This window comes from Prevotella sp. P5-64 (assembly GCF_002251285.1).
GTDB lineage: Bacteria > Bacteroidota > Bacteroidia > Bacteroidales > Bacteroidaceae > Prevotella.
In genome coordinates this window covers 57672-154364 of the sequence record NZ_NPJK01000063.1, presented here as the reverse complement: position 1 = coordinate 154364, position 96693 = coordinate 57672, and the positions used below count along the sequence as shown (strand labels likewise).

Genomic DNA, 96693 nt, shown 5'->3' with positions numbered 1-96693 from the left:
AGAGGCGCTTCGCACCTCAACCCTGGGCTGTGAAATCGCAACTCCTACAGAGTTGCCGGGGGTGCGTACCGTCTGCACCGTACTGCCTATATCATCGACCAAGGTAAAACAACTCCGCACCTCAACCCTGGGCTATGAAATCGCAACTTCATTACCTTTCCGCATCGCATTGCGCCGCGCCGGTGACCTTCGGTTTAGAGTTGCCGGTGATGTGTACCGTCTGCGCCGTACTGCCTATATCATTGACCAAGGTAAAACAACTCCGCACCTCAACCTTGGGCTATGTAATCGCAACTCCTACAGAGTTGCCGGGGGTGCGTACCGTCTGCGCCGTATTGCCTATATCATTGACCAAGGTAAAACAACTCCGCGCCTCAACCTTGGGCTATGTAATCGCAACTCCTACAGAGTTTCCGGGGGTGCGTACCGTCTGCGCCGTTCTGCCTATATCATTGACCAAGGTAAAACAACTCCGCACCTCAACCTTGGGCTATGTAATCGCAACTCCATTACCTTTCCGCGTCGCATTGCGCCGCGCCGGTGACCTTCGGTTTAGAGTTGCCGGTGATGTTTACCGTCTGCGGCGTATTATCTATGCCGTTGTCAGGTGTCAAATCGCTATTTACCCTCATGGGAAGACTGGGGTGGGGTACGCTGCTGGTCCCTTTTGTTGTGGGGCTTGTCAGCAGCAGCAACTCTGTAGGAGTTGCGCTTTCCCAGCCCAGGGTTGCGGGCGTAGTCCGCTACCCTGGGTAGCTGCACAACTATTATAGCTACTCTGTAGGAGTTGCGATTAGCCGAAGGCGTTATGCTCAGTTAATAATAATCGTCTACACATTTTTTTCCATTATCCTGCTGGAGGTAACGCCTACGGCTAAACGCAACACTTACAGCGTTGCTACCTTTTTTGCACCAATACCCAGGGTAGAGGCGCTTCGCACCTCAACCCTGGGCTATGTAATCGCAACTCCTACAGAGTTGCCGGGGATGCGTACCGTCTGCGGCGTACTGCCTATGCCGTTGTCGGGTGTCAAATCGCTATTTACCCTCTTGGGAAGACTGGGGTGGGGTACGCTGCTGGTCTCTTTTGTTGTGGAGCTTGTCAGCAGCAGCAACTCTGTAGGAGTTGCGCTTTCCCAGCCCAGGGTTGCGGGCGTAGTCCGCTACCCTGGGTAGCTGCACAACTATTATAGCTACTCTGAAGGAGTTGCGATTAGCCGAAGGCGTTATGCTCGGTTAATAATAATTGTCTAAACCTTTTTTTCCATTATCCTGCTGGAGGTAACGCCTACGGCTAAACGCAACACTTACAGCGTTGCTACCTTTTTTGCACCAATACCCAGGGTAGAGGCGCTTCGCACCTCAACCCTGGGCTATGTAATCGCAACTCCTACAGAGTTGCCGGGGGTGCGTACCGTCTGCGCCGTACTGCCTATATCATTGACCAAGGTAAAACAACTCCGCACCTCTACCTTGAGCTATGTAATCGCAACTCCATTACCTTTCCGCGTCGCATTGCGCCGTGCCGATGACCTTCGGTTCACAGTTGCCGGTGATGCGTACCGTCTGCGCCGTACTGCCTATATCATTGACCAAGGTAAAACAACTCCGCGCCTCAACCTTGGGCTATGTAATCGCAACTCCTACAGAGTTTCCGGGGGTGCGTACCGTCTGCGCCGTTCTGCCTATATCATTGACCAAGGTAAAACAACTCCGCGCCTCAACCTTGGGCTATGTAATCGCAACTCCTACAGAGTTTCCGGGGGTGCGTACCGTCTGCGCCGTTCTGCCTATATCATTGACCAAGGTAAAACAACTCCGCACCTCAACCTTGGGCTATGTAATCACAACTCCATTACCTTTCCGCGTCGCATTGCGCCGCGCCGGTGACCTTCGGTTTAGAGTTGCCGGTGATGTGTACCGTCTGCGCCGTATTATCTATGCCGTTGTCAGGTGTCAAATCGCTATTTACCCTCATGGGAAGACTGGGGTGGGGTACGCTGCTGGTCCCTTTTGTTGCGGGGCTTGTCAGCAGCAGCAACTCTGTAGGAGTTGCGCTTCCCCAGCTTAGGGTAGCGGGCGTAGTCCGCTACCCTGGGTAGCTGCACAACTATTATAGCTACTCTGAAGGAGTTGCGATTAGCCGAAGGCGTTATGCTCGGTTAATAATAATCGTCTACACCTTTTTTTTCCATTATCCTGCTGGAGGTAACGCCTACGGCTAAGCGCAACACTTACAGCGTTGCTACCTTTTTTGTACCAATACCCAGGGTAGAGGCGCTTCGCACCTCAACCCTGGGCTGTGAAATCGCAACTCCTACAGAGTTGCCGGGGGTGCGTACCGTCTGCGCCGTACTGCCTATATCATCGACCAAGGTAAAACAACTCCGCACCTCAACCTTGGGCTATGAAATCGCAACTCCTACAGAGTTGCCGGGGGTGCGTACCGTCTGCGCCGTACTGCCTATATCATTGACCAAGGTAAAACAACTCCGCACCTCAACCTTGGGCTATGTAATCGCAACTCCTACAGACTTGCCGGGGGTGCGTACCGTCTGCACCGTACTGCCTGTGCCGTTGTCGGGTGTCAAATCGCTATTTACCCTCTTGGGTAGGTTGGGGGTAAATTCATGCATTGGCCTCTGCTACTTCCATGGCTTGTCCTCGGTCTATGGCGGGGTTCTCAAAATCTTGGGGGATAGTCTGCTAAAAAGCGGACATTCGTTTGGCTCTTTCAGCCAAAATCCTTAACTTTGTGTGCGTTATAACAATCATCAATGTCATGAAGAAAATTTCAACACTACTCCTGCTGATGGTGGCATGCCTTACCGCCTCGGCTCAGTATCAGGCTTCGCCCGAAATCCTCAAGGCCCGTACCGAATTCCAGGACAACAAGTTTGGCATCTACATCCACTGGGGACTCTACTCCATGCTCGGCAACGGCGAGTGGGTGATGAGTAACCGCAACATTAATTATAAGGAATATACCCACCTGGCCGACGGCTTCTATCCCTCCAAGTTCGACGCCGAGGAATGGGTCAAGGCGTTCAAGGCCGCCGGTGCCCGCTACGTCACCTTTACCACCCGTCATCACGATGGCTTCTCGATGTTCAAGACATCGGCCAATAACTATAACATCGTCGATGGTACTCCCTTCCACCGCGATGTGCTCAAAGAGCTCGCTGATGCCTGTCAGAAGTATGGCATCAAGCTCCACCTCTACTATTCACACGTAGACTGGTCGCGCCCCGACTATCCTCAGGGATGGAGCGGTATGGGTATCGGCAAGCCCAAGGACCAGTACAACTATGACTCCTACCTCGCTTTCATGAAGCACCAGCTCACCGAGCTGCTCACCAACTATGGCCCCATCGGTGCCATCTGGTTTGACGGCTACTGGGACCAGAAGAACAACCCCAAGTTTGACTGGCGTCTCGACGAGCAGTACAGCCTTATCCACCGCCTGCAGCCCGGCTGTCTCGTGGCCAACAACCACCACAAGGCCCCCAAGCCCGGCGAAGACCTGCAAACCTTTGAGCAGGACCTGCCCGGTCAGAACACAGCCGGTTATTCCAAGGGAACGGTGATAGGACAGTTGCCTCTGGAGACTGTGATGACCATGAACAAGGTCTGGGGCTACGACATCACCGACAAGAAGTACAAGAGCTCTGAATATATCATCCAGCACATCATCAAGGCTGCCGGCAACAATGCCAACTATGTCATCAACATCGGTCCCCGCCCCGACGGCAAGCTGCCCGTAGAGGCTGTCGAGCGCCTCAAGGCTATTGGTGACTGGATGGGCCGCTATGGCGAGACCATCTATGGTACCCGCGGTGGCATCGTGCGTCCCCATGACTGGGGCGTTACCACCCAGAAGGGCAACACCCTCTATGTGCATATCATGAACTGCCAGGACCGTGCCCTCTTCCTCCCCCTCACCGAACGCCGTGTGGCCAGTGCGCGTATGTATGACGGTCACCAGAAGGTGCGTGTCAGCAAGAACGCTGAGGGCGTGACCCTCGAACTCCCCGCTGTGCCCAAGGGTGTGGACACCATCGTTGAGCTGACTCTCAAATAGTCTGCCGTCTCTCCCCACGAGAACCAACAAAGCCCGAAACCATCTGCAGGTTTCGGGCTTTGTCATATCTTTGAGCTTGGGGGTGGGGGAAGGGGCTGTAGGTGGTATCAGATTTGCCTCACATTACCCCTTCAGATGCTCAAAATCAGGCAGTCCGTAGTCAGTCCTTCCCTCGCCCTGCCCAGTAATTACTTGAATGATTGAAAAAATAACACGAATTAATGCTAAACTTTTTGTGTGTCACTCTGTTTTTTGCTATCTTTGCCTTATCATGAAGAAGACCGTATCATTCATCCTCATGGCGATGCTGTCGCTCAGCCTCAGCGCCGCCAAAGTGGTTACCTCGGCGTCGCTCAAGCTCGTTGCCGATGGCAAGACCCTTAACACCGAAGCTATCCAGAACGCCATCGACCGTCTGTCTAAGAAGGGCGGCGGCAAGTTGACAATCAGCAAGGGCCTTTACCTCACCGGGGCCATTCAGCTGAAGAGTGGGGTAGAGCTCCACCTCGAGCGCGGTGCCGTGCTCTTGGGCAGCACCAATCCCGATGACTATTACCAGCTGCAGGTGATGGGCGACGGCGACGTGGTGCGCAAGGACAACTCCAAGTATGCCCTCGTGCTCGCCCAGGGTGCCCGCAACATAGCCCTCACCGGCGAGGGAGTCATCGACGGACAGGGTCAGGAGCTGGCGCTCACTATCGACTCGCTCGTGAAATGTGGCGTGAAGAGTGACCCCAACTACAGCAAGCGTCTGCGTCGTCCCAGTGAGATCATGCGTCCCAAGCTCTTCTTCTTCTCCGAGTGTGACGGAGTCGAAATCGCCGGCCTCCATCTGCGCAACAGCGCCTGCTGGGGTCTCTCCTTCGACCTCTGCTCCAATATGAATCTCCATCACCTCGATGTCTACAACCGTGCCTACTGGAACAACGACGGTATCGACATGACCGACTGCCGCGACTCGCGTATCACCAACTGCCGCATCAATGCCGCCGACGACGGCATCTGCCTGAAGAGCTACCACAAGCGCGGCGTAAGCCAGAACCTCGTCATCGACAGCTGCGAGATACGCAGCTCTGCCTCGGCTGTCAAGTTCGGCACTGCCACTTGGGGTAATTTCCGCGACATCACCATTACCAACATCCGCGTAATCGACACCTTCCGCTCGTGCATCGCCATCGAGAGCGTCGACGGTTCGCAGATCGAGAACATCGTAGTCGACGGTCTCAAGGCAACCAATACCGGCAACGCCATCTTCGTCAAGTTGGGCAACCGTGCCAAGAACGACCAGGGCTATATCCGCAACATCACCCTGCGCAATATGGATGTTGAGCTCGCCTTCGGCCGTCCCGACACCGACTATGATATCCGCGGCCCCGAGGTGAGCTACTTCCACAACCCCTTCCCCTCAAGTATCACCGGTTGGCCCGGTCATCCTGTAGAGAACGTGGTGCTCGAGAACATCAATATCAGCGCTCCCGGTCGTGCCGACAAGGGTATGGCCTATGTCAAGGCGCCCGAGGTTCCCGAAAACTACGACCGCTACCCTGAGTTCACCATGTTTGGCGAGCTCCCCGCCTGGGCTTTCTTCCTGCGCCACGTCGAGGGCATCACCCTGCGCAATGTCAACCTCACCCTGCGCGACCGCGACTTCCGTCCCGCCATCTGCCAGGTCAATGTCAACGGCTACAAGGACGAGGGAGTCAACATCACTCTGCCCGAGCCCAAGCACTGTGGCAAGTGCCATCGTCACGATTAATCTACATATACTTATATAGACATTAATAACAACCACAACTATCATCGGGCAGACGCTGCCCATAGCGAACATTATGAAATACCGTAACTATATCCTCGTGGCAGCCATGATGCTCGTTGCCACTGTGGCCGAAGCTGCCAAGACCGTGAGCTCTACGGGTCTCAAACTCGTAGCCGACGGTCAGACCGTCAACACTCCCGCCATCCAGCGCGCCATCGACGACCTGAGTCGTAAGGGCGGCGGCACCATCGTCTTCGAGCCCGGCAACTATGTCATCGGTACCCTCGAGCTGCGTTCCAATATCGAGCTCCACCTCAAGAGCGGCGCCACCCTCTTGGGCAGTACCAATCCCTATGACTACATCGACATCACCAAGGAGGGCGCCGACCGCAGCGACCCTAAGAAGTGGAACTATCTGAGCCTCGCGCTCATCGAGGCATACCAAGCCAAGAACATCAAGCTCACCGGCGAGGGCACCATCGACGCCCGCGGCTGCGAGCTGGCTCTCGCTATCGACAGCCTGCACAAGGCTGGCGTGCGCCCCGACCCCAACTACTTTGACCGACTCAACCGCCCACGTGAGGCCATGCGCCCCAACCTCTTCACCATCAATGCCTGCGACGGTATCGAGGTGAGCGGACTCCATCTGCGCAACGGCGCCTGCTGGGGACTCGTCTTCTTCCAGTGCAAAAACCTGCTTATCGAGCGCGTGGATGTGCTCAACCGCGCCTACTGGAACAACGACGGCATCGACATCGTGGACTGCCAGCACGTCATCATCCGCGACAGCCACGTCAATGCTGCCGACGACGGTATCTGCCTCAAGTCAGACAAGCTCGAGCTCGCCTGCGACGACATCCAGGTCTACAACTGCGCTGTGGAGAGTTCGGCGTCGGCCATCAAGTTCGGTACCAACTCTGCCGGTGGTTTCAAGAACATTACCATCCGTGACATCAAGGTCAGCAACACCTTCCGCTCTGCCATAGCCATCGAGGCTGTCGACGGCGGCGAAGTGCGCAACGTGCTCGTTGAGAATATCCACGCCCTCAATACCGGCAACCCCATCTTCATCCGCTTAGGCAAGCGCCAGGCCGACCGCCGCGACGGCATCGTCGACGGTGTGACCATCCGCAACATGGTGTGCGAAGTTCCCTTCGAGCGCCCCGATGTAGGCTATAAGTTGCGCGGCCCCATCACCAACACCATGCGCAACCCTATGCCTTCGAGCATCGTGGGCATCCCCGGCGTCAAGGTGCGCAATGTGCTCATCGACAATGTCACCATCATCTACCCCGGTGGAGCCGACAAGGGTCTGCGCTACCTCACCATGGGCGAGCTCAACAAGATACCCGAGCAGATTAACCGTTATCCTGAGTTTGATATGTTTGGCGAGCTGCCCTGCTACGGTTTCTACGTGCGCCATGCCGATGGCGTCACCTTCCGCAATGTCAACCTCCTGCTCCGCAACGACGACTTCCGTCCTGCCTTCGTTCTCGACGACGCTTCGAATGTCAAGTTTGAGAACATCTCTTACCCCTTCGGCAAGAAGAACGGACAAATCTACGATAACTCCAAGCAATGAAACGTAAGCTCTTCACCCCTCTGAGCATGGGCGCCATGGCGCTCGCTCTCGTCATGGTGGCCTGCGGCAAGGCGCCGCAGCTCACCCGCGACAATGTCGATGACGTGCTCGCCCACATGACCCTCGACGAGAAGATCAACATCGTCGTGGGCGCCGGCAATGAGACCTTCACCGGCTATGGCAACACCAAGAAGCTCGTGCCCGGTGCTGCCGGAACCACCTCGCCCATCCCCCGCCTCGGCATCCCGCCCACCGCGCTCACCGACGGTCCTGCCGGACTCCGCATCGATACCATGCGCGAGGGCCAGAGCCGCCGCTACTACCACACCGGCTTCCCCATCGGCACCGCCCTTGCCTCGTCGTGGAACCAGCCCCTCATCTATGAGGTGGGAGAGGCCATCGGCAACGAGGCCCATGAATACGGGCTCGACCTCATCTTCGGCCCGGGCATGAACCTGCACCGCGACCCGCTCGGAGGCCGCAACTTCGAGTACTACTCCGAAGACCCGCTCCTCACCGGTAAGATGGCGGCAGCCTTTGTGCGCGGCATCCAGAGCCAGCATGTCGGCGCCACCCTCAAGCATTTTGCCGTGAACAACCAGGAGACCAACCGCAAGGATGTCGATGTGCGCATCGCCCAGCGACCCCTGCGCGAGCTCTACCTGAAGCCCTTCGAGATAGCCGTGCGTGAGAGCGATCCCTGGTCGGTGATGAGTGCGTACAATATGATCAACGGCCAGCAGTGTATGGAGAGTCGCGACCTGCTCACCACCATCCTCCGCGGCGACTTCGGCTTCCGCGGCTTCGTGGTGAGCGACTGGGCAGCCCCCGGATGGCGCGACTCCGGCCGCGAGATCTGGGCTGGCAACGACCTGCTTGCCCCCGGCACCGCCCAGCAGCGTCAGGAGATCAAGGCCGCCGTCAAGGCCGGTACCCTCTCTGTGGCCGCCCTCGACAGCTGTGCCCGCCGCATGCTCCAGTTTGTAGCCCGCACCGAGCGCATCACCCCCCGCACCTATAGCGAGAACCCCGACCTCAAAGCCCACGCTATCAAGTCGCGCGAGGCTGCCGAGGAAGGCATCGTGCTGCTCGAGAACCATAACCAGACCCTGCCTCTCGCCAAGGAGACCCGGCGCGTGGGCATGTTTGGCGTCTCCTCTTACAACTTCATCTCCGTCGGCACCGGCTCGGGCAATGTCAAGACCCCCCACACCGTCAATCTCCTTGAGGGATTTGCCAATGTGGGCGTCGAGACCAATGCCGACGTGGCACAGACCTATCAGCGCATCATCCGCGATACCATCGCAGCCCGCGCCTACGACCCGCTGGGCTACGCCGCCATCCCCGAGCTCACCATTGACTCGGCTGTCATAGCCCGCAGCGCCCAGACCGACGATGTCGCCATCATCACCATCGGCCGCAGCTGTGGTGAGGGAGCCGACCGCCTGCATGCGACAGAGTATCTGCTCTCCGACGTCGAACACAGGCTCATCGCCCAGGTGAGCCGAGCCTTCCACGCCGCCCAGAAGCGCGTGGTAGTGGTGCTCAATGTGTCGGGCGTGGTCGAGGTGGCATCCTGGCGCTCGCTCGCCGACGCCGTGGTGCTCTCGTGGTTGCCCGGACAGGAAGCCGGCGACGCCGTATGCCGCGTCCTCACCGGCAAGGTGTGTCCCTCGGGCCGCCTGACCATGACTTTCCCTCTGCGCTACGAAGACTGCAGCACCTACGACAACTTCCCCTACGACTACCACGGCCCCAAAGCTATCGGTAACTACCCCAAGATACCGCGTACACCGGCCATTAAGAACGTACACTACGTCGACTATGTCGAGGGCATGTACGTGGGATACCGCTACTTCGACACCTTCAACCGCCCTGTGGCCTATCCCTTTGGCTTCGGACTCAGCTACACCACCTTCGCCTACAGCGACGCCGTCTGCCGCGCCCAGGCCGACGGCAACTTCGCCCTCAGCGTCAAGGTCACCAACACCGGAACCTGCGCCGGCAAGGAGGTGGTACAGGTTTATGCCCCCGTGCGCTCGCTGCGCCATCAGCTCGTCGCCTTTGGCAAGACCCGCACGCTCCAGCCCGGCGAGAGCGAGACCCTCAGTCTCACCATCACCCAGCGCGACCTCGCCTGCTTCGACGAGGCGCAGAACGCATGGGTACTCGATGCCGGCGACTATACCCTCGAGATTGGCGCCAATGCCCGCGATGCCCGGCTGAAAGCCCACATCCAGGTGTCGGCACCCCTCGTCGTCGAGCGGGTCAACGGCGTGCTCCGCTAAGCGGTCTGCCCCATACAAAGAGAGCGGGGAGACGTGCCTGTCTATGGCATGCCTCCCCGCTCTTGTCGTATGGGGCTGCGTTATGGCTTCACATATTCGCCGTTGACCTTGACCGGCTCCACGTGCAGATTGATATACGTTTCCTCGCCAAACCGCTCCCTCAGCCGCTGCTCTATGTTGGTGGCGTGCTGATGGGCTTCGTAGAGCGAGAGCGCTCCCGGCATGCGCACGTGCATATCGATGGCGATGTGGCTGCCTATGCGGCGCGTGCGCAGATGGTGGATGGCGCTCACCGTGGGCTCTTCGCTGGCGATGTCGGCTATCTGCCGCTCCATGTCTTCGGGCAGACTCTTCTCGAGCAGCTCGCCCATCGACTGGCCCACCAGTGTATAGGCGGTGCGCATGATGAAGACGCTCACCACCACGGCGGCGATGGGGTCGAGCACAGCCCAGCGGCTGCCCAGGATGATGGCGCCGCCGATGCCTATGGCTGTGCCGATGCTCGAGAGCGCGTCAGAGCGGTGATGCCATGCGTTGGCGACCACGGCGGGCGAGTCCAACCGTCGGCCTACGCTCACCGTGAAGCGGTAAGCCCACTCCTTGAGCGCTATGCTCATCAGCGCTGCCGCCAGAGCTATCCACCCCGGCTGCTCGAGCGCCTCGCCCCTCATGGCGTCCACTATCTTGTCTGCGCCACCATAGCAGAGCATTGCGCCCACCACGCCCAGCGCCATGCCGATGGCTGCCGTCGCCAGCGTCTCATACTTGCCGTGACCGTAGTCATGGTCTCCGTCTTCGGGCTTGCTGCCCAGCCTTACGAAGACCACCACCACCACGTCGGTCAGAAAGTCCGACAGCGAGTGCACCGCATCGGCTATCATCGCAGCCGAACCGCCCACGATGCCGGCGACAAACTTGAATATCAGCAGCACCACATTGATGATGCTGCCCTTGATGGTCACCCTGTTGATGGCGCGCACCCGCTCGTCGGCGACCATCTGTTCCTCCTTCTTCGTTATTGTCATGATATTTTGCATTTACGTTGGCCCCGAAGATAGGGTCAACGGTGCAAAAGTACACATTATTTATATATATAGTATCATTTCCCCCATTTTTTTCATCCCCATTTTTGCAGGAATAAGGCACTCCGATTCCCCCATGCGGTGTAGGTGTAGGCGTGGGGATGATGGTGTGGGTGGAGTTGCGTGTAGGTGTAGGCGTGGGGATGATGATGTGGGTGGAGTTGTGGGTTGGAGTAGGTGAGGGGATGATGGTGCGGGTGGAGGTGTGGGTAGATGTAGGCGTGGGGATGATGGCGTGGGTGGAGTTGTGGGTAGGTGTAGGCGTGGGGATGATAGTGCGGGTGGAGTTGTGGGTAGGAGTAGGTGAGGGGATGATGGTGTGGGTGGAGTTGTGGGTAGGTGTAGGCGTGGGGATGATGGTGTGGGTGGAAGCGAAGGTTGGAGTAGTTTAAGAGGACACAAGTGGCCAAGTGGGGGTATAGTACGCACCCAGCGGCAACTCCTTCAGAGTTGCCGCTGCTGGAGAAGGGGCTCATTATGTTTGAAATTAAACAAATTTTAGGGAATGAAACGACTATTTCGCATCCTGCAACGCATAAATCCAAGTCCGAAATAGTGAAATCGTACCTTGAAATGATGATTAATGCCATCTCGGGCTACATCTCTGTGATGCCCCTGCCATTCCCCGTGGCCATATATATAATAATGTGCATCCCCACCGCATCCACACTACATTCGTCGGTCGGCGCCCTGTCTGCGCTGCTTGTCCCAATTATTCCCCTTCTTCCACCAATTATCGTCTTTTTTCCGCCGATTACCACCCCGATTTTAACGATTATTCCCCATTTCCTGTTACAATTCAAAAAAATATTAAATATTAATAGAAGAAATGACATATTTATAAGTTGTTATCAAATTTTAATGCTTACATTTGCGAGTGAAATGGTGTTGACGGCCCCGAACAGCCCCCGAGACACGCCAAAACACAGAAAAAAGTGAGTGAAAGCCAGTGGCCAAATACATCTGGTGCTTGCATAGCGTCAACCGTATCTTGTAAAACTTGGTTAGTTACGAAACTTATATTATTTATTACCTTTTAAATCATAGTTTATGGATGAGAAACTGAAAAAGACTTCATTCAGTGCTTTGAACATTTCGAAGCAGTGGGCATATTTGTTCGCTGCCTCTATGTTGACCCTTGCTCCGCTGTCAGCGTCAGCAAGCGAAAGCAACAACCTGAATGCAAGCAAGTCTCTTGCCGTACAGCAAGACAAGAAAACAGTCAGTGGTACCGTGGTTGATGCCAACGGTGAACCCATCATCGGTGCTACCGTTAAGGAGGTAGGTACGCAGAACGCTACCATTACCGACGTCAACGGTACCTTCAAGCTCAACGTGAAGCCGGGCGCAATGCTCACGGTGTCAAGCGTAGGTTTCAAGGAGCAGACCGTAAAGGCCAGTGACAAAGTGGATGTAACCCTGAAAGAGGACGCAGAAGTGCTCGAGCAGGTAGTAGTCGTAGGTTACGGTACAGCCAAGCGTAAGGACGTGTCTGGCGCCATCACCAGTGTGAAGTTTGATGACGGCAAGCTGACCAACCTGCCTAACCCTAACGCCCTGTCTGCCCTGTCAAGCCAGGTAGCTGGTCTGCACTACTCTCCTACGAGCAGTGCTGCTGGTGACAACTCTTCTACCATGACTCTGCGTGGTAAGAACGTTATCCCAGAGAGTCCTGCTGCTGCTAAGCAGGCTAACAATGCTCCTCTGCTCATCGTCGATGGCGTTATCTCTTATGGCGGTATCAGCGAAATCAATACCAATGACATCGCTACCATCGACGTGTTGAAGGACGCTTCTGCAGCCGCTATCTACGGTTCGCGTGCTGCCAACGGTGTGATCATCATCACCACCAAGCGTGGCGAGAGCGCCAAGCCTACAGTACGTTTCAACTCTTCTTGGAGCTTCTCTGACTGGAGCCGTAAGCCAGAGTTTGTTAACAACACAGAGCGTTTCTTGATGAACCGTTTCTATGCCAAGCAGGCTGCTGGTGACACGCGTTTCCCCGCAGATGCTACATGGTCTATGGATTTCTTCAAGCAAAACAAGGAAGCCTTCTTCGTTACCACAACTGAAGAGCAGGCTTACGATGCCGGCATGTGGACCAACTGGCTCGACGAAGTAACCCGCACTGGTGTAGGCCAGCAGTACGACCTGAGTGTTGCCGGTGGCAGCAAGGGCGTCAAGTACTACCTCTCTGGCGACTACACTCGCCGTCAGGGTGTACAGCGTGGTGATGACTACGAGAAGTACAACGTAATGTCTAAGATTGACATCGACGTTACCGACTGGTTGAAGGTTGGTTTGAAGGCCAACTACCTCGGCTGGCGTCAGTGGGGTGTAACCGCTACTCTCGGTAACGCCGAGTGGTATTCTCCTTTCTCATTCAAGACTGTTCAGCCTGTTAGAGATGCTGATGGCAATATCGTTGAGAGCTCACTCAAGTATACCTCTTGGTACAACTCTCACCCCGATGGCAATACCCTCAGCCCTCTGTGGGGTTCAGGCGTTAGCGGTGGTGTAGCCGACTCTTATCTCTATGGTGTCAACGACAGAAACGGTAACAACGTCAATGGCGTGTTGACCGCACAGGTTGACTTCCCATTCCTTAAGGGTCTGTCTTATCGCTTCACCTTGAACGCACAGCGCAACTCAAGCTACCAGGATACATTCAACCGTCCCGAGATGTGGGTAGACACCCGCAATACCGGTCAGATGGACGACCCAACTAAGTTCAACAACAAGGTTGAGGGTATCTCTACAGCTTCTGTTTCTTCATACTGGAATACCGACAATATCTTGACCTATGGTACGGATATCGACAAGCACCACGTTGACGCAATGGTAGGTTACACTCGTGAGTCTTACGACAACAACTACCGTTACCTCAGCTTCAAGGACTTCACCGGTTCTACCTCTCTGGGTTACTACGGTGCTTCTGCTGCCAACACTCAGAATGTAAGACGCGAGCGCACTCGTACCCAGTCAGCTGCTTACCTGGCTCGTTTCAACTACAACTTCGACAGCAAGTACTATGTAACCTTCAACTACCGTCGTGACGGTTTCTCTGCTTTCGCCGAAGGCAAGAAGTGGGGTAACTTCTACGGTGTGTCTGGTGCATGGGTATTCAGCAAGGAAAACTTCATCAAGGACAACCTCACTTGGCTCGACTATGCCAAGCTGCGTCTCTCTTGGGGTCAGAACGGTAGCCGTTCGGTTAGCGCTTACGCCACCAACTCTACTATCTCTACCACCAAGACATGGCTTGACAACCAGTCTACTCTCGGTTACCTTGCCAGCACTCTGGGTAACAAGGATCTGACATGGGCTACCATTACCAAGTACAACCTCGGTTTGGACTTCAGCGTGCTCAACAGCCGACTCGATGGTACTATCGATATCTATAGCGGCCGCACCACCAACATGCTGATGCAGCGCTCTGTACCTTATCCTTCTGGTTTCAACACTGCTTACGCTAACGTAGGTAAGGTGAGCAACAAGGGTATTGAGGTAACTCTGCACTCTGTCAACATCAATGGCGACGGTAAGGACAATGTACGTTGGGAGTCTAACCTCGTATTCGACCTGAACCGCAACAAGGTTATGGAGCTCTACGGCAAGAACTATAAGGGTGTAGAGGCCGACGATGTGGCCAACTTCCACACCTATGGTCCTCAGTCTTACTATGCTCTGATGGTAGGTAGCTCTATCACCGCTGCTTACGACCTGAAGAAGCTCGGTATCTTCCAGAGCCAGGAAGAGATTGACAACTATACATGGAAGAACCCCGAGACTGGCGCCGTTAGCAAGATTCAGCCCGATGCCAAGCCCGGTGACGTGAAGTTCATGGACTGGAACAACGATGGTAAGATTTCTGCTGAAGACCGCCACTGCATTGGTGACCAGGATCCTCTGTTCACTCTGAACTTTGGCAACACCATCAGCTATAAGAACTTCTCTCTGTACTTCAACTTCCGTTGGATGCCAGGTAGCGACAGCCACTTCCTCGGTTACGACCCATTCGCTTGGGGGCCCAATGGTGGCAGCGGCAACCAGCTTGACCGCGTAAACCCATGGCGTGCCGACAACAAGAACAACGACTATCCTCGCTATGGATGGAGCAACCAGTTTGACTACCTCTGGTGGAACAGCCGCGGCTTCCTCAAGCTCAAGGACCTCGTGTTCTCTTACAACTTCGACCGCAACCTCATTGCACCTCTCGGCCTCACCGGTCTCCGTGCATACGTATCAGGTACCGACCTCTTCACCATCACCAACTGGTCTGGTCTCGATCCTGAAACTGGTGGTACTATCGCTGCCGGCGCTGCTTCTACCAAGTATGCAAGCAATGGCGCTTACCGCACCATCACCTTCGGTCTTAACGTGACATTCTAACACATCTAAAAGACAACAGCTATGAAATTAACAAAACAGATATTGGGCATCGTCGCACTTGGTGCGATGGCCCTTACCCAGACAGCCTGCCAGAGCGACTCTGACTTCTTGAAGGAGCACTCTTACAAGCAAGACGACTCGGGTATGTTCAATACAGAAAACGAGGTGGCTATGGCTATCAACTCCTGCTATAAGGAGGTCAACTACCTGGTTCTCGGTCAGACCCACGGTTATCACTCTTATATGCTTACGGGTGTAGGTCTGGATACATACACAGAGAACAACAACAACGACTGCTTCTCTAACTGGACTAAGCTTAACTCTGCCAACGGTTACAGCCGTCACTGGTACAATGAGTTGTACTACCTCGTAAACTACGCCAACACAGCCATCTACGCCATCGAGACCAAGGATATCAAGTATACTACTGCAGAGAAGAAGAACGAGCTCCTGGGCGAGGCACGCTTCATGCGTGGTTGGGCATTCCGCATGCTCGCCGGTATGTTTGGTAATGTGCCTTACCTCGACAAGCCTACCAAGAAGATTGAGATGGGTTACCAGCCCAACACCCGTCAGGAAGTATGGGAGAAGTGCTACGATGACTTCAAGTTTGCTGCTGAGAATATGTCTAAGACAGAGCGCAAGCAGGGATGTGTAACCCGTGCTGCTGCCGACCACATGCTCGCAGAAATCTGCTTGGCTCTCGGTAAGTTTGACGAGGCTATCCAGGCTACCAGCCGCGTAATCGGCGGTCAGGACGGTGACTATCACCTGATGACTACCCGTTTCGGTACTGAGGCCAGCCGTGCTACCGACCGCTACGGTCACTCTCTCGCTGCCGACAAGGGTGGTGCTTATTGGGACCTCTTCGCTACACCCGGCAACGGTTCAGGCAATACCAACCAGGACTATGGTGTAACCGGTAACAAGGAGGCTCTCTGGACCAGCCAGTTCTCTGTAGGTAACTACTCTAATGGTGGTAGCGGTGACGCTTGGTGGCGTATGCGCAACAACACCATGGAAGGCGACTTCATGAGCAACAAGGTTCGTAACTGCGGTACCAACCGTACCGATAATGGTGTGAAGTTCTACCTCTTCGGTGACGACGCTATGTGCTATCCCGCAGGTGTTCAGGGCGGTTCAAGCAGCCTCGGTGTTTCTACCTCTGCTATTGCTGCCGGCCGTTATCAGGCTAACAACACTCGCGACTCTATCGGTGGTGGTTATGCTTACGGTAGCAACCGTAACTGGCCTTGCCGTTACGTCTTCGATCCCCAGGAGCCTGGTTACATCTGGGCTAAGGCTACCGACCCTGCACAGCCAGGTAAGGCAGACTTCCGTTGCTCTGAGACTATGATGCAGCGCGACTGGTACACTCCCGGTGGTACCAAGTGGAGCGTGCAGTACAAGTATGCTAAGGATCGCGAGAAGGCTCATGCCGGTAACTCAGCTTATGTTTTGAACGCCAGCGATACCCTCGATATCTTCCCACGTTTCTGGAAGTTCTCTCAGGAAAAGCATCCTAACGGTGACGTTAAGGAGTGTGAGTACGAGCCTTACATGATCCGTATCGCTGAGACCTATCTGCTCCGTGCCGAGGCTTACCTCGCCAAGGGCGACAAGCAGAAGGCTGCCGACGATATCAACGTAATCCGCGACCGTGCCAACGCTCCCCGTTGCTCTGCCGCTGAGGTAGACATCGACTACATCCTCGACGAGCGCACCCGTGAACTCTTCGGTGAGGAGCATCGTTGCATCACTCTGAACCGTCTGTCTGTTAACCCCAACTGCGGTAGCTACGTTACTTCTAAGTATCCTACACAGGACGAGAAGACCAGCAATACTCTGTATGAGCGTGTACGCAAGTATGGTATGAGCTGGAACAACGCTACTGACCAGGTTAATGCTGACTTCGGCCGTGAGAAGATTACCTACACCAAGAACGATGGTTCTAAGGGTATCCGCTTCATCCCCAACATCAAGCCTTACAACTACCAGCAGCCTATCCCAGACGATGTGATCAAGTCTAACTCAGGTGCTGAGTATCCTCAGAACTACGGTTATTAATCCTTCGTGATTAATCTCAACTCTTAATAGTGGAGTGGCGGCCCGAGGGTCGCCACTCTTTTTTGTGGCTACATTTCTCAGTGCTCCTTCGTCGCTGCTCTCTCTCTTGGTGATATCCCTTAGTGCTCCTTCGCCGCCCCTGCGCCATCTCCCAACGGTCGTCACCGTTTCGGCGAGCCTTCCTTTGCTCCTTTCGTCTCTATCCTATATTGCCCTCACCATCCCCTATAGTTATAATAAGGTGTAGTGGATGGTTGCGCATAGTGCAATTGTCATTCGCGCTATCCCCTATAGTTATAATAAGGTGTAAAGGGCAACTCCACATGTCGCTTTGGTTATCCCTGTCGTTGTTTCGGTGGTTTTGCTGACCATCGGTGTTGTTCTGGCTCTTTTCTCTGTCATTCTATCGCTAAGCGACATGGTTTTCTTGCAAATTGTCGGTAATGAATAAACTTGCGCAATTTTTGCGCAAATTATTAATGATTGTCAATACGGTCATCTCCTTGCCTGCTTCTGTGATAACGACCTGTGAACCAGTGGTTTCTACCACTTTTGTTCTCGTTTTGACCATCGCGGTTGTCATCCTGACATGGTAAAGACGCGTAATTATCATAAAAAAAAATAAAAAAACGCTTGCGTTGTTAAATATTATTGTTAATTTTGGTGCCGATATGAGTGCGATGCTTAACCTCATCGTGCTAACTGACCACCTAATGAAAGTGCCCATGAACTGAACTAAGACAACGATGCCCCCCAATCTTTCGGCTGTTACAGCAACAGTCGGCATAACCCAAATCGAAAACATAAAAAACAATTCTAATCACCTAATTTAATTCCTTATGGATGAGAAACAGAAAAAGAGCGTGTTCGCTGCTTTGAAGACCTCAAAGCAATGGACCTACCTGCTCGCTGCTTCCATGCTTACGCTTGTGCCCATCTCGGCATCGGCTACAGCTTCCGGCAGTGAGAACGAAAACACAGTGCAGGCCGTACAACAGGCCAAGAAAACCGTTACCGGTCTGGTGAAGGATGCCCACGGCGAGCCCGTCATCGGCGCCACTGTGGCTGAGGTTGGCAATGCCACCAATGCCACCATCACCGACGCCAACGGTAACTACCGCCTCCAGATCAAGCCTGGCTCGCGCATCAGCGTGAGCTCCATCGGCTATCAGCAGCAGACTCTCGCTGCCAAGGGCAATGTAGTCAATGTCACTCTGGAAGAAGACCAGGCCATCCTCGACGAAGTTGTCGTTGTGGCATACGGTACCCAGAAGAAGAAAGACCTTACCGGTTCGATGACCGCCGTCAAGGCCGAGAACATCGCCGTGCAGAACACCACCACCGTGAGCCGTGCGCTCGAGGGTGCCGCCCCTGGTATCCGCGTGTCTTCGGTCGACGGACAGCCAGGTTATGATATGGCTGTGCGCATCCGTGGTGTAAGCTCCACCAACGGCGCCTCTGCCGCCGCCCTTATCGTCATCGACGGTGTGGCCCAGCAGACCAACTCTACCTATGAGAACCCCCTCTCTCAGCTTGACCCCAACGATATCGCCTCTGTCTCCATCCTCAAGGACGCCGCCTCTACCGCCCTCTACGGTTCGCGTGGTGCCAACGGCGTGGTGCTCATCACCACCAAGAAGGGTCAGAGCGGCAAGGCCAAAATCTCCTTTGAGAGCCGTTGGGGCTGGAACTCTATCGGAGACTACAATGTCAACTCTATAGACAACGCCGCCCAGTACTATGAGTACGTATGGAAGAGTATCTACAACTCCTACCGCTACGGAGTCAATGGCACCGGTCTTCCCGGCGTAGATGCCAGCGGCCGATACTACACCAACGTGGGCAACCCCAACCACTCTGACGCCGAGGCCCGCCTCTTCGCCAGCCAGCACCTCTTCGACTACAACAACAGCGAGACCGCTTTCCAGAAGAACCTGCTCAAGAACAACATGGCTTACAACGTGCCCGGTGCCATCTATACCAACACCGGCTCAGGCAGCAACTCCAGCTCTACCATGACCGGAGCCTACCTTATCGACCCCGAGACCGGCCGTCTGAACCCCCTGGCCCGCCAGCTCTACAGCGGCGACGCCTCTGACCTGCTCTTCAGCAACGCTTTCCGCCAGGAGTACAACCTCTCTGCCAGCGGTGGTAGCGACAAGGCCCACTACTACTTCTCTCTCGGCTATCAGGACGACCCCTCATTCCTGCTCAGCAGTGAGTTCCGTCGTTACAGCGGCCGTGCCAATATGGATGCCCAGGTGCTGAAGTGGTTGAAAGTAGGCGCCAACATCGGTTACTCCAACACCAAGACCCGCGCACAGGCAGGTAAGTGGGGCTCTCGCCAGATTGGTGGTGCCTCCGGTAACGCCATGCTCCATGTCAAGGGTTGGGCGCCCATCTACCCCGTCTATCAGATGAACGAAGACGGCACCGTGGCTACCGACGACAAGGGCAACATCCTCAATGTCTACAACAAGTCTTGGTCGCCTCTCGGCGAGAACCATGTAGCCGACCGCAACTTCGGCAGCGACTATATGTATATCACCCGCACCAACATGGAGCGTCAGGATATCATCAACTGGACCAGCCGCTTCTTTGCCCAGATTGACTTCCTCGACCACTTCAACTTCACAATCAACTTCAACATGGACGAGCAGCACTGGCGTCGTACTTCCTATATGAACAGTATCGCCGGACGTGCCAGCGGTCAGGGCAGCTTCGGTCTCAAGACCTATACCCGCCGCATCATCAACACCCAGCAGCTGCTCTCTTACGACCAGGACTTCGGCAAGCACCACGTTGACGCTTTGGTAGGTCACGAGTATGAAGACCTCGACCGCAAGGATGTCAACTTCGGTACTTCCTACGAGCTTCTGCCCGGTTATATCATCCCTGGCAACTTCGTAGGCCACTACACCAACTACGGTGGTGAGAACACCGCTACTCCGAGCTGGGGTCTCAATACCTACCGCACCGAGTCTTACCTGGGTCGCGCCAACTACAACTACGCCGAGCGCTACTATGCATCAGCCTCTCTGCGTCGCGATGCCTCTTCCAAGTTTACCAAGGACAACCGCTGGGGTACCTTCTGGTCTCTGGGCGCCGGCTGGCGCTTCTCAGAGGAGCCCTTCTTGAAGAGCGCCAAGTCCTGGCTCGACAATGCCAAGCTGCGTCTGAGCTATGGTGTCACCGGTAACTCCAACGGACTCACCAGCTACTACCTCAACCAGACCTACGGCTACGGCGTATCGGCCTGGCAGGAGGGTGCCACAGGTACCGGCGTGCCCAAGGTGACCACCATCACCGGCGGTAACCTCGTACGTACCGACCTCACCTGGGAGGTTATCCACCAGTTCGACCTCGGTCTCGACTTCTCTGTACTGGGAAGCCGCCTCACCGGTGCCATCGACTACTACAACAACCTCACCTCCAATGCGCTCTACAACCAGATGGTTTCGCCGCTCGCCAATATGGGCTCGACCACGCTGCAGAAGAATGCCGCCAAGATACGCAACACCGGTATTGAAATCGAGCTCGACGCCGACATCATCCGTACCAAGGACTGGACCTGGAGCGTAGGCGTCAACGCCACCCACTATACCACCAAGCTCGTCAAGGTGCCTGCCGACCAGATACCCAACTGGGACAACACCATGGACGTGCCCAAGGGCACATGGGTCGTACAGACCGAGGATATGGCTCAGGCCGGAACAGCCAGCCATGCCGGACGTGGCGACTTCTACCTCCGTGGCGAGGGCAAGGACCTCTTCAATCTCTATATGTACAAGTATGCCGGCGTAGACCAGGCTTCGGGTCTGCCTATGTACTGGCACCGCGTGACCTATGCTGACACCCATCCCGATGCCAACGGCGCTTATGCCAACGGTGGCCGCTATGCCGAGTACAAGCAGGGCGATAACGTGAAGACTACCGTGGCAGCCGACGCTTCAGAGTACGAGTGCGGCAGCGCCATCCCCGATGTCATGGGCGGTATCACCACTAATCTGCGCTGGAAAGACTTCGACCTCGGTATCGTAGCTGCTTACCAGCTCGGTGGCAAGTTCTTCTCTATGGAGTATGCCCAGCACCTCTTCCGCGGTTCTACCCTCGGTGGCTCCAATATCCCTGTTTCCAAGGATGTCGTAGGCGCTACCTGGACTCCCGACAACACCGGTGCCAAGTATCCTATGCAGTGGTTCAACAGCTCTGGCGGCGACTACTATCTCGATGGTGTCCTCCTCCCCGGCAGCCACAAGTACACCGACATGGCACTCTTCAGCGCCTCTTACTTCCGTCTGAAGAACATCACTCTGGGCTACACCGTACCCAAGAATCTGCTTCGCAAGATAGGTATCAGCAAGCTGCGCGCCTTTGTATCTGCCGACAACCTGCTCATCTTCTCTGCCCAGAAGGGTGTAGACCCCTCTATGTCGGCTATCGGTGGCAAGGAGGTCGATACATACATCTATCCTCAGATGCAGACCATAACTCTGGGTCTTAACCTCGAATTCTAAATCACTGACCATTATATATACAGAAGATATGAAACGAATATATAAGAATATAGTTGCCGCAGCCCTGCTCGTAGCGGGAGTCTCGGCATGTAGCAGCCGCCTGGATGTCAATAACCCCAACTACTTCACCAAGGACGACATCGACAACATCCTCCAGGGTGATGACGAAGAGAAGAAGGACAAGGTGGTGGCAGGACTCGTATCGGTTCTTCCCGGCTACATCAATATCTACAATGCCGCGCTCAACGGCGGCTACTCCAACGGCTATGCCTACGAGTCCAACTTCGAGTTGCGCCGATTCATGCAGTCGGGCGATGTGGTCGAAGGCTCATCTGCCAACAAGGGTACCTACAACCAGTGGTACCAGAACAGCCCCAGCGTGACCTACTGGCAGACTAACGATGATATACAGAACTATGGCTACTACCTCGGCCCCGTCTACAAGATTACCAATGCCATCAAGGCCATGCAGTATCTCAGCGACGACAACGTCAAGGAAGACAAGAAGATGAAGGGCTATCAGGCCCAGGCCCTCACCATGAAGGCCATCGGCTACACCATGCTCATGGAGCGCTACACCGACCTCCAGGATGTTACCTCCGAGACCAAGCAGGGTTGGCCCATCTACAACGACTACGCCTACAACCCCGCCACCGAGCCCAAGTCGGTGGCTGAGACCTGGGCTACTATTAAGGAGTATTTCGACAAGGCTGTCAAGTCTTTCCATGAGTCCTCCATCGGTACCAAGGGCTATCTGAGCGGTCACACTTCCGATGTGGTCTACAGCATCAACTGCGCTGTGGCTCAGTACTACCGTTGCCGCGCCGCCATGGACCGCAAGGACTGGGCTACCGTCATCGATGGCGCCACAGAGCTGCTCTCTTACTATCCCAACTTCATCAAGGCCAGTGACTATGGTATGGACCAGTCTAAGCTCGCCTCTGTAGCTGCCCGCAACGACAACGGATGGTGTGGCAAGGAGTATAACGCCGAGGAAAACGCCTTCTACAACTGGGAGAAGAACCCCGAGGGTATCTTTGGTAGTGCCCGCGGTTCGAGCAACATGTTCTGGACCAACGGCGGCTTCAACGCCCTCAAGCGCGGTCCTTCGGGCTACTATCAGGTCGACGCCAATATCTACAATGCCCTGTCAGACAATGACTGCCGCAAGGCTTGTATCCTCGCCGATGACTTTGAGAACTATCCCATCTACTCTTTTGAGAACAACGACTCTACCTGGTACAGCTATACCATGCCCAAGTACACCAGTCTGAAGTGGGCGGCATCGTCGTCTATCGGTCACAACGGTGAGATGCATGACAACAAGTACACCGTGTCAGACAATATCTATCTGCGCACCTCTGCCGTATGGCTCATGCTCGCCGAGGCTTATGCCCAGAGCGGCCAGGACGCCATGGCCAAGCAGACCCTCAACAAGCTGCTTGAGGCTCGCACCATCGAGGGCCGTCCCACGATGACCTGCGACAACACTATGGCTGGCATGAGTACCATGGATATGGTCAAGTTGCAGTGGCGCATCGAGATGTGGGGCGAGGGCGACTGGGCCTTCTACAACCAGAAGCGTTGGGGCACCCAGCACAAGCGTGGAGCTAACCACTGGAGCAACACTCAGATCAGTCACTTCACATGGGAGATTCCTCAGAAGGAGCGCATCGGCAATCCTTACTGGAAGTCACTCGACTAATCATCCCTTACGTAATCGCCGCAGAGGAGCGCAGGGCTCCGGTCCCCGTCTCCTCTGCGGATGATAAACCTAATGATAACTCAAAACAACGAACAAATCATGAAAAAAAGAATATTGACATACGCCTCCATGCTGGTAGCGCTGCTGGGTCTCGTGGCCTGTAGCGACAATGCCGAGGACGTAAGCGAATCTTCAGAGGCCAACGTGTCGATGAAGAACATCAGTGTCACTGCCCAAGTGCCTGGCGCCAATACCTACGGCGCACTCAAGGCGTTCAGCCTGAGCGACGTGCTCCACGTCACCTTCCAGAAGTCTGACGGCACCCAGACCGGCCGCACGCAGACCCTGCGCTGCGCCGAGTCGACCGGCTCTACCGCCACCTTCAGCGCCCAGCGCGTGGCTGTGCCCAACGACGCCGCCAACATGCTGCTCACCTGGGACAACCCCGCCTGCAAAATCAATTGGGACGGCAAGCCCGTAGTGGTCGAGGAGTTTGGTACCCAGGCAGGTACCGAGGAGTGGGTGCGCCAGCACTCGGTCATCAGCGCCACCACCGCCGTGGGCGAGAGCGCCAATGTGACCTTGGCTTACCAGACCGCAGTGGTCAAGATTGATGTGCAGTTCCCTACCGACGCCGATGAGCCTACTGTTGCCAACACCCGCCTTACCCTCTCAGGTCTCATCAACAAGCTCGTCATGGACAATGGCAAGGCCCTCACTGCCGGTGAAGGCGTGACAAGCACCACTGGCGATGTGGTAGTGGCTCCCGCCGTGATTGACGCCGCCGCCCGCAAGGTGACCGCCTACGCAGTGGTTTGGCCCCAGGCCAGCTACGACGGTGTGACTCTCGCTGCTACCATCGACAATGCCAACTTCTCTGGTGTCTTCCGTCTCGGTGTGGTGAAGCCCGGCGAGGACAACACTGTGGTCTCTAAGGTAGACTTCAACTCACGCGAGTACGACCTCTGGTACGACGATGCCGCCGCCACCATCGAGGATGTTACCGGCAACGTGGTAACGGCTCCCAAGTGGATGACCCTCAGCGGTGGTGTCATCACCATCGAGGCCAATACTACCGGCTCTATCCGTAAGGGTACCATGGTGCTCGACAACGGTCGCAAGTATATCGTCACCCAGATTGGCGTCAACGACTTCAGCGGTCAGTGGACGCTCTACTCCAAGCAGTTCAACGCCTCCAAGTCATGGGGTGGCTCCACCAGTACCAGCAAGATGCCCTGTACCTTCGGCAAGCCTCGCAAGGGCGAGACCCTCACTGGTCCCGACGGCAATACCTATACCAACAACTTCGGTATCAAGGGCCTCTACTTCGACTCAGTGCTCGACGGCACCATCGCCATCGACTACGAGAAGAAGACCGTGAAGGTAGGTATCATGTTTGACTGCCGCGAGGGTCAGCCCACCGGCAACGACAAGTACAAGTACTGCATGTATCTGCCCGAAGGTTCGGCAAACAACGGATGGGGTAACTACAACTTCCAGCCCAAGGACTTCTCGACCACCAAGTACGACTGGCTGTGGCTCACTCTCGGCTCTGACAACAAGTCGCTCAAGTACAAGTACTTCAAGGCTGGCCAGAAGATGGGTAACTATTATGTTTGCGGTATCTCTATCGTGGCCAGCTCTCAGGCTGCTGCCAGCTCGTTTACCGCCTCTTACGACAACATCTACCAGGCCAACTACAACACCAGCAACGACGAGGGTATGTACTTCCTCAAGAACTAAGGCTCTGCCGACAACCCTATAGCAATACACCGCTTCGTCCCGAGGGATGGAGCGGTGTATTTGTGTTATGGGGGTATGGGCAGCCGGCGCAGTAGAGGTGTGGTCGGTGGGTTGCTCGGTCATTCTCGGCAGCATAGAGGCTGCTCCGACCGTCGCAGAGGCTGTTTGGGCTGCCGCTGTGGGGCTCTTGGCTGGCTCGTGACTTATGATACGTGAGCTCGTATCGTAAGGCACGAGCTTACGTATCTTATGTTACGTGGGCTCGTGCCTTACGTTACGAGCCGGCGATGGTGGTCGGCACGGTGGCTGCAGCCCGCTCTGCGCCGGGGCTGATGGCCTTGCCGTCGGTGGGTTGGTGCTGCGCGTCGGTGGCAAGCCCCGCTGCGGGCAGTACAACAAGAGAGCCGCGGCTGTTGTCAGTCGCGGCTCTCAGGGTTATTGTAGCTTTCGCTGTATGTGATTACTTGTTGTCTTCTATCAGGTTCTCACCGGTCATGTCGGCAGGCTGCTCCAGTCCCATGATGTGGAGGATAGAGGGAGCCACGTCTGCCAGGCGTCCGTTCTTGACGGTGGCGCTGTTGTTGTCGGTGACGTAGATGAAGGGCACGTGGTTGAGCGAGTGTGCGGTGTTGGGCGTACCATCAGGGTTGATGGCGTTGTCGGCGTTGCCGTGGTCGGCTATGATGATGGCCTCGTAGTCGTTGGCCTTGGCAGCCTCGATGACGTCGCGCACGCAGCAGTCTACGGCATGCACAGCCTTGGCTATGGCATTGTAGACACCGGTGTGGCCCACCATGTCGCCGTTGGCGAAGTTGACCACGATGAAGTCATACTCCTGGGTGTTGATGGCACCCACCAGCTTGTCCTTCACCTCGTAGGCGCTCATCTCGGGCTTGAGGTCATAGGTAGCCACCTTGGGAGAGGGAACCAGTATGCGGTCTTCGCCCTCGTATGGAGCCTCGCGACCGCCGTTGAAGAAGAATGTCACGTGGGCATACTTCTCTGTCTCTGCGGTGTGCAGCTGGCGCTTGCTGTGCTTGCTGAGATACTCGCCGAGAGTGTCTTCCACGTTCTCCTTGGGGAAGAGTATGTTCACGCCCTTGAATTTGGCATCATAGGGAGTCATGCAGTAATACTGTAGACCCTTGATGGTGTGCATACCCTCTTCGGGCATATCCTGCTGGGTGAGCACCTGGGTGAGCTCCTTGGCGCGGTCGTTGCGGAAGTTGATGAAGATTACCACATCGCCCTCCTCGATGGTACCGTTTACGGTCGAGTTGACGATAGGCTTTACAAACTCGTCGGTCACGCCGTCGGCGTAGCTCTCCTCCATGGCCTTAACCATGTCGGTGGCTTCCTTGCCCTTGCCCTCGACGAGCAGGTCGTAAGCCTCTTTCACGCGGTTCCATCGCTTGTCGCGGTCCATGGCGTAGAAGCGGCCGATGATGCTGGCGATGTGAGCGCCGTTGGCTGCGCAGGTGTCAGCAATCTGCTGGATAAATCCGGCTCCGCTCTTGGGGTCGGTGTCGCGACCGTCCATGAAGCAGTGTACGAAGGTCTTGTCCAGGCCATACTCCTTGGAGATTTCAATCAGCTTGAAGAGGTGGTCGAGTGAAGAGTGTACGCCGCCAGTTGAGGTCAGGCCCATCAGGTGGAGCTTCTTGCCGTTCTCCTTGGCATAGCTGTAGGCAGCCACGATGCCGGGGTTCTTCAGGATAGAGCCGTCCTTGCAGGCGCGGTTAATCTTGACCAGGTCCTGATAGACCACGCGGCCGGCGCCGATATTGAGGTGACCCACCTCTGAGTTGCCCATCTGTCCGTCGGGCAGACCCACATCCTCGCCCGAAGCAGCGAGCTCTGAGTGGGCGGAAATAGCGGTGAGATAATCCAAATAAGGTGTCGGGGTGTTGAAGATAACGTCTCCCTTACCATGCTGTCCGATTCCCCATCCATCGAGAATCATCAATAAAGCTTTCTTTGCCATAATTGTCTTAATATTTTGATATTCTTAACTTTCTGAGTGCAAAGTTACTGCAAACCGCAGACAACGCAAAGAAAATCTCTCAGTTTTTTATCTTTGCCCCGTAGCGCGGTGGAGGATGGGGCGGAAACCACCTCGCTGGCTGCGGCACCACCATGTGGTATTGCGGGAGTGGGGTAGGTGGCGTCCAGACCCGAGGCGGGTAACGCCTACGGCTAATCGCAACTCTTACAGAGTAGCAATATTAGTTGTACAGCTACCCAGGGTAGCGTGCTTCGCCCGCAACCCTGGGCTGTGTAATCGCAACTCCATTACCTTTCCGCGCCGCACTGCGCCGCGCCGGTGACCTTCGGTTCAGAGTTGCCGCTGCTGATACGAGTGTACCTCCCACGTACTCATACCATGCTCAGGGGTGTACGTTCCGCCATTAGGAGGATGCAGTAAAACAACCTTGTCGGGTGCGCCACTACCATGCGTAATTGCGGGAGTGGGGTAGGTGGCGTCCAGACTCGCGGCGGGTAACGCCTACGGCTAATCGCAACTCTTACAGAGTAGCAATATTAGTAGTACATTTACCCAGGGTAGCGTGCTTCGCCCGCAACCCTGGGCTGTGTAATCGCAACTCCATTACCTTTCCGCGCCGCACTGCGCCGCGCCGGTGACCTTCGGTTCAGAGTTGCCGCTGCTGATACGAGTGTACCTCCCACGTACTCATACCATGCTCAGGGGTGTACGTTCCGCCATTAGGAGGATGCAGTAAAACAACCTTGTCGGGTGCGCCACTACCATGCGTAATTGCGGGAGTGGGGTAGGTGGCGTCCAGACTCGCGGCGGGTAACGCCTACGGCTAATCGCAACTCTTACAGAGTAGCAATATTAGTAGTACATTTACCCAGGGTAGCGTGCTTCGCCCGCAACCCTGGGCTGTGTAATCGCAACTCCATTACCTTTCCGCGCCGCACTGCGCCGCGCCGGTGACCTTCGGTTCAGAGTTGCCGCTGCTGATACGAGTGTACCTCCCACGTACTCATACCATGCTCAGGGGTGTATGTTCCGCCATTATATATATAATAAGGTGTGACGAACATGGTTGTCCAGACGATGGGATGCTCGTTGTTGGCGGCTCGTGTCTTCTCTCGATTGGCGCCATGGTAGTAGTTGGTATCCCGATGCGCAAATCAGATAATCGAAAGGTGGATGATAGCGCCCTATGGCGAACTCTCAACCCTGGGGGAACGGGCATAGAAAGAAGCAACGCTGTAAGTCTTGCGTTTAGCCAAGCGTTACTCGCAGATGCAGGTCACAACAGACCAACTATCTTTGACGCTAAAGCTAATCACAACACCTACAGCGTTGCTAATATAGGTCGGAAAAACCCCAAAGCCCAATCGCGGCCACCATTCTAACTATCTAAGAAACAGCAAGAATGAGCTCCCGCCCCCTGGGGAGGGTTGGGGAGGGGCTTTTGGAGGGCCGGGGAGGGGCTCGGTTTTATCCCTATCCCCTTATCACTTCACTCCCATCTCCTTGAGCAGGCGGTCGGCATGGCCCCAACGATCCATCATGTAGAGGACGAAGCGGATGTCGACGCCGATGCAACGGGCAAGGCGCTTGTCGAACCAGATGTCGCTGGAGAGCGAGTCCCAGTTGCCGTCGAAGGCAAGACCGATGAGGCGGCCCTTACCATCAAACATCGGAGAGCCCGAGTTGCCGCCGGTAATGTCGTTGTTGGTGAGGAAGCAGAGCTGCATCTTGCCCGTGGTCTTGTCGGTATAGTTGCCAAAGTCCTTGGCGCCGAGCAGTTGCTTCATCACAGGCTCTACCTGGTAGTCGATGGTGCCGCGGTCGCCAGCCTCCATCTTCTTGACGATGCTCTCTGCCTCGGTGTAGTAGCCCGAGGGCTTGCCGCCGAGCATGTAACCACCCACCTGGCCATAGCTGAGACGCATGGTGAAGTTGGCGTCGGAGTAGTGGGGCAGTTCCTGCTCCATGCGCACCTTGGCGTCGCAGAGATACTGCTCCTGCAGGTCGATGGAGTCGGCATTTTGGAGGTACGACTTCAATATCTCGGTGCGGATGTCCATGAGCTGCTTGCCATACTGGTATCCGGGGTCTTTGAGGAGCTGCTTGCTGTTGAGCATAATCTTCTTGCCGCTCTTCATGAGGATGGTATTGTCCCACAGCCAGTCTACATACTTGCGTGTGTCGCCTCCGAAGCGGTCGGCGATAGTCTGGTAGAAGGCGGGCAGCTTGTCGGCAGCCACATACTTGCGGTAGTTGTCTATCAGCGTAGCCATCACGTCGCGGTCGAGCGCTTCATCCCACTCGGCGCTGTTGTCCTTGAATACATAGTACTGCTTCTTCTTGGCAGCGGTGGGGTTGACGGCGGTGGGGTTGCTGGCTATGCGCATGGCGCGGCTGTTGAGCTCGGTGGTGCGGCGGAAGGTCTCGCCCCAGACGGTGAGCATGCGTGCAGCGTCGAAACGCTGGGCGTAGAACTTGGCGAGCTTGTCCATGTCGAGCTTGCCTTTGAGGTATCCCGTCCACTTCTGGTAGTCGACAATGCGGTCTTCAAAGTCGGCTTTCTGGCGGATAATGCCCACAGAGTCGATGCACTTGTTCATGCCGAGAGAGTTCTTCCAGTAGTTGGAGCTCTGCGCGTACTTGGAGTCATACTTGATGCGCACGGCTTCGTCGGCGCGCATGTGGCGAATCATCACCTCCTGCTTCACACCACGTATCTGTGCGCGGGGAGCATTGTCGGCGTCGCGCATCTCACGTATACCGTATGAGGAGAGGTAGCGCTCGGTAGAGCCGGGGTATCCCACGGTCATGGCGAAGTCTCCCTCCTTGTAGCCGTCGAGCGAGACGGGTGCCCAGTGCTTGGGACGGTATGGCACGTTGTCCTTGGAGTAGTCAGCAGGGCCGTTGGTCTTCGGGTCGGCATAGATTCGGAACACTGAAAAGTCGCACGTCTGTCGTGGCCACATCCAGTTGTCGGTCTCACCGCCAAATTTACCCATCGATTTGGGGATAGTAAAGACGAGACGCAGGTCTCTGAACTCCTGGTAGGTAGTGGCATAATACTTGTTGCCCTCATAGAAAGGCTTGATCTCAAGCTCCAGGTTGGCATCCTTGGCGTGTACCTCCTTGAGCATCTCGTTCTCGACCTCGTCGAGCAACTTGGCCTGCTCCTTGGCGGTCATGGTGCGTATGCCCCGCTTCTCGAGCAGCGGGGTGATGTCGCGCTGGTCGACCATGAAGCGCACAAACATGCCCTTGTTGGGCAGCTCGTCGGCATAGGTCTTGGCGAAAAATCCGTTGAGCATGTAGTCGTGCTCCACGGTAGAGTGGCTGCGTATGGCCTCAAATCCACAGTGGTGGTTGGTGAACACCAGTCCGTCGGGCGAAACCACTACTCCCGAGCAGTAGCCCGAGAAGTTTACCACTGAGTTCTTGATGGCGTCGTCGCTCTGATACAGGCTGCTGTAGGGCAGAGCAAATCCGTAGCCCTTCATCTGCTCGTACACCGCGTTGGGCAGGTTGTAGAGCGTCCACATTCCCTCGTCGGCCTTGGCCGCGATGGTAGCCGCAAAGGCGGCTAAGATGACAAATAACTTTCTCATATTATCGTTTGTTAAAGTATTTACCGATTACGGGGAGCCCGCTGAGCGGGAAGTCTCTCTTCACGAGATAGGCCACAAAGACCAGGATGAGCAGGGTGTTGACAGCCAGCGACGCACCCATAGGCAGCAGCCTGTTGGCAGCAGTCATTCCGGCGGTGAGCACGGCGGTAAGAGCCACATAGACCATCATCTCCTTGACGGGATAGTCGATGGGATATTTCTTCTGACCCACAAAGTAGGACAGGAGCATCGCCGTGCCGTAGCCTGCCACTCCACCCCACGCACACGCCATGTAGCTGTAGCGCGGCACGAAGACCACGTTTACCACGACCAGCACCAGACAGCCCGCGCCCGAGAACCAGGCGCCATAGATGGTCTTGTCGATGAGCTTGTACCAGAAAGAGAGGTTGAAGTAGATGCCCATCATTATCTCGGCAGCCATCACGATAGGTACAACGCGCAGCCCCGGCCAGTAACTGCGGTCGCGGATGACGTAACGCAGAATGTCCATATATCCAATCACAGCCAAAAACGCCAACAGGGTGAAGATGACGAAGTACTTCATGGCTTTGGCGTAGGTGTCGCGGCTGTCGCGATCTTTGGCTTTGCCGAAAACAAACGGCTCGTAGGCATAGCGGAACGCCTGGGTAATCATGGCCATAATCATGGCTATCTTGGTGGCTGCACCATAGATGCCCAGCTGCGCCTTCTCGTCGGCGCCGGTATAGAGGTAGGGGAAAATAATCTTGTCGAGCGTCTGGTTGAGTATGCCGGCTATGCCCAGGATGAGCAGCGGCCATGCGTAGCGCATCATCTTGCCCCAAAGTGCGCGGTCAAAGCGGTAGCGGAAGCCCGTAAGCTCATGCCAGAAGCACACCACTACCACGGCGGTGCACACCAGGTTGATGTAGAAGACCATGCCCACATTGAGCGTGAACTTGTCGTCGTACAGCCCGAAGGGGTTGAGCCTCAGAGCTGGCAGCACGATGAGGTAGGTGAGGTTGAGGATAATGTTGAGGATGATGTTGACCAGCTGCAGGCTGGCAAACTTGATGGCGCGCTTCTGGTAGCGCAGGTAGGCGAATGGGATGCACTTGAAGGCGTCGATGGCGACACACACAAACATCACCGCCACCCAGTCGGGGTGGTCTGGGTATTTCATGAATCCCGCTATCTGGGGCAGCAGCGCAAAGACAGCGATGACAAACAGCAGCGACGATACTCCCACCGATACCAGCACGGTGGAATAGACCCGCATGGGGTCGTCCTCGGTCTTGTTGATAAACCGGAAGAAGGTGGTCTCCATGCCGTAGGTGAGTATCACCATCAGCAGCGCCGTGTAGGCATAGATGTTGGTTACCACGCCATACTCGCCACCGCCCGCGACAAAGGCTGCCGTCTGGATGGGTACCAGGAGATAATTGATGAAACGTCCGGCGATGCTGCTGATGCCATAGATGGCAGTATCTTTGACCAGACTCTTTAAATTAGCCATTTCTGTAGAGTTTTAGAAGAATAAATAAGCGATGCCGATGGCGGCGATGACTCCGGCGAAGTCGGCCAGCAGTCCGCATGGCACGGCATGACGCATATTGCGGATGCCCACGCTGCCGAAGTAGACGGCGAGGATGTAGAAGGTGGTGTCGGTCGAGCCCTGGAAGATGCAGCTCAGTCTGCCCACAAACGAGTCGGCGCCGTAGGTGGTCATGGCGTCGACCATCATACCTCGGGCTCCCGAGCCGGAAAGCGGCTTCATCAGCGCCGTAGGCAGCGCGCCCACAAAGTCGCTGTTGCCGCCCAGGGCCTTGACCAGAGTTGCCACGCCGTTGATGAGCATGTCCATGGCGCCCGACGCGCGAAACAGGCCGATGGCCACGAGTATCGCCACGAGATAGGGTATGATGCGCACGGCGGTGGTAAAACCTTCCTTGGCACCCTCGACAAACGCATCATAGACATTGATGTGGTGCTTCATGCCTGCCAGCACAAATGCCACAATGATAGTCATCAGCAGGATATTGGCCACCGATGTGCTCACAATGTTCATCTGGTCCTTGTCCAGCTGGCCGAAGCCCCAGATGATGGCACCCACCACCAGAGCCATGCCGCCCAGGGTGAGGAGCATGGTGCGGTTGAGCAGGTTGATGCGCTGGTATATCGAGGTAATGATGATGCCCGCCACAGTCGAGAAGAAGGTGGCAAGCAGTATGGGGATAAACACATCTGTGGGCTGGGCGGCGCCCAACTGCGCCCTATACACCATGATGGATATGGGGATGAGCGTGAGGCCCGACGTGTTGAGCACCAGGAACATAATCATGGGGTTGGTGGCAGTCTCCTTGTTGGGGTTGAGCGTCTGCAGCTGTTCCATCGCCTTCAGCCCGAGCGGCGTGGCGGCATTGTCGAGTCCCAACATATTGGCGGCGATGTTCATGAATATCGCGCCGGTCACAGGGTGACCCTTGGGGATGTCGGGGAAAAGCCGGGTGAACACCGGGGACAATGCCCTGGCTAGCACGTTGACCACCCCGCCGCGCTCGCCTATCTTCATGATGCCCAACCAGAGCGAGAGCACGCCCGTGAGGCCCAGTGAGATTTCAAAGGCGGTCTTGGACGAGGCGAAGGTCGAGTCTATGAGCGCCGGAAATACCGTGACATCGCCCAGGAAGATGAGCTTGGCCAGGGCGATGACAAAGGCGATGATGATGAAGCCTATCCAGATATAGTTGAGTACCATTGCGCTTGCGTTATTTGACAGTGGTGCGGCGCTCACGGATGAGCTTGATCTGGCGTTGCAGGTCCTGATAGTGGAGCTTGTCGATGCCCTTGGCGCCAGCCTCCTGGCTGTCTACAAACTGGGCTATGTCGTCGAGGTGCTGGACGAGGTAGAGCACCGCATCAGAGTCCTTGTTGCTGGCGCCACTGCGCGAGGCAAAGAGCAGCTGCATCAGCGACGACTGTGCAGGCTTGTCGTCCTTGGGGTTGAGCAGCGAGTTGACGCGGTTCAGGTAGCTGCGCTCCAGACTGCGTCTGATTTTGTCGCTCATGCCGTTGTCGCCAGCCAGAGGCTTCCACACCGCGCCCTTCAGCGCCGAGAGGTAGGCGTCGAGCTTCAGTGCCGATGGCGAGAGGTAAGAGTCGTTGTATATCTTGACGATGATGTCGGCAGAGAGGGCGCGCGAGAGCACGATGTTCTGCTGGTTGGCGATGTCGGCCGACGGGTCGATGCCAGTCTTTTCGGTGAGGGTGGCGGGGTACAGCCACAGCGGAGCCTCGAAGATGTTGCGGCCCACCCAGTCTATCGCCTCGAGCGGCATGGCTGCCGGAGCTATCTCTACGGGCTTGGTGCCGGGCATATTGTTGAGGTATCGGCCGCCCAGGTGCTTGATGACGTGGCCTGTGTATCGGCGCAGCTGGTCGCGCACGCTCTTGTAGACCTCTGTCAGGTCACTATACTGGTCGTTGTCCTGATGAGTCCACTGGGGCAGACCCGCGATGACGCGCTTCAGGTTCTTCACGCCATACTCGTTGGCCTTCATGTTGTCGTCGCCCAAGTCTTCGGTCTGCGAGCGGGGGTCTTCGTCGCGGCCCTCACCCGAGAACCAGCAGCGGGGATGACCAGCCAGGAAGCGCGAGGTCTCGGTCATCATCGCCTCTTTCTCTTCATATTCGTCCTTGAACTCAGGGCGGTAGGAGTAGCCCCACTTGATGGCCCACTTGTCATAGTCGTTGATGCGAGGGAAGAGTCCCTTGGGTCCAATCTTGTCTTCGGGCTGAGCCACGTAGTTGAAGCGGGCATAGTCCATGATGGATGCGGTGTGGCCGTGGGCCTCTACCCACGCCTTGTCGCGCAGTTTCTCTACGGGAGTGGCGTGGCTGGCGCCCATGTTGTGGCGCAGACCCAGGGTGTGGCCCACCTCGTGGGAGGAGACGAAGCGTATGAGCTCGCCCATGAGCTTGTCGTCGAAGGTCATGGTCTGTGCGCGCTTGTCGAGCGGTCCGCACTGCACCATATACCACTTGGTGAGCAGGCTCATCACGTTGTGATACCAGCAGATGTGGCTCTCGATGATTTCTCCGCTGCGCGGGTCGCTCACGTGGGGGCCGTAGGCATTTTCTATCTCAGCCGGGAGATAGCGTATCACGCAGTAGCGGGCGTCGTCGACGCTCATGTTGGAGTCGTTGGGCCACGGCTTGGCCTGGATGGCGTTCTTGAAACCGGCGGCTTCGAACGCCACGTTCCAGTCTTCAACTCCCTTGATGAGATAGGGCACCCACTTCTTGGGCGTAGCCGGGTCTATGTAGTATATGATGGGCTTCACGGGTTCTACCAGCCGTCCCTGACGATAGGCTTTCACATCGCGCGGCACCAGACGGTAACGGGCGATGAACGACTCACGCTGGGTCTTGTGCTGGGTGTCAGAGAAACGGGTGAAATTGTTGACAAAGTAACCCACGCGCTTGTCCCAGAGACGCTTGCGCATAGGCTGGCTGGGCAGTAGTACCATCGACGTGTTCATGCCCAGAGTCACCGAGCCCGTCAGACTGGCTGGCGCATTGCGGTTGGCTGTGGCGCCATAGGTGCGCACGGTGGCCACCTCGATGTTGATGGGAAACACCTTCATGGTGTCGATATACGAGCGGCTGCTTATCATTCCGCCGAGCTTGACCATGCCCAGCGATGATCTTACGCTGGTGGTGAGCTTGTTGTCGTTCTTGAAGAAATTGGTAATCTCTATCATGCTTCGGCCCTTGGGGCTCTTGCCGATTATCTTGAACGACGCCACGATGGGGTCGATGGTCGATGCCTGGAGAGTCTTGGATATACGGTCGGTCGAGTCGGCCAGCTGGGTGAGCACGTAGGCACGCATGTACATCGTCTTGTAGTCGTGCTTCTCAAAATAGACGGTGGCCTCGTTGACCTCTTCGCCGGCATACTTGCCGAAGTTCTGGGGCACAGCCGTATAGCGCGTCACGCACATGAAGTAGCGGCCCAGGAGCGTGTCGGGTATCTCGAAGTACCACTTGTCCTGGATATGGCGCACGGTGAATAGACCTTCCTTCACGGTGCCACCCTTCTTGATGATGTCGGCATACTCGTCCTTCTTCTTTTTGGCTACGGTGTCGTTGTCATGCTTGGTGGTGTCGGCCTTGATTACGGGTTTGCCCTTGAGGGTGTCGTCGTCCACGGCAGATACTTGTTGATACTTCGCAGCGTTGAGCCCCGTGATGCGCGAGGCATAGATGCCGCCGGCTATCATCATCACGATAGCGCAGATAAACAGCTTGTTACCCATATAGATACTTATTTATTGGTTCGTTGTCACTGCAAATTTAGTAATAATAATCCATACCCGGCTTGGGCAGACCGAAAAAAGCATGACAATCATGAAGAAAAAAGTCAAAATCGCTGTTTCCGCCCGTAGTTCTGCCGTCATTGGAGCGGCGATGCGGCCCTCGGGGCGACTGCGCAGACACGCAGAAGCCCCGAAGAGGGCTTCAGGTATAGCAGCGGGCATGGCCGTGGGGCTATATCCTGATGCCACCTTCGGGGCTATGGTTGCTCCCGTGGTGGGGATGATGAGTTGGCGGGTGTTAGAACTCGTCGTTGGCGTAGAGGAAGGGGTGGTAGCACTGCTCCCACTCTATGATTTCCTCGTCGCGGAAGAAACGCTTGAGCTCGATGGCTGCGGTCTCGGCAGAGTCGGATGCGTGGACGATATTCTCCTGGAAACTCATGCAGTAGGAACCGCGGATGGTGCCGGGGGCGGCGTTGCGGCCGTTGGTGGGGCCTGCCAGTGCGCGCACGGCGGCGATGGCGTCGACACCCTTGAGGCACATGGCCACCACGGGGGCTGTCATCATGGCGTCCTTGACGCGCTGGAAGAAGGGCTTCTCGCTGAGATGGCTGTAGTGCTCGGAGAGCAGCTCGTCGGTGAGCATCATCATCTTCATGCCGCATATCTGCAAGCCTTTCTTCTCAAAAATACTGATAATCTCGCCTGCCAGACCGCGCTGCATGGTGCAGGGCTTGAGCAGGACCAATGTCTTTTCTATTGCCATAATCGTTAATGGTTGTAGGGTTAGTAATATATGTTTTGTTCTGATTGTCTGCAAATGTAGGAATAATTTCTGAGATAGCCCAAGGATGTGGCTACAAATTGGATGCCCACGTATACAAATCCTTGATGACCATCTTGCGGAAGAGCCAATGGCTCATGCCGCCGGGGATGCGCATGATGGTGTTGTCGGCCAGGTCGAGCACATAGAGAGGGCGTATGCGCCAGCTCTCGTTGTAGCGGTTCTGCCAGTCGTACATGCAGTATTCCCACCATTCGCGGTCGCCGCGCCACCATTCGCCCGTGGTGTAGTCGTTCTTCAGTCCGTAGCGGGTCACGTCGAAAGCATTGGCATAGCCACACTGGCGGTATATGCGATAGGGGGCGAGGCCCAGGTCGAGCACGCTGCCCAGGCTCACGCGGCACATGATGATGCAGCCGCCCGAATAGTGGGTGGCGGTGCTGCGCACGGGGGCGAAGTAGATGCCGTTGCCGGCAAAGTTGCCGGCGCCCACGTTCCAGATGCCCGACATGCGGTTGCCGTGCCAGCAGCGGCCGGGCGCCATCACAATGTTGAGCGCGGCGGTCTCGTCGGTGCCGTGGTAGAGGGTAAGCGCGGGGACGAAGGTATCGAAGACGGTCCAGAACAGACTCTCGATGACGGTGAGCGACATGTGCCATATCGGGTACTTGATGATGCGCCACGGCAGCCACAGCGCCCAGTCTATAGCATCGTCGGTGCCCTCCTTGTCGCTGCTCGGCACAAAGACCTCGAGCACATAGTTGAACATCTCGAAGGTGCAGTGGGCGAAGAGGTTGAAGTAGATGGCGTTGACCAGTCTTATCGGCGTGAGCAGTATGTACAGCGGTATCTTGGCCAGCAACAGATAGCCTTCCAACTCATCGTTGCGACGGTCGTTGCCCGAGTTCTCCTTATAGAGCGCGCGCCAGGGCTTGGAGAGCCAGCGCTGGAGCCAGTTGGTGATGAGGAAGGGGATGCTCGTAATGCGGTATATCCACTGCATGATGAAGTAGTAGAAGGCAAACCCGTAGAAGAGGACCTTGGATATGATGTAGAGGACGATGAGGATGAGCGCCAACTTGAAGGCCCATCCTATCAGGGTGAACAGCGAGAACGAGCTGCGCCGCTTCTTGGGCTTGGAGGTAGCCACGGGCTCGTCTTTGACATACGACAGATAGCGGCTGGCGGCATAGGCGGTGTCGCCCTCGAAGATGACCTTGGACCAGTCGTCTCCCCATTCGACCACGAGCAGCTCGGTGCCACGCGGAGCCACCCCGCGCTTGTAGGCGTTGGGCGATGGCTGCATACGCATGTTAAGGTCGCTGGTGGTGACATAGATTGCGCGCGGAGAGCCCATCGCCGCCAGGGCGGAGAGCCATAGCAGGCAGAGGGTGAGCCATAACGTCTTCTTGTGCATCATAAACGATGTAGCTATTAGGTGATTATCTCTTGTCAAGTAAGTATAGACATGCAAAAATACGATTATTTTGCCAAACGCCTTGTGCATAACCGCGTTTTTTTGCATCGCGCTGCGGCTTTTTCTGACTTTTGGGATAACAAAGACGATAGAAAGCGCCATCCCCGTCATTGCCGCCATCGGAGAGATGGTGGCGGGGTGGGTGGAAAATAGTGAAAAAAAGTGGGAGCAAATGGCTATAGTTACATCCTTTTGCAGTAATTTTGCACATTATTATATAATATAGCGCGCTTCCATGAACGTAAAAATCAACGACAGTTGGGCTGAGCGGCTCGGCAATGAGTTTGCCCAGCCTTATTTCTCCCAGCTCACCGATTTCGTAAGGCACGAGTATGCCACCACGACCTGCTATCCTCCCGGCAGACTTATCTTCAACGCCTTCAATCTCTGTCCTTTCGACAGCGTCAAGGTGGTCATCATCGGGCAGGACCCCTATCACGAGGCGGGTCAGGCTATGGGGCTCAGCTTCTCGGTGCCCGACGGAGTAGCCATGCCGCCGTCGCTGCAGAACATCTTCAAGGAGATACAGGGTGACCTCGGCATCGGAGTGCCCCAGAGCGGTAACCTGACGCGTTGGGCTGAGCAGGGAGTGCTGCTGCTCAACGCCACGCTCACCGTGAGGGCCCACCAGGCTGGCAGCCACCAGCGCCATGGGTGGGAGAGGTTTACCGACGCTGCCATCAGCAGGCTTAGCGAGGGTCGCGACCATCTGGTCTTCATCCTCTGGGGTGGCTATGCGCGCTCCAAGGCGTCGCTCATCGACCGCAGCCGTCATCTGGTGCTCGAGTCGGTGCATCCCTCACCCCTCTCTGCCAACCGGGGTGGATGGTTTGGCAACCATCACTTCTCGCGCTGCAATGAATATCTCGCCGGGCACGGCATGGGCCCCATCAACTGGTAAGAACATGAATGAACTGCATATTTTACAGATAGGAAACGTATTTGTTTCGCCCGATATTTTCACGGTAAAGTTCTGCTGCGACCTTGACGTGTGCAAGGGCGCATGCTGCATCGAAGGCGACGCTGGCGCGCCGGTAACCCTCGATGAAATCGGCGATTTGGAGGCTTCGCTCGATGTGGTATGGAATGACCTCTCGGCTTCGGCGCAGGCTGTCTTAGACCGCCAGGGTGTGGCTTATGCCGACCGCGACGGCGACCTGGTCACAAGCATTGTCGGAGGTAAGGACTGTGTGTTTACATGCTATGAGGGCGACACCTGTCTCTGTGCCCTTGAGCGCGCGCATCGTCAGGGCCGCTGCCCCTTTGTCAAGCCCATCTCCTGTGCGCTCTATCCCATTCGCGAAAAGACATTTCCCGATGGTTCGGTGGGGCTCAACTATCATCGTTGGCGCATCTGCCAGTGTGCTGTAGAGAAAGGCCGCGAACTCGACTTGCCTCTCTACCGCTTTCTCGAGGGTCCGCTTGTGCGCCGCTTCGGCAAGGAGTGGTATCAGGAGCTGTGCCAGGTGGCCGACGAGCTTCGGGCTTTAGGCATGATTTGATGCCTCGGCAATGGTAGGAAACGAGGGCGTGATGGCTGTGCCTCCGCTTGCCGTCATGATGCTGGCTCCCGACATCATGTTGCCTCGGGGCTTGCTGCCGACAGACTACGACCTTCTGTATTCGGTCGGCGACATGCCCACGTGCTCCTTGAAGTATTTCCCCATAAAGCTCTGGCTGGGGAAGTTCATGTCCATCGCTATCTGCTTGATGCTCTTGCGCGAGTTCTTGATTTGCACGCGCAGCTCCATAACCACATAGTTGTCTATCCACTCGTTGGGGGTGCGCTGGCTTACCTGCTTGATGCACTCCGACAGATATTTTGGGGTGATACACAGCTGTCGGCCGTACCAACTCACACGGCGTTCGGTGCGGAAGTTCTTCTCTATAAGTGCGATGAAATCGGTAAAAATCGTCTCTGCACGGTTCTTTTTCCTGTTGTCCCTGTTCATGATCTGGTAGATGGTATTGCCCAGGTCATATATCATCGTGGCGATGGTCATGCGGGCCACATCGCGGCGGAAATGATGCCCCACGCAGTCTATCTTGCTCTTGAGCATCTTGTAGTAATCGCAGAAAGTGTCGGCCTCCTTCATGCTCAGCGTCGAGACCGGGTTGCTACGCGCAAAGAGGAAAAGCGATGAAATCTCGTGTACATCTTTGGCGATGTCGCTGAAGAAATTGGGCGAGATGATAAATCCTATGCCGCTGAAATCTTCGCTGAACGAACAGTTGTCGACCACCATGCCGTTGGTGATGATGATGACGTCGTTGCGCTCCACGGTGTGTTCTATGGTGTCAAGCCGGTAGGTGGCTCTGCCGTTCAGACAGAGCGCAGCCATCATGCACTGCATGCGGCGCGTGCGGTCGGGAAAGGGAATTTTGGCCAGATCGTCAAACAAGACGATGTCGTTGTCTATGTGGCTTCCTTTATATTGGCTAAGCGTTGAGGCTATGGTTACCTCGTAGATTTCCTTGTTCTTGTATTTTATCATTGCTTTAGTATGGATATGCATTGTAAGTTGTTGTCGTCATGAGGCTTACGCCGTCGACGCGCTGCACTTGGCTGGCGTCAAACGCACTGTCTCCGCTGACAATCACCCGTCGGTGGTAGGTAGGCTCGAAGGCTGTGGTAATCTGCTCGTCGGTCTCGCCGTTGCAGGTATACTTGCGCCCGCCGATGATAATGGTCTCACCCTTCTTCGCTCCGCGCAGCGTGAGCCTCACAAAGCCGTAGAAGCCAGTGACAAACTCGTAGGCAATGCCCTCCGGCGTCCGCTCCGAATATCGCGGCGCAGTGACTCTCGTCACGCGATTTACCCGGACAGGCAGCAGCGTAGCCAAGGGCCACACCCCCATCTCCGTCGATACCCTTCGCAGTGCCGAGTCAGTCTTCCGAAGTTCCGAAGCAGCCGTCCGAATTTCCGAGTCAGCCGTCCGTCCGTCTATCTCCACCCTCCGTGGTGCTGAAGCAGCCTTCGCTTCTTCTATCTCTACCCTCCGTGGTTCCGATGCAGCCTTCGTTCCTTCTATCTCTAACCTCCCTGGCGCCGAGACTGGTGTCCAGCATGCGGTCGATACCGTCTGCGTGTAGCCGCGGTCAATTCCGTCGCCCGAACCTTCATCTACAGGCCGGCAGAGCCATCCTCCGTCGGCGTTGTGACCAAAGGGGCGACCGTCGCGCCCCACTCCATAATAACAGACGGCTATCTGGTGGTCGTGGGGATCAACCGGGTGATAGAGGATGGCCACCGTGTTGGAGTCGGAACGCAGGTAGCCGCTGACGTCGATATCGATGGTGACGGGGTGATGACAGTTGTCGGTCGGGAGGGGCGGGGTGACATTAGACTCATTGACATACAATCTGTATCTGCCACGGGCGGTGACGCTGAGCGTGGCGCTGATGGGGCGGCGCTGCGTGATATAGGTGTGGCGGAACCAGATGTCGGAGAGCGAGTCGGCTGTGGTGCAGCTTATCTCTCCAGGGCCAAGGCTGGCGGTCTGGGCGCTGGCGGTCGTCATGCCGATGACGAGCAAGCCCATCAGCACCATAATCATCTCTTGTATTGCAGTTTTGGCCATCAGTTGCAAAATTAGTACTTTTTATTGGCGTTACCAAGTGAAAATGAGGAAAAATCAACGATACCACTATCTTCGTGGCGGATATAGCCATCGTCGTGACCAGCAAAAAAGAAGGCACACCTCTTGTCATAAGAGGCGTGCCTTTTTTAGGTAATTGACATTTTGTTTAAGCGTCGATATTGGCGTAGGTAGCGTTCTCTTCGATGAAGATACGGCGTGGTTCTACGTCATCGCCCATAAGCATAGAGAAGATTTCGTCGGCGTCGGCGGCATTCTCTATAGTCACTTGTTTGAGCAATCGACTTTCAGGATTCATAGTGGTTTCCCACAGCTGCTCGGGGTTCATCTCACCAAGACCCTTGTAACGCTGGGTGTGAAGGGCTTTGTCGGAATCGTTTCCGCCAGCATATTTCTCGATAAACTGTAGGCGTTGTTGTTCGGTATAACAGTATTCGCTCTTGTCCTTGTACGAGCAACGGTACAGGGGAGGCGTGGCGATATACAGGTGGCCGTCTTCGATGACCTTGGGCATGAAGCGGTAGAAGAGCGTCATGATGAGGGTGTCGATGTGAGAACCATCGACATCGGCATCGGTCATGATGATAATCTTGTCGTAGCGCAGCTTGTCGATGTTGGCCTCGCGGTCGTCCTCGCCTTCGACGCCGAAACGCACGCCGATACTCTGGATGATGTTCATTACCGACTCGGCCTCAAAGACACGGTGCCACTGCACTTTCTCTACGTTGAGGATTTTACCTCTCAGCGGCAGGATGGCCTGGCGGAAACGGTCGCGGCCCTGCTTGGCAGAACCACCGGCGGAGTCACCCTCGACGAGGAATATCTCACACTCCTTGGGGTCCTTATTGGAGCAGTCGGCCAACTTGCCGGGCAGACCGCCGCCGCTCATCACGTTCTTGCGCTGCACGCTTTCGCGGGCCTTGCGGGCGGCGATACGTGCGGTGGCAGCCAGTACCACCTTCTCGCAGATGCGCTTGGCCTCGACGGGATGCTCTTCGAGATAGTCGTTGAGCGCTTCTCCCACAGCCTGCTGCACGGCACCAGCCACCTCAGAGTTGCCCAGCTTGGTCTTGGTCTGACCCTCAAACTGTGGCTCGGCTACCTTGATGGAAATCACGGCGGTAAGTCCCTCGCGGAAGTCTTCGCCGGCAATCTCTATCTTGGCCTTTTCAATCTGCTTGGAGATGGTGGGCTCGTTGTCGGCATAAGCCTTGAGCACACGGGTGAGAGCCGTACGGAAACCGGTGAGGTGGGTACCGCCCTCTATGGTGTTGATATTGTTGACGTAAGAGTGGATGTTCTCCGAATAGTCGGTGTTGTACATGATAGCCACCTCGATAGGGATGCCCTGCTTCTCGGTCTTGAGATAGATAACATCGTCGAAGAGGTGGGCGCGGTGACGGTCTACGTAGCGCACAAACTCCTTCAGACCGTCCTTGGCATGGAAGACCTCCTGACGGGTCTTGCCCTCGGCGTCGGGGCGCGCATCGGTGAGGGTGATGCGGATGCCGGCGTTGAGGAATGCCAGCTCGCGCATACGACGAGCCACGATGTCCCACTGGAATGTGGTGGTGGTGAAGATGCTGCCATCGGGCCAGAACTGCTGGCGTGTACCGCGCTTGTCGGTCTCGCCCACTACCTTGACGGGGTAGAGAGGCTTGCCCTTCTCATATTCCTGCTGGTAGATTTTGCCGTTGCGGAACACCTGCGACATCATGTGGCTTGACAGGGCGTTGACACAGCTTACGCCCACACCGTGGAGACCACCGCTGACCTTATACGAACCCTTGTCAAACTTACCACCGGCGTGGAGCACGGTCATAACCACCTCCAGAGCCGATTTGTGCAGTTTCTCATGCATATCCACGGGGATACCGCGGCCGTTGTCTTCCACCGTTACCGAGTTGTCCTCGTTGATGGTCACTTCTATATCTGTGCAGTAGCCTGCCATCGCCTCGTCGATAGAGTTGTCTACCGTCTCGTTAATCAGGTGATGCAGACCCTTTTCGCTAATATCGCCGATGTACATGGCAGGGCGCTTGCGCACTGCCTCCAAGCCTTCGAGTACCTGAATGTTACTCGCCGAATAGTTGCTTTCTATGTTATGATTATCTTCCATTTCAGTATGGTACAAGTTTGATTGCAAAGATAGTAAAATTCATTGACATAGCGAAACATTTGCCCCGTTATTTTGACCTCTGTTTCCATCAGAAACTCCCTTTGGCCCGACGTTATAAAAGTTTAACTGTTTGCGCACCCAGTCTGCCTCTGCAGAGGCTGTCGTATGCGGTGTGTGGGGCTTTGCGGCACCCGCTTTCGCCTTGTTGAGGCGCAGTCGCATAGGCTCGCGTCCGCAGGCTGTAACAGTGCTGGTGTGGTGCACCAGCGTGGCGACGCCCGCGTGCTCCGTCCCGGCCATTGTGCGTATGACCGAAACCATTGTGCGTATGACCGAAACCATCACCCTTGCCGTCATAGTCATCTCTGTGGCGGTAAAGTTCTTCTCAAGGTTTGCATCGGTTATTTCAGGGTTTGCCGTGAGTATTTCCAACTTTGCAATAGTCATTTCCGGCTTTGCTCTCAACTTATTGGTCTGCTCCGTCATCATTGCCGCTGTGGGGAATGCGACTGCTGGTTTACTATCTGTGTCCTGAACTGATGATGACGGTCTGCGCGATTGCAAATCAGTGCGTTGTAGGCGATCTGATTTTGCTCTGTCGCCGACGACAGCGTGCCGCTCTCTGCCCTCGAGGCATATAACCAAAGAGACCACTACTTGTGGTAGTGGTCTCTTTGGGGTAGGATATATTGTTTTGTGAATTATCCCAGCTTGCTGATGTGGAGAGCGAGGCTTGACTTCAGGTTTGCAGCCTTGTTCTTGTGGATGATGTTGGTCTTTGTGAGCTTGTCCAACATGGCCTGTACTACGGGGTACAGCTTAACAGCCTCTTCCTTGTCTGTCATTGCGCGCAACTTACGTACGGCGTTGCGCATAGTCTTTGCATAATATTTGTTGTGCAAAGTCTTTGTCTTTGTCTGACGAATTCTCTTCAGTGATGATTTGTGATTTGCCATCTTATTATACTTTCTTTTTTATTATTTGTAGTCCCTAGGAGAGTCGAACTCCTCTTTAGAGAATGAAAATCTCTCGTCCTAACCGATAGACGAAGGGACCATCTGTCTATTAGCGGATGCAAAGGTAGATACTTTTAACGAAATGTGCAAATTTTCTTCAAAGAATTTTCTATAAAAGGCTGTTTTTTATTACTTTTGTAGTCTATGATGGTCAAAACAAACGCAATAGTACTCAAAACCAATCCCTATGCTGACCGCAAGATGGTGGTGGAGATGTTCACGGCAGACTACGGCTACCAGTCGTTTGCGGTGACGGTTCCGGCGACCAAGCGCGGCAAGTTGAAGCGGCAGTATTTTATCCCGCTTTCGAGGTTGGAGATAGCCTATGACATGCGACCCAACCGCCGGTTGCAACTCCTGACGGATGTAAGGTTCAGCACGATGGCCACCTACATGTACGAAGATGCGGTCAAGCTGCCCGTAGCGCTGTTTGTGGTCGAACTGCTCACCACCGTAGCCCGCCACGAGCACGAAAACCGGCAACTCTTTGAGTTTGTTGACGCTTCGATAGATGTGTTGGAGCTCGATGGCGAGCATACTGCCAACTTCCACCTCGTGTTTATGACCATGCTCACGCGCCTGGTGGGCATTGCGCCCGACGAGGAAACCTATGCCGCCGGCAGCTGGCTCGACCTGCGCGAGGGATGCTTCACTCTGCTTCGCCCTGCCCATCAGGATGTGGCTCAGCCCGAGGTGGCGCGGCGTATAGCTCTCTTCCTTCGCGGTGGTTTTGAAGGTGTTGCGATGCCCATGAACCGCGACGAGCGCAACTGCTGTCTCGACGCTCTGATGGACTATTACCGTCTGCATCTGCCCTCTTTCCCCGAGCTCAAGTCGGTGGCCATTCTGCGCCAACTGTTCCAATAGAAGCATCCCGACACGCTATGGCCAGTTGTCCATAACGTGTCGGGATGCTATATATATAATAAGGTGTAACGGCTGCCTATGCCAGCAGTCGCTTTACAATCTGCGAAACTGCTCCGCCGTCGGCCTTGCCTGCCAACTGCTTGGTGGCGATGCCCATGACGCGCCCCATATCCTTCATCGATGAGGCTCCGGTCTCGGCTATGATGCCCTTGACTATCTCTTCTATCTCTGTGGTGCTGAGCTGCTTGGGCAGATAGCTCTCGATGACGGCGGCCTGGGCCAACTCTTCTTCTGCCAGGTCGGCACGGCCGTTGGCTGTGTAGGTGGCTGCTGTCTCGCGGCCCTGCTTGGCCAGCTTCTGCAGTATCTTGAGCGCGGCGGCATCGTCGAGCGTGTCGTTGGCTCCCGGGGCGGTCTTGGCCTCGAGAAATACTTTCTTGATGTTGCGGAGGGTCATGAGGCGCACCTTGTCGCGGGCCTTCATGGCTTCCTTGATATCGTTGCTTACTTGTTCAAACAAATCCATAATGTTTAGTTTCAATGGTTATACGAATGAAATGATGGAGTTGGCAGTGCCGTCGTTGCCGCCGTCATCGGCAGGTTTGCTCTCGGTGTGTCCCGATGCCTGACGGGTTATCTCGTCTATCATGTTCTTGGAGCGCTTGTAGGTGGGCGTGTTCTCGATGGCGAGTATCACGTCCTCGTTGTCAAGGTATTCGGGCGAAAAGAGGAAGATGTGTGGACGGCGCTTGTACTCCATGGTCTTCTCGCCGCTGCCGTAGTACACGCCCATGCGTGCCTTCTTCTGGGCGTCGGCTTCGGCTTTCTTGGCCATATTGTCTGCCTCTTCCTGGGTGTATTTCTTGGTCTGGTGTTCCTGCATGCCGTCGATATTCTTGATGCCGAAACCGGTGGCGAGGATGGTAACCTTGACCTTCTCACCCAGATTGGGGTCGAGGAATATGCCCCACTTGGACTGATAGTCACAGTTGAAGTGCGACATGAACTCATTGACTTCGTTCATCTCCTCCATACGCAGTCCCTCGTTATTGGCTTTGTCTGCGGCGAAGGTGATACTGAGCAGAATCTTCTTGGAATTGTAGATGTCGTTGTTGTTGAGTAGCGGCGAGTGAAGCGCGCTCTCGATGGCTTTGCGCAGTCGGCCCTCGCCCTCGCCGTAACCGGTACTCATGATGGCCACGCCGCCGTCTTCGAGCACGGTGCGCACGTCGTTGAAGTCGAGGTTGACGATGCCTCGGCTGGTAATGATTTCGGCGATGCTCTTGGCAGCCACGCTCAGCGTGTCATCGGCCTTTCCGAAGGCGTTGAGCACCGACAGGTCTGCATATACCTCGCGCAGACGCTCATTGTTGATGACCAGCAGTGCGTCTACGTTCTTTGCCAGTTCCTCTACACCGTCGAGGGCTTTATTGATTTTCTTTTCGCCTTCCCATAAAAAGGGTATGGTGACAATGCCCACAGTGAGGATGCCCATGTCCTTGCTCGCCTTTGCTATGACGGGTGCTGCTCCGGTGCCGGTACCTCCGCCCATTCCGGCGGTGATGAATGTCATCTTGGTGCCGTCGTCGAGCATGGCCTTGATGTCGTCCAGGGTTTCTTCTGCGGCTTCACGCGCCTTCTCGGGCACGTTGCCCGCGCCGAGTCCTTCCTTGCCAAGCTGGATGTGTACGGGTACGGGCGAAGCGTTGAGCGCCTGTGCGTCGGTGTTGCACAGCACGAAGCTCACGTCGTGTATGCCCTCTCTGTACATGTGGTTTACGGCATTGCCGCCACCACCGCCCACGCCGATGACCTTGATGATGTTGACCTTCTCGGGAACTTCAAAGATAGGCAGGGTGCCGTTGGTTGTATTGTTGTCTTTATCCATGATAGTCATGCTTGATTGTGGTGTGAATTACGATTGCTTATTCTTCCTCTGTGATAATCTGTGAGAAGAAGTTCTTGAGCTTAGCCTTGTTGCGGTGCCAGAAACTGTTCTCGCGCTCCTTCTTGCGTTCCTCTTCAGCCTCTCTCTGCCGCTTCAGTTCTTCCTCCTCTTCCTTCTTGCGCTTAGCCTCTTCGGCAGCGGCCTTCTCTTCGGGCGTCTGTATGATGCCCTTGCCTGGCTGGTGGGGTTCCTTGGGCTTCTCTGTAGTGGTGTAACCCTCGTCTTCAGGGGCGAAGAGCGAGTCATTGAAGTCTTTGCCGGCGCAGTTTTCGTTGCCGCGCTCGAGCAGTCCCAGTACAGTGTTCATGCGGCCGTCGTGAGCGGTGATTTCGGGCTGGTTGGCATTGATGACACCGTTGACAAACTTGGCAACTCTAATTTTCTCGATGGGGGTGAAGGTATGGAAAGCCTCGACGATGTTGCGCATGTTGGAACCGCCGCCGGTGAGGATGATGCCGCCCAGCATCTTGTCGGAAAACTCGTTGGGCATCTGGTACCACACGTTGCGGATGATTTCCTCCATGCGCGACTCTACAATCTCTATGAAGCGGCGGCTCTCGATCTTGCGTCCGTCGCCCACGGCGAGTTCGAGCGTGTTGTCGATGTCAGCGTTGTTGGTATATGCGCAACCATACTCGAGCTTCATCTCTTCAGCCCTTTCCTCGTCTATCTGGAGCGAGGCGATGTCCTTGGTGATATTGTTGCTGCCCAGTGGTATGACGGCGATATGGCGCAGGATGTTCTTGTAGTATACCGACACGGTGGTGGTCTCGGCGCCCAGGTCTACGAGCATACATCCGCTGCGCTTCTCCGACTCGGTGAGCACGCTGTCGGCGAGCACCAGCGGTGCGAGATACATCTCGACGATGTTGATGCCGGCGCTCTTGAAGCACTCGTTGCAGGCGTAGTAGAACTTCTTGCGCCACAATATGTTAAGGAAATTGCCTTCCAGATGCTTGCACTGTATGCCTGCGGGGTCAAGCTGGAGCTGGTTGTCAACCTTGTATTCCTGAGTGATGGCATCGATAATCTCCTGTTCGGGATAATCCATGCTGCGGTTGGCGTCCATGAGTTCGTCTATCATGTCCTGGCGCACGATGGCTCCCTCTTCCAGGTCTTTGACAATCACATTCTTTACGCTGCGTATCGACTGTCCTCCTCCGCATACATACACGCCTGCTATCTTAGACTTGAGCGAGTGTTCAAGTTTGTTGACGATGTTGGTCAGACACTGTACCGTGCGGTCGTGGTTATAGACTACTCCCTTGCGGATGCATGCCGAAGAGTCTTCTTGCGCTACGGCGAGGATGCTGATGCTGCCATCAAGGTTCTTCTTTCCGGCCACGCCTGTAATCTTGGACGAGCCCAGTTCGATAGCGATTATAAATTCCTTTGCCATACGTTATATTGTTTTATTCTTGTTTACTTTTCTTGCAGATAATCTGGTTGTCAAATTCGAGATTGATGTACGAGTAGCGGTTCCATCCTGCCTGGGAGAGTCCGTACTGGTAGAATTTCTTGAGACGGTCCATCTTGTGACGGGTGAAGTCAGCTATCTGCTTCTGTCGTTCTCGTGGTGTCTTGGCCTCGGGCAGCTGACCTATATATATAATATGGTTGCCCACTCTGGGCACGAGCTCGATGCCGAGGTCGCTGAGGACGTTGATTTGTACTATCTGGTTCTTCCAGAAGTCGCTCGCCATGAGCGTCTGGACAAGATAGGCAATGTAGTTGCGGGCATACCACTGGTTGATGTTGCCCGTGGCGATGATGAGGTCGCTGGTGTAGTGGGAGTTGGGCATGATGCTGCACTTGTCGTCGATGTAGTAGTCGGTGCCGTTGTTGGCCTTGACTCTCACGATAGGCATCAACTGGCTGTAGGCTATGTTGACCTGTCCGTCCTGAGTGATGTAGCACTCGGCGGTCTTGACAAACGGGCTCGCCATGAGGCTTTCCTCTATCTGTCGTGTCCTAATCTGGGCGATGGGCTTTCCCAGCGGAAATAGGCCCTGCTTCTTCAGTCGGGCCTTGATTTCGTCGCTGCCTATGAAGCCGTCGGTCTTGGAGTCGGTAATCTGTATATTGACCTTGGTACACCTGCGTCCCTTGTCGTCAAACTTGTTGAACGCGGTGAAGGCCATGAACAGATACACGCCCAAGGCGATATCTACCATGATGAGGAGTCCTCTTTTCCAGTTGAATCGTAGTCTTGCCACTCTTTACTTGTTGTCTATGATGTGAGCTATCTCGTCGGTATAGTTGTCCAGGTCGCCGGCGCCCAGGATGATGAGCACGTCGAAGTCGCGGCTCTTGACATAGTCTATCACGTCGTCCTTGCGGATGATGGCCTTCTCCACGCCAGGCTTGAGGTTGTCGTAGATGAGCTGGCTGGTGACGCCGGGAATGGGCTGCTCGCGGGCGGGGTAAATCTCGGTGAGTATTACCTCGTCGAGCTGGCTCAGCGCGTCGGCGAAGTCGCGGTAGAAGTCGCGGGTTCGGGTATAGAGATGGGGCTGGAAGATGGCCGTAATCTTGCGGTCTTTGTACAGCTCGCGCATACTCTTGGCGCTCTGGAATATCTCTTTGGGGTGGTGGGCATAGTCGGAGAGCACCACGTGGCGGCTGTTCTTCAGCCTGAAGTCAAAGCGGCGGTCCACACCTCCGTAGGTAGCCATGCCGTGACGCAGTTCATCGGGGGTACATCCGTTGAGCTGGGCCATAGCCATGGCAGCCACGCCGTTCTCGATATTGATGGGGATGGGTTGGCCCAGCACGATGCCGTCGACGCGCTCTATGGGCGATACGAAGTCGAAGCTGATTTCGCCATTGTCTATCTTGATGTTCTCGGCATGGAAGTCGCCTTCGTTGAGGCTGTAGGTATAGACCTTCACGCCCTCCTGCACGTCGGCCTTCATCTCCAGACCGGTGTGGATGACGAGCGCTCCTCCGGGCTGGATGAGCGTGGTGTAGTGGCGGAAGCTCTCGAGATAGGCTTCCTTGGTGCCGTAGATGTCCAGATGGTCGGGGTCGGTGGCTGTGATGACGCTCATCCAGGGCCGCAGCCAGTGGAAACTGCGGTCAAACTCGTCAGCCTCAATCACGATGTAGTCACTCTCGCTGAGGATGTAGTTGGTGCCATAGTTCTTGGAGATTCCTCCGAGGAAGGCGTTGCAGTCTACGTGGCTCTCGTGCATGATGTGGGCACACATGGTGGATGTGGTGGTCTTGCCGTGGGTTCCGGCAAAGCACAGGCCCTTGTGGGTGCGGGTGAGGGTACCGAGCACCTGGGCGCGCTTCTCGATGGTGAAGCCGCCCTCACGGAAAAAGACCATCTCCTTGTGTTCGGCAGGGATGGCGGGAGTATAGATGACCAGACAGGTGGCTGTGTCGCGACACGGTTGGGGTATTAGGTCCACGTTCTCTTCATAGTGGATGTCCATACCTTCACGTTCCAGCTGACGGGTCAGCTCTGAGGGGGTGCGGTCGTAACCTGCAACGGTCACGCCCTTGTGCAGGAAATAGCGGGCGATGGCACTCATGCCTATGCCGCCGGCTCCTACGAAATATACAGACTTGATATCTTTCAGTTCCATAGTTATTGTCTTGTTGCTAATTTGATTACCTCGTCGGCAATGGTGTCGGCAGAGTTTTCTACGCCCAATGTGAGGATGTTGTCGTGGAGCGAGGTGAGCTTGTCCTGGTCCTTGACGGTCTCTATGGCCCGCTGGAGCAGTATCTCGGGAGCCTCGGCGTCCTTGACGAATATGGCGGCGTTGTGGTTTACCAGCGCCATGGCGTTGTGGGTCTGGTGGTCTTCGGCCACGTTGGGGCTGGGCACCAGGATGACAGGCTTGCCAATCAGGCAGAACTCGCTGATGGAGCTGGCGCCGGCTCGGCTTATCACGAGGTCGGCTGCCTTGTAGGCGGCACCCATGTCGCTGATGAAGTCGGTCACGTGGAGCATCGGCATCGGCTCTTCACCTTTCAGGCGCTGGGCGATGGCGTCGCTGTAGTACTTTCCGGTCTGCCAGATGAACTGCACGCCCGACTCTCTGACCATGTCCAGATGCTGGAGCACGCTCTCGTTGATGGTGCGGGCACCGAGGCTGCCGCCCACGAGCAGTATGGTCTTCTTGGCGGGGTCGAGGCCGAAACGCTCGATAGCCTCTTCGCGGCTGAGCGTGGTCTCGATGAGGTTCTGGCGCACGGGGTTGCCCGTGAGTATGATTTTGTCGGCGGGGAAGAAGCGGTCCATGTGTTCATAGGCCACACATATCTTCTCGGCCTTCTTGGCCAGCAGACGGTTGGTCACTCCGGCATACGAGTTCTGCTCCTGGATGAGGCAGGGTATATGCTTGGCGGCACACATGTTGAGCGTGGGACCGCTGGCATAACCTCCTACGCCCACGGCTGCCATGGGGCGGAAATCGCGGATAATCTTCTTTGCCATGCGCTGGCTCTTCCATATCTTGAAGAGTACGGCAATGTTGCGCAGAGGGTGCTTGCGGTCGAATCCGCAGATAGGCAGACCCTTTATCTTATAGCCTGCGGCAGGCACGCGCTGCATCTCCATGCGTCCCAGTGCACCCACAAAGAGTATCTTGGCATCGGGGCGCTTGGCCTTGATGCTGTTGGCTATTGAGATGGCGGGAAATATGTGTCCGCCGGTACCTCCTCCACTGATGATGATTCTCAGTTCGTCTTCCATTTTCGTTTCCGTTACTTTATTCAGGCAAAAATAGCTAAAATATTTTGATTTATGTGTGATTTATCCAAATATTTTTGGTTTCATCCATGATTTCTTTGTCTCCCGTGATGACTCCCAGTGTGAGGGCGGTCATCTCGGGGGTAGCGTGGGGCTCAGACGGCGGCAGGCTGGGCGTTGGCAGCCGGCGTGCGCTTCTTCGCCGAACGGCTGATGCTCAGTATCACTCCGATGTAGACGCAGTTGATGACCGTCGAGGTTCCGCCCTTGCTGATGAGGGGTAGCGGCTGACCCGTGACGGGCGCCAGACCCACAGCCACACACATGTTGAACAGTGCCTGGGTCACCAGCATCAGCGCCAGGCCCATCGCGAGGAATGCGGGGAAGTTGTTCTCGCACTGGTTGGCTATCTTGGCGGTTCTGAAGAGCAGGATGATGTAGAGGAATGCCACACCTCCGGCTCCTATGATGCCCATCTCCTCGATGATGATGGCGTAGATGAAGTCAGAGAACGCCTGCGACAGGAAGTCGCGCTGCTCGGAGTTGCCCGGACCTTTGCCTATCACGTTCGACGAGGCTATGGCGATATTGGCATACGACACCTGCGCGTCCTTGTCCAGGTCTACCGAGTCTGGGGGTATATCCTTGGAGTTCATAAACTTGTCTATACGCGTCTTCCAGGTGTCAGCGCGCTTCAGAAACCACGGGCGCTTCTCAAACAGGTCGTCCTTGTCGTCGCTCACCACCGTCACGTTGTGTGCCGCCAGCAGCTTCTTCTCCTCATTGACGTCCTTGCCGAACGCCATGATGAAGAATATGACCGCCACGCCCAGCAGGGTGACCACGCCCAGCAGCTTGCCCAGCTGGGAGTAGGGCGTGCGGCCTATGAACATCATCATGACGATGACCAGGAACAGCAGTGCTGCCGTCGAGAGGTTCTCGCCACAGATGAGGGCCAATATTGCTATCGAGAGGCCCATCACCCACTTGAAGGCGTTCTTGTCAGCGCCGTTGTCGGTCTGCAATACACTGTATATCTGTGCCGTGGCAAGCACCATGGTGCCCTTGGCAATCTCAGATGGCTGGAAACTCAGTCCGAAGATATTGAGCCAGCGGCTGCCGCCATTGATGTTCTGACCAGCAGCCAGCACGGCGCCGAGCGTGATAATCGACACTATGAGCAGAAACGGCAACGCCACCTTGAAATAGCGGCACTGGATGTTGAGGGTGATAATCATGCAGAATATGCCCAGTATCAGCAGGAATATGTGCTTGAACATAGGGCTCAGATAGCTGCCGCCCTTGTACGCCAACTGCGACGAGGCAGAAAATACCTCGACGATACTGATGATACAGAGGAAGAAGAACACCATCCATATCACCTTGTCGCCTTTGAACAGTTTGCTTAAGGTGTTGTTTATCATCTATCTTGTTGTTATGACTGTCTTACTAACTGCTTGAACTGCTCGCCGCGGTCTTCCATGTTCTTGAACAGGTCGAAGCTGGCGCAGCAGGGACTCAGCAATACGGTGTCGCCCTCGGCGGCAAGCTCGTTGCAGGCAGCCACACAGTCTTTCATGCTGTGGGTGTCGCGTACGGGCAGCCCCAGTGAGTCGAACGCCTGGTGCAGCTTGGTGTTGTCGGCGCCGAGATAGACCAGAGCCTTACACTTCTCCTTCACCAGGTCGGTGAGGGTAGAGTAGTCGTTGCCCTTGTCCTTTCCGCCCACGATGAGTATGGTGGGGGTGGTCATGCTCTCCAGCGCATACCAGCAGGCATCGACGTTGGTGGCCTTGGAGTCGTTGATATACTGCACGCCATGCAGACGGCAGACTTTCTCCAGACGATGCTCCACGCCGGGGAAGTCGCTGAGACCCTGGCGTATCACCTCGGGGGCGACGCCAGCCAGATGGGTGGCAAGTCCTGCTGCCAAAGAGTTGTACATATTGTGTTTGCCAGTCAGACTCAGCTCCTCCTGCTTCATCTCCAGCCGTGTTGGCGCTGTGAGCACATACTCTCCGTCGGTGATATAGCCCTTGAGGGCGTCGCTCTTTTCCAGTCCGAAGGGGTAGAGCGTGGCTCCCACGGCAGTCTTGGTCAGTTCGTGCTGGATTACGGGGTCGTCGTTCCAGTAGATGAAGGCGTCGGCCTTGACCTGGTTCTGCGTGATGCGCATCTTGGCGTCGGCATAGTTCTCAAACTTGAACTCGTAGCGGTCCAGATGGTCGGGGGTGATGTTGAGCAGCACGGCGATGTCGGCGTGGAAGTCATACATGTTGTCGAGTTGGAAGCTGCTCAGCTCTATCACGTACCAGGCGTGCGGAGTTTCTGCCACCTGCAGAGCCAGGGAGTGGCCTATGTTGCCAGCCAGCCCCACGTCGTAGCCCGCCTTTTCCATGATGTGGTAGATGAGCGATGTAGTGGTGGTCTTGCCGTTGCTTCCGGTGATGCAGATCATGCGGGCGTCGGTATACCTGCCTGCAAACTCTATCTCGCTTATCACGGGAATGTTGCGAGCCATCACCTTCTGTATCATCGGTGCTTCCTTGGGTATGCCGGGGCTCTTTATCACCTCGTCGGCATTGAGTATCTTGTCTTCGCTATGGTGTCCTTCTTCCCATTCTATCCCGTGGCTGTCGAGCATGGCCTTGTAGTGGTCCTTGATGGCCGACATGTCAGACACAAAGACATCGAAGTCCTCTTTCTGAGCCAGGATAGCGGCGCCCACACCACTCTCGGCGGCGCCTAAGACAACAATTCTTTTCATTCTCTTGTTCCTATCTTATTTTTAATGTGATAATGGTAAGCGCGGCCAGTATGATGGTGACAATCCAGAAGCGCAGGGTAATCTTGGATTCATGCACCACGGTGTGCGGGCCCTTGATGACATAGCGGCAGTCGGCGTCGAGCTGGCTGTCCTGTGTGCGGAAGTTGTCGTGGATAGGTGTGCGGCGGAAGATGCGCTGCTTCACGCCACGGCGTTTGCCCATCTTGTAGTACCACACCTGCAGGATGACGCTGAGACTTTCCACAAAGAAGATGCCGCAAAGGATGGGCAGCAGCAGTTCCTTGTGGATGATGATGGCACACACGGCGATGATGCCGCCGATGGTGAGCGAGCCGGTATCACCCATGAAGACCTGGGCGGGATAGGCGTTGTACCAGAGGAAACCGATGAGGGCTCCCACAAAGGCGCACATGAACACCACCAGTTCCTGCGAGTCGGGAATATACATAATGTTCAGGTACGAGGCAAACTCTATATGCGAACTCACATAGGCGAGTATGCCCAACGCCACGCCAATGATGGCCGAGTTGCCGGCACACATGCCGTCCATGCCGTCGTTGAGGTTGGCACCGTTGCTCACTGCCGTCACCACGAGGATGGTCATGATGACAAAGAGTATCCATCCTGCCGCCGTCTTGTACTTGCCGCAGAACGACATGAGGTACGAGTAGTCCAGGTTGTGGCCCTTGACAAACGGGATGGTCGTCTTGAGCGACTTCTTGGCTTCGGTGCGGTGTTTCACCACCATCTCCTGACCCTGGCGCTGTATCGAGAGGTTCTCATACATCTTCACGTCGGGCGAAGACCATAGCACCAGACCCACAATGAGGCCTATGCCTATCTGGCCCACTATCTTGTATTTGCCCTTGAGGCCCTCCTTGTTGTGGTGGAATATCTTGATAAAGTCGTCCATACCTCCCAGGAAGCCCAGCCATACGGTGGTGATAATCATCAGGATGAGGTAGATATTGCGCAGACGGCCCAGCAGCAATACCGGTATGAGGATAGAGACGATGATGATGATGCCGCCCATCGAGGGCACGCCTATCTTCTTTACGCCAAACGGGTCTATCGAGGCGTCGCGCTGTGTCTCGGTTATCTGCTTGCTCTTGAGATATTTGATGAACTTCTCGCCAAACCAGGCCGAGATTACCAGCGACAGGATGAGCGCCAGCAGCGACCTGAATGAGATGTAGCCCCATATGTGCGACCCGCTGATGCCAAACTGTTCCAAGAATCTGAATAAATAGTACAACATGGCTCTTCTCCTTTTATTGGTTGTTGAAGATGTCGCGCAGCACCTCCTTGTCATCGAAGTGGTGCTTTACGCCCTTGATTTCCTGATAGTTCTCATGACCCTTGCCGGCAACGAGTATCACGTCGCCCTTCTCGGCCATCATGCAGGCGGTGCGTATGGCTTCCTTGCGGTCGGTGATGGCCAGCACGTTCTTGCGCTGCTGTGCGTTGAGGCCCGCCAGCATGTCGTTGATGATGTCCTGTGGGTCTTCAAATCTGGGGTTGTCGCTCGTGATGATGACCTTGTCGCTCTGGCGCACGGCTTCCTGTGCCATGAGCGGGCGCTTGCCCTTGTCGCGGTTGCCGCCGGCACCACATACGGTGATGACGTGCCCCTTCTTGTTGAGCACTTCGTGGATGGCGTTGAGCACATTGGCGAGGGCGTCGGGGGTGTGGGCATAGTCCACGATGGCGGTATATCCCTCGGGCGAGCGCACCGGGTCCAGACGACCGCTCACGCTGTGCAGCGTGCTCATCGTCACCAGTATGTCTTTGGCGTCCTTGCCCAGCATGCGGGCGGCGCCATAGACGGCGAGCAGGTTGCTCACGTTGAACTTGCCGATAAACTGCACGCCCACTTCCTGTCCGTCTATCTCCAGATACATGCCCTCGAAGTGGCACTCCAGTATGCGGGCTCTGAAGTCTGCCATCTGTCGTATCGAGTAGGTCTTCACCTGGGCCTTGCAGTTCTGCACCATTACCATGCCGTTCTTGTCGTCGGCGTTGGTGATGGCAAATGCCGACTTGGGCAGGCCATCAAAGAAGGCCTTCTTGGCGTCGCGGTAGTTTTCAAAGGTCTTGTGGTAGTCCAGATGGTCGCGGGTGAGGTTGGTGAATATGCCTCCGGCAAACTTGAGTCCGCCAATGCGCTTCTGGGCGATGGCGTGCGACGAGCATTCCATGAACGCATATTCGCAACCAGCCTTTACCATGCGCGCCAGCAGTGCGTTGAGCTCTATGGGGTCGGGTGTGGTGTGGTCGGCGGCTATTGCCTCGTCCTCGATATAGTTGCAGACGGTAGAGAGCAGACCACAGCGGTGCCCCATCTTACGGAACATATTATATAATAAGGTGGCGATGGTCGTTTTGCCATTGGTGCCGGTCACGCCCACCAGTTTGAGTTTCTTGGACGGCTCTCCGTAGAAGACGGTGGCCACGCGCCCCACGGCGTCTTCGGTCGAGTCTACCTGTATATAGGTCACACCCTCGCAGAGTTGGTCTGGCATTTCTTCGCAGAGTACGGCCACGGCGCCTTGGTCTATGGCTTTGCCGATAAACTTGTGGCCGTCTACCTGAGTGCCACGCATGGCCACAAAGAGGTGGCCTTTGGCTATGCGGCGTGAGTCGATGTTCACTCCGGTAATCTCAACCTCGCTGTCGCCTGCGACTTGCAGAGGCTTGATGTTCTTGAGAAGTTCGTGTAGCTTCATAATATATATATGTGTATTACGTTTATTCCAATATCAGATGACATCGCTGTCCCTTCACGGCTCTCTGCCCTGGCTGCAGACTCTGTCTGCACACCTTGCCGCGGCCTGTGAGGGTCACCTTGATGCCTCGGCTCTCCATGAGATAGACGGCGTCGCGGGCGCCCATGCCCTTGACATCGGGCACCTTGTTGGCGGGAGTCATCGCCATGCGGTTCAGCGTCACCGAGTGGCGGTTGCGCGGGCCCGTGCCCCCCACGGGCTTCTGGCTGTCATTCCACGGCTGGCCTTGAGTCCTCACTCCCAACGAGTGCAGCACGTTGCCCGCCGAGTTGATGTTGCCAGCCTTCACGTCGGGCACCATGATGCTGTGCTCGTCTTTGGCGTCGCGTACATCCATCTTCAGGTTCTGCGCCATAATGCCCTCCGCAATCTCGCGGAATGCTATTGCGCTGAAACCGCTGGATGCCGGCAGACCCTTTTTCTGTATACATACGATACAACTGTACCGTGGCGCGTCGGCGGGGAAGTATCCCACAAAACTCAGCAGGTATTTCATCGTGCCGTTTCTGTAGCTTCCGCCCTGTGCCACCTGTGCTGTACCGGTCTTGCCGGCTATCTTGAAGGCTTTGGAGCCTGCTTTCTTTGCCGTACCTTTTGACACTACGTGCTCCAGCATGGCCTGCACCTTGCCCAAGGTGCGCTGGCTGCATATCTTCTCATGGCCGGGCACCGCCATTGCAGGGAATGTCATGAGCATCTCGCCGTTCTTGCTGATGCCGGTGACAAAGCGCGGATACATCATGCGGCCGCCGTTGGCTATGGCGTTGTAGAACGCCAGGGTGGATATCGGCGGTATCTGGGTCTCATATCCTATGCTCATCCATGCCAGCGATGTCTTGCTCCAGTTGAGCCACTGGCCGCGCGCGTTCTTCTTGGGCATGCGTACTCGGGCAGGAGCATAACCGTTGAGGGGCAGTTTGAAGTCGGTGGTGATACCTGTGCGGTAGACGCCTTCGACAAACTTCTCAGGGTTTTTGCCGTAGTAGTCTTCCACGATACGGCTGACGCCGATATTCGAGCTCACCTCCAGCGAGCGTGCCATGGTGATGGTGCCATATCCGTTGTGGCGCCAGTTGTGGTCGCGCATGGGTCGTCCGTGCATGTCGTAGATACCGTTGCCAGTCTCCACTACGCGGCTGGTGTCACACATGCCGTCTTCGAGTACGGTCATCAGCGACACGGTTTTGAACACCGAGCCCGGCTCCATAAGGTCGCTGATGGCGTGGTTCTTCATCTCGTAGAGCTTGCCGTCGGCACCGCGCTCCATGTTGACGATGGCTTTGATGTCGCCCGTCTTGACTTCCATGACGATAGCCACACCCACCAGTCCGTTTACATCCTTGTCGTTGAGCTGCCCTATGACGGCACGCTCAGCCAGGTCCTGCATGTTCACATCGATGGTGGTCACGATGTCGGCACCGTCGGTGGGCGGCGTGTCGGTGATGTCCAGATACTTGTTGAGCACCTTGCGGCGGTGTATGATGCCGTTCTTGCCACGCAGCAGACTGTCGTAGAACTGTTCCAGTCCGTTCTTGGCTTCGTCCTTGCCGGCGTAGAGGGTGCCCAGGGTGCGCTCGGCGAGCGACCCGTAGGGGTGCTGGCGCGAGTCAAAATTCTCGCAGTAGAAACCGCCGGTGTAGCCGCGCAGGCGGAACATAGGCAGCTGCTTGGCCTCGCAGTAGGTATTGTAGTCCACGCGCCCGTCATAGATAGACCAGCGGCGACTCTGCTTTTCCTTGCCCTTCTGCAGATAGCGGCGGTATTCGGCTTTGCTGCGGTTGGGGAACATACGGCTCAGCCCCTCGCTGATGGAGTCGACCTTAGTATCCCAGAGCGAGTCGTTGCCGGCTTCGTGGATGGCCTTGAAGTCGATGAACAGTCGGTATTCGGGCAGCGAACTTGCCATAATCTCGCCATTGCAGCTCAGTATGTTGCCGCGGATGGCCTTTACCGCCACGCTGTCTTTCTTCACGCGGCTTGCCACTTCCATCCAGTATGCGCGCTTGGCGCTCATGATGTAGCCGGCCTTGGCGACGACAATCACCGCCAGCAGGGTCATCATGGTGGCCAGGAAGTAGTATCTCGGCATTACCTTTTTGTTGTCAAACTTGCTCATTTCTCTGGAACATTGATTAAGTAGGGTGGCTGGTTGGACATGTGCAGCGTGCTGTCTTTACATGCCTTGAGCTGTTCGAGCACGCGGCTTTCGCGGCTCATCTCGATAAATCTGTTGTTGGTAGTCTGCGCCTTGTAGCGGGCATCCTTCAGTTCGGTCTGCAACTTGTCGATTTCTATCAGATTGCGCTGACAGCTGTATCTGTTGGAGATATAGATGACGATAAACAGCACGATGAGCAGCAGCAGCCATATCTGGCGGCGTATGGTCGAGGTGTTGAGGATGTCGCCACCCACAATCTTGCTGAAGGTGAGCGCACCCGATAGCGGGGTGTCTTCGTCGGCCACCTGTTTCTTGATGGCTTCGGTCAGCGTAGGCTGGCGCTCGGCCAGTTCCTCTGTGCTGGCGGGCTTGTCTGCCGTGGGCTGATTTATGTCTTTGTCTTCGTCTGTCATTTCTTTTCTGCTATTCTTAGTTTGGCGCTTCGGCTGCGTGGGTTGCGTTGCTGTTCTTCGTCGGTGGGCACGATGACCTTGTTGTTTACCAGTCTGTAGGGTGTCTCGATGCGTCCGTAGAAGTCCTGTATCATCTTGCCCTCGGCATTGCCCGTCTTCATCACGTTCTTTACGATGCGGTCTTCCAGCGAGTGGTAGGTGATGACCGAGAGTCTGCCGCCGGGAGCCAGCAGTTGGGTGGCAGCGGCGAGCATTTCCTTGAGGGCTTCCATCTCATGGTTCACCTCGATGCGCAGAGCCTGGAAGAGTCGCGCCATGTCCTTCTTCTCGCGCTCGCGTTTGAAGAAAGGCTCCACCACATGCAGGAAGTCCTGCGTGGTGGCTATGGCGTGCTGCTGGCGTGCCTTGACCAGCGCCGAGGCAATGCGGCGCGAGTTCTTGAGTTCGCCGTAGAGGTAGAAGATGTCAGCCAGCGCCTCTTCGTCGTACTCTGCCACGATGTCGGCGGCGGTCTTGTCGGCGCGCTTGTTCATGCGCATGTCCAAAGGGGCGTCGAAGCGGAAGGAGAAGCCGCGGCTCTCGTCGTCGAAGTGGTGCGACGACACGCCGAGGTCGGCCAGCAGACCGTCGATGTGGTCTATCTCGTAGTAGCGCATCCAGTTCTTCAGGTATCTGAAGTTGCTGCGTACGAAGGTGAAGCGGTCGTCGTCTACGATGTTGCGTTCGGCATCGGCGTCCTGGTCGAAGCAGAAGAGGCGCGAGCCCTGGGGCAGCCGGCGCAGTATCTCGCGCGAATGGCCGCCACCGCCGAAGGTCACGTCGATGTACACGCCGTCGGGGTGCAGGTTGAGACCGTGTATGCTTTCGTCGAGCAATACGGGTACGTGGTATGTGTCGATTGTTGTCATTGTCGCTGGGTGTTAGCCGTTAGTGTCGGTATCGCCGGGAGTGGTCATGAGGTCCTCCAACTGTTGCGCAAAGGCGTCGGCGTCCATGAAGGCGCCGTTGGCAGTGTCGGCGTTCCATATCTCGATGGTGTCGTCCATGCCTATAAACCTCACTGCGCTCTCTATATTGGCCATCTTCATATACCGGCGTGGTATCAGGAAGCGGCCGTTGCCGTCGAGCGTGAGCTGCTCTACATCAGAGACAAACTGGCGGAAGAGCTGCTGGTGTTGGGCGTTCCATCGGTTGAGGCGCGAGCGCAGCAGGTTGAGCTGCTCGTCCCAGACCGACTGGGGATAGAGCACCAGACAGGGCTGGAAGATGTCTTTGCGCAGCACCAGACCCTCTTCGGCTGCTGTCTGCAGCAGCTTCCTGAAAGCCGAGGGCAGGAACACGCGTCCCTTGGCGTCGGTCTTGGCTTCTATGTTTCCTACAAATCGCATGCGTACCTCTTTTATATATAAATTCGAATTACGTGGTCAAAGATACAACTATTTCCCCACACTGCACCACTTTTCTCCACTTTTTTTTCATTTTTCTTCAAAAACTTGACATGGCGGTTTGCAGGCGCCGTCCTTACCGATGGCGCGGGCGGGGTTAACGGGTGCCGGTTTTTGGGCCACTTTGTCCGTATTTTCCTGCCCTTTCGCGACTATTTGTCAATCATTTTTAGATTTATCACACATTTTATGTCTTTTTTTAGCGTAATTGGAAAAGAAGTATTATTTTTGCACTACCTTAGAAGTTATGAAATAAAACCTCATGGTGGCAAAGACCATAGATATAGACAAGATTCTGGCAGGCAAGATGGGGAAGAGAGCCCGTCTGGTGCCCCGCTTTCTCGTGGCATGGCTCAAGCGGCTGGTACACGAAGACCAGGTCAACCAGTTCCTTGATGACCACAGTCATCTTGAGGGAGTGGAGTGGCTCGAGGCTTGTGTCAAGTACCTCGATATGACCCTCGAGATAGAGGGAATGGAGAACCTGCCCGACAAGAACGACGGCCGGCTCTACACCTTTGTGTCCAACCATCCCCTCGGTGGTCAGGACGGCGTGGCGTTGGGCGCCATCATCGGTCGTCACTACGATGGCAACTTCCGCTATCTCGTCAACGACCTCTTGCTCAATCTGCCAGGACTCAAGCCACTGTGTATAGGTATCAACAAGACCGGCCGACAGAGCCGTAACTTTCCCGCTATGGTCGAGGCAGGCTTCAAGAGCGACAAGCACATGCTCATGTTCCCCGCCGGACTCAACAGCCGCAAGCGCGCCGATGGCTCCATCCACGATTTGCCGTGGAAGAAGACATTTATCACCAAGAGCGTGGAGTGCCACCGCGATGTGGTGCCCATCTTCTTCGGCGGCCGCAATTCCGAGCGGTTCTACCGCATCGCCAAGTTCAGCGACAAGTATCTGCCCTTCAATCTTGCCATGCTCTTCCTCGTCGACGAGATGTATCGCAACGTGGGTAAGAAGTTCAGGGTGGTCATCGGCAAACCCATACCATGGCAGACGTTCGACAAGAGCAAAACTCCGATGGAATGGGCGAATTTTGTAGAAGAAAAGGTTTACGAGCTATAGATAAAGAAGTAATTATGGAACAGGAAATTATCCAACCCGTCAGTAGGGAACTGCTCAAGAGAGAGCTTACGCCCGAACGCCGTATGCGTATGACCAACAAGAGCCATAACGAGATTTATGTCGTTACGGCACAGGAAGCGCCCAACGTGATGCTCGAGATAGGGCGTCTGCGCGAAGAGGCTTTCCGAACTGCCGGTGGTGGTACGGGCAAGTCGGCAGATATCGACGAGTTTGATACCATGGAGAATGGCTGCAGGCAGTTGATAGTATGGAATCCTGAAGAGGAAGAAATCATCGGTGGCTATCGCTATCTGATAGGTACCGATTGGAAGATAGACGACAAGGGACAGCCTGTGCTTGCCACGAGTCACATGTTCCACTTCTCCGAGAAGTTTATGACCCAGTACGCACCCTACACCGTAGAGCTGGGGCGTTCGTTTGTGTCGCTCGGCTACCAGAACGTGCGCAAAAACACCAAGAGCATCTTCGCCCTCGACAACCTCTGGGACGGCCTTGGCGCCCTTACCGTGCTCTATCCCAACCTCAAGTATTTCTTCGGTAAGGTTACGATGTATCCCAGCTATATCCGTCGCGGCAGAGATATGATTCTCTACTTCTTGCGCAAGCATTTTGATGACAAGGAGCACCTCATTGTACCGATGAAACCGCTGGTTATTGAGACTCCCGATGACGAACTGGCCAAGATATTCTGCCATGACGACTTCAAGGAAGACTACCGCGTACTCAACCGTGAGATACGCAACCTGGGGTACAACATCCCGCCGCTCGTCAATGCCTATATGAACCTCAGTCCCACGATGAAGCTCTTCGGAACCGCCATCAACTATGGCTTCGGCGATGTCGAGGAGACGGGCATCCTGATTGCCATCGACGAGATACTCGAGGAGAAGCGCATACGCCACATCGACAGTTTTATCGCCGAGCACCCCGAGGCGCTGCAGCTCACCAGCGGAGCCAACAAGGTGATATACAAGGACGGCTGCAAGTAGGTGCCGCCCCGCATCCTGCCGCCACCCGCCGCCATGCCGATGCTGCTACCAGTGGGCGAGGCAGAGAGCAACCCCATAATGATTGCCGTAATGGACGCTAAGCCCATTACGGCAATTGTCGTTTTGGTGCGTATGGGGATGGCTACGCCGCCTCCCGCCACCATCTTCCTGCCCGCCGCCAGACTCTCCTCGACACTGTCCACCGCTGCGCAGCCAAAGGTTGCCGACTTCATCCTCATATTCACCGCCAATCCCTTGAAAATCATAATTATTACGTGGCTAAACATTTTTAACCAAAATAATTGTGACCCATTCTGCAATAGTCCTTATCTTTGCCAAAAATAATGTGTGGGCCTGCCTGCCAGACGCAGTGTGCCATAGACTGTTGGCCACGGCTTGCGCCCGTCCCGCCACAAGCGCCCCGCAGATGGTACGGCAGCAGATGACCGACCGATACATCACCGTAATAATACCGATAACTTTAATCATGACCATTATAAAACCGACAAGATTAGCGCTTATGTTGCTCGCAGCAATGGCAACAACCACGTTTGTGGCTTGTAGTGATGATGAAGAGAGAGGCGAAATAGAGCCTATCCGAGTAGAACTTAATCAGGTTACGCAGACCGATTTCGCGGCGTGCAGCAATGGGTTTGCCAACGACTTGCTGGCTGTGCTCGCCGCCCAACCGTCTGCAGCCAAAGGCAACGTGGTGGTGTCGCCCATCAGCATGCAGTATCTGCTGAGCATGATGGCCAACACGGCAAGCGTCGAGGTCCAGGCAGAGGTGTTCGACGCCCTCGGACTCAACAACTACACCCTGGCTGAGACCAACCAGCACAGCAAGGAACTGCTGACGCGCCTGCAGCAGGACGACAAGTATGTCAAGTTGGCGCTCGCCAACAGTATATGGGCCGATGATGACCTGTACATCTCGTCCGAAGACGTGGCAAACATCGAGGACAACTACAATGCAGATTTCGTAGTCCACGACTTTGGCAACAAGGCCGACGAGGCCAAGCAGCTTATCGACAAGTGGGCAAGCGAGAAGACCCACGGCCTAATCAATAGCCTCAGCTTGAAGCCAAGCTCATCGACAGCCATTGTCCTGGCCAATGCCACCTATTTCAATGGCAAATGGTCGCAGCCTTTTAATGGCAGAAACACTTATCAGGGCGTCTTCCACAACGAGAACGGCACCACATCAAAGGTGGATATGATGCAGGCGTCGGTAGATGCCAAGGTATATGTAGACGGCGATGTCTCGGTAGCCGAACTCACCTATGGTCGCGGCTATTACAGCATGATGATAGTGATGCCCAAGGACATTGGACAGCAGATAACCGACAAGACCGACTGGTGGGGCTTGCACAACAAGCTGGTAAGCGCCACGATAGACATACGTCTGCCCAAGTTCAAGGTGCAGAATGAGTTCCAGGATATCGTGAAGGTCTGCCAACAACTGGGCATCAACAAGCTGTTTGATGTGCAAAGCAATGGAGTGTGCTATGTCAACATGGGGCAGAGCGCGATGATAGATGTCGATGAAAACGGTACCAAGGCTGCGGCAGTAAGCTACGCTGAAGGTTTGTACACGTCGGATAAGCCCACCGAGCCCATCAAGTTCGACCACCCCTTTGTCTATGCCATCCGTGAGAATACCACGGGAACCATCCTCTTTATAGGCAAGGTGGGGCAGCTGTAAGACATCGAGGGCGCATTCGCATCTCGTACGGATGTCGCTGTCGCGGCTGCTGCAGCGATGATGATTGGGCTGACAGCCAGTGTCTTCACCCGCTTGCTGACCATGATTGGCGGCTCGTGCCTATTGATACGAGGGTTCGTGCCTTATGGTACGTGGCTGCGTGACGGAAGGCACGAGCCCACGTATCATAAGTTACGAACCCGCCAGGATATGCTCCAGACTCGCCAAGGGGGCTGCGGCGGTGCTGTCGATGGTCGCGGCGCCGCTATAGATAAACAGCAAGGGGGAACCGGTCATTGCCGGTTCCCCCTTGCTGTGCTGTGTGGCGTGTCAGATGATGGGCAGCGAGATGCCGTTAATCTTCTGGTAGATGTCCAAGGCATAGATGTCGGTCATGCCGCTGATATAGTCGATGACAGCCATGAGCCGTGTCTCCAGGTCATCGCTCTGAATGTCGTACTGGCTGCTGAAGCGCTTGATAAGTTGCTTGGAATGAAACTTCTCGGGGCTCACGGCTGCGCTCACGAGGTCGCGCATCAGCGTCTCCATAATCTTGTAACCCGACAACTCCACGTCGAGCACTATCTTGCTTTGATATATTCTCTCTTTAGATACCTGCGTGCATCGCTTGTAGGCGTTGCGGGGTCGCTCGGAGATGGCTTTGATGAGGCTGCCCTCAAATGTGCCAGCCAGTATCTGGCTCTCGTGGTCTACAAAGGCATGCACGCACTCGTTTTCGAGCAGTCCCACGACACACGCCCTCATATACACCACCTTCTCGTTGACATCGGTCACCCCGTCTTCCTCCACCCGCTGCAGGATGCTGGCGCGGGTGTCGCTGTCGAAGAAGCCCAAGAGCAGGTCTTCGGTCTCCTGATAGGTGAGCAGCTTGAGCTTGTGGGCGTCTTCGATGTCCATAATCTCGTAGCAGATGTCGTCGGCAGCCTCCATGAGGTATACCAGCGGGTGGCGGGCATAGCGCAGCGGCTCGCCGTCGGCAGAGAGGCGCGCGATACCCAGCTCGTCGGCAATCTTGCGGTAGGAGTCTTCCTCGGGGGCGAAAAAACCGAACTTGCCATGCCCTCCGGCTTCAGACGAGGCAAAGGGATATTTGACGATGCTCGCCAGGGTGGAGTAGGTCATGACAAACCCGCCCTCGCGCCTGCCGTGGAAGCGGTGGGTAAGGATGCGGAAGGCATTGGCGTTGCCCTCAAAGTGGGTGATGTCGTCCCAGAAGCGGTCGCTCACCCGGGTGCGCAGCTCCTGGCCCTCGCCCTCGGTGAAGAAGGCTTGTATGGCTTTCTCGCCACTGTGGCCGAAGGGCGGGTTGCCCAGGTCGTGCGCCAGTCCGGCAGTCTGGACGATGGTGCCAATCTCCTCGAAGAGCGTGCCCCTCAGTTCGGGATGGCGCTCGGTGAGGATGCGTGCCACGTCGTCGCCGAGCGACTTGCCGAGCGACGAGACTTCGAGCGAGTGGGTCAGACGGTTGTGGACGAAGATGCTGCCGGGCAGGGGGAACACCTGCGTCTTGTTCTGCAGACGCCTGAAGGGCGCCGAGTAAATGAGACGGTCGCTGTCGCGCTTGAACTCCGAGCGGTCGTCATGCCGCTCGTGCCGCGTCTCCTGTCCGAGACGCTTGTTGGAGATAAGTTGTTGCCAATTCATAGCCACAAAAGTAGTGGAAAAAAACCTAATTATATTCTTTTATCATAAAAAAGTGAATAATGTGGTCAGAATTAGTTATTTTTGCATGAAAAATCAAATCAGCATGACTATGCTTAACGTCAAAGTAATCAACAAGGGGCACCAGCCCCTGCCCGCGTATGCCACCAGCCAGAGCGCTGGCATGGACCTGCGCGCCAACATCGACGAGTCGATAGTACTTCATCCCATGGAGCGCCGTCTGGTTCCCACCGGGCTCCATATAGCCCTGCCGCAAGGCTTCGAAGCCCAGATACGCCCTCGCAGCGGACTGGCACTGAAGCACGGCATCACCGTGCTCAATACCCCCGGTACCATCGATGCCGACTATCGTGGCGAACTGATGGTGCTGCTCATCAACTTCTCTGATACCGACTTTGTCATCAACGACGGCGAGCGCATCGCCCAGATGGTGGTGGCGCGCCATGAGCAGATAGAGTTCCAGCTCGTCGACGAGCTCGACGATACCGAGCGCGGTGCCGGCGGTTTTGGTCATACGGGGGGGAAATAACCTGCAGACGATGATGAAAATCAACTATCGCTATATCCTGATAGCTGCGGTGCTGCTGGTAGCGCTGCTGTCGCTGCCCACCCAGGCCAAGCGCAAGAAGGTGGTCGTGGCGGCTGCTCCCATCCTCTCTGCCCAGGACCAGCGCCGCATGGACAGCCTCTTCCTCGAGTCGGTCTGCGAGCGCCTCAAGGGCAACGACTCCATCGCACGCAGCCTGCTCGAAGAGTGCCGTGACCTCAACCCCTACGCCGCAGAGCCCTACTTCTTTCTCGCCAAATACTATGCCGACGACGGCAATGACTCGCTGGTTCAGGCTTATCTCGAGAAGACCGTCAGTCTGCGCCCCGACAACCAGACTTACCTCGAGACCCTCGCCCTGAGTTACTACCGCAACAACGAGCTGGACAAGGCTGCGGCGGTGTATGAGAGTCTGGCGCGCAAGAACCGCGGCCGCACCGACCTGCTGCAGATTCTGCTCGGTATCTATGACAAGCAGAAAGCCTATGACCGCATGATAGACTGCCTGAATCGCCTGGAGCAGATAGAGGGCAGCGGCGAAGACATCACGCTGAGCAAGGTGAGCATCTACGGACTCAAAGGCGAGCGCAAGAAAGCTCTGGCGTCGCTCAAGCAGCTCGTGGCTGAGCATCCCTATGACATCAACTATCAGGTGATGATGGGCAATTGGCTCATGCAGAACGGCGGAGAGAGCGAGGCGCTCAAGATATTCACCGAAGCCCTCGCCAAGGAGCCTGGCAACGCCAATGTGCTCAGCTCGATGTATGACTATTACAAGTCGGTGGGTCAGAACGACCTTGCCGATAACTGCCTGAAGAGCATCCTGGACAACCCCAAGACCGAAGACAAGACCCGTCTCACCATGATGAAAGCCTTCATCCAGGACAATGAAGCGCGTGGCGACGACAGTACCCGCGTGATAGCCCTCTTTGACCAGCAGGAGAAGCTGGGTGTCTATGATGCTACCCTGGCAGAACTCCGGCTGGCATACCTCAACCTCAAGAAATTTCCCGAAGCCGAGGTGCGTAAGGCGCGTACCCGCCTGCTCAGCCTCGAGCCCGACAACGGCTCCGTAAGGTTTGAACTCATACAGTCGTATTGGAAAGAACAGAACTGGGAGCAGGTCATAAAGCTCAGCAAAGAGGGCACCGAGTACAACCCCGATGAACTCGCGTTCTACTACTTCCTCGGCCTCTCTTGTTACCAGAATGAGCGCAACGACGAAGCACTCAGCGCGCTGCGCCGGGGTGTGGCGCTTGCCGACGACAAGAGCAACAAGGAAATCGTCAGTGACTTCTACTCGATGATGGGTAATATCCTGCACGACCAGAACAAGGAGCAGGAAGCCTTTGAGGCCTTCGACAACTGTCTGAAGTGGAAGGACGACAACATAGAGTGTCTCAACAACTATGCCTACTATCTCAGCGAGAAGGACACGGCTCTCAACAAGGCTGCGCAGATGAGCCAGAAGACCATCAAGGCCGAACCCAAGAACCCCACTTTCCTCGATACCTACGCCTGGATACTCTACCGTCAGGACCGTTATGCCGAGGCGCGCATCTATATCGACCAGGCGCTTGCCAACGACAGCGACTCGGTCCAGAGTGGTGTGGTGCTCGAACACGCTGGTGATATCTACTTCCGCAATGGTCTCACCGATGAGGCTGTGGGCTATTGGCAGCGTGCGGTTAAGGCTGGCGGTGGCAGTGAGCTGCTCCCCAAGAAGATAAAGTACAGAAAGATAATTGAAGATGGTGACCGGAAGAAGCAAGATGGCGTCAAGCAGAAGCAGAACGGTGACCGGAAGAATCAGGATAATGACAAAAAGAAACAAGATGGAAACAAGAAGAACAATCCATAACGCCACGCTCTTTGCCGTGGCTCTCGTGCTGGCATCGTGTGGTGCCAAGAAGACAGTGATGACCGGCGGCTCGGCGCAGACTCAGGCTGCCATGAAGAAGAGCGACGCCGTGAGCGCCTCGTTACATTTCGTGCAGCAGGTGAGCGACCAGCGGCTCTACCAGAAGAACATTGTGGGCGACATGAGCTTCAGCATCAAGGCGGGAAGCATCAACCAGACGCTGCCGGGCCAGTTGCGCATGCGCAAGGATGAGGTAATCCGTCTGCAGGTGATGATACCGCTCATCCAGACCGAGGTGGGCCGCGTGGAGTTTACCCCCGACTATGTGCTCGTCATCGACCGTCTGCACAAAGAGTATATCAAGGCCGAGTACAACCAGTTGGGCTTCCTCAAGGACAATGGCCTCGACTTCTACAGTCTGCAGTCGCTCTTCTGGAACGAACTCCTGCTGCCCGGAACGCAGAAGGTTGGCGAGGGAGACCTTGACAAGTTTACTGCCGAGATTGACGCCCTGGGCGACGAGGTTCCCGTGACGCTCAAGTCGGGCAAGCTCAACTTCAAGTGGAACGCCCGCCGCGCCGACCATCATATCCTCTCGGCGCTGGTGACCTATCTCGGCTCTGCCCACGGCACCTCGAGCCTCGCCTGGAACTACGGTGACTTCAAGGCCGTAGGCGCCAAGATGTTCCCAGCCTCCCAGTCGTTTACCTTCACCACCAATGCTGGCGGCAAGACCCAGCAGGCCACTGTCAGTCTGCGCATGAACAGCGTGCGCACCGACTCAGACTGGCAGGCGCTCACCACGCCGTCTGCCAAGTATAAGAAGGTGGAGGCCCATGATGTGTTTGACAAATTACTCAATATGCGATGAGACGTATTCTGATAGTATTGATGGCAATGGTGCTGACCCTCCCTCTGACCGCGCAGAAGAAGACGACGGCCACGAGGCAGAGCAAGCAGCGCACCACCGCCAAGACCACAACCAAGCGCAAGTCCCAGGCGACGACGACCAGGCGCAAGACCAAGACCAAAGCCTCTGCATCCAAGAACGCCAAGCCCACCACCATCAAGGGCTTGCGCAATGAGCGCGCCGCCGTGCAGCGCCGCATCAGGCAGCAGGAGCAGGCGCTCAGAGCCAACAAGGCCAACGTGTCCAAGCGCCTCAAGGACCTCATGCTCATCAACAGCGAGATAGGGGAGAAGCAGAAGTCTATCGACGGCATCCAGAAGGACATCACAGCCCTCGACGACAACATCAGCATCCTCAAGTCGCAGCTCGCCACCCTCCAGAGCCAGCTCGATGACCGTCGCCAGCGATATATCAAGTCGATACGCTACATGGCAAGGCATCGCAGCGTGCAGGACAAGATGATGTTTGTCTTCTCGGCACAGAGTTTCGCGCAGATGTATCGTCGTATGCGCTTTGTCAAGGAATACGCCGCGTACCAGAAGGTGCAGGGCGATATGCTCAAGGTCAAGCAGCAGCAGGTCAACGAAAAGCATAAGCAGCTGGAGGACGCCCGCGGACACAAGCACCAGCTCCTCAGTCGCGATGTGCAAGCCCGCACCGAGCTTGAGGGCAAGCAGAGCGAGCAACAGAATATCGTGAAAGGACTGCAGCGCCAGCAGAAGACCATACAGTCTATCATAGACGAGCAGAAGAAGAAAAATCAGGTGCTCAACGCGCAGATTGACCGTCTTGTGGCTATCGAGGTGGCCAAGGCGAAAGCCCGCGCCGAGGCAGAGGCCAAGCGCAAGGCTGCTGCTGCCGCTGCCGCCAAACGCAAAGCCGAAGAACTGGCTCGCCGAAAGGCTGCCGCCGAGGCTGAAGCACTTGAAAACCAGCGCCGCATCGAAGAGGCACGCAAGCGCGAACAGCAGTTGCGTGCCGAGGCAGAAGCCCGACGCGGAAAGGGTGAAGCTGAAGAGCGCGCCCGACAAGCTATGCGCGAAGCCACAGCCAATCGCGAGGCTGCCGAGCGCAAGGCGCGTGCCGACGAAGCCCGCAGCCGCAAGGAGATAGCTGCCGCCAAGCGCGAGGTGAGCAATGCCGAGTCGATGTCGTCGGTAGACCGCATGATGAGTGGTGGCTTTGAGGCCAACAAGGGTCGCCTGCCTATGCCCATCACCGGCAGCTACAAGGTGGTGAGCCACTTCGGTCAGTACGCCGTCGAAGGCCTCAAGGGCGTGACGCTCGACAACAAGGGCATCAACATCCTGGGCCGTCCCGGAGCCGTAGCCCGCAGCGTCTACGATGGCGAGGTGAGTGCCGTCTTCGGTTGGGAGGGCAGCATGTTTGTCATGGTGCGCCACGGAGCCTACATCTCTGTCTATTGCAACCTGAGTTCGGTGAGCGTGAGCAAGGGACAGAAAGTCTCTACGCGTCAGGCGCTCGGCAATGTGGGCCCCGACCATATCCTCCAGTTCCAGCTGCGTCGCGGAACGACCAAGCTCAACCCTGAATCATGGCTCGGCCGTTAGTGCCGCCATCTATATATCTATCGCAAAGAGCGCGCCCGTGTGAGAGGTTCACATGGGCGCGCTCTTTGCGTTTGTGGCTGTCGCCACGGTCGTGACTGGACTTCGTGACTTAACCTTCCCAACCCTCGAGCAGCGAGAGATAGGTGTCGATGGCGTGGGAGATTTCGCTTATGCGTATGTATTCATCGGCAGAGTGGGAGCGGGCGGAGTCGCCGGGGCCCAACTTGAACGAGGGCCATGTCATGAGCGCCTGGTCGCTCAGCGTGGGCGAGCCAAAGGGCGTCATTCCCAATGACAGACACCGTCTTACCAATGGATGCTGGGCATCGATATGCGACGAGCAGAGGTGGAAGGAGCGCGCCTTGACATCGCTCTTGACGTGGCGGCTCACGATGTCATACACCTCGCGGTTGGTATAATGCTCGTTGGTACGTATGTCGACCACCATACGGCACTCGTCGGGTATCACGTTGTGCTGGGTGCCCGCGTTTATCACCGTCACCTTCATCGTGGTGGGTCCTAAGAGACTGCTGTCACGCTCAAACCTGTAGTCGCGCATCCACAGCAGATCGTCCATCGCCTTGTAGATGGCGTTCACGCCCTCGTTGCGCGCGGCGTGTCCGCTGCGGCCGTGGGCGGTGATGTCGAGCACCATCAGTCCCTTCTCGGCTATGGCGGGCTGCATGGCGGTGGGCTCGCCCACTATCGCCACATCTATCCTGGGCAGCAGAGGCAGCACGCGGCGTATGCCGTCGACGCCCGAGACCTCCTCCTCTGCCGAGGCGAGGTATATCAGATTGTAAGGACGTGGTCTGTCTTTGAGCGCGCGATACACTTGCAGCAGCGCAGTGAGTCCTCCGCCGCAGTCATTGCTGCCCAGACCGTAGAGCGTGTCACCCTCGAGCGTGGGGGAGTAGGGGTTGCGCGTCCAGCTCTCCACGGGCTTGACGGTGTCGATATGGGCGTTGAGCAGCAGGGTGGTGCGCCGCTCGTCATACTGCGGGTCAGTGGTCCAGAGGTTGTTGCCCTCGCGCGTATATTCAATTCCGCATCTCCGCAGTTCTGCCTCCATGACATCTGCCGCCCCGCCCTCGTCGCGGCTCACAGACGGAGTGGCTATCAGGCGCATGAGCAGCGCCACCGCGTCATCAGTATATTCTTTTGTGGTCATCGTAATTGTGCGTTTGTTGGTAGAAACGACCGAATTATGCAAGGATAATTCCGTCTCTATTCACATTCTCGTAGAAAGGGGAGAACTGGTAGGTTTCCCATTCCTTCTTGGTGTAGAGGATGGGGTTGATTTCGGTGCCAAGGTTGCAGCCCAGCATGACGAAGGGATAACTCACGTTGTCGTAGTCGTTCTGGGTGAGCGTGTCCTTGTTCAACAGGATAAGGATGTCCCAGTCGGAGTCGCTGCGGGCATCGCCACGAGCCCGCGAGCCATACAGTATCGCTTCGCTGCCGTCGGGGACAGTGCTGCGGGCGATATCCTTGATTTTGTCAATTATCAATTCGTCTGCTTTCATAATCTTGGCGTGTTTCGTGGGTGTGGATGGTGCATCTCTGCATCATGAAACTTGCTTCAAATGCCGAGGCACCGTCCATCCCGGGCAAAGTTAAGCAAAAAATCATTGATATTGGTGCTGTAACTCATGTTTTTTTGCTTTTCGGCACATATATCTGCGATGGGCTGTGGGTCGCGCTGCCTTCATCGTGGTGCCCGGGAGTGTGTGCGAGGGCTTCGGAAATGGGGTGGGGCGTGGCGCCAACTTGTCCGAGTGCCTATTCATCTATAATTCGTGGCTTGAAATAATGGGCTCAAAGTCTGAAATGATAAAATCGCGGTTTGCAATCGTCATTTCGTGACTTGAAATGTTTTTGTTTGGCATCTGCATCAACTTAAACATAACGACGGCTCTTCCGTAGAAATCGAAAAAGCTCATGTTTTTTCTTTGTATTGTCTTCGGTTTGCACTACTTTACGCCTAAAGGCGTGAAGGTAGGCTGCACCTCAAGATTAAAAATAAATGAATTTATTTTGTAATCTCTTCGGTTTGCACTACTTTACGCCTAAGGCGTGAAGGTAGGCTTCACCTCGGAAATAAAAATAAATAGATTTATTTTGTATTTCGCTCGGTTTGCACTACCTTTGGATAAGGTAGGCTGCACCTCAACAATCCAAATCGAAAAAACCTACGTTTTTTCTTTGTATTGTCTTCGGTTTGCACTACCTTTGCATAAACTAAATATTATTGCTTATGCAAATCAATAGTCATCTTTCGGTGATCATTCACGACCTTGCCAAGAAGTACGGAGAGCGAACGGCACTTACTTTTCAGAGATTTGGAGAAAAGAAATGGCGCTCAGTATCTTGGCAGCATTTCTCTCTTCGTGTAAAGGAGGTAAGTAACGCGCTGCTTAATCTCGGCGTGAAACCTCAGGAAAATATAGGCGTTTTCTCACAGAACTGTGTGCAGTACCTCTACACCGACTTCGGTGCCTATGGCGTGCGCGCCGTTACCGTGCCTTTCTACGCCACCAATAGCGAGCAGCAGATACTCTATGTGCTCAACGATGCCAAGGTGCGCTTCCTCTTCGTAGGCGAGCAGGACCAGTATGACAAGGCGTTGCGCATCTTCCACCTCTGCCCCACGCTCGAGCGCATCATCGTCTATGATGACAGCGTGAATATCGATACCCACGACTCCAATGCCCTTTACTTCAGCGATTTCATCAAGTTGGGCAAGGGGCTGCCCCGCCAGTCTGAACTTGAGACGCGCTGGAAGGAAGCCAACTACACCGACCTCTGCAACATCCTCTACACCAGTGGTACCACCGGCGAGAGCAAGGGCGTGATGCTCACCTACGGGCAGTATCATGCGGCTCTTCACGCCAACTATGAGTTTGTTGATGTCTCTGAAAACGACCGCGTCATCGACTTCCTGCCCTTCACCCACATCTTCGAGAGAGGTTGGGCTTACCTCTGCCTGTCGGTTGGCGCCCAGTTGATTATCAACACCTATCCCCAGCAGATACAGCAGGCTATGCGCGAGACCCACCCTACGTGTATGTCATCGGTTCCGCGCTTCTGGGAGAAGGTCTACATCGCTGTCAAAGACCGTATGGACAATGCTGGCGCCCTGCAGCAGCGTCTTTTCCACCGTGCCCTCCATGTGGGTCACAAGTACAATGTAGACTGCCTGGCCCGCGGCCGTCGGCCGTCGCTTGCCCTCGCTGCCGAATACAAGATTTATGACCGCACCGTGCTTGCCCTCGTGCGCAAGCAGTTGGGTCTCGACCACCCCAATATCTTCCCCACCGCCGGCGCCGCTGTGTCGCCCCAAGTCGAAGAATTTGTCCATTCCATCGGTATCAACATGGTCGTGGGCTACGGTCTCACCGAAAGCCTTGCCACTGTCTCTTGCGACCACAAGGGCAAACCGTTCACCATCGGTTCGGTGGGTCGTCCGCTCTCTGGTATCGAGGTCAAGATTGGCGACAACGACGAAGTGCTGCTCAAGGGCCCGACCATCACGCCGGGTTATTACAAGCGCGACCAGGTCAACGCCGAAGCCTTCACTGCCGACGGTTTCTTCCGTACGGGTGACGCCGGTTACATCAACGATCAGGGCGAGCTCTTCCTCAAGGAGCGCATCAAGGACCTCTTCAAGACATCCAACGGCAAGTATATCGCGCCCCAGATGATAGAGTCCATGCTACTCGTCGACAAGTATGTAGACCAGGTTGCCATCATCGCCGACCAGCGCAAGTTTGTCGCCGCCCTCATCGTGCCCGACTTCCGTCTGCTCGAAGCCTACGCCCGTGACAACCACATCGAGTTTGGCTCGCGCGAAGAGCTCTGTGCCGACAAGCGCATCCACGACATGATGACCGAGCGCATCGACACCCTCCAGCAGACGCTGGCCCACTACGAGAAAATCAAGCGGTTTACCCTCCTGCCCCATGGCTTCACCATGGAGAATGGAGAGCTGACCAGCACCCTCAAATTGAAACGATCTGTCGTCTACAAGAACTACAAGGAGACGATAGACAAGATGTACGAAGAATAAATGATAACAAGTGATCAGTTGAAAGACGTTCTGGAGCGCACCGATGCGTTGGCGCGCTACCTGAACATCGACCAAAAGAAGGTGGAGTTTGAAGAAGAACAGCTCCGCACACAGGCGCCTGACTTCTGGGAAGACCCCAAGCGCGCACAGGAACAGATGAAGAAGGTCAAGGGCATTGAGCGTTGGCTCAAGGACTACAAGGCGGCACGCGAATATGCCGACGAGTTGCAGCTGGCCTTCGATTTCTATCACGACGATATGGTGACCGAGGACGAAGTCGACGCCGACTACGCCAAAGCCATCAAAGCCATCGAGGAACTTGAACTCAAGAACATGCTGAGACAGAAGGAAGACCCGATGGACTGCGTCATGAAAATCAATTCGGGCGCTGGCGGTACCGAGAGCCAGGACTGGGCGTCGATGCTTATGCGTATGTATATGCGTTGGGCAGAGTCACACGGCTACAAAGTGCGTGTGGCAGACCTGCAGGAAGGCGATGAAGCCGGTATCAAGAGCGTCACTATGGAGATAGAAGGCGGTGAGTATGCCTATGGCTACCTGAAGAGCGAGAACGGCGTGCATCGCCTCGTGCGCGTATCGCCTTTCAATGCCCAGGGCAAGCGTATGACCAGTTTTGCCAGCGTCTTCGTCTCGCCCCTCGTCGACGATACCATCGAGGTGGTGGTCGAGCCCGCCCGCCTCTCTTGGGATACCTTCCGCTCCAGTGGTGCCGGAGGTCAGAACGTGAACAAGGTAGAGTCGGGAGTGCGCCTCCGCTATCAGTATGAAGACCCCGACACCGGCGAGAAGGAAGAAATTCTCATCGAGAATACCGAGACGCGCGACCAACCCAAGAACCGCGAGAACGCCCTGCGTCTGCTCAAGTCGCAGCTCTATGACCGCGCCATGAAGAAGCGTCTCGAGGCCAAGGCCAAGATTGAAGCCGGCAAGAAAAAGATAGAGTGGGGAAGCCAGATACGCAGCTATGTCTTCGATGACCGTCGCGTCAAGGACCACCGCACCAACTACCAGACTGGCGATGTCGACGGTGTGATGGACGGCAAAATCGACGACTTCATCAAGGCTTATCTCATGGAGTTCCCTGTCACCGACGACGAAGATTGAACCCCTAAAAGAAACATCGATATATTAACCTAAAAACATAACAACTATGAGCGAAAAAAGTAAGATGCGCCGCGCCAAGAAGGCAGCCATGCAGGAGAAGGAAGGCAAGAACGTGATGAAGTGGTTGATAGTAACCATGGTAGTATTGACTCTTGCCGTGATAGGTTACGCTATGGTATTGATGCAATGAGCGGTGTAGAAATAGAACGTAAGTTTCTGGTCAGGAAAGGCGATGCGTACAAGCGTGTTGCCTTTTCTTGTACCCACATCCAGCAAGGCTATATCCCTGCCGAGGGTGCCACGGTGCGTGTCCGCGTACGCGACGACCATGCCTACCTCACCATCAAGAGCCGTTCGCAGGACGGCGGACTCAGCCGTTATGAGTTTGAGAAGGAGATAACCCTCGACGAGGCGAGCCACCTCCTGCGTCTGTGCCGGGGTGGAGTCATCGACAAGAACCGTTATCTCGTGCGCAGCGCCGATGGCCGCCACGTGTGGGAAGTGGACGAGTTTTTCGGCGACAATGCCGGTCTTGTCATGGCAGAGATAGAGTTGGCTTCGGTGGACGAACCCTTTGAAAAGCCCGATTTCATCGCTGTCGAGGTTACCGGCGACCGCCGTTTCTACAACTCTAATCTTCTGCGCGCCCCTTACGCCACCTGGCGTGACACGCTGCCAGAAGCATACCGATAGGTTGGCCGATGAGCACGCCCAGGCTGTCGGCAGCCAAGTCCAGCCACTCCCCGCTGCGCGTGCCGCCGGTGCAGTAGGCCTGGACCAGCTCTATCACCCCGCCCATCACGATGGGCAGCAGCAGGGCGTAGACCACCATCCCCCGGCGGTCGGAGGTGAGGCGCAGCCGGGCGCGGTCTGTCCATATCATGGCACACAGTCCGCCATACATCACCAGATGCGTCCACTTGTCTATCATGCTTACCTCAGACAGCGGCGTCTCGGGAATGGGGATGATACACAGTATCCATATCACGATGATACACAGTGTCGAGAAGGGATAGTCTCGACACAATTTCCATATACTTTTCATTTTTCTCTTCGATTTGCTGACAAAAGTAAATAAAATTCATTACTTTTGTATCAACCACGACGATTATTAGTACGTACGACATAAAAATAGTAGTTATTTGAGGGAAAATGATGGAAAAAAGAGGTAATTTCGGAACCGAACTGGGAATGATACTTGCCACCGCCGGCGGTGCCGTCGGACTGGGCAATGTGTGGCGATTTCCCTATATGACGGGCGAGAATGGCGGCGCAGCCTTCATTCTGGTCTATATCTGCTGTGTGCTTATGCTGGGCATCCCCTGTATGCTCTCCGAGTTTATCATCGGCCGTCACGGTGCGTCCAACACCTACCGCGCCTACTCCCTGCTCTCCGGCGGCAACGCCTGGAAGTATGTGGGTCTCTTGGGTGTCGCCACCGGTTTTCTCATCATGGGCTACTATGCCGTGGTGTCTGGCTGGTGCCTGCAGTATGTCTATGCCTCGTTCTTCGGCGAGCTCACCGGCAATGCCGACTTCGTAAACCACTATTTTGCCGAGTTCTCCTCCGACCCCTGGCGCCCCGTCATCTGGACGCTCGCCATCCTTGTCATCACCTGTCTGGTGATTGTCAATGGTGTGCGCAGCGGTATCGAGCGTACCTCCAAGATGCTCATGCCCACGCTCTTCATCCTGCTCCTTGTCATCGTCGTGGCGTCGTGCCTCCTGCCCGGTGGCGAGCGCGGCATGGAGTTCCTCTTCAAGCCCGACTTCACCAAACTCGACAGCGACGCCTTCCTCGGCGCCCTCGGTCAGTCGTTCTACTCGCTCAGCATCGCCATGGGCTGCATCTGCACCTATGCCTCTTACTTCAAGCGTCAGACCAATCTGTTGAAGTCGGCCCTGCAGGTGTCACTGCTCGATACGCTGATAGCGGTGCTGGCTGGACTGATGATATTCCCTGCCGCCTTCTCCGTGGGAGTGAACCCCGGCAGCGGCCCCTCGCTCGTCTTTGTCACCCTGCCCAACGTGTTCAACCAGGCGTTTGCCGCCGTGCCCTTAGTGGGCATGCTCGTGTCGGTGTTCTTCTACGCCCTCCTGTCGCTGGCAGCCATCACGTCGCTCATGTCGCTCCACGAGGTGAGCACAGCCTTCCTCATCGAGGAACTGCATATCACGCGCCGCACGGCTGCCACCTTCGTCACCGCTGGCAGCCTGTTTATCGGCATCTTCTGTTCGCTCTCGTTCAGCGATATACCATGGCTGAGCTTCGGCGGGCGCACTCTCTTCGACTGGTTCGACTTTGTGACGGGTCAGATATTCCTCCCCGTGGGTGGCTTCCTCACCTGCCTGTTTATCGGGTGGGCAGTGCCGCGCAAGCTGGTGCGCGACGAGTTTACCAACTGGGGCACCGTGTCGTGCAGGGTCTTCGGCGTCTACCTGTTCTTTGTGCGCTATGTCTGTCCCACAGCCATCCTCGCCGTCTTCCTCCATCAGCTCGGCGTCTTCTGATGCCCCGGGCTGCCGAAGATAAACCACCTTACACCTTATTATATTATATATAGCGATGAAGTTGTCCCGCCCCTATTACCTCTGCAAGAGCGACCGCGTGGTTGTCCTCTTCCTGTTGGCAGTCCTTGCCTTCGGGGTGATAGGCTATCATCTCTTGTGGCCCAGTGCCGACACCACTCCCATCGCCGCTGCCGACAGCACCCGCAGCAAGCGTCGCGCCGTGGGCACAGACTCTCGGCGTGCTTACACCTATGCCACGCCCTCGCGCCAGGTGGTCTATGCCCCCTTCGACCCCAATACCGCCGACAGCACCCAGCTGCTCAGCCTTGGTCTGCAGCCCTATCAGGTGCGCAACATCTATCACTACCGTGCCAAGGGTGGAGTCTTCCGCCGTCCGTCCGACTTCGCGCGCCTCTACGGTCTCACCGCCAAGCAGTATCGCGAGCTCGAGCCTTATATACGCATCTCGGCAGACTATCTGCCGGCATCGGAGGTCTATGCCGTCCATGACGAGCGGCCCAAAGCCTCTTCCGACAGCCTGCGCTATCCTGTCAAATTGCGCAACTCCGAGCGCATCGCCCTCAACCTTGCCGATACCACGCTCCTACGCCGTGTGCCTGGCATCGGTGCCTACTACGCCCGTCGCATCGTCGCCTACCGCCAGCGTCTGGGTGGCTATGCCCATGCCCGTCAGCTGCTCGAGATTGACGACTTCCCCGAGGAGGCTCTTCCTTTCTTCACCGTCGATGCCGGCGACATCCAGCGCCTCGATGTCAACCGTCTCTCGCTCTCCCAACTCAAGCGCCATCCTTACATCAACTATCTCCAGGCGCGCGCCATCTGCGACTATCGTCGGCTGAAGGGTCCCCTCGCCAGCCTCGACCAGCTGCGTCTGCTCTCTGCGTTCACCGCCGCCGACATCGAGCGTCTCCGTCCTTATGTGCGCTTCTAATCTCACGTTACCAGCCATCTTTTTTCTTCCAAGCAGTAGTCTCTTTCCCACCAAAGCGACACCTAAATGTTAGGAAAGCGACACAAAAGTTACGCAAGGTTACACCCGCTTTGTGGCAAATATATTATTTTTGCCTTTGGATATCAAAGTGATAAACAAAAGCAACTTGCATCCACTATGACCGTCTCTTCGCTTCGCCGCATTGCTACTCGTGTGCAGCCCGTGTCAGACATCTCGTCATTCTGTTGGCTCTCGGCATTCGTTTCGCAGCCATGGTAGGTGCTATCGTTGCCCTTGGTGACCACTTGAATTTTGACAACATATTTTTGAATTGACTAATCTGCTAATAATATCTCTTTGAAATGTTTGATGATGTGCGGCTCCACAGTCAGGGCCGCACTTTCATTTTCCCCTGTTGGCTTCGGTGGGGGAAAGCCCCATCCCAGCCTTCCCCAAAGGGAAGGAGCTCAGCGTCAACCATTTCAACCTTCTTCAAGGGGATTGAGTTTAATAGGGGGGCATTCCAACCTTCACCAAGTGGAACAGGTTTAATACGGGCAACATCCCAGCCTTGCCTTAGGGAAAGGAGTTCTATCTTAATGCGTTAATCTGGGGTGCTTTGGCTTTCTCTCCCCTTGGGGAGAGTTAGAGAGGGGCTTTTGGGAGCAGTCGAGGGGCCTCCTCCCAGATATTGTTTTTTTACCGGCGTAAGCTGGACTTTTTTTATGGCCGCAGGCCGCTTTTTGTTCCTTGGCGTCTTCTGATGTCATGCTGTGCATGACGGTGGTGATGGCGCTGGCGGCACGAAGGAAAATTGTTTTCCGGCTGACGGCTGCGTCTATCGCCACAAAGGCGGAGCCTTCAGAAGACGCCGAGGCTTTTTGTATTTATTTTTTATGGAGCAGTAAGTCTATATATATAATAAGGTGTAGTGGTAAACATGAAGTAATAAAGTGTCAGCATCATCTGCCTGGTCCTTATTCCTTGTGTAAATAGCCCCTCTCTCATCCCCAAAGTGCTAATTTTGGCTAAAAATATCGGTGAAAATGGTGGAAAATTGATTTTTTTTGAAAAAAATCGCATTTTTGACTACCCCATTTAAGATATTTTTCGTCTTATTGATGTATATCAAATCGACAACGACGTGCAAGACGAACATTTTTACGACTTGATGGTAGGCTATTTCGGTGACAACCTCAGTACTGAGGAGGTCGCTGAACTCCTGTTGTGGCGCGATGCCAACGGAGCCAACTCCCGCCTGTTCAGACAGCTTCACACTATCTGGATGTCCATTCCCAATATGGAGCAGCTGGCTAAATATGACAAAGTGCTTGCCTACAAAAAGTTTATGGAGTGCGTGCATGCTCATCAGCGTCAGCGTCGCCATCGCCGCGTGATGTATATGATGCGCTACGCTGCCATCCTTCTTGTCACCGTGGGTGTCTTCTCCTACCTCTTTTATATAAAGGGACAGGATATGGTAGAGTCTCGCTTCGCCGACATCAGCGTCGAAGCCCCCTTAGGTTCCACAACCCGTATGACCCTCCCCGATGGCACACAGGTTTGGCTCAATGCCGGCTCACGCATCACCTACTCCCAGGGTTTCGGTGTTCGCGAACGCAATGTGAAACTCGTGGGTGAAGGCTACTTCGAAGTTGCCCATAACGAGAAACTCCCCTTCCACGTCAACTCCAGCGCTCTCAAGCTGCGCGTGCTCGGTACCAAGTTTGACTTCCGCGACTACCCCGACGACCCTAATGCTATGGTCACTCTCGTCGAAGGTCGCGTAGCCTTAGGCAGCCATGCCGACTCTGCCAATCGTGAATACCAGTTGCAACCCAACGAGTGTGCCGTCTTTGAGAAAGGCTCCAAGAACATGACCATCCAGTCTTCCGTCGCCCAAGCGTCACGCCAGTGGACCCAGGGAGTACTGATGTTTCATGACACCACCCTGCGCGAGATAGCCCTTACGCTCTCTCGCAGTTACCACCAGCGCATCGTGATTGCCGACAGGCAGCTCGCCACTCTCAACTTCTATGCTACCTTTAACCGCGACGAGCAGACGCTCACTCAGATTCTCGACGCCCTCTCTGCTACCGGGCGCATCAGATACAAACTGCAAGGAAAGACTTACATAATATACTAAGGGCACTCCCCGACTTTATAACTTACTTTTACAACTTTAACCTCAGACACCCAACAAAAACAAAACAGAAAAGAACCTTATCACGAGCCCCACGGTCATAAAGACTGTGCCTGGGCTCACCCTGATGGCGGCCAGGGAACAAGCCCCACCAACGTAAACAATAACCTACGAATAAGAGTTAATAAATATAATTATCTAATTTAGTACAGTAATGAATATCAGAAAAAAAGGCCTCTTGGTAGGCGCGTTTCTGTTGTGCATGAACCTCAGTGCCCTCGCACAGAGCTTGCAGATGCAGCTCAAGGGAGTCACTGTAGAGAAGGCAATGACAGAATTGAGACAAAAGAGTGGATATTCGTTCGTGTTTGAGTCAGCTGACGTGAATACCGCCAAGGTAGTCAGTGTTAACGCGAAGGATGTCAAGCAGGCTGTGGAGCAGATCCTCCGTGGTCAGAGTGTTTCTTACGAGATTAAGGGTAAGAACATCGTCGTTTCAAAGAAGCAGGGTAAGACCGTGGCTACCGCCAAGGCCAACAATCCCAAGAAAAAGGTAACCGGTACTATCACCGACGAGAACGGTGAGCCCATCATCGGTGCCACCATCAAGGAGAAGGGCACTCAGAATGCTGTAATCTCTGATGTAGACGGTAACTTCGTTCTCAACACCACCGAAGGCGCAGAGCTCGAGATTACCTACATCGGCTATGCCGACCAGACTCTCAAGGTAACTGGCAAGGACAAGTACAGCGTGTCTATGTCTTCAGGTACCAAGGAGCTCAACGAAGTTGTGGTTACCGCCCTCGGTATCAAGCGTGCTGAGAAGGCTCTGAGCTACAACGTACAGCAGGTGAGCGGTGAAGACCTCCTCACCAACAAGGATGCCAACTTCATCAACTCCCTCAACGGTAAGGTTGCCGGTGTGAACATCAACGCCAGCTCTGCCGGTGCAGGTAGTGCCTCTAAGGTTGTGATGCGTGGTACACGTTCAATCGAGCAGTCAAGCAACGTGCTCTATGTGATTGACGGTATTCCAATGTTCAACCTCGGCTCCGACGGTGACTCTGGTTTCGGTTCTAACGGTACTACCGAGGCTATCGCCGACATCAACCCCGAGGATATCGAGTCTATGTCAGTGCTTACCGGTGCTGCCGCTGCCGCTCTTTACGGTAACCGCGCTTCTAACGGTGCCATCGTTATCACCACCAAGAAGGGTAAGGAAGGCAAGACCGAGGTCACTGTAAGCCAGACCACTGAGTTCTCTTCAGTTTTCCGTACTCCCGACTTCCAGAACGCTTACGGTACAGGCAGCACACTGCGCGACGCTGGTGGTGAGTCTTACAGCTGGGGTGCCAAGCTCAACGAGACCAACTATCGTGGCTATGACCCTGTAGACAACTACTTCAAGACAGGTGTCGTTACTACCGAGGCTTTCACCCTCTCTACCGGTACTGAGAAGAACCAGACCTATGTTTCTGCCAGTGCCCTCAACTCAGGTGGTGTAATCCCCAACAACGAGTACAACCGTTACAACTTCACCATCCGCAACACAGCCAAGATGCTCAACGACAAGCTGACTGTTGACGCCGGTGCAAGCTACATTATCCAGAATGACCGCAACATGACCAACCAGGGTGTATATGGTAACCCACTGGTAACCGCATACCTCTACCCCCGCGGCAATTCTATCGATGACCTCAAGATGTTTGAGCGTTGGGATACACAGCGTAACCTCTACGTTCAGAACTGGAACGACCTCGCAAGTGAGTTCGTAGGTCAGAACCCCTACTGGATCAACTACCGCAACGTACGTACCAACCGCAAGTATCGCTATATGCTCAACCTCGGCGCCAGCTATAAGCTCACCGACTATCTGAGCCTTGCTGCACGTATCCGCGTAGACAACGCCACCAATACCTTCGAGAAGAAGTACTATGCTTCTACCAACAAGACTCTCGCTGGTGAGAATGGTCAGTACGCTCTCGTGAAGACCGATGACAAGCAGACTTACGGCGATGTAATGATGACTTTTGACAAGCGTTTCTTCCAGGACCGACTCTCTGTCAATGCCAACCTCGGTGCAATCATCTCTGATGTTAAGCAGGGTGTTACTGGTATCGATGGTCCTATCAATGACAACCTCATTCCTAACGTATTCAACGAGTACCAGATTGACCCCAACCGCGAGAAGCGTCAGCCCGGTGGCTACCACGACCAGACCAAGTCTGTCTTCATGAGCGCTGAAATCGGATGGAACAGTCAGTACTACCTGACTCTTACCGGCCGTAACGACTGGCCCTCTATGCTCGCTGGTCCCAAGTCTAACAAGTCTTCATTCTTCTATCCCTCTATCGGTGCATCATGGATTGTATCACAGACATTCCAGTTGCCCAAGCAGATTGACTTCTTGAAGGTTCGCGGTTCATTCGCTTCTGTAGGTATTCCTTTCCCACGTTGGTACGCCAACCCTGTATATGAGTGGGATGAGGCCAACCGTCAGTGGAAGAGCCAGACCATTTATCCTATGTACAACCTGAAGCCTGAGACCACAGACTCTTGGGAGTTCGGTTTGCAGACCCGTCTGTTCAAGCACTTCAGCCTTGACCTGACACTCTACTGGACCAAGACTTACAACCAGACCTTCAACCCCGACATATCAGTATCTTCTGGTTATAGCACCATGTACATCCAGACCGGTAGCGTAAGCAATAACGGTATCGAGTTGGCTCTGGGCTATGACAACAGCTGGGGCAACTTCAAGTGGTCTTCTAACTACACATTCTCTGCCAACAAGAACAAGATCAACGAGCTCGTAAAGAACTACGTTCACCCTGAGACCGGCGCCATCATCAACAAGGACCGTCTGGACCTCAACGGTATGGGTTCTGCTCACTTCCTGCTCAAGGAAGGTGGTACGCTGGGTGACCTCTACTCTCTCACCGACGTAGTACGCGACAGCGAAGGCCGTGTATATGTTGACGAGAACGGTAAGGTGTACAAGGACACCAACGTAGGTGACATCAAGCTGGGTTCCGTATTCCCCAAGTGTAACATGGCTTGGCGCAACGACTTCAGCTACAAGGGCATCAACTTCGGTTTCATGTTTGCTGCACGCTTTGGCGGTATCGTTTACTCAGCTACACAGGCTGCCCTCGACGCTTACGGTGTGTCTAAGAACACTGCCGACGCCCGCGACCTGGGTTATGTACTCGTAAACGGTGAAGACCGCGTGAATCCTGAGACATGGTACACCACTATCGGTGCTGCCGACGGTATTCCCCAGTACTATACCTACAGCGCTACCAACATTCGTCTGCAGGAGGCAAGCCTTGGTTATACCTTCAAGAAGAACGTATTCTTCGGTATCGGTGACCTGAGCCTCTCTCTCGTTGGTCGCAACCTGCTGATGCTTTACTGCAAGGCACCTTTCGATCCTGAGACCACAGCTACCACCGGTAACTACTATCAGGGTATTGACAAATTCATGACACCAAGCACACGCAACCTTGGTTTCAACATCAAACTCAAATTCTAAGAGTAACTATGAGACAGATTAAAAATATCATAATGAGCGCGGTTGCTGCAGGTCTCTGCCTGAGCTTCTCCAGCTGTACTAACGACTACGAGAGCTTCAACCGCAACCCCAACGGCGTCACCAAAGACGAAACCCAGCGCGACGCCTATGCTATGCGTTCAGCCATGCTGAACCTCGAAGGCTGGGTAATTCCTACCGATGTCAACACCAACCAGTTCACCGAGTGTCTGATGGGTGGTTCTTACGGTGGTTACATTGCTGACTCCAACGCAGGTTTCGCTGGCAAGAACTTCGGTCAGTTCAGCCCTGAGAACGGATGGAGCCGTGTAATGTTCAAGGATGTCATCCCCAAGCTCTTCATCTACTGTGGCGAAGTAGCCCGTGCTACCGACGATCCTATCCCCAACGCCGTAGCTTCTATCATCAAGGTGTCAGGTATCCAGCGCGTTACCGACTGCTACGGTCCTATCCCTTACTCTCAGGTAGGTAAGGACGGTCAGATTACCGCTGCCTATGACTCTCAGGAGCAGGTGTACAACCTGATGTTTGAGCAGCTCAACGCGGCTATCGACGTGCTGACCCAGAACCGTACTGCCGACTTCAGCGACAAGGCTGACCGTGTGTATGGTGGTAATGTGACCAAGTGGATCAAGTATGCCAACTCTCTCAAGCTGCGTATGGCTATGCGTATCTCTAAGGTGGCTCCCGCCAAGGCTCAGCAGATGGCTGAGGAGGCTGTAAACCACGAGGTAGGTACCATGACCTCTAACGACGACAACGCCGAGTTGACTCTCGTTTCTACCAACCCCTTCGAGATTATCATGTACGAATACAATGGTGGTGACTCTCGCGTAAGCGCTGATATCACAACCTATATGAATGGTTACAACGATCCCCGTCGTGAGAAGATGTTCACCAAGACCACTTTCGGCGGTCTCGTTGACAACGGCTACTTTGGTATCCGTAGCGGTATCGCCATCCCTGGCGGTTCTATCGCTCACGCATACAGTAACTATATCGTAGCCACCGACAGCAAGCTCATGTGGATGAACGCTGCCGAAGTAGCTTTCCTCAAGGCTGAGGGTGCTCTGCGCAACTGGAACATGGGCGGTACTGCCAAGGAATTCTACGAGCAGGGTGTAAAGCTGTCATTTGCACAGTGGGGTGCCAATGGTGCCGACGCTTATCTGGCTGACAACACCAGCATGCCCGCTTCTTACAAGGACCCCGCTGGGCTCAACACCTACTCTGGTGCTACCTCACAGATTACCATCAAGTGGGAAGACGGTGACTTCGAGAAGAGCCTCGAGCGCATCATCACCCAGAAGTGGCTTGCCAACTTCCCCCTCGGTCAGGAGGCTTGGGCAGAGTATCGTCGTACCGGCTATCCTATGCTGATGCCCGTTGTTGTCAACAACAGTGCTGGCGTAGTAAACTCAGCCCGTGGTGCCCGTCGTCTGGCTTATCCTCAGGAGGAGCGTCTCAACAACGCCGAAAACTATGTTAACGCTGTAGGTCTCCTCGGTGGTGCCGACAATATGGCTACCGACCTGTGGTGGGCAAAGTAAAACATTCAAAGATAATATAGACAATTATGAAAAGTATCTTAAAATATATCAGATTATCAATGGCATGCATCGCCGCAACAGCCTTCGTGGCAAGCTGCGACACCGATGTAGAGTCTATTGACATCAACAATCCGGGTGTAGACAACCAGAACCCCGGCCTTTATCAGGACTATCTGTCCCACCTGAGAAACTACAAGAAGGGTCCTCACAAGGTGGCTATGGGATGGTTTGACAATAGCGACAAGGCTCCCAACTCTCAGGGCAAGCACATCCACTCTGTACCAGACAGCTTGGACTACATCGTGCTGACCAACCCCGACAACCTGGCTGCTTTCGAGCTCGCCGAGATGAACGAAATACGCGAGAAGAAGGGTACCAAGGTGGTATTCGAAATCAACTACGAGAACATCAAGGTACAGTATGACGAAGAGAAGAAGGACTTTGACGCTGCAAACGAAGACCCCACAAAGGTATTCCCCGCTTTCAACAGCTACCTCGTTGATACTGTAAGCGCCAAGCTCGCTCTCGTAGAGAAGTACAACTATGACGGTGTAATCATGGCCTTCAACGGTAAGATTACCACCTTCATGACCGAAGCCGAGAAGGCAGAGTTCATCGCTCAGCAGAACGTATTCATCGGTATCGCCAACGACTGGGCTGAGCGTCACGCCAACAAGGAGCTCATCCTGATGGGTAAGCCTCAGAACATCCTCACCAAGGAGGTATTTGACAAGGCCAAGTATCTCATTCTGCCAGCACAGAGCGAGATTTCAGCCTCTGCCCTTACTTACCTGGCTCTGAAAGCCCTCGAAGAGGGTGTGCCTACCGACCGCTTTGTAGCCCTTGTCAACGCACCTTCACTCGACCCCACAGACACCAAGACCGGTTACTGGGGCAAGGAAGTTGCCATCAAGGGTGCCGCCAAGTGGGCAGCTTCCGAGTATCAGGGCTTCGTTCCTGCCGGTATCGCCATCCAGGGTATGAGCAATGATTACTATCACTCATCGTTCACTTATCCCAATGTGCGTTCAGCCATTTCTATCATTAATCCTAATGCTAAAAACTAAACAGCAATGAAGAAGATTTTCAAATATATTCCGATGATGCTGGCTGTGCTTGCTCTGGCTTCTTGTCAGGACAACGACGAAGAGACCTTCGGCAACAAGGCATCAATCAATTCTCAGGAAATGAGAGCGGAGACTATCATCAAGGGCGATGCCGGTGATGTGGTTAAGACACTCAGCATCACCATGCCCCGTCCCGCCGAAAAGACCATTAACGCTACCTTCAATGTAGCTCCCTCTTTGGTAAGCACTTACAACAAGTGCTATGGTGCCAATGCAGTAATCCTGCCTGAAGAGTACTACAATGTAGTCAACAACAAAGTGACTGTAGACGCAGGTAGTGTAAAGAGTACCGATGCTACATTTGAGTTCACCAATCTGGGTAATCTTGACCGTGAGCTCATCTATGTACTCCCCGTAGAGGTTCAGACTGCTGACATCGACCTTGTAAGCTCTGCTTCCAAGTACTACTTCGTATTCCGTGCAGGTGCCCTCATCAACGTGGTTACCAACATGAGCCGCAACTACCTCACCGTGCAGTGGGCCGACAAGAGCCAGGTAGCCAATATGAGCCAGATTACTATGGAGGCTCTGCTCTATCCCCGCGAGTTCGGCAAACTCATCTCTACCGTAATGGGTATTGAGGGTCGCTTCCTGATGCGTATCGGTGATGCCGGTTTCCCCGACAACCAGATTCAGATTGCTACCGATCGTGGCAACTTCCCCGCTGCCGACTCTAACAAGGGTTTGCAGACCAAGATGTGGCAGCACGTAGCCCTCACTGTAGACTGTGCTACTCGCGAGTACAAGATTTACATCAACGGCAGACTGCAGAGTGAAGGCACTATGAGCATGACCGCTATCGACATCCAGGGCAACGGTTCTGACCGTGACTTCCTTATCGGTAAGTCTTACGATGACAACCGCTGGTTTGAGGGTGATATGTCTGAGGTTCGCGTATGGAACGTAGTTCGTACTCAGGAAGAGATTGCTTCTCACATCTACAATGTTGACCCCCAGACTCCCGGCCTCGTAGGTTACTGGAAGATGGATGACAACACAAGCGCTTACAGAGTAGTAGACGCTACCGGTCATGGCAACGACGCCGTAGCCGCTGGCGCTCTCTCTTGGAGAAATGTATCTCTGCCCGAGAAATAATCCACATTCAATCAACAAGAACAATAAAGAAAATTATGAATATCAATAAAATAAAGACATTTGCATTGGCTATCCTCGCCGCTGGAGCTATGGCTTCATGTGAGGATGCTATCAATGTACAGCAGATTGGTGAGGAGCCCTTCGCTCCTTCTCAGAAGAGCCTCGTGTTCCTCTCTGACCAGTTTGGTATGACCAATGCTGACTCGCTGCTGTTCAACGAGCAGGGTACTACTGAGTTCTTTGTCAACCTGACTCAGGTTCAGACCAAGGATGCTGAGTTCACTGTAGTTTACGACGCTGCTGCGCTCAACAAGTATAACATGGCTAATGGTACCGACTACAAGGCAATGCCCGAGGCTCTCGTAACTATCGAGGGTACTGCTGTGGTAGCTGCCGGCCAGGCCAAGTCTTCTGCCGTTAAGGTAGGCTACAAGACCGACGCCGCTCTTGAGGACCTCGGTACTTACGCCATCCCATTGGCTGTTAAGGGCAACTCACTCGCCGAGGCTTCTGTAGAGAAGGGCGAGTTTATCTTCCTCGTAAAGGACATCACCCGTATGCCCAACTGTCATAAGGCGAACAAGAACCAGATTGTCGTAAGCTGTATGGAGGTTAACGACGCTAACCCCCTGCACAACCTCTGCTATACTCTGAAGGAGTCTGGTAAGCTGGTTATCGACCAGGTTATCCTCTTCTCTGGTAACATCAACTACAACGCTGAGACCGGTGAGGTGTACAACTACAACAACGAGAACGTGCAGCATCTGCTCGACAACCGTCAGAAGTATCTCGTACCTCTGCAGCAGAAGGGTATAAAGGTTATCCTGGGTATCCTGTGTAACCACGACCGTGCTTGCTGTACACGCCTTGGTGACGAGGCCGCCCGCAAGTTTGCCCGTGAGCTGAAGGCTAAACTCGAGGCTTATGAACTCGATGGTGTTTTCTTCGATGATGAGTACTGTAACCGTGGCGACTATCCTGGCTTCACTACTTACAACAACTTCTCTCGTCTCTGCTACGAGGTTCGCAAGGCTATGCCTAATGCTCTGATTCAGGCTTACGTTTATAGCGGAACTTCTTCTTGTGGCCCTGTTGATGGTATGCAGCCTGGTGAGTTTGTAACTCAGGCTATCCAAGATTACGGCCGCTATTATGACCTCGAAAGTGATTACCCCGGTCTGCCCAAGAGCGGTATGATTCAGGCTTCTTCTGAGTTTGCTCGTGGTAGCATCATCTCTGAGAACCGTGCCCGTCAGATTGTAACAGATGGTTACGGTGGTACCATGATTTTCTCGCTCAACCCCAATAATGGTTATGTATATCGTTTCAACAACATCACCATTCCTTTCTATGGAGAGGAGACCGTTCAGACTGGCAGCTATGCTAAAGACTGGTAATGTATAAAACAAACTTATTATTACAACAATGAAAGCAAAATATATTTATACCATCATGATGGCAATGGCCCTTACCTTCGGTATGGCGTCTTGCGACGATGATGACAATAACGGCAATACTGAGCAACAGAAGCCTGCCACCAAGACCGAACTCAAGTGTGACATGGATACTGTGAAGGTCGGTATTGGTGAGACTGCCTCTTTCAACATCCTCGAAGGTGGTGGCGACTACAAGGTAATCTGTGAGAACGAGGACGTGGTTACAGCTACTCTCGAAGGAAAAACTGTAACCCTCAACTCTCAGAAGATGGGTCTTACCGGTGTCATAATCTCCGACGCCGAGGGCAACTACAAGCGTGTTATCGTGAAATCTATGTACATGAATCTCAACTTCGACAAGGAAGAGCTCTTCATCGGCATGAAGCTCGGTCACACTGATGGCAAGGCTACTCTTAACGTACTTGAGGGTAACGGCTCTTACAAGATTGATGTTGCTGACAAGACAATCGCTCGTGTAATAGCCAAGACAGAGACTTCTATCACATTCCAGGGTATCAATGCTGGTGAGACAACTTGCGTAGTTACCGACCTTATGGGTCTGCAGAAGACTATCAAAGTGAAGGTTGAAACTACTACAATTCCTTTCACTGAAGATGAAAAGGCTGCTATTCTGGCTATTACCAAGAATGTAGTCAACTGGAATGGACAGGATGGTTACCAGTGGGGTGACTATACCGTGAAAGATCTCGGTGATGGCAAGATGCAGGCTAAGTGGGATTACTATAACTGGTACTATATGACTTGTACTTGGACTGGTGATGCCACTGTAGGCAAGAAGGGTACTGGTACCTTTGTTTACAATATGAACTATAAGAAGAGCTTCGATGTTGATGTTGAAATCATCAAGAACGACGGTTCTCGTGTCTGGGGTATCTGCTCTTGCGTCAAGGATGATTACCTCAATACAGGTTACTTCTGCATAGCGCTTTAAGTAGAATATTAAACAATATAAGATTGCATTTGGGTAACCAAATTTTCTATTAAGTTAGATTTATTTAGTTTTGAGTGGGTCAGGCTGTGAAGTCTGACCCATTCGCTGTTTATGGGGATGGGGGAAAGAGAATCGCCATCCCAGCCTTCAAATGTCAGCTCCCGCTGGTAATCTGCAATTCCAGTTGTGTACTAACGCCTGCGGCTAATCGCAACTCTTACAGAGTAGCAAAGTTAGTGGGGGCGCTTACCCAGGGTAGCGTGCTTGGCCCGCAACCCTGGGCTGTGAAATCGCAACTCTGTCAGAGTTGCTGCTGCTTGAGGAAGCCCTCCGCGGCTCTTGGTAGGGGATTGTGGGGTATGATATGCGTCCGATGATGGTTTTGGTTAGTCCATAGTGGATGGTGCGCACCCTTGGCAACTCTGTCAGAGTTGCGTTTCCTCAGCCCAGGGTTGAGGTGCGCAGCGCCTCTACCCTGGGTACAAATAAAAAAAGGTAGCAACGCTGTAAGTGTTGCGCTTAGCCGCAGGCGTTACTCCGGCAGGACTTTGCCCGCAATACAATCCAGTTGTGTACTAACGCCTGCGGCTAATCGCAACTCTTACAGAGTAGCAAAGTTAGTGGGGGGAGCTTACCCAGGGTAGCGGTCTTCGCCCGCAACCCTGGGCTGTGAAATCGCAACTCTGTCAGAGTTGCTGCTGCTTGAGGCCTCCGCGGCTCTTGGTAGGGGGATTGTGGCAGATGGTATGCATCCGATGATGGATTTTGGTTAGTCCATAGTGGATGTTGCGCACCCTTGGCAACTCTGTCAGAGTTGCTGCTGCTTGGCAGTTGGAAAACCATAAGATTGAGAATAACGCCTACGGCTAATCGCAACTCTTACAGAGTAGCAAGGTTAGTGGGGGAGCTTACCCAGGGTAGCGTGCTTGGCCCGCAACCCTGGGCTGTGAAATCGCAACTCTGTCAGAGTTGCTGCTGCTTGAGGAAGCCCTCCGCGGCTCTTGGTAGGGGATTGTGGCAGATGGTATGCGCCCGATGATGGTTTGGTTAGTCCATAGTGGATGGTGCGCACCCTTGGCAACTCTGTCAGAGTTGCTGCTGCTGGTAGTTGGAAAACCATAAGATTGAGAATAACGCCTACGGCTAATCGCAACTCTTACAGAGTAGCAAGGTTAGTGGGGGCGCTTACCCAGGGTAGCGGTCTTCGCCCGCAACCCTGGGCTGTGAAATCGCAACTCTGTCAGAGTTGCTGCTGCTTGAGGATTGCCTACAATAATTCCCCACGTTGTTTCTGCTTGCGGTTTCCTGCCTACAATAATTCCCCATGCTGCTTCTGCTTGCTGGGGCATGCCCCTTTTTCACTATACCTATTCACAATAAATACATGGATTGGTGGTGAAATCGGTACGGCTATCATAATTATCATGATTTACTATAAAAAAACGGCGCATCATTTCGCGCAAATTGAAATAAAGGCTATATTTGCACATCATCATCTTTATCTATGTCACAATCACTGAGTAAAATATATATCCATCTCGTCTTCCATGTCAAATCGACGAGCCCGAGAATATCCGAGGAGGATACCCAACATCTGCATGCCTATATTGGCACAGCCATCAACAAACTTGGATGTTCCACCATCATCGTGGGTGGTACCGGTGACCACGTACATGCCCTTTTTGTGCTGTCGCGCGAGGTAACCATATCCCAAATGGTTAAGGAGATAAAGCGTAGCAGTAGTATGTATCTGAAAAAGCTACACTCCAGCTACAATCATTTCGCTTGGCAGAATGGCTACGCCGTTTTCTCCATAGGCCAATCGGGTGTTGACAATGCCACAAAATATATCAGCAACCAAGCCGCCCATCATGCGAAGGTCAATTTTGAGGATGAATACCGCCTGCTATTAGAGAAATACAATATCGAGTACAACCGCGACTATGTCCTGCAAGATTAGGTTTGGCGGATGCCGATGTAGATTAAACGCCTTCATCAGTTAATGAGGCGACAGCAAATGGTAATCCCCGCACTCGTTTGAGGTTATGTGGTGTATATGGCACGTGGCCAAGGCATTATGTGAGTAGTATACGGTGTATGGCACGTGGCCAATGGGAAAATGTAATTGGTATACGGTATATGGCACGTAGCTAATGGAGATATGTAGTTAGTACATAGAGGGATGGTACGCACCCCCGGCAACTCTGAAGGAGTTGCGATTTCATAGCCCAGGGTTGAGGCGTGCAGCGCCTCTACCCTGGGTATATGTATAATAAGGGTAGCAACGCTGTAAGTGTTGCGGTTAGCCGAAGGCGTTATACTCAATCTGATAATAATCACCTCCCCATTCCTACCCATTATCCTGCTTCGGGTAACGCCTACGGCTAATCGCAACTCTTACAGAGTAGCAAGGTTAGTGGGGGTGCTTACCCAGGGTAGCGTGCTTCGCCCGCAACCCTGGGCTGGGGAAACGCAACTCCGTCAGAGTTGCTGCAGCTTGAAGCCCCTCCCCATGCCCTCCCCAAGGGGAGGGAGTCCCTTTCTACTGTGTTTGAGGCGGTTGTGTGGCGCTCTCTCCCCTTGGGGAGAGTTGGAGAGGGGCTTCGGAGGGGCTCCAGAGAGGCTTCGAGTCATCCTACACCTTATTATATATATACGCGCGCGAGGTCTCGGTGGTCACAGTGATGACCGCCTTAACTTTTGTTGGCACGAATGGCGGTGGCTGTTAACAGAATTTTGCGGGTTACGGCGTCTGCTTTTTTGGTAACGGCGATGAATGTGACTACCTTTGCATTGTCAAACGTTCCGGAGACGATGACAACAAGAGAACAAACACACAATGTCAAACTAACAAAAACAAATCATTATGTTGAAGTACAAATTGTATAAGGACACCCGCTCCAATTCCCAGTTCAAGGGATGCTGGTATGCCCGTATCGCCAAGAGCGACATCATCACCACCCGCCAGCTTGTGGCACACATGGCCAAGCACGGAACCGCCTACTCCAAGGGTACTATGTGGGCTGTGATAACCGACATGATTACCTGCGTACATGAGCTTATCCTCAGAGGGCAGGCGGTCAAGATAGACGACCTCGCCATCTTCTCGATAGGCATCGTGAGCAAGCCCGCTCCCACTGCCAAGGAGTTTGACGCCCACACGAACATCGCTACCTTCAAGTTGCGTGCGCGTCCCACCGGCGAGTTCACCAAGGCACAGTTGATGCGCGTGGCCAACATCATGGAGGCTACCTACTACAAGCCTGTCGCTAAGACCACTGCAAACGACGGTAAATAGAAGGTGTAATCCCCTCGAGCCCTGCCCAGACAGTGGGCAGGGCGGTGGGGACATCGTCAAGACACACATCATCACTTAACCACTAATCACTAAAGAAAGGACAATCACTATGAAACAGGAAAAATGGAAGACCATTATACAGATAATCCTCTCGATGCTCACCGCACTTGCCACTACGCTCGGCGTCGCATCTTGTCTGTAGAGATAGCGTAAGGCTCAGCCTATAGAGAGCGAGCCAGCTCCTGCCCCGGCACCTCAACCACAGAGGTGCCGGGCTTTGCGGAACGCCAG

Annotated in this window: 73 protein-coding genes and 1 tRNA gene; 42 read left to right on the top strand and 32 right to left on the bottom strand. The window is 54.9% G+C overall.

What is annotated here, in order from left to right; genetic code table 11:
* The 6 genes from CIK87_RS14430 to CIK87_RS11630 all read left to right on the top strand — a co-directional run.
* Positions 1-544, top strand: a 544-nt coding sequence (locus CIK87_RS14430; RefSeq protein WP_158216249.1) for a hypothetical protein, incomplete at its 5' end; no start/stop codon positions are given.
* 896 nt (positions 545-1440) lie between these two features.
* Positions 1441-1890, top strand: a complete 450-nt coding sequence (locus tag CIK87_RS14105; protein ID WP_144008209.1) for a hypothetical protein — start codon at positions 1441-1443, stop codon at positions 1888-1890.
* Positions 1891-2782: 892 nt separating this feature from the next.
* Positions 2783-4081, top strand: coding sequence for an alpha-L-fucosidase (locus CIK87_RS11645; RefSeq protein WP_094387308.1), 1299 nt, complete (start codon positions 2783-2785; stop codon positions 4079-4081).
* Positions 4082-4352: 271 nt separating this feature from the next.
* Entirely contained in the window at positions 4353-5837 is a 1485-nt protein-coding gene (locus CIK87_RS11640) for a glycoside hydrolase family 28 protein (RefSeq protein WP_094387307.1), read from the top strand.
* A gap of 73 nt (positions 5838-5910) precedes the next feature.
* The gene (locus CIK87_RS11635) at positions 5911-7419 is read left to right on the top strand and encodes a glycoside hydrolase family 28 protein (protein WP_094387306.1); all 1509 of its coding nucleotides are present in this window, start codon (positions 5911-5913) and stop codon (positions 7417-7419) included.
* Positions 7416-9707 carry a beta-glucosidase gene (locus tag CIK87_RS11630; protein ID WP_094387305.1) on the top strand — a complete coding sequence of 764 codons (2292 nt, stop codon included), beginning with the start codon at positions 7416-7418 and terminating at the stop codon, positions 9705-9707. Before CIK87_RS11635 ends, CIK87_RS11630 begins: the two co-directional genes overlap by 4 nt.
* A gap of 80 nt (positions 9708-9787) precedes the next feature.
* On the opposite strand, the gene CIK87_RS11625 is transcribed toward CIK87_RS11630, so the two are convergent.
* Positions 9788-10732 carry a cation diffusion facilitator family transporter gene (locus CIK87_RS11625; RefSeq protein ID WP_254045975.1) on the bottom strand — a complete coding sequence of 315 codons (945 nt, stop codon included), beginning with the start codon at positions 10730-10732 and terminating at the stop codon, positions 9788-9790.
* Positions 10733-10890: 158 nt separating this feature from the next.
* Here CIK87_RS11625 and CIK87_RS11620 point away from each other — a divergent pair, with 158 nt between their 5' ends.
* From CIK87_RS11620 to CIK87_RS14765, 8 genes are all read left to right on the top strand, one after another.
* Positions 10891-11181, top strand: coding sequence for a hypothetical protein (locus CIK87_RS11620; RefSeq protein ID WP_094387303.1), 291 nt, complete (start codon positions 10891-10893; stop codon positions 11179-11181).
* A gap of 85 nt (positions 11182-11266) precedes the next feature.
* Positions 11267-11728 carry a hypothetical protein gene (locus tag CIK87_RS11615; RefSeq protein WP_144008208.1) on the top strand — a complete coding sequence of 154 codons (462 nt, stop codon included), beginning with the start codon at positions 11267-11269 and terminating at the stop codon, positions 11726-11728.
* A gap of 189 nt (positions 11729-11917) precedes the next feature.
* Positions 11918-15181 carry a TonB-dependent receptor gene (locus CIK87_RS11610; protein ID WP_094387314.1) on the top strand — a complete coding sequence of 1088 codons (3264 nt, stop codon included), beginning with the start codon at positions 11918-11920 and terminating at the stop codon, positions 15179-15181.
* Positions 15182-15202: 21 nt separating this feature from the next.
* Positions 15203-17248 carry a RagB/SusD family nutrient uptake outer membrane protein gene (locus CIK87_RS11605; RefSeq protein ID WP_094387301.1) on the top strand — a complete coding sequence of 682 codons (2046 nt, stop codon included), beginning with the start codon at positions 15203-15205 and terminating at the stop codon, positions 17246-17248.
* Between the two features lie 839 nt (positions 17249-18087).
* Positions 18088-21765 carry a TonB-dependent receptor gene (locus CIK87_RS11595; protein WP_094387299.1) on the top strand — a complete coding sequence of 1226 codons (3678 nt, stop codon included), beginning with the start codon at positions 18088-18090 and terminating at the stop codon, positions 21763-21765.
* A 28-nt stretch (positions 21766-21793) separates the two neighbouring features.
* Positions 21794-23470, top strand: a complete 1677-nt coding sequence (locus CIK87_RS11590) for a RagB/SusD family nutrient uptake outer membrane protein (RefSeq protein WP_094387298.1) — start codon at positions 21794-21796, stop codon at positions 23468-23470.
* A gap of 99 nt (positions 23471-23569) precedes the next feature.
* A complete protein-coding gene (locus CIK87_RS11585) occupies positions 23570-25213 on the top strand; it encodes a fimbrillin family protein (RefSeq protein ID WP_144008207.1) in 1644 nt (547 codons plus the stop codon).
* Between the two features lie 67 nt (positions 25214-25280).
* On the top strand, positions 25281-25415 hold the full coding sequence (locus CIK87_RS14765) for a hypothetical protein (protein WP_256387324.1): 135 nt from the start codon (positions 25281-25283) through the stop codon (positions 25413-25415).
* A 258-nt stretch (positions 25416-25673) separates the two neighbouring features.
* Here CIK87_RS14765 and gpmI read toward each other — a convergent pair whose 3' ends face one another.
* The 8 genes from gpmI to CIK87_RS14100 form a co-directional block, all read right to left on the bottom strand.
* Positions 25674-27197, bottom strand: a complete 1524-nt coding sequence (gene gpmI / locus CIK87_RS11580; RefSeq protein WP_094387296.1) for a 2,3-bisphosphoglycerate-independent phosphoglycerate mutase — start codon at positions 27195-27197, stop codon at positions 25674-25676.
* Positions 27198-28702: 1505 nt separating this feature from the next.
* The gene (locus CIK87_RS11575) at positions 28703-30820 is read right to left on the bottom strand and encodes a S46 family peptidase (protein ID WP_094387295.1); all 2118 of its coding nucleotides are present in this window, start codon (positions 30818-30820) and stop codon (positions 28703-28705) included.
* A 1-nt stretch (position 30821) separates the two neighbouring features.
* Complete coding sequence (locus tag CIK87_RS11570) at positions 30822-32315, bottom strand: lipopolysaccharide biosynthesis protein (protein WP_094387294.1); 1494 nt, start codon at positions 32313-32315, stop codon at positions 30822-30824.
* A 12-nt stretch (positions 32316-32327) separates the two neighbouring features.
* Positions 32328-33557, bottom strand: coding sequence for a nucleoside recognition domain-containing protein (locus CIK87_RS11565; RefSeq protein WP_094387293.1), 1230 nt, complete (start codon positions 33555-33557; stop codon positions 32328-32330).
* A 10-nt stretch (positions 33558-33567) separates the two neighbouring features.
* Complete coding sequence (locus tag CIK87_RS11560) at positions 33568-36117, bottom strand: zinc-dependent metalloprotease (protein WP_254046553.1); 2550 nt, start codon at positions 36115-36117, stop codon at positions 33568-33570.
* A 298-nt stretch (positions 36118-36415) separates the two neighbouring features.
* On the bottom strand, positions 36416-36883 hold the full coding sequence (gene ndk / locus CIK87_RS11550; protein ID WP_022310651.1) for a nucleoside-diphosphate kinase: 468 nt from the start codon (positions 36881-36883) through the stop codon (positions 36416-36418).
* A 91-nt stretch (positions 36884-36974) separates the two neighbouring features.
* Positions 36975-38321 (bottom strand): SH3 domain-containing protein, encoded by a 1347-nt coding sequence (locus CIK87_RS11545; protein ID WP_094387291.1) that lies wholly within the window; start codon positions 38319-38321, stop codon positions 36975-36977.
* Positions 38322-38343: 22 nt separating this feature from the next.
* A complete protein-coding gene (locus tag CIK87_RS14100; RefSeq protein ID WP_144008206.1) occupies positions 38344-38589 on the bottom strand; it encodes a hypothetical protein in 246 nt (81 codons plus the stop codon).
* A 24-nt stretch (positions 38590-38613) separates the two neighbouring features.
* On the opposite strand from CIK87_RS14100, the gene ung reads away from it, so the two are divergent.
* Both ung and CIK87_RS11530 read left to right on the top strand, forming a co-directional pair.
* Positions 38614-39279, top strand: a complete 666-nt coding sequence (gene ung / locus CIK87_RS11535; RefSeq protein WP_022310653.1) for a uracil-DNA glycosylase — start codon at positions 38614-38616, stop codon at positions 39277-39279.
* A 4-nt stretch (positions 39280-39283) separates the two neighbouring features.
* Positions 39284-39880, top strand: coding sequence for a DUF3109 family protein (locus tag CIK87_RS11530; protein ID WP_094387289.1), 597 nt, complete (start codon positions 39284-39286; stop codon positions 39878-39880).
* Between the two features lie 105 nt (positions 39881-39985).
* Here the strand turns inward: CIK87_RS11530 and CIK87_RS11525 are convergent, their stop codons facing one another.
* The 3 genes from CIK87_RS11525 to gyrB all read right to left on the bottom strand — a co-directional run bounded on the left by CIK87_RS11525 (position 39986) and on the right by gyrB (position 44097).
* The gene (locus tag CIK87_RS11525) at positions 39986-40873 is read right to left on the bottom strand and encodes a helix-turn-helix domain-containing protein (RefSeq protein WP_022310655.1); all 888 of its coding nucleotides are present in this window, start codon (positions 40871-40873) and stop codon (positions 39986-39988) included.
* Positions 40874-40877: 4 nt separating this feature from the next.
* Complete coding sequence (locus CIK87_RS11520; RefSeq protein ID WP_094387288.1) at positions 40878-41960, bottom strand: hypothetical protein; 1083 nt, start codon at positions 41958-41960, stop codon at positions 40878-40880.
* A 166-nt stretch (positions 41961-42126) separates the two neighbouring features.
* Positions 42127-44097 (bottom strand): DNA topoisomerase (ATP-hydrolyzing) subunit B, encoded by a 1971-nt coding sequence (gyrB, locus tag CIK87_RS11515; RefSeq protein ID WP_094387287.1) that lies wholly within the window; start codon positions 44095-44097, stop codon positions 42127-42129.
* Positions 44098-44404: 307 nt separating this feature from the next.
* Between gyrB and CIK87_RS14570 the strand changes: the two genes are divergently transcribed.
* The gene (locus CIK87_RS14570) at positions 44405-44632 is read left to right on the top strand and encodes a hypothetical protein (RefSeq protein ID WP_144008205.1); all 228 of its coding nucleotides are present in this window, start codon (positions 44405-44407) and stop codon (positions 44630-44632) included.
* A gap of 166 nt (positions 44633-44798) precedes the next feature.
* Here CIK87_RS14570 and rpsT read toward each other — a convergent pair whose 3' ends face one another.
* The gene (rpsT, locus tag CIK87_RS11505) at positions 44799-45053 is read right to left on the bottom strand and encodes a 30S ribosomal protein S20 (protein ID WP_022310659.1); all 255 of its coding nucleotides are present in this window, start codon (positions 45051-45053) and stop codon (positions 44799-44801) included.
* Between the two features lie 28 nt (positions 45054-45081).
* Positions 45082-45153, bottom strand: a tRNA-Glu gene (locus CIK87_RS14420).
* Positions 45154-45257: 104 nt separating this feature from the next.
* Between CIK87_RS14420 and CIK87_RS11500 the strand changes: the two genes are divergently transcribed.
* Positions 45258-45980, top strand: coding sequence for a DNA repair protein RecO (locus CIK87_RS11500; RefSeq protein WP_094387285.1), 723 nt, complete (start codon positions 45258-45260; stop codon positions 45978-45980).
* Positions 45981-46056: 76 nt separating this feature from the next.
* Here the strand turns inward: CIK87_RS11500 and CIK87_RS11495 are convergent, their stop codons facing one another.
* The 14 genes from CIK87_RS11495 to mraZ form a co-directional block, all read right to left on the bottom strand.
* Positions 46057-46506, bottom strand: coding sequence for a GatB/YqeY domain-containing protein (locus CIK87_RS11495; RefSeq protein ID WP_022310661.1), 450 nt, complete (start codon positions 46504-46506; stop codon positions 46057-46059).
* A gap of 18 nt (positions 46507-46524) precedes the next feature.
* Entirely contained in the window at positions 46525-47868 is a 1344-nt protein-coding gene (gene ftsZ / locus CIK87_RS11490) for a cell division protein FtsZ (RefSeq protein WP_254046552.1), read from the bottom strand.
* Positions 47869-47905: 37 nt separating this feature from the next.
* Positions 47906-49327, bottom strand: a complete 1422-nt coding sequence (ftsA, locus tag CIK87_RS11485) for a cell division protein FtsA (protein ID WP_094387283.1) — start codon at positions 49325-49327, stop codon at positions 47906-47908.
* 13 nt (positions 49328-49340) lie between these two features.
* Entirely contained in the window at positions 49341-50144 is an 804-nt protein-coding gene (locus CIK87_RS11480; protein WP_371327122.1) for a cell division protein FtsQ, read from the bottom strand.
* 3 nt (positions 50145-50147) lie between these two features.
* Positions 50148-51521, bottom strand: a complete 1374-nt coding sequence (gene murC / locus CIK87_RS11475; protein WP_094387281.1) for a UDP-N-acetylmuramate--L-alanine ligase — start codon at positions 51519-51521, stop codon at positions 50148-50150.
* Between the two features lie 2 nt (positions 51522-51523).
* Positions 51524-52636 (bottom strand): undecaprenyldiphospho-muramoylpentapeptide beta-N-acetylglucosaminyltransferase, encoded by a 1113-nt coding sequence (murG, locus tag CIK87_RS11470; RefSeq protein WP_094387280.1) that lies wholly within the window; start codon positions 52634-52636, stop codon positions 51524-51526.
* A gap of 152 nt (positions 52637-52788) precedes the next feature.
* Positions 52789-54057, bottom strand: coding sequence for an FtsW/RodA/SpoVE family cell cycle protein (locus CIK87_RS11465; RefSeq protein WP_094387279.1), 1269 nt, complete (start codon positions 54055-54057; stop codon positions 52789-52791).
* An 11-nt stretch (positions 54058-54068) separates the two neighbouring features.
* Positions 54069-55400 carry a UDP-N-acetylmuramoyl-L-alanine--D-glutamate ligase gene (gene murD / locus CIK87_RS11460; RefSeq protein ID WP_094387278.1) on the bottom strand — a complete coding sequence of 444 codons (1332 nt, stop codon included), beginning with the start codon at positions 55398-55400 and terminating at the stop codon, positions 54069-54071.
* Between the two features lie 10 nt (positions 55401-55410).
* Complete coding sequence (gene mraY, locus CIK87_RS11455; protein WP_094387277.1) at positions 55411-56679, bottom strand: phospho-N-acetylmuramoyl-pentapeptide-transferase; 1269 nt, start codon at positions 56677-56679, stop codon at positions 55411-55413.
* A 13-nt stretch (positions 56680-56692) separates the two neighbouring features.
* Complete coding sequence (locus CIK87_RS11450) at positions 56693-58147, bottom strand: UDP-N-acetylmuramoyl-L-alanyl-D-glutamate--2,6-diaminopimelate ligase (RefSeq protein WP_022310670.1); 1455 nt, start codon at positions 58145-58147, stop codon at positions 56693-56695.
* Between the two features lie 22 nt (positions 58148-58169).
* Complete coding sequence (locus tag CIK87_RS11445) at positions 58170-60323, bottom strand: penicillin-binding protein (protein WP_094387276.1); 2154 nt, start codon at positions 60321-60323, stop codon at positions 58170-58172.
* The gene (locus CIK87_RS11440; RefSeq protein WP_022310672.1) at positions 60320-60778 is read right to left on the bottom strand and encodes an FtsL-like putative cell division protein; all 459 of its coding nucleotides are present in this window, start codon (positions 60776-60778) and stop codon (positions 60320-60322) included. Before CIK87_RS11440 ends, CIK87_RS11445 begins: the two co-directional genes overlap by 4 nt.
* Positions 60775-61686 carry a 16S rRNA (cytosine(1402)-N(4))-methyltransferase RsmH gene (rsmH, locus tag CIK87_RS11435; protein ID WP_094387275.1) on the bottom strand — a complete coding sequence of 304 codons (912 nt, stop codon included), beginning with the start codon at positions 61684-61686 and terminating at the stop codon, positions 60775-60777. Before rsmH ends, CIK87_RS11440 begins: the two co-directional genes overlap by 4 nt.
* 12 nt (positions 61687-61698) lie before the next feature.
* Positions 61699-62166 (bottom strand): division/cell wall cluster transcriptional repressor MraZ, encoded by a 468-nt coding sequence (gene mraZ, locus CIK87_RS11430; protein ID WP_094387274.1) that lies wholly within the window; start codon positions 62164-62166, stop codon positions 61699-61701.
* A 319-nt stretch (positions 62167-62485) separates the two neighbouring features.
* Between mraZ and CIK87_RS11425 the strand changes: the two genes are divergently transcribed.
* The 4 genes from CIK87_RS11425 to CIK87_RS11410 all read left to right on the top strand — a co-directional run bounded on the left by CIK87_RS11425 (position 62486) and on the right by CIK87_RS11410 (position 66019).
* Positions 62486-63304 (top strand): glycerol acyltransferase, encoded by an 819-nt coding sequence (locus tag CIK87_RS11425; protein ID WP_094387273.1) that lies wholly within the window; start codon positions 62486-62488, stop codon positions 63302-63304.
* 14 nt (positions 63305-63318) lie between these two features.
* Positions 63319-64314, top strand: coding sequence for a GNAT family N-acetyltransferase (locus CIK87_RS11420; RefSeq protein WP_094387272.1), 996 nt, complete (start codon positions 63319-63321; stop codon positions 64312-64314).
* A 78-nt stretch (positions 64315-64392) separates the two neighbouring features.
* A complete protein-coding gene (locus CIK87_RS11415) occupies positions 64393-64659 on the top strand; it encodes a hypothetical protein (RefSeq protein WP_144008204.1) in 267 nt (88 codons plus the stop codon).
* Between the two features lie 190 nt (positions 64660-64849).
* Positions 64850-66019 (top strand): serpin family protein, encoded by a 1170-nt coding sequence (locus CIK87_RS11410; RefSeq protein ID WP_158216248.1) that lies wholly within the window; start codon positions 64850-64852, stop codon positions 66017-66019.
* Between the two features lie 330 nt (positions 66020-66349).
* On the opposite strand, the gene dgt is transcribed toward CIK87_RS11410, so the two are convergent.
* Positions 66350-67684: a dGTP triphosphohydrolase gene (gene dgt, locus CIK87_RS11405; RefSeq protein ID WP_022310679.1), complete on the bottom strand. Its 1335-nt coding sequence runs from the start codon at positions 67682-67684 to the stop codon at positions 66350-66352.
* Between the two features lie 109 nt (positions 67685-67793).
* Here dgt and dut point away from each other — a divergent pair, with 109 nt between their 5' ends.
* Genes dut through CIK87_RS11385 form a run of 4 tightly spaced genes read left to right on the top strand, consistent with a single transcriptional unit; the run spans position 67794 to position 72591 of the window.
* Positions 67794-68231, top strand: a complete 438-nt coding sequence (gene dut, locus CIK87_RS11400) for a dUTP diphosphatase (protein WP_094387312.1) — start codon at positions 67794-67796, stop codon at positions 68229-68231.
* A 10-nt stretch (positions 68232-68241) separates the two neighbouring features.
* Positions 68242-70110 (top strand): tetratricopeptide repeat protein, encoded by a 1869-nt coding sequence (locus tag CIK87_RS11395; RefSeq protein WP_094387269.1) that lies wholly within the window; start codon positions 68242-68244, stop codon positions 70108-70110.
* The gene (locus CIK87_RS11390; RefSeq protein ID WP_094387268.1) at positions 70085-70981 is read left to right on the top strand and encodes a DUF4292 domain-containing protein; all 897 of its coding nucleotides are present in this window, start codon (positions 70085-70087) and stop codon (positions 70979-70981) included. The genes CIK87_RS11395 and CIK87_RS11390 overlap by 26 nt, the downstream gene beginning before the upstream one ends.
* Positions 70978-72591: a peptidoglycan DD-metalloendopeptidase family protein gene (locus CIK87_RS11385; RefSeq protein ID WP_094387267.1), complete on the top strand. Its 1614-nt coding sequence runs from the start codon at positions 70978-70980 to the stop codon at positions 72589-72591. The genes CIK87_RS11390 and CIK87_RS11385 overlap by 4 nt, the downstream gene beginning before the upstream one ends.
* Positions 72592-72700: 109 nt before the next feature.
* Here CIK87_RS11385 and CIK87_RS11380 read toward each other — a convergent pair whose 3' ends face one another.
* Positions 72701-73762, bottom strand: a complete 1062-nt coding sequence (locus tag CIK87_RS11380) for a M20 family metallo-hydrolase (protein WP_094387266.1) — start codon at positions 73760-73762, stop codon at positions 72701-72703.
* Between the two features lie 34 nt (positions 73763-73796).
* A complete protein-coding gene (locus CIK87_RS11375; protein ID WP_022310685.1) occupies positions 73797-74117 on the bottom strand; it encodes a nucleotidyltransferase domain-containing protein in 321 nt (106 codons plus the stop codon).
* Between the two features lie 731 nt (positions 74118-74848).
* Here CIK87_RS11375 and CIK87_RS11370 point away from each other — a divergent pair.
* The 4 genes from CIK87_RS11370 to CIK87_RS11360 are packed head-to-tail and all read left to right on the top strand — an operon-like array spanning position 74849 to position 78478.
* Positions 74849-76660 (top strand): long-chain fatty acid--CoA ligase, encoded by a 1812-nt coding sequence (locus tag CIK87_RS11370; RefSeq protein ID WP_094387265.1) that lies wholly within the window; start codon positions 74849-74851, stop codon positions 76658-76660.
* A complete protein-coding gene (prfB, locus tag CIK87_RS11365; RefSeq protein ID WP_094387264.1) occupies positions 76661-77785 on the top strand; it encodes a peptide chain release factor 2 in 1125 nt (374 codons plus the stop codon).
* Between the two features lie 46 nt (positions 77786-77831).
* Entirely contained in the window at positions 77832-77975 is a 144-nt protein-coding gene (locus CIK87_RS14500) for a hypothetical protein (RefSeq protein WP_022310688.1), read from the top strand.
* Positions 77972-78478, top strand: coding sequence for a CYTH domain-containing protein (locus CIK87_RS11360; RefSeq protein WP_094387263.1), 507 nt, complete (start codon positions 77972-77974; stop codon positions 78476-78478). Before CIK87_RS14500 ends, CIK87_RS11360 begins: the two co-directional genes overlap by 4 nt.
* On the opposite strand, the gene CIK87_RS11355 is transcribed toward CIK87_RS11360, so the two are convergent.
* Positions 78417-78830 (bottom strand): VanZ family protein, encoded by a 414-nt coding sequence (locus tag CIK87_RS11355; protein ID WP_022310690.1) that lies wholly within the window; start codon positions 78828-78830, stop codon positions 78417-78419. The two genes, CIK87_RS11360 and CIK87_RS11355, sit on opposite strands and share 62 nt — an antisense overlap.
* Before the next feature lie 107 nt (positions 78831-78937).
* Here CIK87_RS11355 and CIK87_RS11350 point away from each other — a divergent pair, with 107 nt between their 5' ends.
* From CIK87_RS11350 to CIK87_RS14415, 12 genes are all read left to right on the top strand, one after another.
* The gene (locus tag CIK87_RS11350) at positions 78938-80296 is read left to right on the top strand and encodes a sodium-dependent transporter (RefSeq protein ID WP_094387262.1); all 1359 of its coding nucleotides are present in this window, start codon (positions 78938-78940) and stop codon (positions 80294-80296) included.
* Between the two features lie 55 nt (positions 80297-80351).
* Positions 80352-81248: a helix-hairpin-helix domain-containing protein gene (locus tag CIK87_RS11345; RefSeq protein WP_094387261.1), complete on the top strand. Its 897-nt coding sequence runs from the start codon at positions 80352-80354 to the stop codon at positions 81246-81248.
* A 1144-nt stretch (positions 81249-82392) separates the two neighbouring features.
* Positions 82393-83394, top strand: coding sequence for a FecR family protein (locus tag CIK87_RS11340; RefSeq protein WP_144008202.1), 1002 nt, complete (start codon positions 82393-82395; stop codon positions 83392-83394).
* Positions 83395-83605: 211 nt separating this feature from the next.
* Positions 83606-86926 (top strand): SusC/RagA family TonB-linked outer membrane protein, encoded by a 3321-nt coding sequence (locus tag CIK87_RS11335; RefSeq protein WP_094387259.1) that lies wholly within the window; start codon positions 83606-83608, stop codon positions 86924-86926.
* 8 nt (positions 86927-86934) lie between these two features.
* Entirely contained in the window at positions 86935-88494 is a 1560-nt protein-coding gene (locus CIK87_RS11330; protein ID WP_094387258.1) for a RagB/SusD family nutrient uptake outer membrane protein, read from the top strand.
* Positions 88495-88520: 26 nt separating this feature from the next.
* On the top strand, positions 88521-89561 hold the full coding sequence (locus CIK87_RS11325) for a glycoside hydrolase family 18 (RefSeq protein ID WP_094387257.1): 1041 nt from the start codon (positions 88521-88523) through the stop codon (positions 89559-89561).
* Positions 89562-89567: 6 nt separating this feature from the next.
* Positions 89568-90716 carry a DUF1735 and LamG domain-containing protein gene (locus CIK87_RS11320; RefSeq protein WP_094387256.1) on the top strand — a complete coding sequence of 383 codons (1149 nt, stop codon included), beginning with the start codon at positions 89568-89570 and terminating at the stop codon, positions 90714-90716.
* A 35-nt stretch (positions 90717-90751) separates the two neighbouring features.
* The gene (locus CIK87_RS11315; RefSeq protein WP_094387255.1) at positions 90752-92113 is read left to right on the top strand and encodes a BT_3987 domain-containing protein; all 1362 of its coding nucleotides are present in this window, start codon (positions 90752-90754) and stop codon (positions 92111-92113) included.
* A 28-nt stretch (positions 92114-92141) separates the two neighbouring features.
* Positions 92142-93104 (top strand): hypothetical protein, encoded by a 963-nt coding sequence (locus CIK87_RS11310; protein ID WP_094387254.1) that lies wholly within the window; start codon positions 92142-92144, stop codon positions 93102-93104.
* Positions 93105-94608: 1504 nt separating this feature from the next.
* On the top strand, positions 94609-95064 hold the full coding sequence (gene tnpA, locus CIK87_RS11305) for an IS200/IS605 family transposase (protein WP_022309611.1): 456 nt from the start codon (positions 94609-94611) through the stop codon (positions 95062-95064).
* Between the two features lie 906 nt (positions 95065-95970).
* Complete coding sequence (locus CIK87_RS11300) at positions 95971-96402, top strand: hypothetical protein (protein WP_022310372.1); 432 nt, start codon at positions 95971-95973, stop codon at positions 96400-96402.
* Positions 96403-96511: 109 nt separating this feature from the next.
* On the top strand, positions 96512-96604 hold the full coding sequence (locus CIK87_RS14415) for a smalltalk protein (RefSeq protein WP_022310371.1): 93 nt from the start codon (positions 96512-96514) through the stop codon (positions 96602-96604).
* Positions 96605-96693: the final 89 nt, after the last annotated feature.

Bases quoted from the DNA above. Each gene is read 5' to 3' on its own strand.
- CIK87_RS11565 (WP_094387293.1), bottom strand. From the start codon at position 33,557: ATGGTACTCAACTATATCTGGATAGGCTTCATCATCATCGCCTTTGTC.
- CIK87_RS11610 (WP_094387314.1), top strand. From the start codon at position 11,918: ATGTTGACCCTTGCTCCGCTGTCAGCGTCAGCAAGCGAAAGCAACAAC.
- ftsA (WP_094387283.1), bottom strand. From the start codon at position 49,327: ATGGCAAAGGAATTTATAATCGCTATCGAACTGGGCTCGTCCAAGATT.
- CIK87_RS11385 (WP_094387267.1), top strand. From the start codon at position 70,978: ATGAGACGTATTCTGATAGTATTGATGGCAATGGTGCTGACCCTCCCT.
- CIK87_RS11375 (WP_022310685.1), bottom strand. From the start codon at position 74,117: ATGAAAGCAGACGAATTGATAATTGACAAAATCAAGGATATCGCCCGC.
- ung (WP_022310653.1), top strand. From the start codon at position 38,614: ATGAACGTAAAAATCAACGACAGTTGGGCTGAGCGGCTCGGCAATGAG.
- CIK87_RS11415 (WP_144008204.1), top strand. From the start codon at position 64,393: ATGATTGCCGTAATGGACGCTAAGCCCATTACGGCAATTGTCGTTTTG.
- rsmH (WP_094387275.1), bottom strand. From the start codon at position 61,686: ATGACAACAATCGACACATACCACGTACCCGTATTGCTCGACGAAAGC.
- CIK87_RS11315 (WP_094387255.1), top strand. From the start codon at position 90,752: ATGAATATCAATAAAATAAAGACATTTGCATTGGCTATCCTCGCCGCT.
- CIK87_RS11330 (WP_094387258.1), top strand. From the start codon at position 86,935: ATGAGACAGATTAAAAATATCATAATGAGCGCGGTTGCTGCAGGTCTC.
- prfB (WP_094387264.1), top strand. From the start codon at position 76,661: ATGATAACAAGTGATCAGTTGAAAGACGTTCTGGAGCGCACCGATGCG.
- dgt (WP_022310679.1), bottom strand. From the start codon at position 67,684: ATGAATTGGCAACAACTTATCTCCAACAAGCGTCTCGGACAGGAGACG.
- CIK87_RS11390 (WP_094387268.1), top strand. From the start codon at position 70,085: ATGGAAACAAGAAGAACAATCCATAACGCCACGCTCTTTGCCGTGGCT.
- CIK87_RS11630 (WP_094387305.1), top strand. From the start codon at position 7,416: ATGAAACGTAAGCTCTTCACCCCTCTGAGCATGGGCGCCATGGCGCTC.
- mraY (WP_094387277.1), bottom strand. From the start codon at position 56,679: ATGTTGTACTATTTATTCAGATTCTTGGAACAGTTTGGCATCAGCGGG.
- dut (WP_094387312.1), top strand. From the start codon at position 67,794: ATGCTTAACGTCAAAGTAATCAACAAGGGGCACCAGCCCCTGCCCGCG.
- CIK87_RS11640 (WP_094387307.1), top strand. From the start codon at position 4,353: ATGAAGAAGACCGTATCATTCATCCTCATGGCGATGCTGTCGCTCAGC.
- CIK87_RS11425 (WP_094387273.1), top strand. From the start codon at position 62,486: ATGGTGGCAAAGACCATAGATATAGACAAGATTCTGGCAGGCAAGATG.
- CIK87_RS11325 (WP_094387257.1), top strand. From the start codon at position 88,521: ATGAAAAGTATCTTAAAATATATCAGATTATCAATGGCATGCATCGCC.
- CIK87_RS11310 (WP_094387254.1), top strand. From the start codon at position 92,142: ATGAAAGCAAAATATATTTATACCATCATGATGGCAATGGCCCTTACC.
- CIK87_RS11410 (WP_158216248.1), top strand. From the start codon at position 64,850: ATGGCAACAACCACGTTTGTGGCTTGTAGTGATGATGAAGAGAGAGGC.
- CIK87_RS11370 (WP_094387265.1), top strand. From the start codon at position 74,849: ATGCAAATCAATAGTCATCTTTCGGTGATCATTCACGACCTTGCCAAG.
- CIK87_RS11300 (WP_022310372.1), top strand. From the start codon at position 95,971: ATGTTGAAGTACAAATTGTATAAGGACACCCGCTCCAATTCCCAGTTC.
- CIK87_RS11530 (WP_094387289.1), top strand. From the start codon at position 39,284: ATGAATGAACTGCATATTTTACAGATAGGAAACGTATTTGTTTCGCCC.
- CIK87_RS11500 (WP_094387285.1), top strand. From the start codon at position 45,258: ATGATGGTCAAAACAAACGCAATAGTACTCAAAACCAATCCCTATGCT.
- rpsT (WP_022310659.1), bottom strand. From the start codon at position 45,053: ATGGCAAATCACAAATCATCACTGAAGAGAATTCGTCAGACAAAGACA.
- CIK87_RS14415 (WP_022310371.1), top strand. From the start codon at position 96,512: ATGAAACAGGAAAAATGGAAGACCATTATACAGATAATCCTCTCGATG.
- CIK87_RS11605 (WP_094387301.1), top strand. From the start codon at position 15,203: ATGAAATTAACAAAACAGATATTGGGCATCGTCGCACTTGGTGCGATG.
- CIK87_RS11615 (WP_144008208.1), top strand. From the start codon at position 11,267: ATGTTTGAAATTAAACAAATTTTAGGGAATGAAACGACTATTTCGCAT.
- CIK87_RS11585 (WP_144008207.1), top strand. From the start codon at position 23,570: ATGAAAAAAAGAATATTGACATACGCCTCCATGCTGGTAGCGCTGCTG.
- CIK87_RS14100 (WP_144008206.1), bottom strand. From the start codon at position 38,589: ATGTGCAAAATTACTGCAAAAGGATGTAACTATAGCCATTTGCTCCCA.
- CIK87_RS11495 (WP_022310661.1), bottom strand. From the start codon at position 46,506: ATGGATTTGTTTGAACAAGTAAGCAACGATATCAAGGAAGCCATGAAG.
- CIK87_RS11440 (WP_022310672.1), bottom strand. From the start codon at position 60,778: ATGACAGACGAAGACAAAGACATAAATCAGCCCACGGCAGACAAGCCC.
- CIK87_RS11380 (WP_094387266.1), bottom strand. From the start codon at position 73,762: ATGACCACAAAAGAATATACTGATGACGCGGTGGCGCTGCTCATGCGC.
- CIK87_RS11420 (WP_094387272.1), top strand. From the start codon at position 63,319: ATGGAACAGGAAATTATCCAACCCGTCAGTAGGGAACTGCTCAAGAGA.
- CIK87_RS11645 (WP_094387308.1), top strand. From the start codon at position 2,783: ATGAAGAAAATTTCAACACTACTCCTGCTGATGGTGGCATGCCTTACC.
- CIK87_RS11345 (WP_094387261.1), top strand. From the start codon at position 80,352: ATGAAGTTGTCCCGCCCCTATTACCTCTGCAAGAGCGACCGCGTGGTT.
- CIK87_RS11360 (WP_094387263.1), top strand. From the start codon at position 77,972: ATGAGCGGTGTAGAAATAGAACGTAAGTTTCTGGTCAGGAAAGGCGAT.
- CIK87_RS14765 (WP_256387324.1), top strand. From the start codon at position 25,281: ATGGGGGTATGGGCAGCCGGCGCAGTAGAGGTGTGGTCGGTGGGTTGC.
- CIK87_RS11570 (WP_094387294.1), bottom strand. From the start codon at position 32,315: ATGGCTAATTTAAAGAGTCTGGTCAAAGATACTGCCATCTATGGCATC.
- mraZ (WP_094387274.1), bottom strand. From the start codon at position 62,166: ATGCGATTTGTAGGAAACATAGAAGCCAAGACCGACGCCAAGGGACGC.
- CIK87_RS11395 (WP_094387269.1), top strand. From the start codon at position 68,242: ATGATGAAAATCAACTATCGCTATATCCTGATAGCTGCGGTGCTGCTG.
- ftsZ (WP_254046552.1), bottom strand. From the start codon at position 47,868: ATGGATAAAGACAACAATACAACCAACGGCACCCTGCCTATCTTTGAA.
- tnpA (WP_022309611.1), top strand. From the start codon at position 94,609: ATGTCACAATCACTGAGTAAAATATATATCCATCTCGTCTTCCATGTC.
- gpmI (WP_094387296.1), bottom strand. From the start codon at position 27,197: ATGGCAAAGAAAGCTTTATTGATGATTCTCGATGGATGGGGAATCGGA.
- CIK87_RS11350 (WP_094387262.1), top strand. From the start codon at position 78,938: ATGATGGAAAAAAGAGGTAATTTCGGAACCGAACTGGGAATGATACTT.
- CIK87_RS11320 (WP_094387256.1), top strand. From the start codon at position 89,568: ATGAAGAAGATTTTCAAATATATTCCGATGATGCTGGCTGTGCTTGCT.
- ndk (WP_022310651.1), bottom strand. From the start codon at position 36,883: ATGGCAATAGAAAAGACATTGGTCCTGCTCAAGCCCTGCACCATGCAG.
- CIK87_RS11595 (WP_094387299.1), top strand. From the start codon at position 18,088: ATGGATGAGAAACAGAAAAAGAGCGTGTTCGCTGCTTTGAAGACCTCA.
- gyrB (WP_094387287.1), bottom strand. From the start codon at position 44,097: ATGGAAGATAATCATAACATAGAAAGCAACTATTCGGCGAGTAACATT.
- CIK87_RS11590 (WP_094387298.1), top strand. From the start codon at position 21,794: ATGAAACGAATATATAAGAATATAGTTGCCGCAGCCCTGCTCGTAGCG.
- CIK87_RS11545 (WP_094387291.1), bottom strand. From the start codon at position 38,321: ATGATGCACAAGAAGACGTTATGGCTCACCCTCTGCCTGCTATGGCTC.
- CIK87_RS11520 (WP_094387288.1), bottom strand. From the start codon at position 41,960: ATGGCCAAAACTGCAATACAAGAGATGATTATGGTGCTGATGGGCTTG.
- murD (WP_094387278.1), bottom strand. From the start codon at position 55,400: ATGAAAAGAATTGTTGTCTTAGGCGCCGCCGAGAGTGGTGTGGGCGCC.
- CIK87_RS11525 (WP_022310655.1), bottom strand. From the start codon at position 40,873: ATGATAAAATACAAGAACAAGGAAATCTACGAGGTAACCATAGCCTCA.
- CIK87_RS11620 (WP_094387303.1), top strand. From the start codon at position 10,891: ATGATGGTGTGGGTGGAGTTGCGTGTAGGTGTAGGCGTGGGGATGATG.
- CIK87_RS14500 (WP_022310688.1), top strand. From the start codon at position 77,832: ATGAGCGAAAAAAGTAAGATGCGCCGCGCCAAGAAGGCAGCCATGCAG.
- murG (WP_094387280.1), bottom strand. From the start codon at position 52,636: ATGGAAGACGAACTGAGAATCATCATCAGTGGAGGAGGTACCGGCGGA.
- CIK87_RS11625 (WP_254045975.1), bottom strand. From the start codon at position 10,732: ATGACAATAACGAAGAAGGAGGAACAGATGGTCGCCGACGAGCGGGTG.
- CIK87_RS11355 (WP_022310690.1), bottom strand. From the start codon at position 78,830: ATGAAAAGTATATGGAAATTGTGTCGAGACTATCCCTTCTCGACACTG.
- CIK87_RS11335 (WP_094387259.1), top strand. From the start codon at position 83,606: ATGAATATCAGAAAAAAAGGCCTCTTGGTAGGCGCGTTTCTGTTGTGC.
- CIK87_RS11560 (WP_254046553.1), bottom strand. From the start codon at position 36,117: ATGGGTAACAAGCTGTTTATCTGCGCTATCGTGATGATGATAGCCGGC.
- murC (WP_094387281.1), bottom strand. From the start codon at position 51,521: ATGGAACTGAAAGATATCAAGTCTGTATATTTCGTAGGAGCCGGCGGC.
- CIK87_RS14570 (WP_144008205.1), top strand. From the start codon at position 44,405: ATGACCGAAACCATTGTGCGTATGACCGAAACCATCACCCTTGCCGTC.
- CIK87_RS11575 (WP_094387295.1), bottom strand. From the start codon at position 30,820: ATGAGAAAGTTATTTGTCATCTTAGCCGCCTTTGCGGCTACCATCGCG.
- CIK87_RS11635 (WP_094387306.1), top strand. From the start codon at position 5,911: ATGAAATACCGTAACTATATCCTCGTGGCAGCCATGATGCTCGTTGCC.
- CIK87_RS11450 (WP_022310670.1), bottom strand. From the start codon at position 58,147: ATGAAGCTACACGAACTTCTCAAGAACATCAAGCCTCTGCAAGTCGCA.
- CIK87_RS11465 (WP_094387279.1), bottom strand. From the start codon at position 54,057: ATGATAAACAACACCTTAAGCAAACTGTTCAAAGGCGACAAGGTGATA.
- CIK87_RS11445 (WP_094387276.1), bottom strand. From the start codon at position 60,323: ATGAGCAAGTTTGACAACAAAAAGGTAATGCCGAGATACTACTTCCTG.